The organism is Acidilobus saccharovorans 345-15, from assembly GCF_000144915.1.
In the GTDB taxonomy this organism is placed as follows: Archaea; Thermoproteota; Thermoprotei_A; order Sulfolobales; family Acidilobaceae; genus Acidilobus; species Acidilobus saccharovorans.
Genome location: NC_014374.1, coordinates 170925 through 283624, shown reverse-complemented (window position 1 = coordinate 283624; position 112700 = coordinate 170925). Strand labels below are relative to the sequence as shown.

Below are 112700 nucleotides of genomic sequence, written 5' to 3'. Positions count from 1 at the left end.
CATTTCTGTCAGCATAGAATGGCACTAGTACATAGTATCCCTTCAGCCTGAAGTACCTCGCGATCATGTCTATCTGCGCGTAGTGGGCTGCGCCTCCTACATGCCACTTGCCGCTGGCATAGGGCGGCGGCGTATCTATCACTAGCACCTCCTTCTCGCGCCACTCGGCGGCGCCCGTTGAGGAGGCCGCTTCCTTGCGCCATAAGTCGAGTAGCTCAAGCTCCTTGTTGACGTCCCATCGGGTTTCGCTTATCTTTGGCTCTAGCTTCAATTGGGCTGCACCTTTCAGACATCCAAGGCTCACAGGTTTTTATTTACCTTATTACCTCACGGCGACTATAGGCCGCTTGAGAGGGCATGAGCTGGGCTAGGATAGTAGCCGTTTTGGCCGTGGCGACCGCTGTAGAGGCCCTATCCATGGTAGCGAGGCAGCGGCCTATTGCTGCGACTAGCCTTGGGAGCTTCATCTACTATGTTCTGCTACTTTCTGTGCTGCCTCTCGTGACTGCGGTGGGAGCAGCTGTGTCTGTGGTCCTCACGGGCAGCCCTTACCCTGGCATAGCCATCTCCGCTATACCTCTGAGCTTATCCTCGTCATTTCAGGCCCTTCTGGTCGGCCTCGCGTCGCTGGTAGTCAGCCTAGTTGCTACGCTAGCCACGTACTTCTTGTTAGAGCTAAGGGATCGTCAGCCAGGCTCCGGTCCAATAGCGAGAGCTAGGTCCCCCTCTGCGGTTCCCTTAGCTTCAGCATCCCTCGGGCTAGCTATCCAGTCGTTTTCAGCCTCCATTACAGGTTCTCTAATTTACAGCGAGGCTGTCTATTTGGCGGCGTCGGTCACTGCCGCAGTCATATCATCCCTAGCCTCGAGGGGGCTGCTCAAGGAACTTGCATATGGTCTCCTGTCATCACTAGGCCCGCTCGGCTTGGCTGTCGTGCTCTCAACAGTTTTAATTCAAGAAAGGGGCTTAGACAGGATGAGTCAGGGAGTTCAGGCACCTAAGAAACCTTAAAAAAGCAATTCATCTCACACTGAAAACGATGATAAAAGTTGAGCCAAGAGAAGGACCACATGGACTACGCCCAAGACCTTGATATAGCTGCGAGGCCTGACTTAACAATATCCGTGCTAGGAACCGACGTGGGGTCCCTGTTGGGCCATGGAATACCTCTCTTCACCATAGGCGGCGGATACCTCAGGTCTGCGCTCTCACAAATATTAGTGAACTTCCACGCGAGGAGAGGCTATTACATAGCCGAGACGCCCATAGTGAGCAGCGGCGCCCTCTTTGAGCTCTCAGGTCACATGGGCTACTACAAGCAGAACATGTTCGTCTTCCAGGTAGAGGGCAAGGAGTATGCGGTAAAGCCAATGAATTGCCCCTTCCACATACTCATATTTCTGAGCGAAGTCACAAGGCACCGCAACAAGGTGAGCCTGCCATTCAAGGTATTTGAGGTTGGCAGGGTTCACAGGCTGGAGCCCAGCGGAAGCGTCTATGGGCTCCTCAGGTCAAGGAGCTTCACGCAGGACGACGCTCACATAATAACTCTTGGCAAGGACGCGGTAAACGTCATCACCTCGGTATTTGATGAGATGATAACTATTTACTCAAAGCTGTTTAATGTGGAGATGAACCCCTCCACTGTGACGCTCAGGCTGAGCCTTTCTGATAAGAGCAAGATAGGGACTGACTTCATGGGCACAAAGGATGAGTGGGAGAAGGCTGAGGACTTCCTGAGGGGCGCGCTAGAGGCCATAGCAAGCAAGTATGGACTAAGGTACACGGCCGCTGAGGGCGAAGCCGCATTCTATGGCCCGAAAATAGACGTGCTGGTGAAGTTAGGGAGCGGCCAGGAGGGCAAGGAGTGGCAGCTAGGCACCATACAGTTCGACTTTAACCTGCCCAGGAGGTTTAAGATATTTGATGCCGCCAAGGAACTCTATGGAAGTGAGGACGTTTACATAATACACCGCGCCCTAATAGGCTCCATAGAGAGGTTCCTCGGCGCGTACCTTGACAACTACAAGGGCAGGCTACCCTTCGTCTTAGCGCCCCTGCAGTTCGCAGTGCTGGCGATAAAGGCGGGCGACGAGTTTGACAAGAGAGTCGAGGACTTTGCCTTATCGCTCCACCGCGCCCTGGTGGCGAAGGGCTTTAGGTCAGGCTACGGGGAGACCACCAGGACCTCGCTCTCGGGCGACGTAAGGCTCCTGGAGTCAGGCCCCAAGCCTGCGGCCATAGTTTACGTGGGGAGAAGGGAGATAGAGAAGGGCTCTGTAACAGTGTCAATTTACGAAGGAGGCTCTAGAAGGCAGACATCAGTAAACGCTAGTGACCCCCTGGGAGCCGCTGATGCCATAGAGTCCCTGGCCTCTCGCCTGGAGGAGCCCGTAAAAGAGATAGCTGGCATGGTACCAAGGATCCCCGGCGACCTGAGCTACCAGCTGTGAGGTGCAGAGATTGAGGAAGGTCATACCAGTCATTCATAACACCTCAAGCGTTCAGAGGCTAGTTGACATGGCCAGGATAGTGCTCAGTATGAACATAGATCTCCTGGTGGCGACCAAAGTTTATGGGGCCGCGGCGCAGTCAGGCATTGCTGAGGCCTTTAGGCTTCTGCTCAAGGCCGGCAAGGGCTTGGTCGTGTTACCTGAGCTTAAGGACGCCGTGGAGACTTACGACGGCACGCAGGTGTTTTTAGTAGATAAGGAGCACGCCGCGGAGCTCGTCGACCCACTCTCGGGGGACTTCACTGCAGGCTCAAACAGCCCACTGATGCTTGTGTTTAACGGCTCTGACGCTCCTTTCAGCCCACAGGAGCTCTCCCTTGGCAAGCCGATCTACATAAAGGGCCTGTCCTACAGGGCTGGGAGCACTGCAGAGGCCTCGCTGCTGCTTTATGGGATCCTAAGGTAAAGCCTCGTTATATGAATTGCAGGCCTTTATGGAGTTTGTGTATTAAGTTTATCTTTTATGTTACTTAATCGCAGTTTAACTAATTTCCCTCTACTCTAGGAAACACTTTAACTTTTAGGTTTCAGCTACCTACAATCTGCAGGTGAAAATTAATATGAATGATGGGAAGGGCGATGGGAAGGACGGCTCGCAAGTAAGCGAGGTCTCGATAACTGACGCCCTTTCTAGGATATATGAAGATGGTGATGTTATTGTTTATACAGCGCCTAATGAGGAGGAGCTCAAAGAGATCCTAGTTAATCTTCTTCGTCGTAATGGTAGGATGTCCGTGAAGGATTTCCATAGGTATCTCTCAGGCCTAGCCAGTGAGGACAAGATAAGATACGCGCTGAACGAGCTGCTACGGAACGATATTGTAACCATGGACAAACAGGGCTACTTCTACCTTACTGAGCTTCTGGAGGCCGAGGGCGAGTACTGGAGCGATGAGAGCGGAGAGAGCTCGGAGATCGGCGAGGCGTCTGATAACCTAGACGACTCTATGTGATCGCTAAGTTCAGGGATAGCCAAGACTTGGGTCCCCAATATATTTTATGCCGTAGATGAGCGAGCCTCACGTAATTTATGTGCAGGCACGCACAGAACGTCAAATAGATGTTATGCCCCACACTATATCTTGAAAGCTGTTCGGCAGAACCTTCTTCTTTGCAGTATAGTCGTCATAGACTCTCTCTAGGAAGTTGGTGAACATGGGGCATCCATCAAATCTACCCTCACGGTCACACTTGCCCTGCTGGTTGTTCATGGTAACCATGAGGAAGCATATCTGCGTCTTCTTATCGTAGTATGGACATAGTTTGTGCTGGCTCTTGGCGCTCTTGATCATCTTTATGACCCACCGCCTCTTGCCGTCCTCCTTGTCGGGCTCTCTTTCATCAGGTGTAAGCGACACAAAGCCTCACCACGAGACTCACAGTAGCAGGCAGGAAAGTAAAAACCTTCATATACAGTCCAGAAAATACTTAGTGGCTCCTATACAAACTGCTTTGATGACAACCCTCTGACTTCAGAGGAGCATCAAAGTTGCGGCAAAGAAAGCTATAGACACTATAAACATTATTATCCACAGCTCTAGGCTTAACCTAAAGATTTTGTATCCATCTAACGGCGGTATGGGCAACAGGTTGAAGAAGGCCAGATAGGAGTTTATGTTCGAGAAACCTATAAGCCACGTGGAAGTAAACGACGCGGCAAACACACTAGACACCAGGGCTCTCACCAGCGCTCCGGCTATGAGAGCCGCTAAGGCCATGACTATATTGCTCATGGGGCCCGCGGCCACTGAGTACAGGATGCCCCTTCTGTCCTCTTCGAAGCCGCGGCTATAGACGCGAGTGTAGCCCGGCGCTATGAGCTTTATGGGGAGAATAGCTGTGACTAACGTGACTATGACCCCTAGCCAATTAATGACGTAACTTGACCTCATGCCATAACGGCGCGCCACGTTTCTGTGCATGAGTTCGTGGACGACCATACCAATGACTACTCCTCCCACTACGTAGCTATAAACGGACGTGTATGTGCTTAATCTGAAGGCTTGAACGCCCGCCATGGCTACAAGTACTGCTAGGATTCCAATTATCCATGAGTAAGGCTCGTCCACCTCAGCGTAGTACCATGGCCTTCTCCATGGACGCACTTCAATGCCCTCTTAAACATGAAGCGGAGCTTATTTTAGTTCTTTCGCCCAACCATCAGAGGGCGAGCTTTGACGGAGCGGGTGTTGCTTTACGGGAGGTTCCAGCCCTTCCACAGGGGTCATGTGAGCCTCGTTAAGTGGGCATTATCGCAGGGCTTCGACGAAGTAGTAATACTAGTTGGCATGGCCTCAGAGAACTACACTGTAAGGAATCCCTTTACTGCTGGCGAAAGGATCGAGATGGCAAGGCTCTCAGCTAAGGACGAGAACATAAGCCTCGACAGGATAGTTACTGCTACCATAGAGACCCTGGAGGTGAGCATCGGGTGCGCTTATTATGTGCTGTCCTACGTGCCTAAGGTTAAGGCAATAATGACTAGAAACCCAGTCATAGGCAAGGCGTTCTCGGACGCTGGCATAGAGGTCATAAGCCCACCTACCTTCAATCGCGAGGAGTGGAGGGGCGAGAGAATACGTGCGATGATAGCTCGCGGCGACCCTAAGTGGAAGGAATACGTCACGCCCTCCGTAGCAAAGTTCATAGAGGAGATAGGGGGTGTTGACAGAATACGAAAGATATCCTCCGAGGACTGAGGGCTGACGCTGAAAGCGGCCTAGCCCTGCTGTGAAGAGAGGTCCACTTTGTATCTCAGTATCCCGGCCAGGCCATCAAATGTCTTAAGAAACCACTCGGACTCGGGCAGAGACTCAGGTATTATGTAAACCTTCGCTCCCATAGACTCTGCTCTCTCCTTCCACTTGTCAACATCCTGCCTATCCTCATGTACGAGAAGAACAGCCACTGCGCCCATATCAAGGGCCCTCTCTAAGTCATCGGGACCATATATGGCTAAACCTGTTCCCTTAGCCAAGTGAAGCTTAAAGTTTTCGAAGGCATTCATTGTCTCCCTATAAAGGGACAGTTGAACTACATCATCGGCCTTCTCTAAGGCTTCCCTTATGCCCTCCTCACCCTGGTAAGAAACGTCGATTAGATGTGGGTCTACTATCTTCTGAAGCCTATAGTCAAGGTACCCAGACTTAATGAAGTCGGACTTGGCGTACCCAGGCCCGGCAACTATGATGGCCTTAAGCTTGCCAGCCTCATATATTGGCAGGAGGTACTCGTTAGCCCTCTCGCCCACCTTCTTCATGAAGTCGTCGACCATCTGCTCTATAATTCTGTCATATCTCCTCTGGCTCTGTCCTCCCATCATATGTTTTCCAGGTATAAAATCCTCGAGCTCCTCCAGTACCTGTATCCTTGACCCCTTGATTAGGCCTATGGTAGCGTGGTCCCTCTCCACTATTATGACTCCGACGGAGTCCTCATTCTCTATCATATCCTCTAGAATCTCTGTTATGAACCTCTTGTCGGTCCTGTAGTAAAAGACAGGGACTTTCTCAGGCGGGCTGAAGACGTAGCACTTGAAGTCCCCGTTGTCTAGGTTCTCGCCACAGAATGCCACAAGGCCATTAGGAGGAACCTTAGGTATCATGGAGAGCCTGTCTATGGCGGCCGCGATAGCCCTCTTCACAGCGTTTCGAGTTCGCTTAAGCTTAATGTTATCAGCCAGGGAGAGCTCCTCCCTAAGCATCTGGGTCACGTCGCTTATGGGCCTCCCAGGAGGGACGTAGAGGCTCAACAGCACAGTGGCCGGGGCGCTCCACTGCTTAAGCTCATTTATAACTTCCTTGAGCGTTCGCTTGTCTACCAACAGCTTCTTCTCTAAGTCCTCGCTCATGGTCCCTTTCCGGTTTAGAGTTAAGGCAGAGCCTATAAGGCCTTTCCTATTATTTACTTTATTTCTTTTTATATTATTCAAACGTGGGTGGGTAAAGTATATAGTGCTTGCACCTGCAAAGCGCTTCGGGTAGCGTAATGTCTAGAAGGGACAGTGGCCCAAGGACCCATGGCGAAGAGTCCTTCATGGATATCATAGAGAGGTTTTCGTTCCCTATATCATTGGCTGTTCTGTTGGCTATGATAGCGGTTAGCACCTACATAAGGCTCTTGCCAGGTCTAATCTACGGCTTTAAGTACGTCAACGGTAACGACCCTTGGATATTTTATTGGCTAGCTAATTACTTCTACGTCCACGACCTGGGCGGCCTTTCCCAGCTGTCTCACGTTGGCACGTTCTGGTATCCCTGGGGGAGGAACTTCCTGAAGACGGAGTACCTTGGCATTCCGTGGCTCTCGGCGTTCATGACTAAGCTCCTGGGCAAGGGCCAAGCCTTTATAATAGAGGCCGAGGGCCTTCTGCCGGTCATATTTGCCGTGATAGGAATAGCGGCCACGTACATGGCAGTCTACAGGGCCACCAGGTCAAAGCTGGGAGCAATAACTGCGGCGTCTGTCTACGCCTTCTACCCCGCTATAGTGCTTGACAAGTCCTTTGCAACGTATCCGGGCAAACAGGTCTCAGGCCTTGGAATTATAGCGCTCTCGCTGTACTTCCTCGCCGTAGCTTACACTTCCACTTCGAGGAATAGGTCCCTCGTGGCTGCGCTGGTAGGAGGCATAGTAGGAGGCTCCCTCGCGTGGCTATGGGGAGGCTATGAATACGTTGCACTAATACTGGCGGTTATAGTGCTGCTGGACCCCTTCATCGTAAGCCCCACCATGGACAGGTTCTATAAGCATCTGGCCGCGGCAGTAGGCTACCTGGCAGTGCTTTCAACGTCCCCTGCAGTAGGGCCCACTTACGTCTACCACAGCCTAGGCCTCGCCCTTTTGGCAGTTCTCGCAGTTTACTTCTTAGAGGCTAACGTTGAAAAGCTGCACCTTGAAAGGCTGCACCTCACGAGCACGTTTACGAGGAAGATGCATCTGTGGGTCATAATCCTAGGCGTGGGGCTTCTTGCGGCAGCTGCAATGTCGGGCATAATATCATTGCCCTCAAGGGTGCTGCTAGCGCTCGGAATAAGGCCACTAACGGGCGTTGTGCCGCTTACCGTGCAGGAGTATATGCCCATACCGTTCTCAGAGGCAATGGCCGAATATGGGCCCGTCTTCTTCGTGACGCTTATAGGATTAATAGTGCTCATTTATGACGTTGTTGCAAGGCGTGAGAGGCTAAGCAGCACCGATACCTTAAGGGTTGCGTTCTTGGCGCTTGGCGTGCTCTTTATGGTGGCCAGCATAAATGAGGCCTACTTCATACCTTCAGCCGCATTTTTCCTGGCGCTCTCAGCAGGAACCTCCATAGGGGCTCTAACGTCCATGCACGTAAGCTACTTCGACAAGAAGACAAGGCGCACCTACTATAAGAGGGAGCCAGCTGCACTTGCAGTAGGGGTCATACTGGCCATAATTATCCTTGGGTTCGCGGCTTATTACATTCCTGAGGATTACGCTGCGCTGAAACTGGACGCGCCGGCAGTGACCACCGGCTGGCTGACGGCGCTTTCAGTGCCCACCTCCAATGGTACTAGCAGAGTCATAGTACCCCTTAACAATGCCTGGATTGCAGCCCTTAACTACATCAAGTATAACACGTCAAAGAAGTCCATAGTAGTGTCGTGGTGGGACTATGGCTACTGGATAGCAGCGTTAGGCAACAGGACAACAGTAGTTGACGGCTCTACAATTAACGGAACTCAGATAGGGCTGGTGGCTAACGTGTTCACTGCTCCAGTGAACCAGAGCCCTGTCTACCTTGAAATGATGAGGCTGGCGCCAAACGATACATACCTAATAACTTATGATATATTCATTGGTATCTATGATAATAGCACCCACAGCGTGATAATGTTCCCATACCCTAACGTATACCCCGTTAATCCTCAGGCAGGAGTTTATGCCATAACTTACGGGCTCGGTGATATTGCTAAATCTTACCAAATGTTAAGGATAGCCCTTAGAGTTAACCCGTATGCTGACAGCCCCTTCTTCTCTAACTACACCTCAGTAACTACTGAGAGTAATTACGAATTCTACCAGTTCCCAGCGTTTGTTGGAGGTCCGAGCTCCAACGTTAGTTTAACCCTCCACACCACCATATACGATCTCATGATGTATGGCATCAGCGTGTTAAACAAGTACGGCTACTTTGGAACAGGCGCGAAGTTCCTCACTAATGTAACTTCGTTCGTGCCTGCCGGGGTGCAATACGTCGATCCGCTCACGGGCTCCATAGTGCCAGAACCCATAACTCCCCCTAGCCCGCTGCCGTACTACCAGCCGGCCAAGGTGTTCATTTCAGTGCCATATGCATGGAGCCCGGCAGGCTCCAACGTGACGTACTTCTACAGCGTCGTTGTATTCCTTTATAGGTGGACGGGCGTCATTTAAGCCCGAACGCCACTTGGGCCCTTCGGCCTTTGACCCCAAATCAATTTAACTTTTGATCACAACATACTCTTAGGTGCTGCTAATTTGCCAAGGCTATTTGGAAAGAAATCGCAGCCCACGGACTCAAGACGACAAGTACTGGATGACTTAGTAAAGGCTCAGATGTATCTAATCAATGCGAGGAAGAGCGTTCGGAACAGCATGGTAAGGCTAAGGGCTTACTCAAAGGAAAATGAGCTTAAACAAATGGAGGATACCTTGAACGCGCTCGACTGGCTGCTTGAGTGGGCCCTGTTGAAGGTACAGACTCTAATTACAGTGGGCTTAGTCAACTGGAGGGAGGTGGCCACAGTTATGAACGTAGTGAAGAAGGTTATGCAGGAGTACAGCTACCTCGACCCAAGAATTGAGGAGGAAATATCGGGCGCCGAGGAGAGCCTCTCCAGGGCATGGATGAACATAGAGCCATCGCTGCCAGAAGAGTTTAGTGAGAAGGACCTAACGTCGATAGAGGAAGAGGCTAAAAAGGTTATTAAAGAGGCAGAGATGGTCGCCAAGAGCAGAGGAAGCGCCAACACCCTAGCATCGCAGCAATAACGCCTTTTCCAAGGCTCGCTAAATGGCCATACGGGCGAGAGCCCGCTGCCAGAGGGTTACGGTATACGTAACAGGACTATAAGGTAAACATTTAGAGTCGTGAATGGAAGTCCTGGTCTCAATTGGCTTAGAGGCCTATTGTACAGGCTTTAGCCGCTTCACCATTACGTAAGCGTCCTCACCATCCCTATAGTAGCCTTTGATTATCCTGACTTTTTCAAAGCCGAACTTCTCGTAGAGGTTTATGGCGGGGGTATTCGAGACCCTGACCTCAAGGTATATAGCGTCTACGTCATACTTTGATTTGAGCACATTTATAGCTTCTTGCATAAGGGCCGACCCAACGCCTTTCCGTCTATACTCAGCTAGAACAGCTATGGAAATCACGTGACCTACCTTAGCGGACTCCGAAAACCTCCTCCTAATGGCGTCCAACAGGCCCTCGCTTTTTCCTGGCCTTTCTGTCAGCTCGTTTTCAAGGCCCATAAGAACCTTGTCGTGGGTCTCTTCGACCCTGTTCATAATGTAGCCTATAATTTTGCCCTGGTGCTCGGCTACTAGGAAGGCGTCTCCCCACTCGTTAAGCACGTAAACATAGAAGCTGTACCAGTAGTTTTCGGGAAGGCTTGCTAGGTTAACCTCCATTACCTGATCTATGTCCTCCTCCCTCGCCCTTCTTATAATAAAAGGAAAGCCTTCACTGCCCTCCTGCTCCTCCGCTTTCACTTCAGGGCGCCTGGGAGCCTGTGACTTTGTAAGGTTAATAAACGGCTCTTAACTTTAAATTACAGTTGTTCAGAGAGGACCGTTGGGCTAGGCATTGAGCTTCAGGCACCCCTCACTTGACATAACAGGGTCAACGTCAAAGGAACTCGCAGGACACTGCATAGCCTTAGGCGTGACAGCCAGCGCTTCGATATATAGGTCGCTTGACACGGCAAGGGCCCTCATGAGAAGGGGAGCTGAAGTTCATGTCATAATGACTAGGGCCGCGGCTGACCTGGTTAGTCCGAAGCTCTTTCACTGGGCCACAGGAAATAGACCTGTAGTTGCGATAAGCGGCGATATAGAGCATGTAGAGATGGCTCACAGCTGCTCAGCTATGCTTTTGGCCCCTGCGACGTATTCATCTATAACTAAGCTCGCGTTAGGCATAGCTGACAACCCAGTGGTGCTCACTGCAATAACAATGATGGGTTACGGAAGGCCCGTCGCTGTAGTCCCTGCAATGCATGAAGGCATGGAAAGGAGCCCCCAATATCAAGACGCCGTGAGCAGGCTAAAGGGCATGGGGGTGCTGGTAATACCGCCGCTTGAAGCCGAGTCCGTAGCTAAGTACCCGGACCCCTACCTGGTGGCCCGCGCGTTCACTTCGTTTGCCCTCAGGGGCTTCGATATGAAGGGCCTTAGGGTGCTGGTCACGGCTGGGGCCACCAGAAGCTGGATAGACTCGGTGAGGTTCGTATCTAACCCCAGCTCCGGGAGGATGGGCGTTGAGATAGCCATAGACGCTTTCGCAAGGGGGGCGGAGGTTGACGTAATATATGGTCATGTAGATGTCAAAATACCTCACTTCGTGAATTCCTATCATGTTGAGACGACGGAGGAGATGGCGGAGAGAATGCGCGAGCTCACCGCCTCAAGAAGTTATGATATAATAGTTGGCGCTGCGGCGCCTCTGGACTTCACGGTTGAGGCCCCCTACAAGGGCAAGCTCAAGAGCGACTCGAGTTATACCATAACCCTTAGGCCCGCGCCAAAGACCCTAAAGTCCATAACATTGAAGCCTAAGGTATTGATATCGTTCGCAGCAGATGTAGCAACTACGGAGAAGGAGCTCATAAGCTCAGCCATGGAAAAGGCCTCTAAGTACGGTGCTACGCTAGTGGCTGCAAATCCAGTTAATGTAGGCACTTATGGCTTTGCGAGCGAGTACGATAAGGTTGTTGTGGTTGACACGGGCACAGGTAGGATCTATGACTTGGGCCTGGATAGGAAAGAGTCGCTCGCCAGGAAGATACTTGATATCGCGTTGTCACAGATAAAGTCACGCAACGGCTAAGCGTGGCGTAATCCTAGCCATCGCTATCAGAGGTGAGCTAAACCGCGAAATCGATCTGATACTCAAGGAACTTTAAAAGTGTAGCGCACTAGATGTAACAGAGGGCGCCTTTGAATTCCAAGAGGATTTTGTTAGATGATGTAATTAATATAGACTACGAAAAGGCCATAGACGCGATAACCTCCTTTATAAAGGACTTCCTGGAGAGCTCCTCCGTTAAGGGCTTTGTAATAGGCGTTAGTGGCGGTGTTGACTCGGCGGCGACTTACTTTGCGGCAGTTAAAGCCGTAGGTCCAGAGAAGGTCATGGCGTTAATTATGCACGACTCCACCGTAACTCCAAAGGAGGATGTTGATGACGCAAAACATCTAATTGAAATTGCTAGGACGCAGTATAACATCATAGATATAGCCCCTATAGTGGAGACCTATAGGTCAACCATACCAGTTTATGACCCTGCAGATACGGTTCCGCTTGGCAACCTAAGGGCCAGGATCAGGATGTCGCTGCTCTACTACTATGCTAATAAGTTTAATTATGCAGTCTTAGGCACTGGAGACAGAAGCGAGGCCTTCTTAGGGTACTTCACTAAGTATGGTGATGGCGGTGTCGACCTCCTGCCTATAGCGCCGCTTCTGAAGAGCCAGGTCAGAAGGCTTGCACTGAAGCTGGGGGTGCCCGAGAAGGTCGCGTTCAAACCGAGCAGCCCACGGCTCTGGCCTGGACAGACGGCTGAGGGCGAGCTCGGAGTTAGCTATGATCAGGTTGACCTAGTCATACACGCCATCGAGGACCTCAAGATGACGCCGTCAGAGGCCGCCGAAGCGACCGGGGTAAGCATGGACATTATTAATAGGGTGCTTCAGCTGAACAAGTCAACTCAACACAAGAGGTCGCTGCCCCCTTCACCTTCGCTGGAGAGCGTGGTCAGATACATGCCACGATAATGTAAGAAAAGATATTTTTGTAAAAGGTGTTTCAAAGTTGGCCCCCGTCTGCGTCTCAGTGCCCCATCACATTACCGCTGCCTTTGTCCCAGTGTGGGGTAGCACTCCAAGGGACTCGGGCTCCGTGGGCGTAGGCATAGCTGTGGAGCCCCGTCTTGAGCTGTGTTACGACCTGAAGCTATCAGGGGAACCTGCAGGAACTGCCGCAAAACTTCTTGAAAGCAACGGCGTCGACTTATCGAAGGTTAAGTCCTCCAACCCGCTCCCCTGGAGCTTTGGTTACGCGACCAGCGGCGCCTCTGCGGTGGCTGCAGCCCACCTGGCGTCTTACCTCAAGGGCAAGAGCCTGGGCTCCCTCCTAGTCCAGGCGCATGAAATTGAAGTTCAGGACAGGACGGGACTTGGGGACGTGCTGGCCATTAGCTGTGGCCTGGGGCTAGTGCTTAGGAGAAGGGCGGGTCCCCCTGGCATAGGCCAAGTGGACTGCCTGTATCTGCCTAGGAGCATTTCCCTGCTTTCCATAGAGGCTGGGGGGATGAGCACAGAGTCGCTGCTCTCATCACTAGGTGATGACTTTTACGTGGAGTCGTCCAACGTGCTCAGGAAACTTGACGAGGAGCTGAGCCTTGAAGCGTTCATAGAGAGCGTGAGGGCGCTAAATGACAAACTGGGGCTTCCCAGCTCTATATTAGGCGCGCAGAACTTCGAGTACGTGACTAAGGTTCCAGGGCTCTTAGGCTATTACACAAAAAAGAGGCTGGTGATCCTCATAATAGAGAGGGATCTCGTAGGCGACGCCGTGGATTATCTTAGGAAGGGACTCCCTTACGACATAAGGGAGTTAAGCCCTTCGGAGGCAGGTCCTTACCTGAGGTGAGCACATGGAGGACATACCGAGAAGCCATCCAAGGTACTGGTCGCTAGTGACAAGGCAGAAGCTAGTGGATGCCATGAAGGAGGGCGTAGTGGTCCCTCAGGGACTGATATCCCACGGCAGAGGGGAGGCCTTTGACTACATACTTGGCGAGAAGAGCCTGGACTTCGCCCTTGAAGCTGAGAGAACAGCTGTAGCCGCAATGCTACTTGCCAAGAGACCTATTATATCCGTAAATGGCAACTACGCCGCCTTAGCAGCCGACGATATAGTGAAGCTCTCAGAGCAGCTAAATGCCCCAATAGAGGTGAACGTCTTCCATAGGACCGAGGAAAGGGTAAAGGTCATAGAGGACTTCATGAAGAGGCACGGAGCCACGAGAGTTTATGGAAGCGAGTGCCAGAAGACTCACATACCAGGCCTTGAGAGTGCAAGGGGCATAGTATGCGTTGATGGAATATATTCGGCAGACGTTGTTCTGGTAGCAATAGAAGATGGCGATAGAACGGAAGCGCTCAGAAGGATGGGCAAGGTAGTTATAGCCATAGACCTCAACCCCTTCAGTAGGACTGCCCAGGCGGCTTCAATAACTATAGTAGACGAGGCCATAAGAGCCACGAAGAATATGATAAGCATGGCTGAAGAGCTCAAGGGCTTGGGCAAAGATAAGTTAAGGGACATAGTTAGCAGCTACAGCAACAGGAGGACCCTTAGTATGGCATTCAGGGCAATGCTTGAGAGGCTCGAGTACGCGTCATCAAAGGGAATCATAATTGACCTGGGGTTCCGCGACGAAGTTAACGTTTGAACGGGTTCCCGCATACCTGGGAGTAACTATCTCCTCTGCCAGCCTGATTATTTCTTCTGCAAGGCCTATCTCGGATGAGAGCTCGTCAGGATATTGTGACTTGGCCTTCTCTAAGAACTCCACCAGGAGAGGAAGCGTAGTGAAGGCCTCCCTAGCCACCGCGCTCTTGTCGCCTCTCCTGGAGGCCGCCCTAAGCTCCATGAGAAGCCTCTGCGGGTTAAGGCTGTAGAACTGTATTTTAAGGAGCTTAAGCTTATAGTCCTCGCTCTCAGCTACGGGCTTCCCCTCATATTTAGCTATAGCCTCCTCGACGTCTCTCCTCCTTAATATAACCCACCAGTGCTGGTTGCTGCTCCTATAGGAGGTTCTTATTATGCCATAGTTCTTCTCCAGCGCATAAAGCAGTGGAACAGGGTTATAGTCAAGACCATAGGCCGTCAGTTTGTCCTTAAGGTCCTTTAGGCTGAAGTCACCTAACTTAGCCCCGCCTCTCAGCGACGCCTCCAGCATTGATTTGAGGACGTAGTAGCCCCTATCGCCGTACTTTGCCAGAAACTCCTCCATGCTAGAGGCGTCGCCCTCCATGCCAATCGCCACTGTTACTGAAGCGATTTAACTACCGCATCCACAACCCTAACCTAAGAGCCGGTGGTTTTCAGTGGAAGCCGCCTTAGGCCGGCCTGCAGGGCTTCCTCTGGACAATAATGAGAACGTGGTTGAGGCCCTGGAAGTGACTAAGAGGTTCGGTAAGACGCCCGCCCTGAGGGGAGTTAACTTACAGGTCAAGAGGGGAGAGGTCCACGTAATAGCAGGTCATAATGGCGCAGGCAAGAGCACGTTATTTAAGATAATAATAGGCCTTATAAGGAGGGACTCAGGCTCTCTCAAGGTTCTCGGGGTAGACCCCTCGGCGCCTTCATGGCGTAAGCTGGTCAGGTACATAGGTTATGTGCCTGAGGACGCGTCGCCATATGAGAGGCTCACGGGCTACGAGTACCTGAGGTTCTTTGCCAGGCTCTATGCGAGGGACCCCAGCGAGGTTGAGGAAATGGTGAAGGTGGGCGTTAACATAGCTGGCCTAAGTGATAGAGACCTGAGGAGAAAGGCCGGCGAGTACAGCAATGGAATGAAGAGAAGGCTCCTGATAGCCAGGGCGCTTATGCACAGGCCTTTGTTAGTATTGCTAGACGAGCCAACCAACGGCCTAGACGTTTTCTCAGCCCATGAAGTTAGGACCATGATAAAATCCCTCTCACGAACAGGAGTGACTTTTGTCATAGCCACTCACAACATGGCTGAGGCCGAGTACTTAGCTGACAGAGTAACGTTCATGGCTTATGGTAAGTCCCTGTTTGCCGGCAGTCCAAAGGAGGCCCGGGAGTCCTTCGGGGCCGAAAACTTAGAGGAGGCGTTCGTTAAGGCGGTGAAGTCCTATGAGGATAGAGGAGATTAAGGCCGTACTCTGGAAGGAGCTCCTTGACATGGTGCGCGATCGCAGGGCCCTGGCTCTGATGATAATCGTCCCCCTCGTAGGGCTCCCATTAATGGCATTACTTGCAGGAGGCCTCAGCTCAGCGCAGTTAACGACAGTTTACATACAGGTCAACGATACGAAGTCGTTTGGAATAGCAGAGTGGCTTGGCGAGAGCATAGTTAATGCCTCTGAGCAACAGGGCTTAAAGGTCAATCTAACAGTGTCTAGCGGGCCTCCCCCTCGGGTCTACGACATAGAGATTACTATACCTCGGGGCTTCTACAATAACCTGACTGCTGTAGACGGCGTCGCGACGCTCATCGTGAGGGTTATGGTAGGCAGCTACGCGGCCCAGGAGGTGAGTAACATCATTTCCTCAGTGGTGTCGCAGCTTAGCTCCCAGGTGGTTGACAGCAGAGTTGATAGCCTTGCAAGAATGGCCGGTATCAACATCTCCGCCGAGAGGCTTCTCAATCCAATAGTAATAACCACTGGCTACATATTGCCCTCAGGCAAGGCTGCGAGCGCTCAGCAGGTTCAGCTGTCGCTTACCGTGAGGCTACTCCAGTTTTCCCTGTTCTTTGTCGTTAACCCAGCGGTGGTCTTAATGACTGACGCCTTTCTTGGAGAGAAGGAGCGCAAGACTCTTGAAGTGCTCCTGGCGTCTCCGCTGTCCGGCACCTCGCTGCTTGTTGGCAAGCTGCTCTCCTCCGCCGTGATGGGCCTCGCAATTGCGGTCGCCGACAGCGCGGGCTTCATTATTTACTTCCTGATGTTGGCGTCCTCGGCAGGGCTCAGGCTAACGCCGGCACTGCTCGGGCTTAACATGGTGGACTCAGCAGTCCTAGTGCTGATGACGTCATCATTTATAATGCCTATAGTGTTAAGGAGCCCTTCAGCCAGGGCCGCTCAGGCCTCCGCGTATGCTTTGCTTATGGTCGCGCTAGGGATCTACTTTAGCGCGTTGTTCGTCAACGTAGGCTCACTGCCCACAGCTATAAGGTACACGCTCATGGCGATACCGTTCACCGAGGCTTCCCTCGCGCTCTCAAATTACGTTGTGGGCCAATACTTAATGGCCGCCCTAGACATAATAATAATGGTGGCCTTCACAGCGCTATTCGTTGCCCTATCGCTCAAGGCTTTCAATCCAGAGAGGTTGGTTACCTCAAGGTAATAGGCCAAGCCAGGTAAGGAGCTCCAACAAAATTACCCTTTAGGCTAAATGGCCTTACGCGGCCTGGGCTTTATGAAATCCTTCGGGGCCGCGTCAAAGGGCTCAAGGTACTTTCTAAGAACCTTGGGTATTATAACTGTTCCATCAGGTTCCTGGAAGTTCTCTAATATGGCCGTAATAGTTCTCGTTGATGCTATTCCTGTGCTGTTCAGCGTGTGCACGTACTCGCCCCTCTCCATGCCCTTTCTCCTTATTAACCTTATGTTAAGCCTATAAGCCTGCCAGTCCGTGCAGTTGCTCGCGCTGACCATTTCGCGGTACTTGCCCTGGGCGGGCATCCAGGCCTCTAGGTCATATTTTTTGACGGCGCAGGCGCCCAGGTCGCCAGAGGCTATGTTTACAACCCTGTATGGTATTCCCAGGCCCTGGAACAGCCCCTCGGCATTTGATATAAGCTCTTCATGTATCTTCTGGCTCTCCTCAGGCTTTGAGAACACGAACTGCTCAACCTTGTGGAACTGGTGAACCCTGAATATTCCTTTGAGGTCCTTGTTGGCGGCCCCGGCCTCGCGCCTGAAGGCGGGGCTTATGCCGACAAACTTCTTTGGGAGCTCGTCATCATATAGCTCCTCATTATAATACATTGCTGCCAGTGAGTGCTCTGCAGTGGCTATCAGGTAGAGGTCGTCATTCTCTATTTTATAAATGGCGTCCTGGAAGGTCGCCAGGTCTATGACGCTATTTATGACCTTATATCTCAGCATGTAGGGTGGCAACACGAGGGTGTAACCTTTAGAGGTAAGCTTATCTATGGCGTAAAGCAGCAGGGCGAAGTCTAGCCAGACCAAGTCATCAAAGAGGTAATAAAACCTGGAGCCGGCGACCTCGGAGGCCTTTTCAGTATCGCCGAGCTTTAGGACGTTCTCGAGCATATCGGCGTGCCCTACGGGCTTCCAGTCGATCAACTCGTAGGGTACATTAAAGCCATAGGCTTCCGTCTGGGCTTTGAAGGCGTCTAGGTACTCGTGGTACACCCTGGGGGTGCCCCAGAATCTTACTGGCCTTGTGGCCTCCTCCCCGCCCACAGGAACGTCATCGAGGACTACGTTTGGCAGCCTCCACAGAGCCTCCTCTCTCTTCGCTTCGAGCTCACTCAGCCTCCTCTCCGCGTCCTCGAGCTCTCTGCTGAGCTCCTTGGCCTGGGCCAGGAGCTTCTCCCTTTCCTCACCCTTAGCCTTAGGAATGGCGGCGCTAATAACATTATGCTGGTGCCTTAGCTCATTTATCTCTGCTTGGACCTTTCTCCACTGCTCGTCCAGCTGGACAGCCTCGTCTATTATCTTAACATCGATCTGCCTCTTTCTGGCAACCTCCCTAAGCGCTTCTGGGTTTGTCCTGAGAAGATTCAATATGCTCCATGGCATTTACTACCACCCTCGTGATCTAGCTTCTGGCCCTAATGGTGAGTCAAAGGCTTAAAAGCCGTATATGACGATTATCTATCGATAATTGTAATGCTGGCACCCGCTAAGTTAAGTTCCGCCGTGGTGGACGGCGTCACGAAACGTGAGTAATATAAGTCTCAAAAGTAGGTGGACCGGCCGGGACTTGAACCCGGGACCTCTCGGGTGCAAGCCGAGCGCTCTTCCAGCTGAGCTACCGGCCCACCCTCTCTGGCAGCGTCACCTTTGGCAATTTTAAGGCTTTAAGGCCTATCAAAGGGCGTAGGCCATGAACTTATATCCTTTTGTAGAGTCTATAGCCGGGGATGCAGCTTTGAGCGAGGACCTAGAGAAGCTAAAGGACTATGAGTGGCTGCTTGGCAGAGTTTATGAAAAGATACCTCCAAAGAGCGGTTCAGGGACCTTTGAACTGCCAGAACCTCAAGTAATAAGGGTTGGGACGCAGACCATTATAAAGAACTTCAGGGATATCTCACAGAAATTAAAGAGGGAGCCTGACATGGTCTCACGTTATCTAATGAAGGAGCTGGCGTCTGCGGGCAGCTACGAGGAGGGTTCTGGACAGCTCGTGCTGAGCGTTAAGGTCTCTAGCAAGGTGCTCAAGCAACTTCTCGACATGTTCGTTAAGAGCTATGTCAAGTGTCCCACCTGTGGAAGTATAGATACTCACATAGAGAAGAGAGGCAAGGTATGGATCCTGGTTTGCGAGGCCTGCGGAGCGGAGCAGACGCTAAAGCCATTCTAAGCGAGACGCAAGGGCAATAGAGCCTTCAGGCTTGATGTTTTAGAAGGACATATTAGCTGAATGTAACTAAGGTTAACTTAGGTTTTCAAGTTATAGATAATTAATACACAAGTTGAAAGTAAACTTTAAAGCACGCTCACAGTCAGATGTAATGGTGCCTATGCTTTGAGCTCCGTGCCCACAAAGTTCGACGTGGTAGTGATAGGTGCAGGGCCGGCAGGCTCCGCGGCAGCTTATACTTTAGCCAAGGAAGGCTTCAAGACACTTCTAATAGATCGAGGCAGGGGAGGGGGCGAGAAGGAGCTCTTCGGTGGAAGGGTTTACGCGCAGCCCCTTAGAGAGGTCTGGCCAGAGCTTGACAAGGAGGCACCTATACAGAGGTGGGTCACGCGTGAGAGGATAAGCATGGTTAACGGCGATGAGGTTTTCACAGTCGAGTATAAAAGCCCTGCCGGCAAAAGCTTCACAGCCTTCCTGCCTCAGCTCACGTCGTGGATGGCGCGCAAGGCTGAGCAGGCGGGGGCCCTTTATGTTAATGAGATAACGGTGGATGAAATAGCGTTCAGAGACGGTAAAGCGGTAGGGGTGAGGAGCGGCTCTGACACCATAGAGGCTGATGTAGTTATAGACGCAGAAGGCGTTAACAGGCTCCTGCTTGAGAGGGCCGGCCTCGTAGAGAAGCTTAAACCGGATCACGTGGCCCTTGGAGTTAAGGAAATACTTAGAACTGGCGCCACGCAGCTCGAGGCCTCATTTGGCATTGACTCGAGCGAGGGCGTTTCCTGGGTCGTGGTGGGCGACATAACCAAGGGTGTCCCAGGGGGAGGTTTCATATACACCAACAAGGAAACCGTTAGTATAGGCGTGGTTCTCCACCTAAAGCACGCCATAGAGGCCATAGAGGCTGGCTCTCTGAACCAGCACGTTTACGAACTTGTTGAGGGCTTTAGGCTTCACCCATTTTTCAGGAGGCTTTGGCGTGACGCCACAATTTCAGAGTACGGAGGCCACCTAACAATTGAGGGAGGGCTTAAGTTCGCTCCTGAGAGGTTTGCCTATCCAGGCCTTCTAGTAGTTGGTGACGCGGCCGGGCTGCTCTTAAGTACTGGCGTAAATTACCGCGGTGTCGACTTTGCGGCCTACAGCGGCAAGCTTGCCGCCGAAGCAGTTAAATATGCCAGGGACCACGGAGGCTTCACCTATGACAACATAAGTGTCTACGAGACTTACCTCAAGAATAGCTTTGTGTACAAAGACCTCAAGAAGCACCTGGCGGCGGAGATGCTGATGAACGACCCAGCGCTCTTTGCAAAGCTGCCTAGGATAGCCTTGGGCCTCTTCAGGGAGCTTTACGAGCAGGACTACTCTACTCCAACGCCTTACGAGGCTCTGATATCGGTGCTTAACAACGAAAATATCGGCCTATTTAACCTCTTGCCATTAACTCTCTCGGTGGTGAGGTCCTTATGAGCGCTCAACAGGCCAAACAGGAGCCTCAGCCCATGAAGCTGGAAGACATACTTCAGAGCGACGTCTGGAACGTCGACGAGGAGCCTCACATAGTGGTAGACTATACCAAGTGCGAGAAGTGCCCTGCCAAGCCATGCATTTACCTCTGTCCCGCAGGCTGCTACACTCTGGCCGGCGACAGGATAGTCTTCAGCTACGAGGGCTGCGTGGAGTGCGGTACCTGCAGGGTGATTTGTCCCATGGATGCAATAACTTGGAACTATCCCAAGAGTGGTCATGGCATTATTTTTAGGTTCACTTGAGGGGTGAGCGCATGAGGATAGTGGTAGGCATAAAGTGGGTTCCTGGGACTCAGTCGGTGAGGATAGACCCCAAGACCGGTACCCTGATAAGGGAGGGAGTTCCGAGCATAGTTAATCCGCACGACTTGCCTGCGGCAGAGCTGGCCCTCAGGCTGAGGGACAAGTATGGCGGCGAAGTAATAGCCATCTCTATGGCCCCTCCTCCAGCGGCAAAGGGCCTTGAGTACCTAGTGGGCATGGGCGTCGACAGGGCCATACTAATAACTGACAGGGCCTATGCTGGGGCCGACACCCTGGCTACAAGCTATGTTTTGGCTAACGCAATAAAGAAAATTGATAAGGAGATAGGCAAAGTCGACTTAGTAGTCTTCGGCCAGGAGACCACGGACTCCAGCACTGCCCATATAGCCGCACAGACCGCCAGCTGGCTTGAGTGGCCTTACATATATTATGTCCGAAACGCATGGCTAACGGAGGATGGAAAGTTAAGGGTGGAGAGAATACTTGAAGAGGCCATAGAGGAGTGGGAGGTAGATCTTCCAGCCATAATAAACGTCGCTATGAAATCTCTGAAGCCAAGGCCCGTCACGCTGATTAATAAGATAAGGTTCAAGGCAAACCCCAGCATCATGATGACTTGGACTAACAATGATCTGAAGCTAGACCCAAGGTGCACCGGACTTAAGGGCTCACCAACCTTTGTTGCGAAGACCGTCGACGTCCCAGAGGTTCCGAGAAAGAAGCAGGTCTACGTGCCCAAGAATGGCGAGGACGCCGCTAAGTGGATACTCAAGTCGCTGCTCTCTGATGAGAAGGCCTCCAAGGCGCTGATAAAGGCCCTTAAGGAGGGAGGTGACGCGGCATGAGTCAGTGGACCGCTCCTCCTTCAGCGGGCTCGCAGGACTGCGACAAACTTTGCCCTGAGTGGGAGTGCAGGGACAACAGCGAGTACAGGGGCGTCTGGGTTATAGGTGAAGTAGATGAGAACGGCATTATAGAGCCGAGCCTGCAGATGCTAACGCCAGCTAAGAAGGTGGCGAGCAAGCTCAACGTTAAGATAACTGGCGTACTCCTTGGCAGCAATGTAAAGAGGTTCGCAAATCAGTTCATAGAGTATGGGGCTGACGAGGTCATAGTCGTCGACGATCCTCGTCTCTCTTCCTACGCGCCCAACGTCTATGGGGAGGTCGCTGTGAGCTTAATCAAGAAGTACAAGCCTGAGATGGTCTTCGTGGCCGGCACTATGAAGGGAAGGGAGCTGGCGCCTTACATAGCCAACCACCTGCGGGCAGGAATAACTGCTGATTGCACAGACTTTGACGTTGATGAGAAGACCAGGGATGTCTTTCAGATAAGGCCGCCCTTTGGCGCCGTGCTGCTGGCATATATAAGGACGCCCAACAGAAGGCCTCAGCTGGCGACGGCAAGACCCAACGTGTTCCCCCTGCCTCAGCGCGATCCAAGCAGGGAGGGAGAGATAATAGAGGAAAAGGTGGATTATGTACCTCAGCCTAAGGCAAGGCTCGTCTCACGCAAGGTAGTGCCAAGGACTGAGGTGCCCATAGAGAAGGCGGAGCTGGTGATAGGCGGTGGCAAGGGCCTTGGAACCGCCGAGGGCTTCAAGATGTTGCAGGAGCTGGCCAACGCCATGGGCGCTGTCGTGGGAGGCAGCAGGAAGGCCGTAGACTTAGGCTGGATACCTCATGAAAGGCAGATAGGGCAGACAGGCAAATCGTTAAAGTCAGTCATATACATGGCCGTTGGCATAAGCGGCGCGGCGCAGCACATGTTCGGCGTGAGGGAGGCCGAGGTCGTGGTAGCCATAAACAAGGACCCAACGGCACCTATATTCTCGCAGTGTGACTATGGCGTAGTTGCAGACTATCGTGAGGTCATACCGCATCTGATAAAGATGCTTAAGGATCTGAAGGAGCAAGTGAAGAGGGGCGAGACCCCCAGAGTAGAGTGACCTGACTTGAGCCAGGGGGAAGACGAGCGACTAAGGCTTTTTGAGAGGAGCCTCAGCAGGTTTGCTGGAGTTCTTGGGCTTCGTGTCAACGTTGAGCTCTCCAGGAAAGTAGAGGAGGTCCAGCTGAAGATAATGGATGATGTGACGAAGGTCATTGACAAGATATGGTCCCAGGGCCTAACCCTGCAGGACCTTTTGGCGAGGCTGAGCAATGACGGCGTCCTAAGGGAGGAGGCGGTCTATGCATCTAAGGCCATCGGTGAAAGCCTGAACCCTGACTCTGTAGATGACGTGTTGGCAAGGGCCATCTCTGGCGACGTCTCCCAGGAGGGGGCAAAAAGCGCCTTAATAGCATTCCAGGCTATAGCGAGGGCCTACGCCAGCAGGTACTTCAAGGAGAACGGCTCCATAGAGCACCTGTCGCCCTACTGTCCCCTCTGTGGAGCAGAGAGCCGCACCATGGTTAAGAGGGGAGACAAGTATGTGATGGTGTGCCACCTCTGCGGCTATGAATGGGTCATTGGCAGGGGCTCGCCCGTTTGTCCCTTCTGTGGAAATGATAATAAGTTTAAGCTTGGGACCTTCATGGACAAGGAGTGGAAGTATGGCCTTATGTTCTGCCAGGAGTGCGGCTCATACTGGAGAGTTATTTGGGATGAAGAGATGGCTTCGGCGCCTAGCATAGTCCTGCCGCTTCTAGCTATGGCTGCTGAGAGGTTCAGAACTGCCCTGCCCAAGGATATTGTCAATGGCTCTCAGGAGCCTGGTGCTGAGGTTTCGTTGGACAAGGAAGAGGATGAAACCGAAGGTAAGGAGTGAGTAAAGCCAGAGCGGATTAAGGGCCATCACGCTCTGCTGCCCGGAAAGGTCGCCTTCAGCTAGGCCCTCTCTCACCATTAGCCTCTTCAAGTAGGCCCCAAGTATAGGCATACCTATTATAATCATATAGGCGGTCATCATCGCGGCTATTCCAATGACCTTAAACAACATGTTGTATCTCCTCCCTAACATTACGTCAAGGGCCCTTGAGACTATGAGTAGGAAGGCCATTTCCATAGCAGACCCTACCATAGCCGATGTGAGCCCCACCAGGGAGAGATCAATCGAAAACGTAGTAAGCCGCTTCAGGGCATAAGAAGCTATGGCAAGGACTATGCCTAGTGACATAAGAACTGGGCCCAGCTGGGCTTCGGAGAGGTGGCTTAGATAAGCCCTTGTGTTAACGAGCCTGGGGTCTGGCCGCCCTCCCTCCTTCTGCCCCTGTGCGCCCATAACGGTCACCTAAGGTTCTGACACAGCATCTATATTAAGTACGTTCGAAAGATATTTGGCCATGAACTTAGAGTCGAAGCCCCGCGAGGCGTCAACTATGACTTTCCTTGGCCTTGACTCCCTTATGTAGTCCACCACCTCCCAGAAGGTAGCATGGTCACTAAAGGAAACCCTGTAAACCTTATCGTTAACCTTAACAGCAGGGCCCCGCCTTTCGGTACCGGTAAGTATCACGTGAACAGCCGGCACCCTTATCATTGACGAGGACTTGGATAGGTGGATAAATGCTATGGACCCTGGGAGAAGCTCGTCCCTGCTGTAGAGCCTCACATCACCCAGTTCCACGTTATAAAATTTTGAGGCTATCTTAGCAAGCTTCAGGGTGGTCTCGTCGGCCAGGAAGGCGCCTGAAACGCCCCTTATCCTCAGCTCTACCATTATTTCTTGAAGTTTTCCATTATAACCATATATTATTATGGGGTTGTTAGGCGACTCCACCTCTATAATATTGACTAGAGCCCCCAGGGCGTCCCACTCGGTTCCTTTTCTGGATAGGTGAGGACTACCGTAGGTGGCATCTACTACTAGGACGTCAAGGTCTTGCAGGGGAGGGGTGCCAGGCATCTTGAAGTCACCGGTATAGCCAGCGGTGCCCTGAGGGGTTTCCACCATTACCTGGGCGCTTCCAGCTATGTGCCTTGACGGTATAAGCTTTAACTTCTCATTGTCAAATTCCACCTCTTTATAATAGTCAAGCAGCAGCGCCTTGCTCTGAGGTATCGAGTATCCTAAGACCTTAAGGAACTCGTGGGTGACAGGGGTCGCTGCGATGAACAGGCTCTCAGAGATGCTCCGGCTAAGGTACTTGGTATGGTCTTCATGGGCATGTGTGACGACCCTTATAGGCCTTTTATGGTAGGAGTCGGCCACTACGTTGTTCCCTAGCAGTATTGCCCCGTTCGGCATCACAGCAGCTAACAAGCTGTATCCCCTGCTGCCTCGTTAGCCCAACTTAAAAATAGCCGCTATAGAGTGGCAGGCCCTGGTCCCGCCGCGGGGAATTGAACCCCGGACCACCCGGTGTCGGCCGGAGGGGCTAGGCCTCCAGCCGCCCCGTCCCACTACAGCCGGGCGCTCTGACCGCTGAGCTACGGCGGGCCTGCCTGGTATCCTGTTCGTGCCCTGTTGTTTTAAGCCTTACTGAAATCACAGTGTAGCAGAGAGGTTTCCATAAGGCTTCCTGCTCTGCGACTGCCTCCCTTTCCACGAGATAGGAAAGGCAATCGCTCAATATTAAATGGTTCCATTCCAGCTCCAAGTAACAAGAGCCATTATATCGGCTAGTTGTGGTCGTCAGGGCAGAGGGACTTGGATAGGCCCCTAATGTTACTAACCGCGTTTTGAAAAGCTTCGTAGACACTATCATGGATCTTATACTCTGCGGCCTCCTCAGCTAACGTAGAGCTTATGACGACTAACAGGAGATCGGCCTCCCTTAGCTCTTGACACAGGCCATCCCTATCCAGCCCATTAGAGGCCACATAATCCGCAATCACGCTAAAGTAGTCACACATGAGCTCTGCAATGACCGCCGAGGAGGCGCACAGCAGCCTGATGTAGAGAGGCATCTCGACAAACGATCTATAGCCTCTTGACTTGACGCACTCGCCCTCTAGCGTTTTTGCGTCAACACAGCCTGAGCGTACCTCCGAGAGTCCAAACTTAACAGCCCTCCACAGGAGCTCGTAATACTCCTCATGTAAGGACGAGCTCACGGTTCACTCCTTGATAGTATAAACATCTCTTCGCTTAAAAGAGCAAGTTTATTTTCTCTCTTTTATAGCTTTATTTTGAGAAGGGAGCAGAGATGTGTGCAGAGGAGAATAACGAGAAGTCGGTTAAGTACTCTGACATGGTCTATGAGATGCTAAAGAATGATATCCTTGGAAGGCGATTCGAGCCCAAGGACAAGCTCAGCGAGACTACGTTAGCTAAGCTCTACAACGTGAGCAGGACACCCGTGAGGGAGGCGCTTCACAAACTTGAGAAGGAAGGGCTTGTAGTGAAACTTAGCGATGGCTATCATGTCTCTTTTCTGACGAAGGAGCAAATACTAAAGATATTCGAAGTAAGGGCAGTCCTTGAAGCTTTGGCGGCAGAGAAGGCGGCTGAAAACAGGGACCCAGCTATGCTCAGTAAGCTAAGGGAGGCGGCCGAGAATTTCAAGAAAGCCGATAGGAGCAACCCGCTGGCCCTGGCCCAGGCCAACAGCTACTTCCACGACATAATAGCCGACATGAGCGGCAACGAGTACCTAAGGGATATACTTAAGGATCTAAGGAACAAGTTGGCTATAGTCAGGGTGGATCTATTCGCATCAAGCAATAGAGTTGAACAGGAAATAGAAGAGCACTGGAGGATCTATGAAGCCATAGAGAAGGGGGACCCTAAAGAGGCGCACGATGCAGCGCTTAAGCATCAGATGAACTTAATTGAATTCATAAAGTCAAAGAGAATGGTTGGGGGCATACTAGTTTGATTTTAAATGAGTCGCTGGCATTAACTTACATCGATTAAAATGGCTCATGTGATCGGCCGCGCGTGGCTGCAGGTAAATGGCGTTAGCTAGCGAAGTTGACGTGTGCTAAGACTTTGCTATTGGCCTCCCCTATGTCCGAAGGGCATAGCTTGTCGTTGCCCAGTCATGTGGCTAAAGGCGCTCCCTGTGGCGGAGCATGTATTTAGTCTACTTTAAAAGGTTGATCTGAGATTGAGAGAAAAGGTGGTGAAGCGACATGTCACTGAGACTTGGAGCCTTACCTCAGTTTAAGGTGCCTCCCAAGGGAGAGCATTATGACGTGCTCATAGTAGGCGCAGGGCCTGCGGGGCTCTCTGCAGCCGTCTATGCGTCAAGGTTCCTGCTCAAGACTGTGGTGGTCTCTGAGGACGTCGGAGGTCAACTCAACTTAACTAACGTAGTTGATGATTATCCTGCCACGCTCTCGATTAGCGCGACAGAGCTCATATCACGCTTCAGGGAGCATGCAGAGAAGCTCTTCGGGGTCCCTATCTACACTAACATAACTGTCCAGAAGTTCTCCAGAGAGGGCGATGAATACCACGTAACTGGGACTAGGGGGCTGGACGTTTACTCTAAGACGATAATACTTGCCGTCGGTTCCAGGAGAAGGAAGCTAAACGTGCCTGGAGAAAATGAGTTTGCCGGCAGGGGCGTAAGCTACTGCAGCATCTGCGACGCGCCGCTCTATAAGGGCAAGGAAGCTGTTGCCGTGGTAGGAGGTGGAGACGCGGCCTTTGAAGGGGCCATACTGCTTTCAGGCTACGTGAAGAAGGTATACCTGATACACAGGAGGAGCGAGTTCAGGGCGAAGCCCTTCTACGTTCAGGAAGCCATGTCAAGGCCTAACATAGAGTTTGTCCTCAACTCAGTGGTTACCGAGATTAAGGGCGACAAGCTGGTTAGGAGCGTTGTAGTAAAGAACAACGTCGACAACAGCATTAGAGAGCTTAACGTGGATGGAGTGTTCATAGAGATAGGCTTCGAGCCCCCCAAGGACTGGTACCAGTCCTTAGGCCTTGAGGTTGATGAGCTTGGCTACGTGAAGACAGACTTGTGGATGAAGACCAACCTTCCTGGGGTCTTTGCTGCAGGTGACGCGATAAGCCTGTGGCGCGGCTTCAGGCAGATAGTCAATGCCGCCGCATCAGGGGCTATAGCCGCCTACAGCGCCTACACATACCTGACAGAGCACGGGCTTGTAAGGAGGCCTGCGCTGGCTAGCAAGGAGGCGGCAAAGTAAGTTGGAGGAGAGGCAGGTAGAGGAGAAAGAGATTTACAACATGTTGAACCAAAAACTTGTAAAGCAGGGCTACCACATAATAGGTAACCATAGTTCTGTAAAGAAGTGCTACTGGAATCACGCCGCCCTCGTCGAAGGAAGGTTCTGCTATAAGGGCAAGTTCTACGGCATAGAGAGCCACAGGTGCATACAGCTCAGCGTCACCAACCATTGGTGCTGGAACGCCTGCCTTCACTGCTGGAGGCTCAGACCCCAGGATGTTGGAATAGAGTGGAACGAGACGCGCATGCCGTTCGCTGACGACCCTAAGGAGATAGTAGAAAAGGCCATACAGGAGTACCGGAGAATCATAAGTGGCTACAAGGGGAGGCCAGGCGTTTCGCCCCAGATGTACAAGGAGGCCACAATGCCAAAACACGTGGCGATCAGTTTGACCGGCGAGGCGACGCTTTATCCCAGGCTGGGCGAGCTGATAAGGGAGTTCCACAGAAGGGGCATATCAACGTTCTTGGTCACAAGGGGGGTAAGACCTGATGTCCTGGCTAATCTAGAGGAGGAGCCTAATCAGATCTATATTAGCTTAGAGTCGTGGGACAAGGAGTCCTACAATTACTTCAACAGGCCCCTGGTTCCAAGGGCGTGGGAGTTGACCCTAGAAACCTTGGAGATGCTTCCAAGCTTCTCTTCAACAACGGTTTACAGGATAACTATAGTTAAGGGGTACAACGATAACGAGACGGCGCTCAAAGGCTTCGCCAGGCTCGTCGACATAGGTAGGCCTGACTACATAGAGGTAAAAGCATACATGTATGTAGGAGCCAGCAGGGGGAGGCTACGCCTTGACAATATGCCGAGGCACTGGGAGGTTAAAGAGGTGGCCAAGAAGCTCAGCGAGCTCACAGGGTATCCGATAGTTAGTGAAAGTATGCCGAGCAGGGTTGTGCTGCTCTCCAAGCTTGAAAAGCCCGTAAGGTATGGCAATGCTCCCGTTGACTGGAACTCGCCGGACATATCAGCGCCAGGAGAATACGAGGATACTGCATGACTTTACATGCTTCCAAAGCTTTCGGGGTCAAGAAGCTATGATAAGGATTTATTTACCCACGCCAGAAGGTTTTAAAGAAAGAGCGCATCTAAGCCCTATGATGAGGCCTCGCATCGCTACCGAGCTGATGTAGCAATGGAGAGGGGTGCAAGCCCTGAGGGTTCACCTTTTGAGAAAAGTAACAGGGAGATAGCCAGGATTATGATTAAGCTGCTCACCAACTACTGGTTGTACTTTACTAAGAACGAGGAGGTAAACAGCGACGGTATGAGGCTCTTGGCATCAGCCTTAAGATATGCTAAGGGGGCAGCCCCTCAGGTTAGACATGCCCTCAGGGAGTCCATAAGGAGGCCGACGCTTCACAGCGTGTTAAGGGTGTGCGAATCCCTGGGCCTAGACATGAACTATATATGCAGACTTGTGTCAATAGCCGAGCTAGGGGAAATTTACGGTTACGGCTATTATAATGTCACTGCACCTTGCTGGCAGTAGCAGCGTCGATGGCCGCTGAGAACTCCTTCGCGCATTGCGCGCATTTGTCGCGAGCGCCTTCAGCAGCGCCCGCATAGCCCACCACATAGCACCCTATAACCTCACTGCGGTTTTCAGTGATGAGCACAACAAGCGTGCAGCCCTCAGGGCGTTTGACGTAACAGAGTTTTATGCCATTATAGTTAAGTGCCTTCACGCAGTCAACTCTTACACCAGGCTTAAGTCCTACATCGGTGTCAATTATGAAGGTTTTCAACCCTTCGGACTCAAGCTTAATCACATAGTTGCCATCCAACAGGTTTTTCTCAATCATAAGGAGACCCATCTGGTCATTCGTTTATCACGGGCGTGGCAAGTACTAGCTCCGAACCGCAGAAGGGGCAGCGGTACTTCAGCGATCTGGCATCTGCGGCGCAGAAGTATGCGTCAAGGGTTTTTGCGCACTTTGGGCACATATAGACGGCCTCGAACCTCCTGCTTCCCGGCCTCTGGCCGCTCAAATCCAGCAGCCTCCCGCACACCCTACATCTTACCGTTGTCCAGCCCAGCGTTCCCATTGCATTAACTCCCCTTACCTTACCTACTGTCATAGTCTCAGGCTCCACCTCCGCGAGCGTAGGTCTACACAGACTTAAAACCTATCGTTTTAGCAGGCAGAGCAGAGGAAGGGTGTAGAGCTTGCTAGGAAAGCTGGCGATCTTAACAATAGCCTTATTCGCAGCAACGATAATAGTAGGCTCCATAGGCATAGCGTTTTACTATTCCTATAGGTCCACGTTACTCACAATAACAGCGCAGAGGCCCCTCGGCCTTGTCCTCTCCAAGGTCTCATCACTTGAGTATAAGATGTATGTTTCCCCTTCAGGGGATACGTACTATGTCACGCTCAAGAATTATCCTAACAGGACAGTTTATATCGTTCTCACTAATTCGTCGGGCTATGAGCTTGGCTTTGTGGAGTTTGGGTATAACAGCACTAACATAACATGGATTTACATGAACATGGGGGGCGTTAAGCGGAACGTGAGCGGCTCTAATATGTCCTCTTACATTACGCCCTTGCTCACGAGCGCAACTATATCATATAACCCATTCACGGGCACTATATCGCTTGAGGCGTTCCCCGGCCTTGGGCCTCTCTACGGGCTCTCGTACTTCAGTTCATATTATAATATAAATTGGAAGGACCTCCTTGATGGCCAGCCAGGAAGCACCGACGCCACTGTAGGATACCTGTTCACACCAATAGTGTTTAACGGTAAGAGCTACAGGGGCGTCGAGATAACCATTACGCCGCAGACCTCATTCTTAGGCACTAGCGGCGCTTATAGCGTCAGTGCGGGCGTAATCAACCTAGATGGTGTGCCAGTTGCAGCACAAATTACTGTTGGGACAGGGGCTGCGAATTACATTTCCATGACCCTTTTAAACTTAACGGCCTATTCTTAGTGTGAAACTGTTTTCTTATAAAAGCTAGAGATGTCAACGTTTTCTAGCGAAGAGAAGCCAAGGGCGGGCCTGGGGCTTTTGAACCCCGATCACCGGCTTAGAGGGCTTAATCAAATCATAAAAAGGGTTTCCGAGTTTCATGTCTTTGTGATCTGGCAGGCGCAGAGCCATTCTCCATTCTTACTGGTTACGCAATAGTATTTCTCAGACAGAGTTTTGAGAAGGGACTCTGAATGCATTCTCCTTTATTTGTTTCAGCTCATCTCCTTTAGCAAGTATTGCATAACCTCTTATTGCTCTCTTATTCTCAGGCTTTCCCAATATGGGCTCAAGCTTCATACCAACAGTCTTACCTAATAGTTTACCTATTTAAAATTTAGATAAAAATTTATACCAAAAGCTTTATAAATGATTTTACCTATATTTATGATAGGTGATAGGCAATGGGGGAAATCACTGTGCTTACCAAAGCTACATCGAAAAGCAAATCCTTAAGAACCACCGTTCCTGCGGGCATTGTCAGGCAATTCAACCTTTCAGAGGGGGATAAGCTCAACTGGGAAATTAGAGCTGAAGGTAAAGAACTTGTAATTGTGGTCAGGCCCCTGAGAAAGGTGAGTTATGGGCTTGCAGGCGGACAACCACTTCAGTAGAAAGGAAAAGGTGTACGGGCAGTTCTTCACTCCGCCAGAGGTAGCTAACTTTATCGTTGACTTCGCCTCAACGTTTGTCCAGGAGAAGAACAGGGCCGTGGACCCCGCGTGCGGCGATGGGGTGTTCCTCTCAGCCCTGCTCAGGAGCGGGTTCAGGGAGGTCTGGGGCATGGACATCGATGGGTCAGTCCTTAATCGCATGCCAGAACACGTGAGGAAGAGCGCTAAAGTCCTCATCGGCGACGCCCTTGTCATGAACCCCCTTTTCCCTCAGGATGATGCCCTGCCCGCCAATTCCTTTGACCTAGTCGTGGGCAACCCCCCCTTCAGCGCTAAGTTCGGCAGGGTCCGCGACAGCAGGCTGGAGCTGTATGAACTGGGCAGGGGCAGGAGGTCGCAGGCCATCGAGGTCCTCTTCCTTGAAAGGTTCATCACGCTCGCCAGGCCAGGCGGCGTCATTGGGATAATACTGCCTGACGGCATATTCATCAACAAGAACTACGAGTATGTGAGGAGGTTCATATTGAAGTACAAGGTCCTGGGGGTCGTCTCGCTGCCCAGGGGGATATTCAGGTCGAGCCTGAGCACGACCTCCAAGACCTCCGTCCTCTTCCTCAGGAAGGCCAGGGGCGACAATGATGAGGTGTTCATGTATGAGGCCAGGGACCTCGACGAGCTTCAGGAGGTAATCAGGGTGTACAGGGAGAGGAAGGGCCTGTGGGCCAGGGTGAGGCCTGACAGCCTCCACCCGAAGAGCTACAGCGCCGCGGAAGTGAAGTTCAGCGGCTCCCTGCCAGTAAAGGAGCTGGGGGAGCTCGTCCTCGACATCCACGCGGGCGCCACCGAGTACGGCCCCCGCAGGAGGTTCGCAGACAGGGGGCTGAGGTTCATATCCGCAAAGGTTGTGACCCCCCTCGGCATAGACTTCAGGAGGGATGAGAAGTTCATCGAGCCAGGCAGCGACATGGATAAGAGGCGTGGTCACGTTGAGGTAGATGATATAGTGTTCGTCAGAGTCGGCGTGGGGTCCGCTGGCAGGTGCGCGGTCATCGTGGACGAGTCTGACCTGGGCGTGGCTGACGACTGGATATACATTATAAAGGTTGACAAGAGGAGGATACTGCCGCACTACCTGGCCATGTTCCTTCAGACCGAGCTGGGCCAGAGGCAGCTGGAGAGCCTGAAAAGGGGGGTCGGGACGGTGACCATACCCATCTCTGAGCTGAGGAAAGTGAAAGTCCCCGTCCCGTCCATGGACTTCCAGGAGTGGGTCAGGTCGGAATACCTCAGGATGGTTAAGTTCCTGCGGGAAGGGAATAAGAGGGAGGCGGAGAAGGTGTTCAACGTAATTAAGGGGAAAATAGAGGAGCTCGTTAAACATTAACATTTAAATACCTTAATATATTAAGAATATCCTTTCTATGAGTGTCCGACGCTAATAGAAAAGATTTTAACAGCCCTAATATGTGGTCACTGTTAAGAAACACCTTTACTTTCTCATTCTGATAGGCCTTTCTGCCAATTAGTTTTTGTCCGTCTTCTAAAGGAAGTGCTTTCTCACATGGGATATAGAGAAACACCATCGCTTGATAACCTACAGCTCTTTGCTTTGGCTTTAGTATTATATCAATATAATAGTTATCTGTTAGGCCATCTAACCTTAAAATAGGAGTTAATTCATTTATTAGTTTAAATTCATTGTAATATCTATTATCTTCGATTCTCTGTATTGTAAATTTTTTGTCAAACGTATCGACATTTCTGTATTCTTCAACAACTCGCTTAATTTCCATTTTAAGATTCGTATCATTATTTAGCGCCTTGTCAAGGCACTCACCAAACTCAATAAGTCTCCCATTAGGGTCTCGGTATGATATTTGCCACTCTATATAGTCTTTATCAGTTATCACTGTACTGCGAGGCGCGATCGGTTCATAACCGTTTCGTTTAAGTCGGATCTTTGAAGTAGGTGAAGTGATAGGCAGAATACAGGATACCCTTTTTTGGTTCTTGTCAAATTCGCATTTGATAGATGCATTGCTTTTAGACATTTTATTACTTCCCAATTCAACAACACCTTTCATTATTTTTATACCTTTCTATAACTATACTTGCAACGCCCTAAATGGAGCACCCCAAGATTCAACAGAAACCCAAACCTCTTGACTGTATAAATCTGGCTGCTTCCCTAGGCATTGGTAAAATCAAGTTGTTTCTCTTTGCATACTTGCTACCTGGCCTTTGTTTAAGCGTCTAGGAGAGATATTTTCTATTAATTTTAAGGTATTGTTGCTTAAATAGACCCAATCGCATGGTTTGCTCCCTCCCTTAATCCCAAGGAATAGTCTATAGATTCATTTTTACGACTCCTAATGTCTTTAATTTATTCCATCCTACGACTATTTATCAAACTCTTCTTTACTCAATAATTTAGGGGTTCCCTTACAACTTCATCAGGCACCCTCCTTTGCCTATATATGCAGGCTTGATTTGGTGCTTTTAATTTAGAGCAAGCCTCGTTAAAGCCCATCTTGTTTTAAAGAAATTTATAATATTAAACCTAATATCGCTATTTGTTGCATTAATATTAATCTTGCTGAACCACTCTTCCCTGTCGATATCCTTTCCTATTTCTTCCATGAGTTCCCAGTCCTCTCATAAATTGGGAACCATAACCAGTTTATATGGATCTGAAAAGTATAGCTTAATGAAATTTATGATTTATAGCGGACCCGGGGGGATTTGAACCCCCGACCATCGGCTTAGAGGGCCGACGCTCCGTCCTGGCTGAGCTACGGGTCCCAAAAGACTAAGGGCGCTTATTGCTTAAAAACATTGTCAGGGCGCATGCCGGAAGGCTTGTCTAAGGCTAGGAAACCGCTTTTTAACCCCACAGGGTTTCTTATACACCGCGTAAGGCTAAGGCTGCAAAGAGGTGTCAAGGCGTGCCCTTACAGCAAGAGGCCCTGATAGAGTATATAAACAGGGCGCTTTCGCTCTCCAAGAAGACGAAGTTCGAGCAGGCGGTAGAACTCATAGTTACCCTCAAGGACTTTGATGTCAAGAGCCCAGAGGGCAGACTGAGGGAAGTTGTGTTCTTACCTCATAAGCCTGCCAAGGAGCCAAACGTCTGCGTGGTGGCTGCGGGTGACCTTCTGCTTGAGGCTAAGAAGCTTGGCGTAACCACCATTTCAAGGGACGATCTGAACGCCATGCGTGGTGACAAGAAGAGGGTCAAGGCCATAGGCCGCTCGTGCGACTGGGTTCTTGTTCAGGCCGATCTCATGGGTCTTGTTGGCAGCGTCCTGGGCCCAGCCCTAGGACCGAGGGGCAAGGTGCCAACTCCTATACCGCCCAGGGCCAACTTGACAGAGTTCGTCAACAACTATAAGAGGGCCGCCTGGGTCAGGATCAGGGGCCAGCCACAGATAATGAGCAGGGTAGGAACTACGTCAATGAAGCCTGAAGAGCTCGTTGACAACGTAAATGCCGTCCTCTCTGTGGTGGAGTCAAGGATAGGGGCAGCCAAGATAGGAGGCATTTATATAAAGACTACTATGGGTACACCCGTGGAAGTGCCGCTGAGGTGATGTTAACATGGCAATAATGATCCAGAAGAAAGGCAGACCCGAGCCGCCAGAATATAAGAAACAGAGGGTGGCAGAGCTTGAGAAAATATTCGCGGAGAACAAGTATGTTCTCTTCGCCGACTTAGAGGGGCTGCCTGCCAAGCAGCTTCAGATGATAAGGAAGGAGCTCCGTGGCAAGGCAATAATGACCGTAGCCAAGAAAAACCTTGTCTACTTGGCGCTCGAGCGCCGTGGCCTCAAGAAGGAGAAGATAGAGCCTTACCTTAAGCACGGGGTTCTTGTGATAGCAACCAATGAGAACCCGTTCCTGCTAACCTTGACAATAGATAAGCTGAAGATGCCCGCGCCAGCCAAGCCAGGGCAGGTGGCAACTAAGGACATAGTAGTACCCGAAGGCGACACAGGCATCAGGCCTGGCCCCATGGTAAGCGTGTTTGGAAAGCTTAAGATACCCTACGAGGTCAGGAAGGGAACCATATACATAAAGAGCGATACGGTCGTGGCCAAAAAGGGCGATGTTATATCCCCTGACCTTGCAAGCCTTCTGCAGCAGCTAGGCATACAGCCCATGGAGATAGGACTTGACATAGTTGCGGCATGGGATGGCGAAACAGTCATACCTGGTGATGTGCTGCACATAGACCTTGAGGCGACGAAGAACGACATAATAAGGTCGGAGCAGGAGAGCACCTACCTTGCTAAGACCATAGGGTTCTTCGAGGTGCCCGAGGTTGTGCAGATGCTGGCAGTTGAGACAGAGCTAGAGGCCCTCTCAGTAATAAGGGCCGGCGAGCTAGCGTTAGACGCCGACACTGCTAAGGCCGCTATTGAGCAGGCGGTCGCTGAAGAGACCTCTATCATAGCAGCTCTTGGCGATAAAGCTAAAGAGCTAGGCCTTGAGGTGGTGCAGGCAGCGCCTGCGGCGGCCCCTGCGCAGGCGCCTGCGCAGCAGGGAGGGGAGCAGAAGAAGGAGGAAGAGAAGAAGAGCGAGGCCAGCGAGGCTGACATCAGCGCAGGCCTCTCAGGGCTCTTCGGCTCGTAGCGCTTTTGTTTAGAGAATTGCTGTCTCTTGCGCCGCTACTAGCCGGCAAGGCCCACCAGCGACATAGGCTCCCTTTTCCTCTGCTGCAGGGGACCTTAAGCCGTATCAGACGTCTTTTTAAAGATCCCCTAAGTTATAGGGCAGCAAGGCCTTAACATATAATGTCTTTAGTCAAGTTGATGATATGACGACATCGTCGAAAATCTTTTGAAAAGCTTCAGCCTTGTCTATGCTCTTTCGCCATGCCAAGTACCCAGGTCTTGGTCAACACGTTAACTCAGCAACATTCTTTATAACTCCCCTGCTATAACAGCTACTGGAAAGGGGTTGATGGAGTATGGCACAGGAAGGCAAGGCCTACGTGCATGCGGCCCTTGCACTTTACTACGCGGGGGCCCAGATAAACGAGGACAATCTCAAAAAGGTAGTTGAGGCCCTAGGCCTTCAGGTGGACGATGCGAAAGTTAAGATGCTCGTTGCCAGCCTCTCACAGCTAAACCTTGAGGATGTCCTTAAGAATGCCACTGCAGTGAGCGTGGCCGCCCCAGCGGCAGCGCCTGCGGCGGCCCCTGCGCAGGCGCCTGCGCAGCAGGGAGGGGAGCAGAAGAAGGAGGAAGAGAAGAAGAGCGAGGCCAGCGAGGCTGACATCAGCGCAGGCCTCTCAGGGCTCTTCGGCATGTGAACATCTGCACGAAACTCCACCGATATTGGAAGAAACCTATTTTACTAACGTCAAAGTTCTACCCTAGTAAGGAAGGACGGAAGGTGTAAGGCTTGCCAATTCAGGTGAACCCTAGCGAGTATAGGCTCCCCTTCTTCAAGGAGCAGGGGTATCAGAGGAAGCAGTGCAGGGTTGGAGGGGACTTCTTCTGGACGCTCAATGCTAGCTTTGACACTTGCCAGGACGTGCCCGACACTGATTACTGGTTTGACAGGATACCCTCAGTGCCAGGACTAACTGTGGCGGAGGCCAGGAGGAAGTTCATAGATTTCTTTGCAAGGCACGGCCACACGCCGATTCAGCCAAGGCCTGTGGTGGCCAGGTGGCGTGAGGACCTTTACCTGACAATAGCAAGCATCGTGGACTTTCAGCCGCACGTGACCAGCGGCCTGGTGCCGCCCCCTGCAAACCCCCTCGTGATAAGCCAGCCTTGTATAAGGCTTGAGGATATAGATAACGTAGGCCTCACCATAGGGAGGCACCTGACCACGTTTGAGATGGCCGCGCACCACGCATTCAACTACCCTGACAAGCAGGTCTATTGGAAAGACGAGACCGTGAGGTACGCCTACGAGTTCTTCACCAAGGAGCTTGGAATACCCGGGGACCTCATAGTGTTTAAGGAGTCCTGGTGGGAGGGAGGAGGCAACGCTGGGCCATCGTTTGAGGTCACCGTCGGCGGACTCGAATTAGCAACCCTGGTATTCATGCAGTACAAGATAGATGAAAATGGCAACTACGTGGAGCTCCCGCTGAAAATCGTCGACACAGGCTACGGAGTTGAGCGTATGGCCTGGTTCACGCAGAAGACTCCAACAGCCTTCCACGCCATCTATGGCCAGCTACTGGATAAGGCGAGGAGCGAGCTAGGCCTTCCGAGGCCCCCTGAGGAGTACCTCTGGGCAGCCTTCAGGGCTGCGGCTAAGTTCAACCCCGACGTGGAGGGGAGCCTTGACGCCTTTTACCAGCAGGTCTCAAAGACAACAGGCGCTCCCCTGAGCGAGGTCAGGCAGGTTTTGGAGCGCGAGGCAAGGCTTTACAGCGTGCTGGATCACAGCAAGACCATAGCAATGATGTTGGGCGATGGAGTTGTTCCAAGCAACTCGGGGGAGGGCTACCTTGCCAGGCTGGTGATAAGGAGGGCCCTGAGACAGCTCAGGCTTCTCAACGAGAACTATGACCTTGCCAAGATTGTTGATATGCAGATAGACCTCTGGGGCTCCGACTTCCCGCAGCTCAAGGAGAACAGGAGCTACATCATTGAGGCGGTCGGCCTTGAGGAGGATAGGTACAAGGACCTGCTTAGGAGGGGCGAGAAGCTAGTCCTGCGCGAGTTGTCACAGGGGGCAAGCCTGGAGACCCTCATTAAGCTTTACGACAGCTATGGTATACCTCCAGAGGTCGCTGCAGAGGCTGCGGCTAAGAAGGGTATAACCGTGCTGGTGCCGCGCAACTTCTACTCGCTGGTGGCGGCCAGGCACAGGGCCCCTGCCAAGGTACGTTCCATAGAGGAGAAGAGCTCCCTGCCGGAGGACGTGGTCTCTTGGGCCCGCCAGTTTAAACCAACGGAGCTGCTGTTCCACAAGGACCCCTATGCAAGGAGCTTTACCGCTAAGATATTGGGTGTCAAGGGCGAGTACGTGGTATTGGACTCAACGATATTCTACGCCACCGGCGGCGGCCAGCTTAACGACGTAGGAGTTATGGAGATCTGCGGTGAAAGGTATAACGTGGTGGACGTTCAGAAGGCAGGTGACGTGATAGTTCACAAGCTCGACAGGGCCGTTGATAATGCTTCATGTGGCGAGGCCAGGGGAGAGATAGACTGGGTCCGCAGGTTTAGACTTATGAGGCATCACACGGCAACCCACATAATACTCGGGGCCGCAAGAAGGGTCTTAGGTAACCATGTATGGCAGGCAGGAGCGGAGAAGACGCCTGAGAAGGCAAGGCTTGACATAACTCACCATAAACCCCTTACAAGGGAGGAGGTCAGAAGGATAGAAGAGCTGGCAAACAGAGTCATTGATGAGAGGAGGCCAGTGCTGCAGGCCTACATGGACCGCAATGAGGCCGAGTCCAAGTATGGCTTTGTGCTCTACGAGGGCGGAGTTCCAATGGAGCGTAAGATAAGAGTTGTGGAAGTCCAGGGCTGGGACGTTGAAGCATGTTTCGGGACGCATGTGACAAACACTGGCGACATAGGAGGCATAAAGATAATCAATGTAGAGAAGATACAGGATGGCGTAGTTAGGCTTGAGTTCGTGGCAGGTACGAGGGTTCCTGAAGAGATGGCGGCCCTCGAAGATAGGATGACACAGCTGTCCTCAGAGCTAGGATCGCAAGGTGGAGAGGAGCTGAATAAAGTCAAGGAGCTTAAAGATGAGTTGATGAAGCTGAAGGAGTCGGTAAAGGCTTACCGTAGCCTATGGCTTAGCACTGCCAAGGGTCTCATAGTCTCAAGCAAGGTTAATGGTCTTATTGTAGCGACCTTGGAGTACCCAGAGCCTGACGTGAAGTCAGCGCGCGACGCGTTAAAGGAGCTAACTGACGAGTTCATAAACTCAGTCATAACTGTAGCCGTTAAAGAGGATAAGGGCTACAGATACGAACTTGGCATAGGCAGGGAGGCCTCCAGGATACTGAGCGCGGAGGCAATACTTGCGGCAATTTCATCAGAGCTCAAGGTTACCGGCGGAGGCAGGGGCACCTACGGAAGTTTCTTCACTAGCGAGGTCCCAGAGAAGGTTGATGCCATAATAAAGCGCTCCGTTTCCAGGATAGTATCTCAGAATGCTCAGAGCTGATGACATTTGTCGCAGTTACCGGCAACAACAGTGGCCACTTAAAACAGCATGTCATTTATAGATGTCAAGAGACCTTATTCAGCTCTTCCTGGAGTTTCTTGTAGAACCTGTTCCACCACTCAGCCATTTTCTCGGTGTGGTACATGGAGTCCTCCCAGCCATGTACGCCTGTCTCAGCAGCGAGAGAAGCTATGGCGTCCATGACTTTTCTGGACTCCCAAGGCTCTGGCGTAGCCTCGGATTTGGCCTGATACTCGGCTATTCTCTTATAGGTCAAGAGGCCATGTTTATAGACGTCCAGGTCAACCCCAAGCATCTCCTTATAGAGGCCCGCAAGGGCCTCTTCGGCCCAGCCCCTGTGGAACCTGCAGAACCCGGCGTTTGCTATTAGCAGTTCCATCACCGCGCGCCGTAGCGCTGCGGAGGCGTAGTCCTCAGGCTCTCTAAATGCCGGCGAGTAGTCGGTCCAGTATTTGCCAAGCACGAAGAGCGGCGCGAGGACCCCTGGCGACCAGTAAAAGTTCGGTGTGAAGTAACCGCTCTTGCCAAAGGCTGCATACACCAGGAGATCCTCAAACTTAACACCGCTCTTGGCCACGCGGTCGCTGTAGAGGTTGTCGAGCTCCTTGGCCGCGGCCCTGAGCCCCATGGAGCCCACTATCTTAAGGACTTTAGTGGTATCATCGCTTACTAGGTTTATGAGGAGCTTCCTGGCCAGCTCAGCGTTCACCTTGCTGGCCTCCAGACCCTGGAGCTTTGGATCCATCACCGGCCTCTTGTCAAGCCCCACATCTTCTGGGTTCAGCAATCCCTTGTCTATGAGGTCGAATATCCATCCCACGAAGTGGCCTGCCTCTATGGCATCGAGTCCCAGGTTATCAACCAGGTCCACTAGCTCTGCGCTCTTCTTTATGTCAAAGATCCCACTTATGGGACCAACTCCATGGGCAGGCTCATAGTCTATCTTGACCTTATTAAATATTTTCTTGCAGACGACAGGGCACGGCTCGCCGCAGTTCTTGGAGGCAGGCGTGAGCTTTCCTCCGTCAAAGACCTCGTCCTGGAATGGACGCCAGAAGTAGTCCATAATTTTCCCGTGTAGTTCAAGCCTGAGGCCACGACTTAAGTACACGTGGTTATAATTGAGCACTGGAACAAGTTCTTTGTAGTGTGGGTAGTTCTCGCCAAACGTGCCTCCCGTCTTAGAGGCTGGGTCAAACCTATACTTGGTAGTCTTGTCAAGGAGCGCCTGCGAGAAGGGCTTCTTGTAGACCTCCTGTGTGATCTTGTTGAGTATCTGAACATTTGAAAGGTTTGGATTAGGCCTCTTGTAAGTCCCACCAAAAGTTATGGCCACAACGTTGTGCGCCTGTGCCATAACAGAGCCCCCGCCGCCCCTAGAGGCCGAGTCCGAGACTTCTGTCAAGTTGCCTTTGTCATCTAGGACGTAGCTGAAGATACCTGCGAAGAGGGTCTTATAGGCTCCAGGCCCCACCACAGCCACTCTGGCGTGATTCTTAACTATGAGGTCCCTGTCCATGTCAACAACGTACTTAGTTAGCGCTTTAGTGCCGCTGAGCCCTGAGTAGTTCGAGTATATCCTGTTAAGCTCGTCAAAGCTTATATCCGAGAAGTCCACGGAGACTTCGCCGTTAGAGCCACCTATAACCCTTATGAGCAGGGGCCTCTCGCTTCTGCCGGTAATCACAATTGCGTCAAGTCCAGTCCTGAAGAATGAGTAGCCGGCCCCTCCCATCTCGCTCACGTGGAGGCCCCTGCTCTCTGGGCTCTTGAAGATGGCCACTATTCTGTGGCTGCCAACAACGGCGCCGCCTGCAAAGGGTCCTATTCCAAGCACAAGGGGATTGGCAGGGTCCAGAGGGTCTACGTTATAACTCTTCATGTCTAAGTGTATCTGAAGCCCAAGGTCAACTATCCCAAAGAGCTCTGGGTCGTTTATGGATTCGATCTTATAAGAACGTTTTGTGGCATCGACATAAAGCACTTTGAACCCCATTTAAGTTAAGCACCTCCATTTATCTCCGTTAGGAATAGTTTTGTAAGGGAAGTTAAATAAGTATAGGACCGGCCTTAGATCAAATTAGGTTTCGTTTAATGGCTTTATATTAAAATTTCATGAAACTATGAGTAGCTGAAACTTTTATAACCCAAGGCAAGTCAGTTATGAGAGGTGCTACGGGTGCCGCAGGAGAAGATAATAAACATTCAGATAGAAGGGGGAAACGCTAAGCCCGGCCCGCCCCTAGGCCCAACTTTATCCTCCCTAGGCCTAAATGTCAAGCAGGTAATAGATGAGATCAATAATAAGACAAAGGACTTTAAGGGCATGACAGTGCCTGTAAAGATAACAGTTGACATGACGACAAAATCTTATCGCATAGAGGTCGGGATCCCTACCGTTACAGCGTTACTGCTCAAGGAGGCAGGCGTCGACGCTCCCAGTGGCGATCCGGCCCACAAGAAGATAGGCAACGTAAGTTTTGAGTCCATAGTCAAGGTCTCGTTAATGGTAAAGCCTAAGATAACCGCTAAGACCCTAAAGTCGGCCGTTAAGAGCGTGCTTGGCACCGCCAAGAGCATAGGGCTAACGGTGGACAACAAAGACCCAAAGGAAGTCATAAAGGACGTGGACGCGGGCGCTTATGATGAAATAATAAGCAAGTACGAGCCTGAGTGGGCCTCCCGCTAAGATATGGCGCGTTTCAAAGTCCGTGACTCCGCAGTAACCAGTTCTTGATCAGTAGTAAGGGGTTCTTGATTAAAGGCAGCAGGAACGGGGCGCATGTTGGTGACCTCAATTAAGACTTTGACCCTGGTGTTAGTAGGAGCTGACCTTCTGGTAACCTCCTCGATCACATACGCTGTTCACCTGATGACAGGGATTTCATGGTACATATCTATTATTGTCTATACAGTCCTCTGGCTCTCCGCCATGCTGTTTATAGCATGGCTCCTCCGTAACGAGCTTAGGGTCTCCCTCGCCGAAATGTCTATCCTCCAGGCAGCGGCTTGCAGAGAATGCAGCTATATGTTTCTGAGAGACGTATTGACATGTAACCTTGACGGCTCAGGCGCTATCAGCGCCGCGGTCTGCATATCATTCCAGGACAATAGACTTTACTTTTACAGGTACTATGATGCAACTCCTACTAAAGACCCCAGGGACTTTCCCTGCGTGAGGTTTGAGGCGGGCCTCTTCGACTCCGCGGGTCCGGTCAGCGTATTCAAGGGTAAGGGCATGTTTTTGTTGCCTTCAGGTAACGTGCAGAGAGGGGACATCGAGGTGTACTACACAAACTATAATGATTTAAACAAAATCGGGGAGAGCCTCAAGATTATTCTTAAAACGGTGGAAGTTAGTGGGCTATAGCTTTGGAACCTACGTAAGGTTATAAAGTCATATGAAGTATCAGCCCCATTATTTCAAATAACCCAAAGACTATGGCAAGATTGGCGGTCATCATGTCGATCTGTAGCCAGGACTTAGTGCTTTTCACTTTTCTAGCTATTGAGAAGAGCAAAGGCAAGGACAGTAGTGACAGAAGAGTTTCAGGTGGCAATATGCCTAGAACCACTAGAGCAGCCTGAACAACATAGGCAACGGACATGAAAACGTAGTAGATGGCCTTAGAGAGCTCTGGGCCCAGCACGGTAGCCAAGGTCTTTGCTCTCTTGCTATCCCTGCCTAAGTCCCTTATATTATTTGCCATAAGTACGTCATCTATGATGAAAGCCATCGGTATGCCGACCGCGAGCCCCTTCAGAGACAGCGAGCCGCTAGCCAGGTAGTACCCTGTGAGCGTCAGGAGCAACATGGAGACAATCACGGCCAGATCGCCAAGGGCCCTATACTTCAGTTCCAGGGGCGGCGCGCTGTAGAAGTACCCGAAGAAAATGCCAAGAAGTCCTAGGAGTATTGCTAATGGCCTCCCTAGAACAGCCACTGCAACCCCGAGCGCCGCTGAGGAAAGGAAGAAAACGAGAGATATGGACTGAGCCCTCCTGGGCCCCACCTCCTTGTCGAAGACGAAGTTGTATCTGAGCGTAGCTAAGTCTGGGCTGTCTATGCCTTTGTAAAAGTCATAGACGTCGTTAAGTATATTGGTAGCAGAATGCATGAGGAGCTCGCCTACGATAGCTAACATGAGTATCAACATCACTGGCAGAGAAAACTCAGCTTTATTGAACGAGAGAAACCCTATCATTAATACCACTATAAACATAGGCAAGCTCCACGGTCTAGTACCCATGAAGACTTTCTTGGGGCTGGTCAAGTTGACACCACTTTATAGTGGTTTGAAAGAAACTTAAAAACATTGGGGAGCGACCGCATTACTTCGATGGCAGCTAGAGCCCCCGTAGCGGCAAATTTAAGGACCTTTGATACGCAGCCTTAGCTTAGGCGAGCAGGATGACGCTGACGGTAACTAACACCCTAGGAAGAAGGGAGGAAGTCTTCAGGCCATGGTCCCCTCCACTTGTAACCATGTACGTCTGTGGTCCAACAGTGTACGACTACGTTCACATAGGTCACGCTAAGACGTTTGTGGCATTCGATGGGATAAAGAGATACCTATCGTTGATAGGCTATTCCGTATACCACGTTCAGAACATAACAGACATAGATGACAAGATAATAAAGAGGGCCTCGGATCGCGGCGTGAGCTGGAAAGAGGTAGCGGACAGTTACGCGCAGGATTACCTGGAAAGCCTCTCAAGGCTCAACATAAGAGTTGACTTACACCCCAGGGTGACATCTCACATAAACGAAATCATAGATTTTATAGGGAAGCTCATAGAGAAAGGCTATGCTTATGTAGCGCCGAGCGGCAGCGTTTACTTCGATGTCGATGCATACCCTGACTATGGAAGGCTTAGCGGCAACTTCAACAAGGCCCTGTGGGATCAAGGCGAGGGAGTGGTGTCAGAGAAGCGCCATCCTTACGACTTTGCTCTGTGGAAAGCTGCCAAGCCTGGGGAACCTTGGTGGGAAAGCCCTTGGGGCCGCGGGAGGCCCGGGTGGCACATAGAGTGCAGCGTGATGAGCAGCAGGTACCTTGGGAGTAGGATTGACATTCATGGAGGGGGCTCCGATCTCATATTTCCACATCATGAGAACGAGAGGGCCCAGAGCGAGAGCCTCTTTGGCGGTCCCTGGGTTAAGTACTGGCTTCACACCGGCATGCTAACTATAAGGGGCGAGAAGATGAGCAAGAGCCTTGGAAACATTGTAAGCTTAAGGGACGCGATAAATGAGTGGGGCCCCAATGTAATAAGGATGTGGGTTCTCACATCTCATTATAGAGGAAGCCTCGAGTACTCCGAACAAAGCCTTGGGCAGGCCAAGAAGCTGGTCGAGAGGCTGCGCGATATTGCGAGCGACGTGGTCAAGAGGCTCTCTAAGGAGGAGTATGTCAACTATATGAAAGCTGCAGATGTCGACGAACTTTTCAAGCTAAGGTCCCTGTACCTAAACTGGCACGCGGCAATGCAGAGAGACTTTAACATGGGAGAGGCCGCGGGCAGCGTATGGGCCTTAACCTCAGAATATTACAAGTACATAGCTTCATCAGAGTCAAGGGCACTCATAGCTTTCACATACAAAATGCTTGTAGACTTTAACAGGGTTTACGCAGTTTTAGATGATATTTTTGAGAGAGCGCCAATGGCCCCCGTGGCTTCCCTTGAGGACCAGCTAATAGACCTCTTAGTTGAGGTTAGGTCACAGCTTCGTAAGAATAAGATGTACGACCTAGCAGATTACATAAGGTCCAAGCTAGCCTCATACGGCATAACTCTAGTCGATAAAGGCGAGGAGACCACATGGAAAAGAGCGGGCTGACGAATGATGGAAAAGCTAAGCCACGCCTATCTTAGACTTATACTCGGAGTAAAGGGCATTGATGGCTGAGACCCAGGTGTCGAGGCCTTCTGGTGACGTTGGATAGGCGTCATAGAGCTGCTGAACCCTCTTCATATAGGTGGCCACCGTGGCCAGCTTGGGCAGCAGCGAGGGCCTGCCGAGCATGCGAAGCGCTATAGAGACCTTGTCAAGGAGCCCTAAGTTAGCCTTCAGCTCGCCTGAGACGCTAGTCTCATAAACTTGGTCCGCGTTCATTATGCCATGCTTAAGGCCGTACTCTATGTCGTCATTGCTGAGCCTCTGTAGGAATATCCTGAAGATGTCAAGGGAAGCCTGCCTTTTCCCAATGGACTTTATGTAATTTATGTTAAGGTCCCACAGGGCCTTGGCTGAGAAGTCGTTCTCGGTGAACGCCTTAATTATTGACTTAGAGGCGTAGTAGGCCGCGACCATAGCATAGCCCATTCCACCTCCGTGCACTGGGTTCACAGTATACCCGTTGTCCCCTATTCCAATGAAGTTATCCCATACCAGCGTGTTAGCAGGGCGCCTAGTTGGAACCTTAGAGCCGGCCGCGTTGATAACCCTTCTGTAGTTCTTGACTTCGTCTAATTTTTCGAGCCTCTGCTTGAATATAGTGTTAGGGGTTGGGTAACCCATGCCGCCCTGAACCCCGAGGCCTATGTTGGCGGACTCCTTGCCCTCAGGGAAGTACCACCAGTAGCCCCCTGGGGATATCTCCTGGTTAACGTAGATCTTAAGGTAGCTGGGCTCCTCTACAGTGTAGTTCAGTTCCCTGATCTCACGGTAGGCTATGTTAGCATCCTTAGGGTCCAGGGGTTCATTAACGGGCCAGGAGGTGGGCAGCTGCCTCCTAAGGAGGCCGCTGTTGCCAGTAGCGTCCACTATGATCTTTCCCCTGAATAGAAGGTCCTCACCGTTCTCGCCTTTGGCATAAACACCAACAAGCTTTCCCTCCTCTAGCTTAGGCGACGTAACGCGGGTCCTCATGTAAATATCGACGCCGCCCTTAGCGCTCTCATTGATGAGGGTAAGCCCGTACTTGTTCCTGTCTATTATAAACCCTTCGCCGTTAACCCTTAGCTTGACGCCCCCGTAGGGACTTATTATATCAATGCCGTCTATCTTTTGCTTAAGCGACTCGCCCGTGGGATATGGAAGGCCTGTCTCGTCAAAGTGGTGCTTGCCTATAGCGTCACCACAGGGCTTGCCCCACGCGCCTTCAGGGCCGTTCATTTCAATGCCTGCCACTTCGAGCCCGGATTTCCTTAGAAGGTAAGCAAGTGAGGAGCCTGCAGGGCCAAGGCCTACAATTACTACGTCATACGTTAGCTCCTTTGTCAAGACGAACCTCCTTGAGCTACTGCTTTGTGCAGGGTTTAAAAACAACTATACTTAAGCTGAGGGCGCTCGCCAATATCGAGTCAGACTCGCTTGGACTACAGTGAAGAGGGGAAGACCACCCGTGCGTTACTCTATCTTTATATTGACGCTTCCCTTCGATCCCTGAAGCTTCTTAAACTTAATTTCAAGCACTCCATTCTTGAACGTAGCCTTGGCTGAGCTCGGATCCACAACAGCTGGCAGCTCTACTTCCTTTGAATACTTTCTCTTGTCGCCTTCAGCCCTAATGCTGACCGTTCTCTCAGTGGCTGAAACCTTTATTTGATCCTTGTCGACGCCAGGCAGATCAGCCACTACCCATACCTCATCGTCACGTTCCATAACGTCTACCATCGGTTCAGTCTCGTCGCTTATTATTACCTTCCCCCTGCCCTCCTTCTTTATGTTGCCAAACTGCTCTATATGAGGTACGCCGTCTGGGCCAACGTAGACCCTCACACCATAATAATATGGTCCCTCCTTGGCGGGGGCGTTCTTAAGCAAGTCCTCGAAGTCTCTCTCCATGTCCTCAAATTCCTCTTCAAATCTCTTCATGAGGTCATCTATCTCATCAAATAGGTCATCAAAAGATCTCCTTTTCTTCTTGCGGTCGTCGCTCAACTCCTAACCCCCAAGGCTTTTAGTATCCTCGGAGATTTTATATAGTATAGCTGAACGTAGTCTTAGTTCATTGTGGCGTTTATTGCTGAGGGCCAGCATTTAGAATTTAGATTTGCATTTGCTCAGAGGCTTATTTGGCAGCACAAGTTATGTGTTAATGAAGGAGATCGGCGATGCCCTTCGAGGGATGGCTGGTAAGGTCTTCTGATGGCGCCGTCTGGATCATCAAAGGTTACGAGCACCCCGATGATGGCCATATAGCGGTTCCTTATCACAGCAACTTCCCTTGGCATGTTAACAACAAGAACGCAGATGGCGTCTCCTACAGGTACTTGGACTGCATCGGCAGAGAAGCCTACGTAGTCCCCAGACTCTATGGGACCTTAATAGATCCATCCGATGCTATAAGGAGAGTTACCTTGCCGCGGAGCCTGAGCGAACTACTTGACGTGCTGAGCCCCGAGTGGGCTGGTATAACTGGCAGCCGGGCCCTGGGAACAGCGAAACCCTCCAGCGACTATGACCTCCTGCTCTACTCTAATAAGCCCTCAGAGCTTTACAACTCGCTAAAGGACCTCGCCCAAGAAGGCCTAATAGCTGAATGCGAGCATGAAACCAGGTACTCTAAAGTTAAGGACACCTGGTCCTTAGATGACTTCAATGCGTTGCACGCTTTCAAACTTCTGGACTCCTGTTACAAGGGCGTCGCCTATACCTTGAGGTTGCTTAGGCAGGTCGAGGAAAGGGGGTGCACCAGCTTTTACAGAAGCCTGGGCTGGTTTGAAGGCGCTGTTTATATTAATGACATAGGTGAGGGCTTCCTGGTCCCGGCAAGGTACAGGGTTAGGCTAGGCTTCATGGAACTAACCGCTTACATGTTAACATGGAGAACGAGGTACCAGGAGCTGCCCCCTGGCAGGTACCTGGCCAGAGGCCTATTACAGGCCTCGGGGTCAGATCTGTATTTGATACCAGATGTTTGGGGCTACGTTAAGCCGCTGCAGGTATGGACATGGAAGCGCGATAATAACTAGGGGCCTTCTGTTTGGCGTAGAGATAGGGCTGCAGTCGCCGCCAGGGTTCATACCAATAATACCCAAATATGTGCCCTGCGACCACGGCAAATGGGGAAGGCCAGGGGCTAAGCTATGCCGTGTCATAGAAAGCTACGGCCCAGGCGGAGTTGCTAAGGCTTTTGAAGGCGCTGGACTTAAGCTCCTGTATGATCCCGCTTACTCCTCCTACATGCCATACATTCCCATGAGCGGCGTGCTCGTTTACATAAGCCCTAAGGAGGCCCTGAGGAGGGCGCTGAGCGGCGGGTCCCCGCTTGTTGTTGAGCTGGCAAGGGCAGCGCACGCCCTTTCAAGGGCTGTGGGCTCTGCTGACAGCTTGGGGCTCACAGGTTCCTTTGCTATGGAAATAGAGCAAAGCTTCTCTGACATAGATTTTGTGGTCTATGGCGCTTATGAGGCAGCTGCGGCCTTCGAATTCTTCACAAAGTCGCTGAGGGAAGGAGAATGTAAAGAGGACTTCGGTGGGGTGCGCCTGAGAGGCTTCGCCTGCCTTGAGTGGAGAAGGGGCCTTCTGGACGGTGTCAATGTTCCAATTAGCTGGGTGGGCGTGCCTGAGGGCCCCGCCTCTGCATGTAGACCGCTCAGCGAGTATAATCATATAGAGCCGCCTGCGAGGAGCTACGCTAACGTCCTCACAATACAGCCATACCAGGAGAGCGCCCTCCTTTACCCTCCATGCGTTTCTACAGAGGAGGGCGTAACAATAGTTTCATTTGAGTACAACCTAGGGGGTTACCTCTACATGGGAGGCGAGGTCTTTGTAGATGGCCTAGCTACGTCAGATGGCAAAGTGGTTTACGTAGGGACCAGGGAGAGGCCTGGAGGCTTAACTCTAATTAGGCAGTTCAAGCCTTGATGATGCGAAGATGACTTATAGCTGTGGGACTATCCCCTCTGTAGAGCTGAAGTGAAGCACCATGGGCAAATACATAGTGGCCTCAGCATGGCCATACTCTAACTTCATACCTCACCTGGGCACCGTGCTTCACCTGCTGAGCGCAGACGTGTACGCCAGGTACCTGAAGCTGATGGGTCACGATGTTGTGTTTGTGACGGGCAGCGACGAGCACGGCACTCCCATAGAGCTCGAAGCCAGGAAGAGGGGCATAAAACCTAAGGAGCTCACGGACCAGGTCCATGCCTATGACGTTGAGCTCTTTAAGAAGTTCGAGTTCGACTTCAGCCTATACTCGAGGACTGAGAGCCCGATACACAAGGAGTTCGTCAGGGAGTTCTTCCTTAACTTACAGAGGAGAGGTTACGTCTTCCCCCAGGATGAGGAGATGCCCTATTGTCCTAATGATAAGATGTTCTTGCCCGACAGGTTCATAGAGGGCACATGCCCTTACTGTGGTTACGAACACGCTAGAGGCGATCAGTGCGATAACTGTGGCAGGCTGCTCACTCCAAGGGACCTCATAAACCCCAGGTGCGCTATATGTGGCGCAACGCCAATCTGGTTGAAGACCACGAACTACTACATAGACTTGGGCAAGGTTCAGGAGAAGCTGCTCTCCTGGCTTCAGAGCAGTGAGCTCCAGGATAGCGTCAAGAACTATAGCATAGAGTGGGTCAAGCAGGGTTTGAAGCCAAGGGCGCTGACCAGGGATATAGAGTGGGGCATACAAGCACCCTTTGAAGGCGCTGAGAATAAAACTATCTACGTCTGGTTTGACGCTCTACTTGGCTACGTTAGCGCCACCAAGGAATACCTAATGTCCAAGGGCGGGGACGAGAACTCCTGGAAGCAGTGGTGGTTCGACCCCTCAACCAGGTCTGTTTACTTTATAGGCAAGGACAACATACCGTTCCACTCCATAATACTTCCCTCGCTCTTCATGGCCTCAGGGGACCCATACGTGTTGCCGTGGCGCATAAGCGCCACCGACTACTTGCTCTATGAGGGAAGGCACTTCAGCAAGAGCAGGAGGGTTGGCGTCTGGATAGACGAGGCCCTAGAGATCGCCCCGGCAGACTACTGGAGGTGGGCGCTGATAAGAATGAGGCCGGAGAGCGGCGACGTAAGCTTTCAGTGGAAGGAGTTCTACAGGATAGTGAACAGCGAGCTAAATGACGACATAGGAAACCTGGCCTACAGGGTGCTAAGCTTCGTGAAGAGCAGATTTGACGGCGTTATGCCTCCTGCTACCGCCCCTGATACCCGCGACAAGGAGACGCTGGAGGAGGCCACATCGTTAGCTAGCAAAGTTATAGAGCACATGGACAACGTTGAGCTGAAGAGGGCCAGCGAGTTCGTGCTTGAGGTGGCGCGCCTAGGCAACAGGTACCTCAACGAGTCAGCTCCCTGGGATCTTATAAAGAGGGACAGGGAGAGAGCGGGCACCGTAATTAATGTGGCGGCTAGCATAGTAAAGACCGTGGCGCACCTAATAACGCCCTTTATGCCTAGCATAGCAGAAGACCTCTGGCATCAGCTAGGCTTCACCGGAAGCGTGATGGATGCTAAGTGGCCCGAGAACCTCGGCAAGCCCATAAGTGGAGGCTCTAGGATAGGAGAGATTCACCCGCTCTTCAGGAAGCTGCCCGAGGACTTCTTGAACAACATCGAAAGAATTATAGAGGAGTCGCGGGCCAAGGCTAACTCCAAGAGGCCTCCCCTTCTGAAGGACTATGGCATAGCTGGCTAGCGCAAAGGCCGTTAAAAACGCTGAGCGCACTATATTACAGGACCACGGGATGAGGACGTGGGCAGCCAGCGACGTCAAGGATGAGATGCCTAGACTCACACTGACCGTGGGGCGCATTAAGGTCCTTTTGAGTAAATTGGGTAAAAGAGATACCAGTTAGGTTGAGTCTAATGAGTTTAGGTACGCCGTTCATTACTCCAAAAATTTTAATAACGTTACCTTTAGAGTATGTGAACCGGAGGTGGGATAGTTAAATGTCCACAAGGCTCACGGGCCTGGTGAAGGTAGACTCCAAGGGGAGGATAACGATACCACAGACCATAAGGGAGTCGCTAGGTATAGAGGCCGGCATGCTAGTAGCTATGCTGGCCGACACTGATAAAAAGGAGATAATAGTGAGCCCGATACTGGCTGAGAATGCCAAAGTTATAGAGATTGACGTCTCAGTACTTGATAAGGTTGGCGCTCTAGCTAAGGTGGCTGACAAGCTAAGCGAGCTGAAGGTTGACATAGTTGCCAGCAGGTGTGCCTCGATAACAAGGGGAGAGGAGGGGGAGTGTGTCTTCATAGCCGACATGAGCCAGTCGAACGCCGACGTGGAGACCATACGTAAGGCTCTTGAAAATTTAGACATCGTGACACAGGTTATGATAAGGCAGTTCGAAGCGCCGAGCTTTTGATGAAGAAGACATTAGCCGCAGCAGAGGTCTCATGCCGCACTTTCTCTAACCAATCTAATACCTAAAACTATTTAAAAGCCCCTACAGTCCTGGAATGGCGGAGCCGAGGGGCAGTAATGATGTCAATAGAGCTGAGGCCCGAGTGGAGGAGGTTCAAGTACAGGGGCAGAAGCTTAGAGGAGCTTCTAAACATGTCACTTGACGAGTTCATTTCTCTGCTTCCAGCGAGGCAGAGGAGGAGCCTGCAGAGGGGGTTGACGCCTGCCCAGAAGAAGCTGCTAGCTAAGATAAGGGCTCTTAGGCGCTCAGGCAAGACCGATGTCATGATAAAGACTCACGTGAGGAACCTAGTTGTGCTGCCAGAGATGGTAGGTTTAACAATAGCCGTCTATAATGGTAAAGAGTACGTGCCTGTAAGAGTAGTCCCAGAGATGATAGGGCATAGGCTGGGCGAGTTCAGCCACACAACAAAGATAGTGCACCACGGCGAGCCAGGCCTCAAGGCTTCAAAGAGCAGCCTGCACATAGCAGCTAAGGGGTGATCCAGTATGCCGGAGTGGTCCTATTCGTTTAAGCCTGCCAACGAGGGCCTATCGGCTAAGGCTATGATGTGGGACGTACCAGTTCATCCTAAGGTCATGGTAGAGGTCGCGAGGGCTATAAAGGGCATGAAGCTGAGCGATGCCGAAGAGTACCTCAGAAGGGTTATAGAGCTTAAGGAGCCGGTACCGTACAGGTCAGCTTCGAAAAAGATACCTCATAAGAGGGGATTAGCTGACAGATGGGGTATACCAATGGGTAAGTACCCAGTTAAGGCAGCCAGGTACATGTTGAAGCTTCTTGAGAACGTCTCTAACAACGCTGAGAACAAGAACCTAGATGTGGATAACCTTTACGTGGTTCACGTGGGTGTTTATAAGGGGATAACGCTCAAGAGGGTTTACCCCAGGGCCTTTGGGAGGGCCGACATTATAAGGAAGGTGCATTCTCACGTCGAGGTGATAGTTGAGGAGAGGGGTGGCAGCTGAAATGTCCAAGATTAAGAGCTACTTCCTGAGGCAAGGCCTGACAAGGGTGAAGGTTGACGAGTACCTGGCTCAGAACTTCTACACTGCAGGCTATGCTGGAGTCCAGATAGTCCAGAGCGGGCTAGGTACTAGGGTTCACATATTTGCTGAGAGGCCGGCGCTAGTCATAGGAAGGAGAGGCGCTACAATAAGGAAGCTGCAGGCTGTCCTGGAAAAGGTGTTTGGACTTGAGGGTGTTCAGGTAACCGTCAGCCAGCCTGACAACATGGAGCTTAATGCTAGGGTACAGGCGTTTAGGATAGCGAGGGCGCTCGAGATGGGCTACCACTTCAGGAGGGTAGCTATGGCTACTATGAGAAGGATTATGGAGGCTGGCGCTGTTGGCGTAGAGATAGTCATAAGCGGGAAGCTCAGCAGGGAGAGGGCTAGGTTCGAGAAGCTTCAGGCGGGTAAGGTTATAAAGACTGGGAACGTTGTCGACGTTTATACAGATCGCGCCATAGCTTACGCCAAGCTGCCTTTAGGCATAATTGGAGTTGAAGTTCGCATAATCAGGCCTGAGGCGGCAAGGCCAGATATATTATTAAGGCCCGACTCTGAGGCAGCAGCGATAGCCGCGCAGTTAAGTGAAGAGGCCCCTGAGGGCCAGGGCGAGCAGAGAGTCAAGGAGATTATAGAGGGAGGTGAGGAGGGTGGCGAAGTACAGGCTAAGTCCTGATGATCTGCGTAAGCGGAGCCTGGAGGAGCTTACAAAGCTTCTGCAGGAGCAGAGGAGCGAGCTGACATCGCTGCGTCAGAAGGCGCTATCCGGCTCCATAGACTCGCCCGCTAAGATAAGGGAGATAAGGAAAAACATAGCCCGGATACTTACTGTAATGAATGAGCTGTCCAGGAAGAGCCAGCAAACTAAAACGGTAGCAGGAACGGCAAATTCCCAGCAGGGGCAAGGATGAAGTTCACCTCATCAAATATAAGGTTTAGGCCTCTCATAGGTTTGAAGTTAAAGGTGATTAGTTCTACAGATCCCTCTCTGCTTGGAGTCTCCGGTACCGTTGTGGGCGACTCTAAGAATGCTCTAAGGCTTAGGGTGGAAAGAGGCGATAGAAAAAAGGAAATAACTATCATAAAGCTTCACTCAACGTTCTCTATAACAACTCCTGACGGCGACTTTATTGTTAGGGGGTTAGACATTATAGGTAGGCCGGAGGAGAGGCTGAAGAAGGCCATAAGGGGGTAGCCTAGCATTCAAAGGTCAAGATTAGCACAGCGCTGACATCTGCTCAGGCGCTAATGCATGCCTATAGCGTGAGACGTGACGGGGAAACCCTTTTAAGTCCTTAGATAGACCCGCACAGAGGAAAGGGGATATTAGAACATGCCTGCTCAAAAGGCGCTAAAAGCGTTAAGCGTGCCTGGAGTTAAGCCGCCATCTGTATCCTGCACTGACCCTAACTGTCCCTGGCACGGATCACTCAGAGTTCGCGGCGTGCTTCTGGAGGGAACCGTGGAGAAGTTGAAGACTAAGACCACGGTCGTAGTAAGGCACGATTACCTTTACTATGACAGTAAGTTCAAGAGGTATGAGTGGAGAAGGACAAAGAAGCACGCCCATGTACCGCCGTGCGTTGACGTGAAGCCCGGTGATAAGGTCCTAATAGGCGAGACCAGACCCCTTTCCAAGACAGTTAAATTCGTTGTGCTAGGAAAGCTCGAGAGGTGACAGAAGTGGTAAGGAGGCAGAAGTTCACTGCGATACTTTCACGCTTTGGATATAGCGCTGGCCTTCAGGTGGGCACTTATGCTGTAGTAGCCGATAACAGTGGTGCTAAGGAAGCCATGATAGTTGATGTGCCTGGAGTTAAGACTAGGGTAAGGAGACTTGCAGCGGCAGGGCCTGGCGACATGGTGATAGTTACTATAAAGAAGGGCACCCCTCAGGTTAGAAAACAGATAAGCTACGCGGTTGTCATAAGGCAAAAGAGGCCTTACAGGAGGCCGGATGGGACTTGGATCTCCTTCTCAGATAATGCTATTGTTTTAATAAACCAGGATGGAACGCCGAAGGGCAGCGAGGTCAGAGGTCCCGTGGCCAGGGAAGCGGCTGAGAGGTGGCCATCTATAGCAAAGCTCGCAACAACGATAATTTAGGGGGTGAGGTAGGTGGCCAGCCAGCAGCCCAGGGAGCAGCGTAAGGCGTTTTACAACGCGACTTTACACCTTAGGCATAAGCTCGTCTCGGCGCACTTGAGCAAGGAACTAAGGGATAAACTTGGCATAAGGTCACTGCCGCTTAGGGTGGGAGATAAGGTCATAGTAATAAAGGGTGACCACAAGGGCAAGAGTGGCAAGGTAGCTGAGGTTGACCTAAAGGGACTGTGGGTCAAGGTAGAGGGCATAACCAGGAAGAAGGCTGATGGAACCGAAATACTTGTCAAGCTAAGGCCATGGAATCTAGTCATAACAGACCTTAACTTGAAGGATGATTGGCGCAAAAAGATTATAGAGAGGAAGGGCGGCAACGTACAGGCAGCCGCGCAACAAGAGGCTCAGCAGGCTGGAGGTGCTAAATAATGGCTAGGATGGGAGGGTCTAGGCACTTAAAGGCGCTCAGCGCGCCCAGCGTCCAGAGGATTCCGAGAAAGGTAAGACCCTGGACCGTAAAGCCGTCACCAGGCCCGCACCCTGCAGACAGAAGCCTCCCTCTGCTCATAGTTATAAGGGATCTGTTGAAGTATGCAGAGACAGCGCGCGAGGCCACCAAGATAATTTCGTCAGGGCAAGTCAAGGTCGACGGGAAAGTTGTGAGGGATTACAAGTTCCCCATAGGTGTTATGGATATTGTAGAGCTGCCCTCGCTCAATCTTTACTACCGCGTAGTCCCTGACCCAACAGGTACGTTAAGGCTAGTACCGATAAGCAAAGAGGAGGCGTCACTAAAGCTTCTCAGAATCGAAGGCGTCACAACGCTCAAGGGAGGACACTTCCAGGTTCACCTGAGTGACGGAAGGAACGTCCTAGTGAGGGTTGAGGATTCAAGAAAGCCTGGTCAACTTCCTTACAAGCCGCTGGACTCTCTTGTGTTAAACGTTCCTGAAGGTACAGTTAAGGATCACATAGAATTCAAGGAAGGCAGCCTCGCGCTGGTCGTGTGGGGCAGAAACATGGGCAAGCTTGGCAAAATAGTAAGCGTCACGAGGGGGTGGGGCTGGGACAGGAGCGTGGCATCCCTGCAGGACTCGGCCGGTAACTCCTTCGAGACCTCGCTGTCCAACATTTACGTGGTGGGTAGAGATAAGCCAGTGGTAACCGTGACGCAGGGGTGATGTTATGAGTCAGCAGACCGCTCTCACAGATGACGTTGTAAATAAAGTGCTTTCGGAGTGGCAGAAGAACCCCATGAGAAAGCCCAGGATAGCAAAGGTTACAGTAAACATAGCGTTAGGAAGCAGCGGCGAGAAGCTAGTTAAGGTACAGGGTCTGCTTGAGCAGCTCACAGGACAAAAGCCTACTTTAAGGAAGGCAAAGAAAACAATAAGGGCCTTTGGAATCCACAGGGGAGAGAATATAGCCGTGGCTGTGACCCTTCGTGGTCAAAAGGCCATGGATTTCCTTAAGAGGGCTTTAGAAGCCACAGGCCATAGGATTAAGGCCTCCAGCGTAGATAAGTTCGGAAACGTCTGCTTTGGAATACCTGAGTACATATTGCTACCTGGGGCAAAGTACGACCCTGAGATAGGCATAGTAGGCATGGACGTCTGCCTCACAATAGAAAGGCCAGGCTTCAGGGTTGAGAGGAGAAGGAGGGCCCGCTCATCTATACCTTTAAAGCACAGAGTTAGACCAGAGGAGACTATGGTGCTACTGAACAAGGAGCTCGGGGTTACCTTCGTGTGAGGTGATGGTAATGGGAAAGATAAAGCCGCCTAAGGCTAAGGTGATGGGGAGGGGCGCCCAGAAGTGCCAGAGATGCGGAACTCGCGATGCGGTTATACAGAAGTACGGTCTCTACCTCTGCCGCCAGTGCTTCAGGGAGATAGCTGTAGAGCTTGGGTTTAACAAGTACTCGTGAGGTGATATGGAATGGTGCACGATACTCTTTCGGCTCACCTCTCCGCGATTTATAATGCGGAGCTCAGGGGTCAGAGGGAGGTAATTCTAATGCCAGCATCTAAGCTGACGGTATCCGTGTTGAAAGTGCTGCAGAAGGAAGGGTACATAGGCGACTTTGAGTACATAGACGATGGAAGGTGGGGCAAGTTCAGGGTAACTCTGTTGGGCCATATAAACAAAATTGGCACTATAAGGCCCAGAATGCCTGTCACCTACAGGGAGCTCCTTAGATTGCCTGAGCACTTAAGGAGATACCTGGCCAGCAGGGACCTGGGCTACCTGATAATTTCAACTAGCCAGGGCGTGATGACTCATAAGGATGCCATGCAGAAGCACCTGGGAGGCATACTTATAGCGTATGTCTATTAACGGGTTCGGTATTCTTGTTTTATTCTTTAAAAAGGTCCTACTCTGCACAATAACAGTGGGAGCTTGGATATGGCGTCTCTCAGAGCCGTTTACCCTGAAGGCAATCGTCTTAAACGTATAGTATCAGCAATGGCTAAAGTTAGCGACGAGGCAACGTTTGACTTTGCCCAGAATGAAGTTGTATTCTGGCTCTTCAGCCCAGATAAGACCGTTTTGGCTGTGGCAAAGTTAGAGCCTTCAGCTTTCGAGGAGTACTCTTTAGACAGCGAGGTCAAACTGTCAGTTAATGTAAGTGAGATGAATAGGGTAGTGAGAAGGGCTACCAGAAATGATGCAGTTGCCATGCAGTATGAGACAGGAGCTCCTGGGCTCACAGTCGAACTGCAAGACAGGAAGACCTCCTTTTCCAGGTCCTTCCTAATAACGGCCTCTGAGTCCACGGAGGAGTCCCTAAGGGAAATAAACATGAGCCCCACGGCAAGGGTAGTTATGAGCGCTGATGACCTTGAGACACTGGTGACTGACGCTAAGAGCGTGGGCGATGTAGTAGAGTTGCACGCGTCCGATGGCAAACTAGAGGTGACAGCGTCCGCCGAGGGCAAGAGTTACAGGTGGCTAATGTCGCAGGGAGCGCCGCTTCAGGAGCTCAGCGCAGAGGCTGAGACTAAGGCTTCCTACAGCGCTAAGTCCCTCTACTCATCTCTTAGGCCAATCATGTCAATCGCTGAGAGCGTGCAGCTGGAGTTCTCAACTGACTACCCGCTCAAGGTTACGATTAACCTCTCCGGGCCCGAGCAGATGATAATATACATAGCGCCCGTTCAGGGATGAAACGCTTCATGTAATTGCTGTAAATTGTAAAAGAAAAGGAGAGTAACTTAAAGCATAAACTCAGGAGGGCTACTCTATCCAGTCATGGGTCTGTATTTTCTCTGGCAAGTACTGGAAGGCGAGGAACTTAAGCCCCTTGCTTGCCATAGCCTCTATCTCTAGCTTGGCCTTCTTATCAAGGAACATATCTATTTCCCTCTTCCATAAGGGCGTGCGGAACCACGAGTAATTCATTAGTTCCTTGGCCCTCCTTATGTCAAGGTCTTTGGCCTTAATTATATAGTTTCTCCTCTCCTCCTCAGTCAGATATGGCTTCTTTCTTCCATAGCCAAAAATGTCGCTCATAGAGACGCCGAGGAACTTCGCCTTGGGTGTGGCTAACCTTTCGCTTTCATAACTTAACTGAATGCTCCCAACCTTGAAGACGCTATATATGTACCATCCATATGGGTCGCTGTCTGTAAGCACATAAACGGGCAGGCCTAGTTCTTCGTTGAGCCTTCTCACGAACCTCCTGGTGGCTCTGTCTGGCTGGCCGGCGCCAGTAACTAGTATTGACTTATACTTCTGCCAAAAGCCGACCCTGTGAAGCTGCTGGAAAACTGCGTCCTTCTCAACGACTAGGACAAACTCGGCGTCGACATCAAGGAACTCTATAAGGTCCGGCGTGGACTCTATGGCGTATGCGCCATGTCCAAGCTTAGAAAGGTCTATAATATCGTTTCCGCTCCTTATCCTCATGTTGCCAACTACTTTGCCCTTCTCCTTGCTCAGAATCATGAGGTCCTCTCTTAGTAAGCCAAGCATAACCTCTAAGTCCCTAAGCGCTGCATCGCTCTCCGCTTGCTCATCCCAGGTATTTTCTTCTCTATGCCTCCCATCAAGGTCGTGAAATACTATGGTGTGCTTGCCCCTGTAGTAAAGATCTCTTATGGTGGGGTACTCATTCTCTATGAGCGCTCTGTAGATGTTGGCCGCCATCACAAGCGTCTGCATAAACCTCCTGGACTCGTTCATATCAAGGAACTTCCTTTCAAGTTTTGAGACGCCGAGCTTTAGTATGCCCTTCTCAACGTCAAAAACTGTATTAGCAAGCGTCCTCTTAGGTATCACCAGCTTAGGGTCGGCGCCCTTCTCCAATGAGCTTAGCAAATTCAAAAAGGTCTTGTAGATTATTTCGGCGCCTTTCTTTCGGGCCTCAATGTCTATTCTATCCTGAGTTGGGGCTGACACTTTAGCTCACCTCCTGTATGGAGACCCCTTTTATAACTCTCTCAACTATGAGCCTTGGATCCTCCTGTCTCCCGTCAATCTTGGGCATCTCTATGGACGCTGCCACCTTAGATATAAGCAGCTCCATAACTTTGGGTTCCAGCTCCCTGTACCTGTTCGGATCCTCTGGTGGCGAGCTCAGTATTGCTAGGCTCCTGGCTACCTCGGGTATATATTTGGCTATGCTCACTATCTTCTCCTTTGCGAGCTCCTCACGCGCTTTGCGCGATATGTAAATCCTGAGGCTCCTGGCCACTTCATGAATGCCGTTTCTGATCTCGCTCTCAAGCTCAGGTATCTCGCTTATGCTCTCCTTTCCTACGCCCTTATATGGAACCTTGGTACTTGCCACATGCACAAGTACTGCCAGCTGATAAGGCTCCTGAACGCCATACCTGCCCCAGTCAATGTTAGTTAAGACCTTATATGACACGTCCTCCTTCTCTTCATAAAGTAAAGGTATCTTGTTGGCAAATCTGAGCAGTATAGGCTCCTCCTGGGGCTGTATTGCGCCTCCATATGCGATGCCGACCTCGACTATGAATGGGTGGCCCTGGTAGGCCCTGGCGGGCCTCGTCACAGCCTTGACCCATTCCGGCTTAAACATCCTGGTGAGCCCGAGCTCTATAAGCTCTTCACCTATGGGGCTCAGGTAATCGCTTCTAGGCCCCTTAAAGCCCCTGTAGTTTCTCAGAGCTGTTACCAACGCCTCGAGGTCCTTTAGCTTCTCTTTTTTAAGGAGAGTCTTGGGGTTGATATCAGGTTTCAGGCCTACGTGCCTCAGGAACTCGGTGGCCGTTTTGTCGCCGATGCCTTGGAACTCCTCCTTTAGGAAGTCCAGCAAGGTCTCAGCCTGTGTAGACATAAGCATACTCCTGACCTGCTCTAGGTCAACTCCATGAGGATGAGGCTTGGCCTCTCTCGGCGGTTTGGGCATTTTCTTGGTGGCTCTCGGGAAGAAGTATATTTCACCCTCGGGGGTCACAAGCCAGAGCTCTGCGTAGGGCGCTATTATGGCAGTGCGCCTTACATATTCGATTATCTTTGGCTTAGCCCTAGTCCAGTCGCCCTCGACTATAGCTGACGCTATAGTGCCGTGCCATGAACTTCTCTTGTCTAGCTGCCCGTCCTCAACAACCATGGGCTCGTTCTTCTTGATATCAATCTTTATATTCTGATAATATACGAAGTTGCTGTCCTCTTGCGAGCTAACGACCGTTATAGGTCTGCCTGTGGTGGTCTGGGAGTAAAGCACTACAGCTTTGACTCCTAGGCCATACATACCTCTGGTCTGCCTTATCACATACTTACTGCTGAAGAGCACCTTACCGAAAGCTTGAGCCATCACAGTCTTTGGCACGCCTATGCCGTTATCTTCGACGCTGACCTCGTACCTGGCGGGCCTTTCCTCGTTCTCAGGCTCCACCTCCTTTATGTATATTTTTACTTCTGGCAGTATTCCATGAGAGTCAGTGGCGTCAAGCGCATTTTCGACTAGCTCCCTGACGGTCTGGTAAAGGGCTCTGGTAGGGTTTGAGAAGCCGGCTAGCTCCTTGTTTTTAGAGAAAAACTCTGCCACGCTTATCTCCGAGAACTTCTCCTTGGCGTTATCTATGGCGTTTTCCTCAGCCAAGCCTCATCCCCTTTTACTTTGTTTACCTAATTTTTAGAGGCGCTTAGCTCAGAAATTAGTGCTACCCCGTAGCTTTAAACATTTTCACATAACAGCAAGTGTTAGCGTAGATGCTAAACTAATAAGGTGCTCAGAAACTAATAAAATGCAGCATTATTCTTGGCCTGAAGTCTCTGGCGGCTTAGCGTTGGCCAAGAGGTAAGCCGCCAGGAGGGGCAGCGCTATAGTGGCATCCGCATAGACTATGACTTTGTCGGCTTCAGGCTTTACTTTGCCCCACGTTATGGCCTCTCTGGGCATGGCACCGCTTAGGCTTCCGTCCCACTCAACGGCCGTAGTTATGTAAACTACATAATCAAGACCCTCCCTAAACTGGCTCCACCAGATGGTGTGGTGTTTACTTATGCCTCCGCCTATTATAAGCGCTGAGGCCTTGCCATGGGTTCCGAAGAACAGGTCCGAGAGCCTCTGCATGTCTCTGAAGTAGTTTATCTTTATCTTAACCCCCCTCTGGCTCTCGAAGAAGAGGTCTGTCCCAAAAGCGCCGTCAGGCCATCCTGGGACGAAGACGTCAGCGCCGGTATCATGTGCTGCCTTAAGGAAACTGCTCTCATCGTTTATCATATCGCCTGCCAGCTTTAGGAGCTCATACATGCCCCACTCCTCCTTAAGCGCTGAAGCCCTGGCGGCTAGGGATCTGACAAACTGCTCCACCTTAGGTCCATAGTCGTCAACCTTTATGTAAATGTTGCCCAGCCTGTGAATTCCATGTCTTGCTAGGTCGACGTCGTCCCCTTCAAAGTACCCTTTTGAGTAAGCCCCACCCATGGCCCTCGCTATATCATGGTCCAGGGCGCCGCACGTGGTCATAATTACATTGAAAAGCCTGGCCCTTATGAGCTGCGTTATTATACCTCTAAGGCCTGTTGACACCAAGTTGCCTGTAAATGAGATGACTCTTAGGTTCGACTCGCTAAGTCCCTTAGCAAGTATTTGCGCCGCCCTCCACACGTGACCGGCCATGAAGCCGTATTCCTCCCCGTACAAATCAATTAGGTCCTTCAGTGGCATGTTAGGATCAACTCTTATGTCCTTAACAGGCTCTAGCTTCACGTTCTCACCAGGCCCTGCTGGAGAAGGGCAGGGAATATAGGGATAGCTGACCTCCTCCCGCCTGAAGGGACGTTTATTGTCCTGCAATTCTGTCAAGGCACAAGGCTTGGAGTTTATTAGCATTTGCATCTGAAACGCCATTGATCGTTGCCTTGCCTAGTTCCCTATAGGAGGCTGGGAGGTGATGTTGGTGAGCAGGCAGAGGAGGTCCCTTTCAAATATAATCGGGGCCGTCATACTAATAGCGGCCACTATAGTCGGAGGTCTTATGGTTTATTCGTATTTCCAAAGGTCCATGAACGCGTTTATGAGCATGGGCAGCGGAGTCACCGTTGAAGCTTCAGCAACCCCTACGGGCAGCGGTGCGCTGCTCTACGTCAAGATTATAAATAACGAGCCGCTGCAAATAACTATCAAGAACTTGGTTCTGGTGCTTTCTAACGGAAACCAGGAGGACGTTTATATAGAGGGCAGCCCCAGCAGCGGATATAGTATATCAACAAGTGCGTCGGCCTCTCAGGGCGCCACTATAAACCCTGGTAGCGAAATTATTGCTGTAGGGAATGTAAATCTGACCTCAACCGTCGAGAGCGTCTACCTATTGTATGAGATGAACAACCAGGTCTACTACACAAGCCCTGTGAGTGTCACTGCAGGCTGAGTTGCCATGATGGGGCTTCTCTCTAGGCTTAGGGGGGCCCTTCATAGGCCCTCCTACTATTCTCATGAGGAAGAGCTTCAGGCCGTGGCTGACCATGACGGGGAGGGAAAGAGCCCGCCCTCGTGGAGCGTCGTTTCCCACTACAGAATAGGGCCCGTGGAGTACTTCCTCTACAGGGGAGGTGATGGAGTACCCAGACTTATGGTAAGGGAACCCGAGCCCATAGATCATGACAGGCTTGTTTATGTGGCCACAGGCCTTACTAAGCCCAGGGACGATCGCGAGAGTTACCTGGCCGAAAAGTACAGGAGCGGCTATGGTAAGATATACCCGCTGATGCTGGATCCCCACATAGAGGAGATATCATATACGGGTTCGACTAAGAATGTAATAGTCATACATAAGGAGGTGCCCTCGCGCTGGGTCCTCACGGACATAAAGTTGACGGACGAAGAGGCTAACGGAATAGTAGTCGAACTCGCAAGAAAGGCCGGCAAGAGCGTGAGTATAGTCTCTCCTTATGCCGAAGGGTTAACAGTGGAGGGCCACAGGATATCGGTCTCGTTTATGAACGAGATGAGCAGGTTCGGAAGCAGCTTCGTTATAAGGAAGTACCCTCAGAAGCCCTTTACAATAGCCGACCTATTGGCTAACAAGACCATAGATCCCGTTGCTGCCGCTTACCTCTGGCTCATAGCAGAAGCTCAGGGCTTCATAATAGTCAGCGGCGCCATGGGGGCCGGAAAAACTACCGTGCTTCAATCAATTATCAGCACGCTGCCGCCTTACTCCAAGGTAGTCACGATAGAGGACACGCCAGAGTTGGTGGTCACAGGCCCCCTGTGGGACTCCCTAGTTACAAGGCCGAGAACCCCTGGTGAGGAGGTTGAGGAGATAACACTTGAGGACCTTCTGAAGTTCGCCCTCAGGAGGCGCGCGGACTACGTGGTAGTGGGGGAGGTCAGGGGCAGGGAAGGCAAACTGTTGGCTCAGGCTGCGGCCAGCGGGTATGGAGCCATGACTACGCTTCACAGCGACTCGCCTCAGGGGGTGATAATGAGGCTTAGCATGGAGCCTATAGCGCTGCCGCCCCTCTTCCTAAGCTCCATAAAGTCCATAGTGCAAGTCAAACGCCTTCAGGCCACTGGGGGCCGCGCAGTTAGGAGGGTCACCGAAATAGCCGAGGTTGAGAATGGTAACAGCGTCATTATTTATAGATATGGAGAGACGGGCATCAGCGACCTGATTGAAAGAAGCCGGGAGCTTGAGTGGGCAGCGGAGAGGCTGGGCATAGGTGATATAAGGGAGGAAATGGAGGCTAGGACTAAGTTTCTCGAATCTGTTGCGGGCAGATCCCCAGAGGAGCTGCGCGCCGAGCTAGCTAAGTTCTACATATCACGTTACGGTGATATGATATGATGGGCAGGAGGCCCAATGATCCCAGGATCTACGGCCCTCTGGTTACAACGCTTAACACTATTGACGCAGTATCGCCTATACTTGCAGTGGTGTTTTTCATAGCTGCTGGGGCGTCATATGTCGCTCTTCATGCGCACTACTTGCTGATACTAGTCCTAGCCTCCCTGGGAGTCATAGTCTTCTTCCTTCCAGAGCTTAGCAGGAGGCTGCTGGCCTCCCTTCTCGGCTCGGGAATTAATGACGAGATGCCGTCGTTGCTAGCGGTCATGATACCATACGTTGCCTCCTCGCGTGACCTCTCCGCGGTGCTTGTAACCGCCTCCGAAAGCCTAGGCCTTAAGTTCAGCAGGGTAGAGACAAGGAGATTGAGTTATCTCCTGGCAGCGGGTTATGATGAGAGGAGGGCGCTTAGGATACTTGCCGACACGACGCCAAGTTCAAGGTTAAGGGAAGTCATTAGGGAACTGCTGACGGTTGAAGAGATGGGACTCTCACGGCTTAGGGCCGCGGTGAACCTATACGCAAGAACCATGGATGCCGTCAAGTCTACTTGGCAGAGCTACGCAAAGTTGGGCGAGACCATAACTGAAGCCATGACTACACTTATAGTTTCAGCCGCCGTGTTGCTTCCATTATCGCTGTTTGGAAGTTCTAACCTTCTAATACCTCTGGCAGTACTTATGATGGTCCTGTCGCCAAGCCTTGCAATACTGCTGGCCCTCCTCAGGCCTAAGCTCGGAGAGCCTGAAGGTGGCTGGTGGGTTGCCGGCCTGACTATAGGCTCGGCTGTTGCAGCTTCGCTGATAATGTTCCTGGGGAGATACCTTGCAGCGTTGATTATCCTTACCCTGGCTACCATAGTATCTGAGGCATCGTGGGCAAGGCTTTCCAAAAGGTTTGCGGAGTCCCTCAGGCTCCTGAGGGAAGCGTCGGAGAGAGCAAGGCTAGGGCTGCCCTTCGCCGACGTGCTCTCAAGGGCCTCCATGCTTGGTAAGTCCATAATCAACGCAATAGTGAGCTCTGATAAGGTCGCTGGCCGTGTTGGAATAGGCCCGGCGCTGCAAAGCTTCGTTGACATATTCTACGAGTCCCTGAGAAGTTTGAAGTCGCTGCAGGTAGAAGCCTACATATTGATGGGGATCTCTGCCGTAGCGCCAGCTATCTCCCTCGTGGGAGTCTATGCGCTGGTAAACTACATAGCTTCATCTTCCCTAAGTTCTATGCTAACCAACACCCTCTCGGTTCAATATGCAGCTAGGCTACTTATGGCCATGTCCCCCCTCTCCACGCTCCCAGCGGCGTCGCTTCACCGCGGCAGAAGAATGTCGCCAGCCGCCTCGTTGGTCTCAGCCACACTATCGCTTCTGGTAGTGCGTTTCATAACTCTCTAAGAAAGCTGCCTCACCACGCGTGCCTCATAATAGGTCACGCCGCCGCTCTCATCCACTATGGCTAATATCGGTTCATGGGCATCTGCCGCTGCCCTCTGGCTCCACCTAACTATGTCCATGAGTTTGACGTAGTTCCCTTCGCTTAATATCAGGACTTCAGCTATCCTGTTATCTGTCATGTTGTAGAGCAGGGTCCTAGGCCTAGGTCCCACGGTAACCTTTTTCCCCCTTCTCCTGAGGTCAAAGTACACGATGAAGGTCTCAAGATCTAAGTGGAGGTCCTCTATCATCTTTATGGCCTTCTGCCAGTCCTTATCATTAACTATAACCTGGTACACAGCGTTATAAGGGTCATCAGGAGGGTTCGTGGGACTTCACCCTGACCCCTATCTCTATCAGGGCCGCTATAGCAGCGCCTGTTAATGCGTATACTAAGAAGCCGCTGCCTATCAGGATGCTATAGACGTAGCTGCCGTTTAAGGTGCTGGGCAATGGCGTGGAGGCTATGGATAGCCCCATGTAATAGAGACCTGCTGCGAGCATTATCAGCACTGATATCACCTGTGCCTCCCTGTATAGCCTGAAGTTTCTGCGGGATACTTTGAAGAAGACGCTAGCTATAATTACATATATAACCATGCCTATGATAAGCGTGGTAACTTCGTAGGACACAACATATCCAACCTTATCTGTCAAGGGTGCCGCGCTTCTACTTAAAATATAGGCGCCGTAAGCGCTTATTACTACGCTAATGGCCAGAGTTCCGAGGCCAGCTAACTGGAAGACGCTTCCCTCGCGGACCCTGGCTGCAGTCGTCTTTAGGTATTCCCATAGCTGCGACTCCAGGTTAAAGCCCTTAACTACCATGAAGAAGCCAAGCAGCGCCGCCATAATCTTAAGTGAGAGCAACAGGTAGCCAAAGATGGTTAGAAGCCCAAATACTAAGAGCAGCAGGCCAGGAAGTCCTAGGAAGTACTTTGAGTACCTGGGGTCGTTAAGGGCCTTTCTAATGTACCTGGCTAAAAGTATGTAACTTCCTTCAACGCCAAGGCTTTGTTCCACTATGACCTGTTTCACGCCAGCTATCGGGCCCACATCCCGGAGTATTTGCGCCATAAAGAGCTCGTCCAGGCCATCACCGACCACGTAAAGCTCGTAGTTGCCAGGGGATTTGGAGATAGCCTGCTGGACTCTGGCCTTAATTAAGCTTTGGGCCAAGAGGGCGTTCTTTGGATGGCCGCCCACAACAATGATTTCAGGATTCCTACCGTCGGCCTCCATCTCTTTATAAAGGTTAAGTCCAACAAACATCGCGTTGGAGTCTGGGTCTTCGGGCCTTAGTATGGCGAACTGCGTGGCGGCGTCCACAACGTCCTTATAGCCCATAACCAGTGACCTGCCTAAAGTAGCGCCTATGTCGTCATCTTCATCTATAACTACTATCAGCGGCCTTCTGGCGTCACTCTTGAGATCCATCGCTTATCTCTTCTCATTTCTGAACCAAAGGGGGAAGCTATTAGGCTTTCGCGCTTGGTGTAAGGCTCCCCTGTGCTTAGAGCTTGTCCTTCATAATGGCTAACAGTTGCCTTTAACAACTATTAGCCGCCCGACCTCATCGCTTACCTCCTGCGGTGTCTACAGGGCTGGCACCCTCGAGGACGCGGACCCCATTAGGCGACTCTTCGCCCCGCTACTGCTCGCGCTTCAACGAGTGATCTTCAACAGGATATTAGCACATTTTATAAACTGTGGTCTGTGCGCTGCTTCAGCCTTAAGAGGAATTAAAAGAGTCGGATAAATAAATAGTTACTTAGAGGTGCTGTAGACCGCTAGCTTGACTTACAAGCTTCCAGTATGGCGTCGGGTGGCGCGTCAGTCCTAAATCCTATGGGGCTCAGATGAGTTCTAGAGAACCTATACCCCTGTGATGTTAATCTGGCCCTTATTACACTTAGGGCGGGCATGTTATGTTTAGCTTCGGAGCACAGCTCGTCCAGCCTCTGGTGGGGGAACTCCTGAAGGCTTAGCTCTTCCTCTATCAGACTTAATACCTTAAACGCATCTGCGTAACATCCCTGGTATTCATACTTGCGTGCCTTCGCATCGTTGAGCATCCTGTCCACTATCTCCTTGTCCCAGAGGGGGCCTGTCCATATGGGTCCGTAGCACGAGTCTGAGGGAAGACCATTTTGCATTAAAGCTACGCCATTTTGGACGCGAATGCAGCCCATGTTATTTTCCAACGACCTATATGCTTTCTGGGAGCCCTTATCGAATGTCACAAATACCCTAGCGTAGTGGCCGACGCTTACTGAGAAGAGAGGCCTCACTGCTTTGTCATGCGATGCCGCCTCCCTAGCTATGAAGCCTAGAAGAACCCTCAGTGCAACCTCGCGGTAACCCCTGGTAGGCCCTGGGGGGTTGTCAAGCCAGTACTTCCTTTTAGCGGCCAATCTCTTAGAGCCTCCCAGGACTGCGAGGTCTGTCGCGGTGGCTGCAAGGACTCCACCTCTAGATGCCACGGAAATTGCAGCGCTGATAAAAGGTGCAGGGCTTCCGAAGGGGTCTAGGTCAACTATATCATAGGCCCCTCCGAGCTCGTGACTTATGGTGTAGAGGAGGGCATTGGCGTCCCTGTTAGATGCTACAGCTCTATCTCCGAGCGAGTTAAGATTAATATTAGCCTTTATGAGCTTTAGGGCCTCCTCGTCAATGTCATTCAGCACAGCCCTCTCGAGGCCTCCTACTTCGAGCAGATACCTTAAACCCCTGACGCCGGTGCCTGCGAGCACGTCTATGGCGCTCCTAAGCGGGGACCTTTCAGCAGCATAAGCGTTCAGGAACTGAACCGAGAGGTCCCTGTTCAGTTCCATGCTAGGGTTGTAGAATACTTGAAGCCATGCAGGCTCTAGGCTTCCTCTGAGCGGATCTACTGCAGGCCTCGTATCAGGTATGTACAGCAGCGCCTTTCCTTCCCTTATCACTGCAAGCTTCATTAGCCAACCACCTTGCAAGCTCAGGGGCCCTCCTTATGTATTCATTCCTGTTATTTTCATCTAGGCGTATTAGTATACCCTGAGTTAAGGCGGAGAAGAGCTCTGGGAACCGGTCCCTGAGCCTGTAGTGGAAAGTTACTATGAGAGGCTTAGGGGGCTGCATAATAAGCTTAGTAAGGGCCTGTGATAAAGATCTTAAGCTAAGCTCCATAGGGCCTACTTCGTCTATTATAATTATGTCGCTAGATTTAATGCTGTCCTCTAATATTGAGAGCACCTTGCCCTCCGCCGCAGGGTCTACGTAATATCTTCCGACTCTCAGCCCCTGGGGCGCGGGCGTCACGCTTGCTAGGAGTACAGACCTCGAGCCGTCCACGCTCTTTACCAGAAACCCCCTCCTGATCCCTCCTTCCCGTAGCTCTGGTGTCGTGAACCCGCCCAGGGAACAGCCCATGCTAACTAGCTCACTTGCTATTGTCTGAGCCAGTGTTGTCTTTCCTATTCCTGGCCTTCCAGTTATGGCTATCAGTTTTTTCTGCAACCTTCCCACCTATGAAATCTATGAACTCCTCTAGAGTGAAGACCTTTTCGGGCTCATTAAGCTCTTTGGCCAGCTCTCTAAGGCTTGGCTCCACAACCACGAAGCCTTCACCTTTGATTGACTTCGCCATTCTTAACATGTTTGTCACTTTATCATTAAAGTCCTTAGGTTTTTCGCCGCCGTGCGATATAGTTACTAGGGCCCTAAGGTTACTGCCGGAGAGGCATATATCAAGCGGCGCTCTCCTCGCGTGGCAAACGTCAAGCATAAGTCCCCTGAGCCTTCTAACCATCTCTACCTCCATCTGATCGTCGAAGTCCGTTCCATGAGACGGCTTGGAGCCAGACAGTATTTCCTCTGAAGGATCAAATATGTCTATGCTAGCAACTATGTCCTCTCCAAGCTCATTTATCAGCCTCTCAGCCACGTCAAGAGTTGGCTTTATGCTGCCCCTCTCATAGTCATAGATGGCCTTTCTAGAAACCTTGGCCAACCTAGCCATGGTGCCAAGGCTATAACCCTTCAGCTCCCTCTTTTGCCTCAACTTTTCACCATTAACTTTTACTTTAAAGTTGTCCCTATCCTCATATATTACTGGCAGGTCGCCCTCAAGAGAGTTAATCAAGGTCTCGACACTGATTACCTTAGAACCCTCGTAATCATACACTACGCCGTCGACTAACTTAATATCTCCCTTGCGTTCAGCCACTATGAAAGAGTTCACCTTCAGCGTTGATGAAAGTCCTTTGAGTTCCTCCCTCTCGCTTTTGCCTATTAGGCTGGTGCTATATGCGAGTTTAACAAGAATCACCCTGCTTTCTTTATTCTTAAGTGCAAGGTCCACAGTCCTTTTTAACTGGTTTCTGGGGTAGTTGAGCGCTATAACGTCCCCTACTTCCGCTAGCAGATATAATGACCTGTTTACGAACTCCCTGGAGGCCTCGTACATAGCCTGCCGCACTCTTGGTGACGGCTATATATTAGTTTAATAATTCGCGAGTTTTAAAGGTGTTATTCAACCAAGCTTGCACTAAGATAATTGACGCCGCCTGATAGCCTAAGCTTTTAAGTTGACCTCAGCGGTTACAGCTGGCGTTCAAGAAGTAAGTTGTGCAGGGAGGGCAGCTAGTAAGTGGTACGTGTGGATACGTGTTAAGCGTGCAGTTGCTCAGGCTTTTTCATGGTAAGGTAATGACATCCATACATCTGGGCAACTTCGTTGACGGAGCTACAAATAGCACAAGTTATGTTCTGGAATCTTTCGGAGCTCTTAGCGTCAGAAGAGTATGCTAAAATTATCATTGCTGCTTCCCTTATCTTCTCAGCCTTGGCCTTGTCGTTAAGTATTTTGGCCATGTATTTTTCGCCGCGCCTTCCCTCTATGTAGTTTGAGACTGCGGCGGGCGTGAGGCCAAGGAGTCTAGCGGCCTCGTATTTAGATAATTTAAACTCGTTGACCAGCACATATGCTATGGACGCCCTAATTGACGGCATGACCTCCTTGGCCGCCACTTCGCAGGGCTGGCGTATGGGCAGCGGCTGTTGCAGGTGCTGCTTCACCTTCATGATCCCGCTAGGTATGCGGCTTAACTAAGGCTAAAAATGTGAGCTATGTACGTCATCTAATTCGCTCTAGGCCCGTTTAGTACTAGTTAAGGGAAGCTAATGTCTTGGACAGGCCTTGGTTACAGCGCACTAAACTAAACTAGTGCTTAAAAAGCTCCTAGTAAGATACCTAAGTAGTTTGGTGTGCGTCAATGGCCGGAAGGTACTTTGATGTGGAGCTCGACGAGGAGCTAATAAAGGAGCTGAAGGACACGCTAGCATACATGGTATCGCCAGTAACCGTGGACCTGTTCATAGATGATGCCTCACGCTGCGAGACCTGCGAGGACGCGTACAAGCTTGTTAAGACCATAGCCGACGCCTCGCCCGTTCGCGACGGCAAGAAGATGCTCCAGCTGAGGGTCTTCAGCAAGTCCAAGCCTGAGGACCTTGAAGAGTTCAAAAGGCAGAACGTTGAGAGGGTCCCTACCGTAACACTGCTGGGCGGCGTAATAAGGTACACAGGAACCCCTGCAGGCGAGGAGATAAGGGGCTTCATAGAGACAATAATGAGGATTAGCGAGGGCGAGAGCGGTCTCGACCCCGAAACGAAGAAGCAGCTGGCCTCTCTCAAGGGCTCAGTGCACATAGAGACCGTCGTAACCCCGTCGTGCCCCTACTGCCCCTACGCCGCGTTACTCGCTAACATGTTTGCCTATGAGTCCTGGAAGCAGAACAACCCCAAGGTAATTTCAGATACAGTAGAGGCCTACGAGAACATGGACATAGCAGAAAAGTATGGAGTTATGAGCGTCCCAGCCATAGCTCTGAACGGCGTCATGTCATTCATAGGCGTGCCCTATGAGGAGGACTTCATAAACTACGTGGTGGCTGCGGCTGAGAACAGGCTAGACCAGCTGGTGCCCAAGACAGAGGGAGAAGCCTCAGGGATGTGAGGGAACTCCAAGGGTTAGCGTGACGAAGCAGTAGCACCCCCTGGGGGCTGGAACCCTAAGGAGGCCCGCGGGGCTCTTTTCTAAGGGGTAACATCCTATAGAGGAGCAAACGCTTCCCTCCACAACTTCTCTATTTAGTCTGGCCTCAAGTTCTGAGTCGTAGCGAGTGGGGTTAATTACAACAAAGCCCATTTTCTTTGAATCAGGGGCAAGGTCGTAGATCACGGCTGATGAGGAGCCCGAACTCACAAAGCCTGGGGAGGCGCTCCACTGTAGGTAGCCCACAGTTAGCTGCAGTAGTTGCCTTATGGCCTGCGGCTCATCCCCCTCGCCTATGTATGTAACTCCTTGAAGCTCTAGGTTAACGTAACCCTCCCTAAACTCAACCCTAATCGGGGAGCTTGAAGAGATGGACAAGGGTCTCGGCTGCCTTAACACTACGCTGTTGGCTTCTATGGCATCCCCGGGCCTGTAAACATCCTCAAAGTAAGCAAAGGGGTAGAGAACCGAAGCCTTAATGTCGTAACGCGAAGTGTCAACCCTTAAGGCAAGCTTAGATGAATGAGCCAGAGGGAGCACCAGGACATTATCAGTGAGGCGGGCTAAGAGGAAGTCACTAGCCTTGAGAACTCTAATAACATCAATGCCAAGGACCTCTGCCTTAGAAGGGAGCACTAAGCTAAAGGGCTGTAACGACACTTTAGGCTCTGTCGCAGGGCCCTCCTTAGATCTAAGGGACTCTAAGTCTAAGACCTCAAGCACCTTAAGCCTTGACCATCTGGCGCCATTAATAGCTGCTAAGGCCACTGGGCTTAAATCGCTGCCATAGAGTGGTACAACGTCTTTAACGTCCCAGGAGAAGGGGTTCATATAAATATTGTCGCGCTCTAACTTGTGCAGTACCAGGGGGCGCATATAGAAGCTCAGTGGTTTAGGAGAGGCTGGTAGCTCTGACTCCAGGCTGCCCCTGTTTACAATAACCTCGTAAAGGCCGCAGCAGGACCACCTTAGGTTTAATCCCCTAGGGCCCTCGACAGACTTTATGCCCGCGTTGTTTAAGATCGCCGGGAGGGAAGGTATTCTAAGGTCATCATAATTAATGAATTTCTTATCCCTAAACTGCGTTGAAAGCTCGAGCCACCCTAAGGGATCGAAGCCCTCATGCAAACACTACAGCCCGTGAAGTCCACTTGAAGGCTGATAGCATTAAAATTATTTCTGTTTAAGGGGGCCCTGCAGAATGCCTTTTTCTAACTTATGGTGCGGGGGGTGGGCTTCGAACCCACGCAGGCCTACGCCAACGGGTTCTGAGCCCGTCCCCTTTGACCAGGCTCGGGCACCCCCGCACCATCTTCCTAGCTATTGTCGGGTTTCTTAAAGGTTTGCGCGGCGCTCCGCACGTAAAAGGCTTGCAAGGCAATCGCTTCGTAAAGCATTTTAAGCGTTCTGGCAGCGACGCGCTGGGAAGAGGGACTCTAATTGGGAGTGCTTGACGCCTTATCCAATATCTCGGAGTACCTGCCAACGGTATCAAAGCCCTCGCAGAAGTTAAGCTTGACCAGGAGACTTGCCTGGACAGGTATAGTGTTGGTTCTATACCTTATAATGAGCAACATACCCCTTTACGGCGTGCCAGTGAGCCCTACGGCAGCCACAACTATAACTCTTGAGAACATAATCTTCGCAAGCAGCGTTGGAACTCTGATGCAGCTGGGCATAGGACCCATAGTTACGGCTGGCCTCATACTTGAGGTGCTGGCCGGCGCTAAACTAATAGACATAGACCTCACGAACCCTGATGATCAGGTCAAGTTCACAGGAGCCATGAAGACGCTGGCAGTGTTGTTCGCCGTTGCTGAGGCGCTGGTAGTCACCCTCAGCGGGATGTTCTGGCCCGCTGGGACTCCCGTGTCCCCAGTGGTTAAGGCACTAGTGGTAGTTCAGCTAGTGGCCGCCAGCTACATAGTGATATTGATGGATGAGGCCCTTCAAAAGGGCTGGGGGCTGGGGAGCGCCATAAGCCTCTTCATATTAGCTATGGTAGCTCAGACAGTGGTCTGGGACATATTTGGATTTGTCCCGAGGCTGGCGCTGGACTTTGGAGTAGTCCCGGCCCTCATCTATGACAGGGATCCATTCATAGTGCTTACAAGGGCTAACGGCTTCCCTGACGTAACAGGCCTGCTGGCCACGTTTGCAATAGTTATATTGCTCGTCTACCTTCAGGCCATGATGGTTGAGATACCTGTAACATCATCGCAGCTCAGAGGCATAAGGACTAAGGTGCCGCTTCAGTTCATCTACGTGACCAACATACCGGTGCTCCTCTTGGCGATTTTAGTGGCTGACCTCCAGCTCTTTGAGGCACCCCTGGCGAGGTTCTTCGGCATTAGCTCGCTGGTCTATAAGGTCTACAGCGGCATAGTCTTCTACCTGTCGCCGCCCAATGGGCTTGTGGAGACGGTGCTAGACCCCCTGAGGTCCGTGGTCTTCGCTATATCGTGGATGTTGCTCTCGGTAGCCTTTGGTTATGTATGGGTCGAAGTGGCGGGCCTTAACCCTAGCTCGCAGGCTGAGTCCCTGATAAAGGGAGGTCTCGAGATACCCGGTATGAGAAGGAACCCCAGGGTATTGGAGAGCGTGCTTGCAAGGTATATATATCCCTTAACGTCGCTCAGTAGCCTGATAGTAGGTGCCATAGCTGTGGTCGCGGCGTTCTTCGGAGCCTACGGCGGCGGCGTCGGCCTTCTGCTCGCGGTGGGCATAGTCTACCAGTACTACTCGATAATAACGTATGAGAGAGCCCTCGAGGCCTATCCACTGATAAGGAAGTTGGTGGGCGAGTGATGCCTGCGAGCGGGGTCAAGCGAAACCCCTTCAAGGTTATTGTAGTCACAGGAGTCCCCGGAGTAGGTAAGACTACAGTTCTCTCCCTGCTTCAGGAAAAAGCCAAGGAGAGGGGGCTCAGACTCAGGGTGCTGAACTTTGGCGATTTCATGCTAGACAACGCTGTTAGGAAGGGCTTAATAAAGAACAGGGACCAGATAAGGTACCTCAGCTTCAGAGAGCAGTTGGAACTTCAAGATATCGCGGCCTCCTCAATTATTGAGGAGGCCGGCAGCGACCTCAAAGAGGGGGATTACCTGATAGTAGACACCCATGCTATAATTAAGACCCCTTTGGGCTATTTACCGGGCCTTCCAAGCAACGTAATTAACAGCCTCAGGCCTGATATGATAGTCGTTATAGAGGCGGACCCAAAGGAAATAGTTGCAAGGCAGCAGCGTGACGCTACGAGGTACAGGTCGGACTTTGGCGGGGAGGAGGGCGTTCGTCAGCTAATGGATATAGCCAGGTCAGCAGCCATGGCCAGCGCCGTTCAGGCCGGATCCCTGCTGACGATAATTATTAACCGCGAGGGCAGGGCCTCCGAGGCCGCGGAGCAGCTGCTTAATGCTATATCCAAGCTTTAGCGGCCCCACTAGTGCAACATCACGTCTTGCACAACCTGCGTTATTAGTCTAGCTCGCTGTAATCATCATATGCGGTCTCCAGGTATTTTACCAGAAAGTCAAAGGCCTCCTCTAGCCTTAAAGACTTCAGATAGACCTCATATGCCTGCGAGAAGGCGCGCGCTAGCTCCCTCTGGCCCTCCCTGTTTTTTGACATCTCGTCTAAGACGGCCTCTAGCTCCGGCCTTCTTCTCTTTAGCATCTCAATTAGCTTCCTAGCTATGGCGTCAGGCGATGCCGGGGGCAATTTGCTTCTCCTGCTGGGTCCTGTGGAACCTGAGGCGCGGACTAATAAAGCTAAAGGAGGCCGATAAGTCAAGAACTTTATATTAAAAGGCCTTGCACAGCTAGCCTGAGGGATTAATGTCAGCAGAGAGAGCCAAGCTAAAACTTAATGGTGATACTATCATCGCGGAATGCTCAGGAAAATCTAAGGAAATAAGGCTTCCCAAGGAAGTGGCCGCCTTGATAGCAACCTCTCCTTGGATGCTAAGACTGGTAGAAAGCCTTTGCAGCGACTCTAAGTTCAGGAAGAGGCTCACCAGCAGCGGCGCCTTGGAAAGCCTGCTCCTTCTCATCTACGCCATGTCAGAAGGCCTCCCCCCTTACAGGGCAGCTAAACGGCTAGGGGTCTCGCATGAAAGGCTTTACAGGCTGAGGAGGGGCCTCGAGAAGGACGGGCTATACGCTCAGGTTAAAGCCTTCATAGAAATAAACGCGAACGCCAGGAAAAGAGAGTCGGCATAGTCAATATGGCTTTAAGGAGGCTAATAGCTTAAGTTCACGCAACTATGGAAATATATGGAGAAGGAGGAGAGAGTAGATGCCCCTGCTAAACAGGAGGCAGCTGCCTGACGTAGGGGAGGTCGTTGTAGGTACTGTGAAGGAGCTTCACGACTATGGGGCCTACTTAGAGCTTGACGAGTTTAACGGCCTTAGGGCGTTCCTTCCATGGGTTGAGGTCTCTAGTCGCTCGTTTAAATCAATAGACGACGTGATTAAAGTTAACGAGCGGGTCGCAGTCAAGGTAATAAGGGTTAACAGGGCCAAGGGCCAAGTAGACGTTAGCCTGAAGAAGGTCACAGACGATGAGCGCAGAAAGAAGATGACGTGGTGGAAGAGAACTCAAAAGGCCGTAAACATAATACTGATGATAGCGAAGGAGCTGAAGAAGGCCGAGAAGCAAGCATACGCAGAAGTCATATGGAGGCTTGAGGACAAGTATGGTGATGTCATGACAGCGTTAGAGATGGCCGCTACCGAGGGTGAGCAGCCTCTGGCCGCGGCTGGCGTGCCCGAGGAGTGGCTAAAGCCGTTGGCCGAGGCAGCCAAGAAGTACGTTGAAGTTAAGAAGGTTAAAGTGAGCCTACTGGCTACAGTTAAGAGTTTGAGCCCCGACGGCATAGAAAAGATAAAGGCAGTGCTCAAGTCCGCAGAGGAGGCCGTTGCTTCTAAGGGGGATAGCTCCGTATCAGTAAAGATATATGCCATCGGAGCCCCAAGGTATAGAATAGACCTCATGGGAGTCGACTACAAGGAGCTTGAGCAGCTAGCTCAAGGCCTGGAGGAGGTAATGTCTAGAGCAGCGAAGGAGCTAGGCGTCGAGTTCTCGTTGGAGAGACTCCGCGAGTAAGGGGCTTGAAAATGAGGTGGCTTCTAAGGAGATGCTCGGTATGCGGCAGGTACACGCTAAGTACTGACAGGTGCCCCTACTGCGGGGGCGCCTTAAGGGTGCCCCACCCGCCGAGGTTCTCCCCTGACGATAAGTATGTGAAATACAGGTACATGCTAAGAACTATGAGCAATTCAGGGGAATAGTAGTATTTTTAATAAATATTAGCAAGGCGCGCTGTAGTAAGGAGCCGCTTATGCCAATACGCTTTCTACTTTGCCCAGGATCTTTGCCTTGCCTCCCGTGGGTCTGACTAGAAGGGTTCCGCACGTGAGGCAGCGTACGGGGAACGTGGCGTGGCTGAATACCACCTGCTTATGGCCGCAGTTAGGGCAGACTACTAACAAGAACCTGCTCCTGGGCTCGGGAACTAGTATCTTTCTCCTCGGGACTCCCGCGATCATAGACATAAAGGGCTCACCTCATGACCTCGGTGAGCTCTATCTTCTTGAGCCTTATACCGAGTATGTGCCTCTTATAGCCGCATTTTGTACAGGTAATGAGCAGCACGACCTTCTTAGTGGTCTTTGCGAACCTCTTCTGCTCGGGCTTCCTCTTGCTGCCGTAGCCCTCGTTCTTCCTTAGATACCTTCTCTGGCCCTCCGAAAGGGTCCTTCTCTTGCCGGCCTTGTAAATGGCCACTGTGTGCTCTGTGTGCGTCTTGCAGCGTGGGCAATAGGTTCTTATGGTCTTTGGGAACTTCACGCGCAGCACCTAGGCCTACAGCTGCTTAAAGCGGCTTTTAACCGTTTCGTGACGTTCAAAGGCCAAGTGAGAGGACTTCAGGGGTAAATAATGGCGCCGGGGGAGGGATTCGAACCCTCGACCGCCCGGTTAACAGCCGGGCGCTCTACCAGCTGAGCTACCCCGGCCCAGAGGAGAGCAGTTAAGGCGACTTGTTTTAAACTCTTAGCCTCTAAAGCTCATGAAGTGTACTAATGCTAGTAAGCCTGCAGCCCTAGTAGGCGTGAGCTAGGCGAGGCGCGTCCTAGCAAGAAACTGCTCTGGCTTACGTTTTTGACAAAGGTTAGGGACCGTTCCCCTTTTAAGTGTTTTACTACATTAATTATGTGGTGCAGCGCGATGAAGCTAAAATTCAGAAACGCCAGAACGTGGGTCTACATAGTAGGTTCTATCAAGAACATAATAGATGAGGGCGTTTTCCTCGCAACATCAGAGGGGCTCTCGCTGAGGGCCCTGGACTCAAGCAGGGTAGTTATGGTAGACCTCTTCTACCCCAAAGAGGCTTTTGACGAGTATTCGGTGTCTGGCGATGAGATGTTCGGAGTTTCATTCGACGCGTTTAATAAGGTCCTGGCCAGGGGCCAGAGGGATGAGAGCCTCGAGCTTGAGGCTTCCGGCGACTCGCTTATCGTTGCCTTTGAGGGCCACGGAAGGAGGGAGTTCAAGATACCTCAGATATCATTAAGCGTTGAGAAGCTGCCAGAGCCTCGTATCTCGTTCTCAGTTATGGCAAAACTAATGAACACGGCCTTCGTTGACGTTATAAATGCTGTCGAGGAGGTGGCGGACGCAATAACTATAGCCGCCACCTCTGATGATAAGCTCCACTTCATAGGGGCAGGCGATGTTGAGAAGGTTGAGATCGAACTTAGCAAAGAGGACCAGAACCTGGTAGACATAAGGGTTGACTCGCCGGATAAGGCCACCTACAGCGTTGAATACTTTGATGATATGATTAAGGCCGCCAGGGGCGCTGACCAGGTGACTATTCAGTACGCTCAAGACGCTCCAGCCAGAGTTCAATTTGACTACGAGGGCGGTGGAAGACTTGTCTTCTACGTATCGCCAAGGATCGAGTGAGGGCGACCAACAAGAGGTTATCATAAGAAAGTGGTCAGAGGCTGACTCTCTGAAGAGCCTCTTTGCAATATACTATAGAATGGACCCGCCCTTCATACTTCCTCACGATATGGCAAAGAGGGAGTTTGCCCTACAGCCATTTGACATTGAAAGCTACATCAGGCACCTAGCATTTAAGGACGAGACATCGCTAAGGAAGTACATAAGATCAAGGACTCCAAGGCACCTCTATCATTCAGTAGGGATATATGAGTTGCCGAGCGCGCCTAACATGGAAGAAAAAGGCTGGCAGGGCTCGGAGCTTCTATTCGATATTGACTTAGATCACCCAGGGGCCTGTGAAGGACAGATAGTAGATGACGAGTGCCTTGTGAAGGGTTTTGACAGCGCCCGCCTGGTGAGCAGGATAGTAAGGGATTTACTAGGAGGCAAGCCCCTTATCTACTTTACTGGCCATAGGGGCTTTCACATTAGGGGCATCTGCGAGCAGTGCATGCAGCTTGGTAGGGACGAGAGGAGGGAGATAGCTAAGCTAGTGAGGGCTGAAGGATTAGATGCGAGCCTCCTGTTCCCTAACAAGAGGGGCGTGAGGCCCGCGCCGGCCACGCCAGAGGACCCCGGCTGGAGAGGCCTCGCAGCGAGCCTCGGGGTCGACCTGAGGGCCTCAGGGCCGCACGTAGGTGTTGACATAGATTCAATGGTTACTGAGGACCCCTCGAGGCTTACTAGGATCCCGGGCTCGCTAAATGCTAAGGGAGGGTTAATAGTTACGCCACTCTGCGACTCCTTTGCCCCAGGGCCTCAAATTTCGCCCTTCCGTGGAACCCTTGACGCGAAGGCAACTAAAGATCTCGACCCGACAAGGATACTTGGGTTTGAAGTTTCGCTGACTGAGGGGGAGGAGCTTAGTTTACCGGCCTCTGTGGCCCTTTACCTCTATCTGTCTGGCTATGTGAGTATTATAGGCGGTGAGGTACTTGTCAGAAGAAACCCTGGCTGGTGGCCCGTACAAGGCTGCGACTGGTCGCCATGAATCTCTGTCCGCTGATTCCATAAAGAGGACTCGAAGACTTTGGTCCCTTTACTGCTCTTCAGGAGCATCGTACTGTGAGAAGTTTAAGGAAATAACAGTGGAGTCCTCAAGGCTGATTGCAAAGGCGAGGCTGGAGGATCTAGGCACTGACTACAACGGCGCGGACTCAGGCGTAATAAGGTTCTTCAACAGGTTCTCAGAACTTTACGGAAGTTACTTAGGTGGGGCAATGGTAGCTAAAGGAGAGAAGGTCCTGGTGCTTATGAGGACTGACATAGTTACTCCGGACGGTTTAACTCTCAGAAACGGTGATACGGTGTTCATCGACGTTGGCACTGCCCTGGGGCTAATATCGTTGGGCTTCGCGGAGCCCGCGCTTACGTGGTCCCTGAACCTTGACTCATGGCTTAAGTCCCTAAGGAAGTCAACTAAGTAAAGTTTTTAAATAGCCCTAACGATTTATAAGCTGGAGCTTAAAAAGGGTGGTAGGTTTTGTCTAAAGAGGACGACATTGCACCCCCAGAGCCAGAGGAGGCTTCTGAGGTCAATGTCACAGGGGTGCCGGGCGAGAGGAAGCCTGTCGTCAATATAGAGAACATAGTGGCGACCGTGATATTAGAGAACACGCTCGATCTAAACTTAATAGAGGCCAGAATACCAGATGTGGATTATAACCCAGACCAGTTCCCAGGGCTCGTTTATAGGCTGCAGAGCCCAAAGATCACGGCGCTGGTCTTCAAGTCAGGGAAAATGGTGGTGACGGGAGCCAAGAGCGTCAAGCAGCTGGTGTGGGCGGTCAAGGCTATACTTAAGAAATTCATAACCAAGGGGATAGTAATCCAGGGCAGGCCTCAGATTCAAATCCAAAACATAGTGGCCTCGGCTAACCTAAACGTAGTGGTAGATCTTGAGAAGGCAGCCTTCGTTCTACCCCACAGCATGTATGAGCCTGAGCAGTTCCCAGGGCTGATATTTAGGATGGACAAGCCAAGGGTTGTCCTGCTGATATTTAGCAGCGGTAAAATGGTGATAACAGGCGCCAAGCGGGAGAACGAGGTCTATGAGGCGGTGAACAACATCTACAAGATACTTGATGAGAACAAGTGCATCAAATAATTCCCGCGAAGAGCTCCTTAAGCGTCGGCAGCTCCACTACGCCTATCTCCCTGTCAACTATTATTGGAACTGCCTCCTGCAGCTCTGCCAGCTCCTTTACTATAGGCGAAAGGTAGGTCTCAGGGCTTGGAGTTATGGCAGTTCCAGTCTGATAGAGGCTTATGGCTGGGAGCACCAGCAGTTCGCCCCCACCCTTGAGGGGCGACTTGAGCAATGCCTGTAGCTTAACCTTGGCGCCAGCCAGGCTTATTTCAAGGCTTGGATGTTCGTGGCCTATTATCACAGTGGAACTGCTTTTAACCGCGTCGACAAGTTTATGGCCATGAGTCACAATGATGCCGTCGCCCAGATCCATATAGTCATCAACAACCTCGACCCCAAAGTCCTTGAGTAGCGGGGCTACAAAGGTATCGTGGTTGCCCCTTACGAGCACTATTTCTTTAATGTCGGCCTCCAGCGCGTGCCTAATAAGCTCTGTGACCTCCAGCCTCTCGCCTTTTGTTAGTTTTTCAAATACATGCTTAAGGTCGCCGTCTATTAAGAGCCTCTTAGCACCCGCTCTGACGCCCTCATCTATAATGCTCTCGGCTTTCTTCAGCTGGAGCCTCGGAAGGAAGACGCCCTGAGTAGCCATGGAGTCCTCATAGCCAAGGTGCACGTCACTTATAATAAGTGCCATGCTGCTTTGGTGCAACAGCGCCGGGGATCTTCCAAGCAGTTTTAGCTTTGAGCCAAGGGCATCCTTTGACGTGAGGCCGCACCTCTGTTGCTCTTTATTAGCTGTGACTGTTAGGGCTTTTAACGTGAGTCTTTAGCAACTGCATCATTGGCCGCTGCGATAAACTCCAAGGTGAACCGCTTGAGCGAGACCATTCTGAGCGTGGTGGTGCCGACATACAACGAGAGGGAAAACGTAGTTCCGCTGGCTAAGAGACTGAACGAGGCTTTGGCGAAAATAAATCAATACGAGATCATATTTGTTGACGACAATAGCCCTGATGGCACTGCCGAGGCAATTATGGAGATTAGTAAGGTGGATCCAAGGGTTAAGCTGATCCTTAGGAAGAACAGGAGGGGGTTAGCCACCGCTATAATCGACGGCATAAGGGCCTCGAAAGGAAGATATGTAGTAGTTATGGACGCCGACTTGCAGCACCCGCCGGAGGTTATACCATTGATGCTGAAGGCGGCTGAGGAGAAGGGCGCGGACATAGTTGTGGCGAGCAGATACACAAAGGGCGGGGGAACCGAGGGCTGGAGCCCTATAAGGAGGCTAATAAGCTGGGGGGCCACGGTTATAGCTAGGCTTCTTGTGCCTGAGTCCAGGAGGACCACTGATCCCATGTCTGGCTTCTTTATGATAAGAAGGGGTGCCATCTCGATAGAGGAGGCAAACCCCACGGGTTACAAGGCGCTACTTGAGATACTTTACAGGAACCCGCAGGCCAGAGTTGTCGACGTGCCCTACGTATTCTCGCGCAGGCTCAGCGGCAAGAGCAAGCTCGGCGCGAAGACCATTTTAGATTACTTATGGCACGTGATAAAGATTTCAAGACCCATCAAGTTCGCTGTCGTAGGCGCCATAGGAACGGGGGTTAACGAAGGAGTTGCAGCGGCGCTGCTCCTCGTTACTAACTACACGTTTTCCTACGTTGGAGGCATAGAGGTAAGTATACTGAGCAACTTCATGCTTAATGATCTCTGGACCTTCAGGGACAGGAGGCCAGGCCGCTGGTACTCGAGGCTCGTGAGGTACCACTTAATGGTAGCTCCAGCAGGGCTTACGATATTTTTTGTTGCGGAGCTCGTGACTAGGCTAACGCACGTGAACCCCCTGTTGGGGCTCTTTGTTGGTATTCTTGCAGGTTTCGTAGTGAACTACACCCTTTCTTCAAGGAAGGTGTGGAAACGCTATTGAAGGACTCGCCGCTGTAAATGCGGTTTAGCCACTCTAGGCCATTCCTGCTGCATTACGTCATGATATAACCCACAGGTTGCACGTCAGAGCGGCTAAGTTTTGGAAATCGAGCTTTCTGAGTTGGGCTTTGAAGGGGCAGGCCAGCGTGAAGGCCTTTAAATTTAATTCCTGATGGCCGGCTTTAATATAATGGAAGTTTTGCTAGGGGCTTTAGGGCAACAATTTAGGCTCACGCTTTTAAGTTGCAGTTTCAGCCCCTTACAGGATTCAAGTTGGTTAATCAAGCAGGCGGAGCTAGCAAGTCGCTAAAGGCCGTGTCGCTGGTTCAGGCTGTATTATTGACCATTCAGTTTATAATTGGCATGTGGATTAACCTTTTCGCGCCCATGAATGTTACTCCGCCTCACAGCTACTTCATGATGGGGTACATGATGTACTACTTCTCACTTATACCATTGCTTGCGCCTCACATGGCAGTAGGGGTTATCATAGGTCTTCTATTCATAGTAATTCTTGTGCTGTCGCTGCTGTCCAGGAATGTAGTGAAGGCCACGCTATCGGTTATAGGCGGGATCATGACGTTGATGGCAGGCATTGCAGGCATGGCCTTTGTCGCTGGAGGGCTATCAAATAATGCGCTCTCCATGATAATGAGCGTCGGTTTCGCAGGCGACATAGCTGTGGTCATTTTACTTCTCTACCTCTAAATAATGATCAAGTAGTAGTGGAGCCGCCGGCGGGACTTGAACCCGCGACCACCGGCTTACAAGGCCGGCGCTGGCGGCCCGCGCAGGGTCTACCGGCTGAGCTACGGCGGCACTCGTGGGCCTTGTCTGTGCATCCTCTATTTAAAAGCCTGCGCTCAAGATCTCTTAAGCTCTCGGGGGTCGCCCTTATCAGGAGAACGAGTGCATGCTTTACGCCTACCTATCTGGCAGACACCCAAGGCTTCCAGAGGAGGAGCTGAAAGCCCTGGTAGAGCTAAGCGGTTCAGCGTACAAGCCGCTGTTAAGGCTTGACCAGGTAGTGCTCTTTAACGCCGACGTTGTAAACGTATCGGCCTATGCCAAGAGGGCAGCTTACGTGAAGGAGGTCGGGGAGGTGCTAGCCTATGGGGAGAGGTGCGAGGTCGAAGAGCTGTTGGCTAAGGCCCTGAGGTCGCTGGAGCTCAGGGGGCTCAAGTCTTTTAAGCTCGAGCTGACCTCGATTAAGGTGGAGCCCTGCTGCAGTCCTACAGAACTTCTGAGGGGTCTTACCAAACTCTCCATAAGGCCAAGCCTAAGCTCGGAGAACACCGTAAGGATACTAATAAGCGAGGGCGTTGCTATAGTTGGCCTTGCCGTCGGTAGAAGGGACCTTGGCAACGTTAAGCTCAGGTCGCCCCCAAACAGGCCGTTCTGGAGGTCAGGGGAGCTCGACATAAGGCTCTCCAGGGCTATGGTGAACCTCTCAAGACTACCTTATGGGGGCACGTTTCTGGACGCTTTCTGTGGAACCGGAACCCTTGCGCTAGAGGCCGTGCTTGCCGGAGGCAGCAAGGCGCTGTGCGTTGACATAGACGGTTCAATGGCTTACGGCTCTAAGACCAACTTCTCATGGGCTGGGCTAGACTCTTTGTCGCTTATTGCCAACGCGAGGCGCCTTCCCCTAAAGGAGGGCAGCGTCGATTCTATAGCCAGCGATCCCCCCTATGGCAGGTCGACCAGGGTTGTTGGGGAGAGCTATGGAGACCTAGTCGAGGGGTTCCTCCAGGAGTCGGCCCGAGTGCTGAAGCCTGGCGGCTACGTTGCCTACGCAGGGCCCGTCGATCTGGCCCCCTATAAGTATGCCGTTGAGCAAGGCTTTGACCTAATAGCCAGAATAGATCAATACGTGCACTCTGGGCTCACCAGGCAAATAGTTGTGGCTAAAAAGGCCACGTAGCTCCCAGCGCGCGGGCAAGGCGCTGTGGCGAGACAGGTAGAGGTCATAACCCTTGGCACGGGCGCGGCATTGCCGAGCCTTGAAAGGTTCACCGCCGCCTATGTGGTGAGGGACTGGGCGGGCAACGTCATACTCATGGACTCTGGGGAGGGGGCCCAGCAGAGGCTCAGGCAGGCGGGGATATCCCCCACTAAGGTGGACTTCATTGTGTTAACTCATGGGCATGGGGATCACATAAACGGCCTTCCGGGCTTGCTAGGCACGATGCAGTTAAGTGGGAGGAAGAGCAGGCTCACAATAATAGCGCCCAAGTACTTAGCGGAGCCGATAAGGGAACTTATAAATGCTAACAAGTTTGAGGACCAGTTCCCCGTTAATGTAATAGACGTTACTGGGGACGAGGGCTCGCTTACCCTCTCGTCGTGGGGCAGGGACAGGCTGGTGTTGAGCTGGTTCAGGGCATGCCACTCCATAGAGGCCTACGGGTACTCGCTTACATGGGAGTTAGGCCCAAGGATAGCTGAGCCGGTCGAGCCCTCACAGGCGCGCAAGCTGCTCGAGGAGGGAGGTTCAGGGCTTACCTCCCCTAGGTCATTCAAGCTGTCATATACAGGGGACACCTCGCCCTGCGACAGCGTAGTCAAGGGCGCCTCAGGGGCCAACGTACTCATACACGAGTCCACCTTTGACTCGTCTATGAAGGATGAGGCATCAAAATATGGTCACAGCACAAGCGTCGGAGCTGCGGAAGACGCCGTAAAGGCCAACGTTGGGAAGCTGATACTGTCCCACATAAGCACCAGGTATGAGGGCTATGAAGCCCTGCAGCTGGAACAGGAGGCAAGGTCCGTGTTCCCAAACTCCGTGCTCGCCTGGGACCTGGCAAGGTTTGTGGCTAACGTCTAAGGGTCCGGCATGCTCCTCTCCCAGAGCGGCCTTCCCCTTGAGGTCTGGGGGGCCAGCCAGTCTATGACGTCCCTTATACTTGGGTGCCTTATTGTTATCTTTATGGGGCCCAGCGGCGACTCCTCGCCCCAAGTTAGGAGGCTCACCTTCCCCTCGTAGGCTGCCTGCTTGTGGAAAAGCAGCGTGACAGCGTCTCCTTTGAGCTCCTTTAACATGTAGCTCCTTGTCGCCTCAAGGATCTCCTGGGTTCTAAGGAGCCTGTGAAGCTTCTGAAGCGAGGCCAGGGAGCTCGCGTACGCCCTAATTATTTCATAGTCACCGGCCTGGACCTTCTCAACCCTCTCAGGGTCAAAGATGTTGGTGAGGGCCTTCATGACTTTCTCCTCGCTCTCCGTTGGCCTAAGCTCAACCTCTGCAACGATCTCTCCAGAGCCCATCCCTTATCACCTTAGCAAGCCTGCTGGCCTGCCCCACAAGCTCTTGGACGTCTGACTCATTTATTATCATGTAGTCGGCCATCGCTATCACGTCACCTATGCCATACTCCAGGTTCTTGGAGTCCCTGAACTTAAGCTCATCCAGCGTTGAGGCGCCCTCCCTGGCCCTCCTCAGCTCCCTCTCAAACCTTATGGCTGGGGCAGCGTGGACGGCCACAACGCAGAGGTCGCCGGCCGCCCTGAGGTAAGTTATTTCTTCGGGGCTTCTGACGCCGTCTACGACAACGTACTCGTACTGCCCCTGGAGCTCCTTTAACGTCTCTGCAACCTTTAGGCCCACGGCGCCCCTGCCGTAAATCTTCCTGAGCTCAGTGGCGACGCTCTCTATGTTAGTCACGGTGAGGGGCAGGCCCCTTTTCTTAACCTCCTCCCTTACTACGTCGCCCATAACTATAAGTTTGGCGTTAAGCTCCTCTGAGAGCACCCTGGCAAAGCAGCTCTTCCCGCTTCCCGGCATGCCAGTTACCGCTACTATTAGCACCTTTAGCCCTCAGGTGCTGTGCTGCTCATAGCTTATAACCTATCTTCCTCAGGAACTCCCTTCTCTCCTTCACGTCCTCTTCACTCTCAACACCGAGTGGCTTAAACCCATCACTGACTCCTAGCAGGGCCCTGCTTTCGCCTAGGTCAGCAACTACGACCTTGACGGGGTTTGCGGTGGCCACGTCTATGGAAACCACCTCCTGCACCTGCTTTATGGCGTTGAGTACATTTATGGGGTAAGCGTTCCTTATGTATATTACGAAGACGTGGCCTGCCCCTATCTTAAGGCAGGCCTCAGTGGCGGTCTTGACTAGCTCCTCGTCGTTGCCCTCCCTTCTAACTAGCCTTTTGCCGGAGGCCTCACAGAAGGCGAGGCCAAACTTTATGCCAGGCGAGGAGGTGACCAGGGCCTCATAGAGGTCCTCAGTGGTCTTGATGAAGTGGCTTCTGCCTATGATTACATTGGCTCCCTCAGGTATGGGGATGTCTATAACCTCAAGCTCCACACCGTTCACCGTTACTTTAATGCCTTGGGTCCCTAATAATAGTTTACTGCGGCCCTCATGGCAAAACTAACTGTAAGCCTCGCCCTTCAGGGCGGGAGGGTCATGTGCTTGGCTAGCCCTCAGAGGCTAGGCTGCGCAGCCTGCCAACGAAGTTGAGCCTTTCGAGCTCGGGCAGCAGGTAAGGTGGGACGCAGGAGGCCCACGTGCTGGAGCCCTGAAGTATCAGCTCCCTGATCCTGGTCCCGCTGCACTCGCTCCTGTTGAACATGGGCTGCTCTACGGCGGCCAGCCCCGCATCCCTGAAGAGCTGCAAGACCAGCGGGTTGCCTGAGACCACGCCGTCAAACTCCCCGAGCAGCATCCTAAGGTACTGGACCCAGACCTTGTTCATCTCTATATCCGTAACTGGTATTATCGAAACCCTCTTGCAGTAGTCGTCGCCAAGCTCGTGAGCTAGCACGGTCCTAAGGAGCTGAAGCCTCTCGCCTGCAGTCAGCGGGTTCTTTAGTGAGAAGCTGTCCTGGGCGCTGCCGATTATAACGATCAGCTCGTCGGCAAGTTCAAGGGCGTACTTTATAGCGCTTATGTGCCCTAAGTGCGGGGGCTGAAACCTGCCTGGAAACACCAGCCTCTTAAACTGCTTCAAGCTTAATTCCCCACCAGAATCAAGTACTCTGGGTTTTTAGCCTAGGGGGCTAGGATTGCCTAAGCAGAGCGAGCGGTGGGACAGAAGTGATGAAGTAATATTCAGCGACAGGTCAACACCCGAGGCCAGGAGGCTGGCCCAGAAGTACGGGTACCTGCCATACATAGTAGAGAGGTACCTGGAGCTGTTAGGGGACGAGGCTGAGGACCTCCTGGAGGCCAATGAAGTTCCCATGCCTGAGACCCTCAGGTGTAACGACTTTAAGATAAGCTGCGGGGAGCTCGAGTCAAGGCTAGGGGAGGCCGGCTTTGAGCTTGAGAGGGTGCCGTTCCTTCCACACGGCTACCACGTGATAAGCTCCCCCATAAGCCCTGGGGCGACTCATGAGTACTTGAAGGGTTATTATTACCTTCAGGACCCGGGCTCCATGCTTATAGTTTACGTTATGAACCCAAGGCCCTCAGCCACAATACTTGACATGGCCGCTGCCCCTGGGGGTAAGTCGACGCAGATATTGCAGCTCACCAGGGACTCCTCCCTGCTAATAGCGGTGGAACCCAAGAGGGAGAGGATTAAGGCGCTCAGGTCGAACTTACAGAGGATGGGCTTTAGCAACTACATACTGATAAGGTCAGATGCCAGGTTCCTAAGCCTGGACACTAAGCCAGCGCAGGTGCTCCTTGACGCCCCGTCAAGCGGTGAAGGCATTATAAGGAAGGACAAGAACAGAAAGACGAAGACCTCCATCTCAGACCTAAGGAGAATACATGAGCTTCAGGTGGAACTCCTCAACAGGGCGTTGTCCATAGTGAGCCCCGGCGGAACCGTGACATATGCCGCCTGCTCGACGGCCGTCGAGGAGGGCGAATACACCGTGCATAAGGTCCTTGCTGATAAGGATTACGTGACCACTGAGAGGCCCTTTGGGTTTCCCCTAAGTAAGCCCTTCGAGGAGTACAGAGGCGTAATATTTGATGACAGGGTGAAGGGCTGCGGCAGGCTGTTCCCCCACAAGCAAGGCACGGAGGGGTTCTTCATATGCAAGCTAAGGCGCCTAGACTGATGGGGCTCACTGACGACATGCTTAAAAAGCTAAAGGAGTTCGCCGAAGCCTTAGGTCTCCCCATGTCTGCCATAGCGACAAGGCCCTATTACCTTGAGGTTCCTGATGGCAATTATTATGATATATTTGACGTCACGAGCCGCGTTGAAGAGGCTGTGAGCAGGCTGCCCTCCCTGTACTCTGTAGGCTTATACCTAGGCTACATTGACAAGGAAGGCTTTCACCCTGGACTCCCCCTGGCTCAAAGGCTTGCCAGTAAATGCTTTGTCTCCACGGACTGCACGGTGCTAGACGAATATGGAGCCAAGGTGTTCCTTTATGGTAAGGAGGTTACGGAGGAGCACATAGTTAAGTTTAAGGAGGGGGTCTCTGTGGTCCTCGACACATCCCTGGAGCCACTGGGGTGGGGGTTTGGATCCTACATTAGGCTTAAATCCAGGCGTGTAACCAGGGTTGAGCCAGTGAAGGACCTGGGCTGGTATCTAAGGAGGGGAGGGTAATTGGCATTTAAGGACGGGGACTTCGTGCTAATAAACTATGTGATAAGTGTTAAGGATGGCGACAGGGAGATAGTGGAGGACACTAACAAGGAAGATGTTGCCAAGAGCGCGGGCATCTACGACTCTAACAGGCGATACGAGCCTTACCTGGTAGTCGTAGGCAGGAGCCAGGTGATAAAGGCTATAGATGAACAGCTCAGGGACATGGATGTAGGCCAAAGGAAGGAGTTCATCGCGACGCCAGACAAGGCCTATGGCCCCTACCGCAACGACCTAATTATAAGGCTTCCCATAAAGCAGCTCAACAGGTACGGCATTCCGCCAGTGGTTGGGCGCCGCGTGGAGGTTGGAGGCAGAATAGGAGTTATAAGAAGCGTCACAGAAAGGTTCGCTTACATAGACTTTAACCATCCGCTTGCAGGCAGGGACCTGAAGGTGGAACTTGAAGTTGTTGGAAAGCTAGAGACCCTCGATGACAAGGTGAAGTACCTGGTCACAAGGTATATGCCTCTCGACAGGAACTCAATAAGTGTCTCGCAGCAGGGGGAGGGCTCCATAGAGCTTCAGCTGCCCCAGGAGGTGCTTGGGCTGTCAGATCTCGAATCAAGGCTTCAGCTGCTGCTCGGGGACCTCTCGTCATTGCTTGGCATAAAGGGTGTCAAACTTGTTGTAAACGTCACTTTGAGCCAGCAGGGCGCGTCGGCCTCAGGGCAGCAGGCTTCGCAGCAACAGCAGGAGGCCCAGGCTACCCCACAATCTTAATTGAGGCGCCGTAATTTCTTGGGGGCGATATGATTACCTCTCCGCTCAGGCCAACGTTGCTCATGATTTCCTTCATAAGCATGACGTCGCCCTGGGCCTCGTACTCATTTTCAACAATTGTGTACATAGCTGGCCCCCAGCTTGACTGAGCCAGTATGACCCTGCTCCTCCAGGCCTCGGCCGCTAGGTCATTAAGCTTCCCCCTGTACTCGCCGCCTTGCACGGACGCGAAGAGTATCCCCGTGCCCCTTTGGACGAACCTAAGGCCCTCAAGGGCGTCGTCTAAATCACCTCTTGCTATGCCGGCAGCCAGCCTGAGGGCTCCGCTCGTCATAAATGCTATGTTAGACTCGCTGTTGCCCCACTGCCTCTTCTCCATAATGCTCTCCTCCTCTTCGTCGGTCAGCCCCCTCTCAATCTTTGGTATAATTATTACAAACCTCCACTCGCTCGGCATCTTCAACGTGACGAGGGGCGTGGGCCTTCCTGGCAGCCCAGCGTCCATTACAAACCCGCCATACTTAAAGGCAAGCGTGCCAGCGCCGCTGTGCCTCGACCTTCCCAGCTTTAAGGCGGCCTCCTCGACGGCCTCGGGTTGTTCTCCTTTGAGCGCCTTGAAGGCCATGTAGAGGGACAGAAGTACCTGGGTTCCCGTTCCGAAGCCCCTGTGGATAGGAGGGCTCTCGTGGACCTCAACGTTGAAGCCCTGCACGCCCGCTACCTTGGCAGCTTTTTTGACGTATTCGAGCAGCTCCTGAGGCCCTCTGTACTGCTCTCTGTCGGAGAGCTCCACAGCGGCCCTGAACTTAGGGTTATCGACGTAGAAACCTATGGAACCCCACCTGACGTTCCAGTCGCCTGCAGCATAATAGAAGCCTCCGTGAAGCCTAGAGCCCGTCTCTACCTCTGCACGCAAGCCTCAGCCCCATGTTCAGGGGGGACTGGAGGTTAAGAGCACCGGAGCTTTAACCGTCTGTTAATGCTAGGCAACCCCAATAATTATCTGAGACCATTCTATTATGTTGACAAAAGAAAGGGCCTGAGGGAGCTGACTCCTCTTTAAGCCAGTGGTTATAAGCTTTTATGCGGTGATGTGCGTGAAGCTGGTAACTGTAAAGATGCCTGAGCTCTATGTAAAGGCTATAGATGAGCTGGTCAAGGAGGAGAAGTTTACAAACAGGAGCGAGGTAATAAGGGTGGCCGTAAGGGAACTTCTTAAAAGGGAGCTGTGGGGGGAGAGCCTGTTAAACGAAGGCGAGCTGTCAACGTCGGCGGAGGTAGCAGAAGTCTAATGCTGTAGACAAATGCGGCGCGACGTTTCTTCAAAGTTAGGACGGCCATCCGTGACCGTTCATTTAAAGGCTTTTATTGTTAACCCGCCGGATGAAGCCATTATTGTTATTAATAAGTTGCCAACGCTCGCAGCCATCGTAATTAGTGCTACGATGAGGGAGCTGCCCGCGCCTGTGACCATCAGTATAGCAGAGGCTACTATTAGGAGCGCGTCGGCCGCGGGTCTTGCGTATAGGGCTCCGGCGGAAATAGATAAGCCAAGAATTATGGGCGCCACTTCAAACTCCAGCGGCGTTACAGCTACTAAGATCAACAGGAAGGAGAAGGTGGCCAGTGAGAGGCTCGCTAGGATCCTGGTCGCTAAAGATGCGAGCCTAAACTGAAGAAGCCTCCCATAGCTCTGGGCCTTAGCTTTGATGGCACTTAAAGCCGAGGACACATTAGGTACGTTACCAGAGTCAACCGCGGCGGCAAGCTCGTTAACTAGGGGCTTTACTTCTCTGGCATCTAGGTACTCACATACGCTGTTAAGCATATCGGCAACGCTGTATATCGACGCTGCTAGGAGCCTTATGTCCATGTTCTCGGACTTGGAGGCCTTTGCTCCAATTATCCTAATATAGTTAACTTCATCGCATATGCTCATTACACCGACACCTTCCCGACAGAGCTGCTGTGCCTCTGCAGGTATGCGGCAGCGTTTAAGATTAGAAGCTTTGCGTGATTGGCATTGACGTAATGATACGTGACAGAGCTCTCGTAATCTGCGCCATAATAGCCCGCCATAGAGACCTTTAGCTCGTATATCTCATCAGTGCCCGCTACATATGGCAAGATTAAGTTCCACCTGTCCACTACGTCCTTAGGCTTCACTATGGTCTCCCTGGGCTCCCACGTGTACCCCTTCTTAGCAGTCACCTTAAGCTCAGCGTTAAGGTCCAGAGGCGTGAAGCTCTCTGCAAAGTCCTCCGATGACGCTATATCATTGAATGAGGAGGCCAGGGTCCACCTCCACTCGTCGCTGTTGACATCGAGGAACGCGATTACCCTCAGATCATTGTACTCAGGACGTCTCATGTCCTTCAACTTGTTGAGCACGGTCTTCTCAGAGAGCTTAAGTTCCTCAGCAATTTCTATTGAGGTGAAGGCCCAGTCTTTAAGCAGCTCGGCAATTCTCTTCGCCAGGTCCTGAACCCAGAGCCTCACGGGCGGCAGCGAGAGGAGCTCCTGCGACAAGGGCGAGGGTCCATCCTTTATAACATGCACTTTTATGTAGCGCTTCCTGAGACCCTCTACGAACTTTATAGCGCCTTCGACGTCCAGTTCCTTATTTATTATAAACTTTTTGACCTCATCTATTAGCGTGCTGTCCCTTTCTTTGTTTACTTCGCCTAGCTTGCCCAGGTCGTACTTTGCCTCAGCGAGCCTCTCGTGAAATATTGGAAGGTAGTCAAGGGCCTCATAGATGGCCTCCCTGACCTCCTCGGGCCCTAGCTCCATTAATGCCGACAGCGCGTCACGGTCACCCATGTTAACGCTTACGCCGAAGAACGAGGGCCTGTAGTAAGCGTCAAGGCCCTTGCTCTTCGCAGCTAAAAATACGAGTAAAACTCCCAGGGTTTCGGCTAGCTTTGAGCCGAAGGGGCCTAGGAGCACCTGCTCATTCTCAACCCTCTCATAGGCTATGTCGTGGGGGCCTATCGTTATTCCCCTCGACTTATACCACGAGCCTATAGCTTCTAGCACGCGGCCCGATTCGTAGCCGCGCCAGCCGTCGTCCAGGATAACCCTGTAGAACTCCTCTGAAACCTCCTTTGATCTAGTCAGACCTTCGCCCTTCCAGAGGGGTATCTCGCCGGAGCCCTTGGCAGGGATCACGTCAACGCGCTCGTTAACCTCGTCTATTCTTGAGACTTCCCAGGCGCTCCCTGCAAGCCTTATCACGTCGCCAACCCTTAAGTTACGGTAAACAAAGTAAGCGTCGATGTAGCCGATAACGGAATCGGGCGATCTCACCGCAAACATGTCCCTCTTGGGAATAGTAGAGAAGAAGTCGCTGAAGTCCCTCGGGGACCAGGGCCTGTCCGAGCCGTTGCGGAGCCTCCAGATCCTGTAGAAGGTGCCCCCAACCCTTATCGAGCCCTTATCATCAACGTCGATTACGCCGTTCACCTTCATATACTTAATCAGGGAGAGGAACTCCTCATGGCTTAACTTAAAGATGGGGGAACCCTTTAGGGTCTTGTAAAGCTCCTCCACAGTGAGGCCGGGGTCCTTTGACAGCGCGCTTCCAACCACTTCTTTTGCAATAACGTCAGCTGGCGCTACGTCCAATATTTCGTCCTCAACATAGCCGCTTGTTGCAAGTCTAGTCTCGGCTAACGCCTCTGCCAGGTCCACTGGGTCAGTCGTTATTATCAGGCCCATGGAAGTGCCGCCCAGCCTGTGGAAGCTCCTTCCTGTTCTCTGTATGAGCGCGGCCACCGAGCCTGGGGCGCGAACCTGGATGACCTTCCTTATGGACCCTACGTCTATCCCTAGCTCTAACGTCTTGGTGCAAACCACCAGGCAGCCCTCGCCGCGCCTCAGCTTCTCCTCAACCATCTCCCTGACCTCGGCCGAGACGCTGGAGTGATGCACATAGACGTTCTCTAGCTTGCCTTTCTGAAGCTCGTGACTGAGCTTCTCGGCCACGTACCTGCTGTTAGTAAATATCAGCGTCGGTCCTGAGGACTCCGAGGACGCTATCTCCGCTACCTTGGGCCACGGGTCCTTGGCCCCATCTATGTATCTCACCTCAAATAGGAATCCACGGTTCCCGCCACCGCTCACCAGCTCTGACTCCCTCCTGCTGCTGCCCCTGAGCAATGCTAGTGCCTTCCCAGGGTTACCAATGGTTGCTGAGAGCCCTATCCTCTGGAAGTCCCCTGCCAGCCTCGCAAGCCTTTCAAGCAGCAGGAGGAGCTGCGCTCCCCTCTTCGATGAGAGCAGCTCATGGACCTCGTCCACAATAACTGCCTTGACGTTACGGTAGTACTCCCTGAACTTGGGGGCCCAGTCTAAGTCTATCTCGAGGCTCTCAGGCGTCGTTAAGAGCACGTGAGGCGGGTTCCTAAGCCTAAGGTACCTCTCAGAGCTGGGCACGTCGCCGTGTTTCTTGGCCACCCTCAGCCCGAGGGGCTCAGCCCAGTAGCTTATCCTCCTGTGGAGGTCGTTTATGAGCGCCCTCATCGGCGTTACATAAAGTATGCTCACGGGCATCACGTTCCCTTCGTTGGTAAGCCTGGTGAGGAGGGGGAGTAGGGCGGCCTCGGTCTTGCCCTCGCCGGTGGGAGCCATAATGAGCACGTTCTTGCCAGCCAGTATAGCCCTCGCTGCCCTCTCCTGCAGCTCCGTGAGGCCTTTCCAGCCCCTCCTCTTCATCAGGCCTATTAGCTCTGGTCTCAGCAGCGCCTCAGTCATTGCCGTCCTACCATCTCTGGCTACAGCGCCAAACCTTCTACAGCAGGCCGGTCTGTGCTTAAATATAGTGTGGCGCCCCCTTACATAGGTCTTCAAAGTATGGCCGCAGGCGAGCTTCACAGGTGCATGGTGTGCGGCAGGCCCTTCCATGAAGGTCAGGGCATAATTATAAGGAGAGGCGAGCTGCTGCTGGAGTTTCACAGCGCCAAGTGCGCAGCCAAGTTCTTGAGGCTACTTATGGAGAGGCCCGAGGCCTCTTGCGTGGAGGGCCCTATCAAACAAATCTCTAAAGAGCTCAGGGACTCACTCGAGAAGAGAAGGCAGGGAAGCTCTAAGGTGATAGCTTGAAAGTAAAGGTAAGGCTCTACTCAGTGCTCCGTGAGGCGGCTGGCAAGGGTGAGCTGGAGCTTGAGCTCGGCGACGGCATTACGGTCTCCGGGCTCCTTGAAAAGCTCTCATCAATGGGCCTAGGAAAGGTCCTTGAGGAACTTAAGGGCGAGGTGCAAGTCATAGTTAACGGAAAGTCCCTTGCCCCCTCGCAGCTCATACCTCAGGACGCCAAGGTTATTCACGTGCTCCCGCCCTCCTCCGGCGGCAGCGAGAGGGTGCTGGTTAAGGTAGCCAGGGACGATGAGCCGGTCGACCTAGCCTCTCTGACCAGCTTCCTCTACGGCGACAACCCTAGGGTCGGGGCCGTGGCCTTCTTCATAGGCATCGTCCGGGGCATAAACAACGGAGAGCAGGTTAAGGAGCTGGACTACGAGCACTCCGAGGAGCTCATGGAGCCTAAGCTGAGGGAGCTAGCCTCTGAAGCCATAACTAAGTTCTCCCTGGCAGGCGCCTGCGTAATACATTTCGTGGGTCCAAGAAAGCCGGGCCAGCTCACCATGGTAGTCGGCGTCTCAGGGGAGTCCAGGAAGAACGTCTTCCCGGCGCTGGAGTGGCTTGTTGACCATGTTAAGCATGAGGCCCCCGTCTGGAAGACTGAGGTTAGGGAAAGCGGAGTTTATTACATGGTTGGCGACAGGGAGATAAAAGAGACCGAGCTTAAACGCGGGTCTTAGGCTAGAACAGTTTTAAAGTGAACCACCTCCTCAAAACCTCCAGGGTGGCCTTAAGGTGCCTGCCATAGAGGTCGGGAGGATATGCTATAAGCTGAGGGGCCGTGAGGCCGGCAGGAAGTGCGTAATAGTTGACATAGTGGATGAGAACAACGTGCTAGTCACAGGGCCCAAGACGCTTACTGGCGTAAGAAGGAGGAGGGTAAACATATCGCACATAATGCCCCTAGACAAGGTAGTTCAGATAAACAAGGGGGCCAGCGACGAGGAGGTGCTCAAGGCAATAGAGGCTGCTGGCCTCGCGGACTTTATGAGGGAGAGGGTAAAGCTTCAGCAGGCCTTAGCCTGAGGCCGGTGCTTAGGGTTGAGCTCTGAGCTCACAAGGCGTGGAAGGGAGTTTTTGAACTTCGTCAACGACTTCTGCGGCCACAGGGCCCAGTGGCTTGAGAAGATGCCAGAGGACACCTCGGGCGACTACGGTGTTATACCAACCGAGAGGCCCGCAGAGGAGTACATAAGTTATGGGGTGGTTAACATAGACAAGCCTCCCGGGCCTACAAGCCATGAAGTCACGGCCTGGGTTAAGAGGCTCCTGGGGGTTAAGCGGGCGGGGCATGGAGGGACCCTTGGGCTCAGGCCGCGTGGCCTGGGCGGGGAAATCCCAAAGTAACAGGCGTCCTGCCCGTAGCCCTTGACCATATGACCAAGATAATGGGCTCTGTGGTGCACTCGAGGAAGGCGTACGTCTGCGTCATGCAACTTCATGGCGATGTAAGCGAGAAGAAGCTCAGGGAGGTGGCGGAGGAGTTCACGGGCACGATATATCAGAGGCCGCCCGTTAGGAGCAACGTCAAGAGGGCCCTGCGCACCAGGAGAATATTCTCGCTTGAGGTGCTTGAGGTCAGGGGCAGGCTGGCCCTGCTTAGGGTAGAGTCGGACCCAGGGACCTATATGAGGAAGCTGTGCTGGGACATGGGGCTTGTCCTGGGAGTCGGCGCGCACATGAGGGAGCTGAGGAGAATTAAGACGGGCCCCTTCGACGAGGACCACAATTTAGTCACTCTGCAGGAGCTCTCGGAGGCCGTGTATCGCTTCAGGGAGGAGGGTAAGGATGACTACCTCAGGAGGGCGGTGCTCCCAGGGGAGGTCATTACGTGCGAGCTACCTAAGGTTGTGCTCAGGGACAGCGCGGTTGAGAGCGTCGTAAACGGTGCCCCCCTCGCCGTGCCGGGGATATCGCTGCTCACGCCTGATGTAAAGGCAGGCGGCAGGGTTGCCATGCTAACGCTTAAGGGAGAGCTGGTAGGCTTAGGTGAGGCTGTCATGGATGCCAAAGAAGTCATGGAGCGCGATAAGGGCATAGCCGTCAAGCCCACCCGCATAGTGATGCCGCGCGGCATCTACCCGCGCATGTGGAAGAGCAAAGGGGCTAGCTAACAGATTTAAGCACAAGCATTCATCTACACCTTGGCGCCGGGGTGCCCGAGCGGCCCAAGGGGACGGGCTGGAGACCCGTTGCTCCGCAAGGGGCGCGTGGGTTCAAATCCCACCCCCGGCGTCGCCCTAATTCATAATTGCATGAAGTCTTAGTTACCCGGCACGTGCCTCCGCAAAAATACTCCGTGGCCCTCTAAGGGCAGCACAGGCGGAAACATGTCCACTTATGTATACGGTGAGAACTATAAGAACATGGCCTACAGGATCACGATAAACAGGCCTGAGAAGCTGAATGCCATAAACGGCGAGATGTGGGACTCTCTTGCAAGGGAGCTTGAGAAGGGCTGCGCCACTGACCTACGCTCTATATTGCTCACTGGAAGCGAGGTGGCGTTCAGCGCAGGGGATGACATAGACGCCATGTCAAGGCTTAGCACGCAGAGGGAGTCAGAGGAGTTCTTCAACAGGATACTTGACGTGGTTACAACTATGATAAAGTGCAATAAGCCTATAGTCTGCGCCGTCAAGGGCCTGGCCGCTGGCGGCGGGGCGGAGCTCCTCCTGGCGTGCGACGTCGTGGTAGCTGCTGAGAACGCGTGGATTAGCTTCCCCGAGGTCGCCCTTGGCCTTCTGCCCCCCTTCCTGTTAAGCCTTGGCGTCACAGCGCTGGGCCACAGGAAGGCCAGGTACTTAGCGATGACCGGCCAGAGGCTGTCGGCCACGGAGGCCTCCCTGCTGGGCATAGTTGACGAGGTTGTGCCTCAGGCCGACGTTGACCAAACAGTAGATGATATACTGAGCACGCTTATGTCGTTCCCGCCGCAGGCCCTGCAGGCGATAAAGAGGCTGGCCCTGAGCGACGTCGACCTATCGCGCATGAAGGAGGCCACAGGCCAGCTGGCCTCCCTAGCCATGACTGACGAGGCCAAGGAGAGGATGCGGCTCTTCAAGGAGCACAAGCTCAAGCCGGCGGCCGTCAGGAAGCTTGAGCGACGGGCCTAGATGCGCAGCATCGACAGCGGTATCATATAGGCGGCGTAGATGGCCACGTTTACTAGCGTGACCAACGCCCCTACGATCATGAACTTCCAGTAGCTTACAGAGACGCCGTGACGGGCCTCTGTGGACTCTAATATTATAACGTTTGACGCAGCCCCAAGTATGGTCAGGTTGCCAGCTATGGTTGATGCCATGGCAAGCGTTAGCCAGGCCATGTAATTGGCGCCGCTGAACCCAATGCTCTGCATGTAAATTATGAAGAGCTCCACGAAGGGCACGTTACTCAGAAGCTGGCTGAACAGAAGCGATGACGCCGTGATTCTGATGAAGTCGTTAAGCGGGCTCCCAACGCCCGGCAGCAGGTACCTGAAGAGGGATGTGAGTATGCCGGAGTTCCAGACGCCAGCCATAGCTATGAACATCACTATGAAGAACAGTATCGTGCCCCAGTTGACCCTCCTGATGGTTTCCCTTGGATCGCTTGACAGTATGAAGGTTGCAGCGGCGACCGTGAACGGTATGATTCCTATCTCAGTTATTGCGGGCCTTCTCATTAGCTCAAGCATGTCATTGACAGTCAGCGCCACTATTATGACTACCAGGGACAGGGCGGCGAGCATGGCGTCCCTCCTGTTCCTTATGGCCTCCTCAGGTATCCTGTAGGGCAGCTTCACGGGCCCGCCCTTAACACCATAGATCTTAGCCAGGATGTAGCCCGTGACGGCAAGGTTTACCATCGTAGGGACGGCGAGGTAGATGACGAACGTGCTCAGTGGTGCCTGGACGCCGGAGCTCACGGCTATTAGCATGTTCTGCGGGTTGCCCAGGGGCGTCATGGTGGAGCCTATGGTGACGGCGAACGCTAACATGAGTATTGCGAGCTCTGGGTCAACGCCTATGACCTTGGCCAGCGGCACTATTATGAGCGAACCCATGGCGGCAACTGCGTCGTTGACAACTATGGCAGCCATGACGCCTAGCGCGATGGTTAGGACTATTATTAGCCTGACCCTGTCCCTCACCTTGTAGACTATATAGTAGGTGACGTATTCAAGGAGCCCTGACTCCTCCGCGAGGGCGCCGATGTTGAACATGCCTATGAGGAAAAGTATGACGTTCCAGTTAACGTAGTCCTCCACGTCATTAGGTTTCACGAGGCCGCTGACTATTGCTATGAACGCGGCAAACGACATGAAGGTCCAGATGGGCAGGTTGTGGAAGTACCTAGACCTGAACATGAGGCCGCCAAGTATAAGGGCTATGATCGCGCCTCCCGCAAGCTCCTTCACGTGACCATATAGTATCAAGCCCCTCACCTCAGGGGGATCACTCCAAGTAGATCAGCCACTACGCACTCGGCAGCTGTCCCCAGGAGGCCGCTCAGGCTCGGCTCGGTCCCACTGCCGCTCACCAGCTCCATTACGTGGAGCCTCTCGTCAAGCGCTATGATACACTCCGCCAGGCCTCCGCCCATGTCAACGCACTCGGCCCCCCTGACGACCCCGCTGACCTCCTTTCCCATGAACTTCTGCCTGACCTCCTTGCCACGCAGCGACGCCGCCGCCAGCTGCAGGGACTCAAAGGCGCCTCCCTCGACATAGAGGACGCACCTGTAAACCCTGACCCTCCTTGAGAGGTCCTCGGGTCCGGAGGCCTCCACCGAGCTGTTGACCTCAAGCGAGGCCCCCTCGGCCTCTATGATGGAGCCGTCAGGGGGCACCAGGCGCACCCTAGGCCCTCCGAGGTGAAACTCAACAGGAATGCCCAGCCCCAGGGCCCTGACCTCCTTCTCGTCCCTCACGAGCCCGACTATCCCGACCCTTGACGACCTCGTGTCGTTGATCAGCCTGGCCACGAGCGGGTGAGAGAGTGCCTCCCTGGGCCTCAGCTGGAGGTCCCTTCTGAGCCTCCTGTAGAGCCCCTTGACCACGAGCCTCCTGGGCTGCACGCTCACGCTGCCGTCAGGAAAGCTCACCATAACGACAACGTCCGGCCTGTCAAAGGAGACCTTGGGGCCCAGCTGCTGGGCCCTCTTGCCCAGCTCCCTCTTTATTTCAGACTTTATGGACTCGCCGAAGGCCAGGCCGAACTCTGCCTTTATGCGCTCCTCCCTGGCTATGACCCCTGGGTCAACCTTTGCGCCAACCAGGAACGTGCTGCCGCCCCACTCCTTCACTGCGTCTGCCACCCTCTGAGGCATCTCATCAAGGAACTTGTCCAGTGCGTCATTACATATGTAGCAGCTCCTGTGCTCTGGAGGGGAGCCGAAGAGCTCTACATAGACCTGGGCAGCGGCCCCTCCGGCGTTGGCCAGCACGTCCCTAGCGTTCTCCGGGAGCCTTCCGCTCAGTGACATGGCGTGAAGGCTCATCACGACCGAAAGCTTGAGGGCCCTGCCCCTCTCGGCGTTGCTCAGCCCCCTTCCTAGGCCCGCGAACAGCCTTCCCAGGCACCTGTCGCAGAGCGGGTACTTGGCAAGCACCTTCATGGCCTGCTGAGCAGGGTCTTCGTTCAAGTCGGTAGGCCCTCCTCTAGCGTCCCCTATGGAATATTAAGGGTAGGGCCTCAGAAAGTCGTTAGTCCTCACGGCTCGGACTGCCCATCGCGCATCATAGGCCCACACCTGTCTGGGACTGTGACGTTTATAACAACGCTGTAAACCTGCGCGGCACTCTTCCAACAGGGAGCGGGCTTGAGCCTGCAGCTGCTGGCCTCGTCTGACATACACTCGCCGGAGTACCTTAACGACTTCATCAGGTCACTGGCATCGGTGACTGGAAGGCCGTGCCTCTTCCTCCTGGCGGGCGACATAGTTGACAGGGGAAACGTCGCTATGGCGGAGCCCGTGATGAAGGTCATAGAGGAGAGGTTTGGGTCCAAAATTGTGGCTACATTTGGCAACGACGAGTTCCAGGACAGGTGGGACGAGCTGAGGAGGCGGTACCCGCAGGTCGACTGGCTGGCGGACGAGCTCAAGGTTTACGACTGCGGGGGGCTTAGGGTGGCAGTGGTGGGAACCCCGGGAGCGCTGGACAGGCCCACGAGGTGGCAGGAGGCCCACATCAAGGGCATAGAGGAGATCTACATGAAGAGGGTTGAGGTCGTCAGGGAGCTCCTTGCAAGGGCCAAGTCCGAGGCTGACAGGGTGGTCCTGCTTTCGCACTACGCCCTGGCCAGGGCAAACCTCAAGGGCGAGGACCCGAGGTTTTACTCGAACCTCTACAGCTCCAGGATGGAGAGGCTGATAGCAGAGCTCAGGCCCACGGTGGCGGTCCACGGCCACGCCCACAAGGGGTCCAGGTTCACCACCGTCGGCGGCGTGCCAGTCTATAACGTCGCGTTTCCCCTCAACAGATCGCCCGTGTGGGTTAAGGAGGTCAGGGCGGGGCTGGAGGCCTTCTTCAGCTAATTAGCCTCGCACATAACCTTATCCAAGGGGCAATGATGGAACCTGCGACGAGGCGACCGGCGGGCGGGGATGAGCGAGAAAAGCCGAGTGAGCCCCACTGCAGGGTAAGGGTGTATGGGGGCTACTCAGCCATATACTCCGTCCTGAGCGAGGTCAAGGAGAAGCTCTACGTCTACAACGAGCTCGCCTCCAGGAGGGGCTACTACCTTAAGCCCGTCCACAAGGTGTACAAGAGGGTCAACGGAGTAACCAGGGTGTACGAGTACTACGGCAGGTACTGGTGGAGGAAAGGGGAGAGGAAGCTCATATACGCGGGCTCTGTGAAGCCCAAGGGGCTCCCGGAGCCCCCGGAGAACCCCCTTGAAGGGCTCTCAATAATAAGGGAGGGCGACGACATTATAGTTGACTGCTCCCTCTACGACAAGTACTCGTGGCTCTTCAGGGGGCTCAGGTCCGAGAGGGTGGCGTAGGTGGCAAGGAAGTCCATGAGCTCGCTTGACGTTATGGCCTGGGTGGCGCAGCAGGCGAGCCAGCTCAGGGGCCAGAGGCTGGACAACATATACCAGGACGGGGACCTTCTGGCCATAAGGATGAGGCTGAGGTACGGGGACTTCCTTGTAGCCCAGCCTGGGGTCAGGCTCCACGCGAGCGCCAGGTACCAGCCAGGGAGGGAGCTGGGCCCGCTCGCAAAGGCAATGAGGGACGCCGTGAGGGACCTGAGGGTGTCAGAGGTCAAGCAGGTGGGCTTCGACAGGCTTGTCGAGATCACACTTGAGGACGGCCACAGGCTCGTCTTTGAGCTTCTGCCCAGGGGGGTCATAGCGCTGGTCTCGCCTGACGGCAGGCTGGTGGCGGCCTCGTCATACTTTGACGCCAAGGACAGGAGGGTGAGGAGGGGGCTCCAGTACTCCTACCCTCCCCTGAGGCTCGAGAGCCCCTTCGCCCTCGACGGCGCTGGGCTGGCGAGCAGGCTCAGGGGGTCCCAGGCCAAGGACATAGTGAGGGCCCTTGTCATGAACCTCGGGGTGCCCGGCGAGGCCGCGGAGGAGGCAGCCTTCAGGGCGGGGCTCAAGGGTAATGAGCAGCCGCAGGCCGTAAGCGAGGCGGACCTGGCTAAGGTCGCGGACGCGCTCAGATCCATAGCTGAGGAGTCGCTGAGGGGGCAGGGCTACGTTTACGTGGGCCAGGACGGCTCGCCTGTGCAGGCCACGCCGTTCAGAGCGACCTCAGCGGCAGGCCTCAGGGAGCTTAGCTTCAGCACGTTTGACGAGGCCTTAGACCTCTACTTCAGCTCATTTACGCCAAGGAGGCAGAGCCCCCTCGATGCGGAGAGGCAGAGGCTCCTCAAGAGCCTCGAGGCCGCTAAGGCTGAGGCCGAGGAGTACCTGAGGCAGGCCAGCGCCCTCGAAGCGCAGGCCAACGCCGTGGCCTCCTCCTATTACCAGGCCCTCGAGGCCCTGCAGTGCGTCAAGGAGGGCAGGGAGGGGTGTGGGGCCAAGGAGGTCAACAGGAGGCAGGGCTACATGATAGTCAACCTGTCAGGCGTTGACGTGAAGCTTTACCTCTACGAGACCGTGGACGACGCCATAAAGAGGCTCTACAGGCAGGCGGGGGAGCTCAGGGCTAAGGCGGAGAGGGCCTCCAGGACGCAGCTTGACATAGAGGCCAAGCTTAAGCAGCTTGAGGAGCAGCTCGAGCTCCAGGAGCTCAGGGAGAAGGTAAGCCATAGGCGCAGGGCCTGGTACGAGAGGTACCACTGGCTTGTGACGTCTTCAGGGGTGCTTGCAGTTGGCGGCAGGGACGCCGACCAGAACGAGAGCCTCGTGAGGAAGATGCTCGGCCCAAATGACGTCTTCCTACACGCCGACATACACGGGGCGCCTGCAGTCATACTCATGGCTGCCGCCGCTGGGGGCTTCACTGAGACTGACGTGAGCGAGGCAGCGGTGCTGACGGCCGCCTACAGCAGGGCGTGGAAGGAGGGGATGGCGAGCGTCAGCGTCTACTGGGCCTACGGCTCCCAGGTGTCAAAGAGCCCTCCCTCGGGCGAGTACTTAACTAAGGGATCCTTCATGGTCTACGGCAAGAAGAACTACCTGAGACCGCTGAGGCTTGAGCTGTACCTGGGCATTGCCCTTGACGAGGAGGGGCTTCCAGTGGTGGTAGTGGGCCCGGAGAGCGTCGTGTTACCCCAGTCCATAGCCTACCTCAGGGTGACGCCCGGGGACATGAAGGTTGAGGAGGCGGCGGAGGAGATCATAAGTTCCCTCTCAAGGGCGGCGCCCGAGGCCAAGGTAATAAGGGCCCTGGACCCCTCGGAGGTAGCTACCAGGCTCCCGGGCAGGGCCTCTATATCACAGGCCAGGAGGGGCCAGGCAGGGGGGCTGAGGAGGCCCAGGGGCGTGGCCGATTAACACTTAATAAGGGAGATCACAGGCCTGAGCGGGGAGACAAGGGCATGTCAGTGGCCGCTGTGAGAAAGATAGACATGCTTGACATGGTCCAGCCCCCCGTGTGCACCAGCTGCGGGAGGATCATACACCCGAAGGAGAAGGCCGTGGCCTTCTACTGCCCCAACTGCGGCAAGGTGCTGATATGGCGCTGCGCCAAGTGCAGGAAGCAGGGGACGCCGTACAGGTGCCCCAACTGCGGCTTCGTGGGTCCGTGAGGTGAGGGGCTGTGGCAAGAGTGGCTGTGCTGGTCACCGTGACCCCCTCCTCAGTTGACGTTAACCTTGGCGACCTGCTCAACAGGATCAAGGGCTCGCTGCCGCAGGGCTACGAGGTCCTGAACTCGGGGGAGGAGCCCATAGCCTTCGGCCTCAAGGCGCTCAAGCTGGTGATAGCCATGCCCGAGGACGTGGAGGGCGGCACCGAGACCCTTGAGGACGTGCTGAGGTCCGTGCCTGACGTCGAGGACGTTCAGGTGGAGGCCGTCACAAGGATGAGCGAGTGACGCACGTGAGCGCCCTCGCAGTAATAGCCGCCAGCTTCTCTGTGGCCCTGCTGTTCAACCTAATCCCCCTTGGGGCCCCTCCCTATGTCACCGTCGTCCTGCTTGAGATAAAGTATGGGGGCCTGGGCTTCTGGCCCCCGGTGCTTGCAGCATCCCTCGGGGCGGCGATAGCCAAGGTCGTCATGTATTACCTCGGGGTGGGCCTTAAGGGGGTCCTGAGGAGGAACAGGAACGTGAGGTTCCTGGCAAGGTACTCCAACAGCAGGTGGGCCTACCTGTTGGCGTTCTTCGCGGCGGTGGTGCCGGTGCTCCCACTTGACGACTTTGTCTACATGGTGGGGGGCGCCTCGGGCATGAGGGCCAAGCTCATGGGCCTCATAGCCGCGGCCGCCAAGCTTCTGAAGACCGTGGCCGAGACCTCCCTGCTCTACTTCATAACCGGCGAGGTGTCCATGATATTCAGGCTGCCGGAGTACGTGATCATAATATTCATGGCGGCCGCGGGCCTCGTGGCGGGCCTCATAGTCTTCAGCCTTGACTGGGAGCTCCTGGCCAGGAGGCTCGGCCTTCTCAGGGAGCCCTGAAGTTAATAGCCCCGGAGGCCACAATAACAGCGCCCCGCAGCTGCTCGCCCGGCGGCGCTGGGCCAACAGGGAGTCGTCGCTCCCGGCGTGAGGCCCGGCCTCTGGCTGCGGGGACACCGTCCTGACGTTCTATTATGGCGATTTGCATGCCATGGATTCCCGTTCAGCGGCGTCCACGGGGGCCTTGGGGCGGCTAATAACTTTGTTCTGAGGTATCAGCTACTAGCAAACGTTATAAACCCTAGCACAGTAAGAAGAATCTACGGCTCTGACAGGAGCCGTGGACGCTTAGCGAATGGGGGCCTAAGCAAACCCTGGGGAGTGGTACCTCAGGGACGCTTAGGTCTGACAGGGGTCCGTGAGCCACGTAACGGCAGGGTGTGCCCAACCGCCTCAGCCGCCGCCTTGCGGCTGAACTCCGGTTGATCCTGCCGGACCCGACTGCTATCGGGGTGAGGCTAAGCCATGGGAGTCGCGCGCCCAGCCGCCGCTGGGCGCGGCGCACGGCTGAGTAACACGTAGCTAACCTACCCTCGGGACGGGGATAACCCCGGGAAACTGGGGCTAATCCCCGATAGGCGAGGGGGCCTGGAATGGTCCCTCGCCGAAAGGGACCCTGGGGGGTTATCGCCTGGGGTCCGCCCGAGGATGGGGCTGCGGCCCATCATGGTAGTTGGCGGGGTAATGGCCCGCCAAGCCGACGACGGGTAGGGGCCGTGGGAGCGGGAGCCCCCAGATGGGCCCTGAGACAAGGGCCCAGGCCCTACGGGGCGCACCAGGCGCGAAACCTCCGCAATGCGGGAAACCGTGACGGGGTCACCCCGAGTGCTCCCGTAAGGGAGCTTTTCCCCGCTGCAAGGAGGCGGGGGAATAAGCGGGGGGCAAGTCTGGTGTCAGCCGCCGCGGTAATACCAGCCCCGCGAGTGGTCGGGACGTCTACTGGGCCTAAAGCGCCCGTAGCCGGCCCCGTAAGTCCCTCCTGAAAGCCCTGGGCTCAACCCAGGGAGTGGGGGGGATACTGCGGGGCTAGGGGGCGGGAAAGGCCGGGGGTACCCCAGGGGTAGGGGCGAAATCCGATAATCCCTGGGGGACCACCAGTGGCGAAAGCGCCCGGCTGGAACGCGCCCGACGGTGAGGGGCGAAAGCCGGGGGAGCGAACCGGATTAGATACCCGGGTAGTCCCGGCTGTAAACGATGCGGGCTAGGTGTCGGGCGGGCGTTAGAGCCCGCCCGGTGCCGCAGGGAAGCCGTTAAGCCCGCCGCCTGGGGAGTACGGCCGCAAGGCTGAAACTTTAAGGAATTGGCGGGGGGGCACACAAGGGGTGGAGCCTGCGGCTCAATTGGAGTCAACGCCGGGAACCTCACCGGGGGCGACAGCAGGATGACGGCCAGGCTAACGACCTTGCCCGACGCGCTGAGGGGAGGTGCATGGCCGTCGCCAGCTCGTGCTGTGAAGTGTCCTGTTAAGTCAGGCAACGAGCGAGACCCCCGCCCCTAGTTGCGACCCGGCGGGAGACCGCTGGGGCACACTAGGGGGACTGCCGCCGCTAAGGCGGAGGAAGGAGGGGGCCACGGCAGGTCAGCATGCCCCTAAACCCCCGGGCTGCACGCGGGCTACAATGGCGGGGACAGCGGGATCCGACCCCGAAAGGGGGAGGCAATCCCTCAAACCCCGCCGTAGTCGGGATTGGGGGCTGTAACTCGCCCCCATGAACCTGGAATCCCTAGTAACCGCGCGTCAACATCGCGCGGTGAATACGTCCCTGCCCCTTGTACACACTGCCCGTCGCTCCACCTGAGAGAAGGAGGGGTGAGGCTTCCTCCTTCGGGAGGGAGTCGAACCCCTCCTTCTCGAGGGGGGAGAAGTCGTAACAAGGTAGCCGTAGGGGAACCTGCGGCTGGATCACCTCTCGAATGGCGGTTGGACACCCTGCCGCGTGAAAGCTCACGGACCCCTCTGCCGATGCAGCTCACAAGCTTTGCTTGTGAGCGAAGGGCGCTAGGGCTCAGCGCCAGCTGAGCTCAATGAGCGCCGCCCACCCGATGGGGCCAGCGCCCAGATCTGGGCCTGGCCCCACCAGGGGCACCTGACTTATCCCTGGCCCTTGCGGCGCCTTACGCCGTCCGGTGGATGGCTCGGCTCGGGCGCCGAGGAAGGGCGCGGCAAGCGGCGATATGCCCGGGGTAGGCGCATGCAGCCGCTGAACCCGGGATCCCCGAATGGGACCTCCTGCACGGGGTTAACAGCCCCGTGCGTCCCGTAAGGGACGGGAACGCCCCGAACGGAAACATCTTAGTAGGGGCAGGAAGAGAAATCAATCGAGATCCCCTGAGTAGGGGCGACCGAAAGGGGGAGAGCCCAAACCAATTCCCTGCGGGATAACCGCGGGGAGATGAGGGGTCGCTGCCTTCGCGGCTGGGGGCAACCCCAGCGGGCCGAGCCGCGGTAGCCGAAGAGGCCTGGAAAGGCCCGCCGTAGAGGGTGATAGCCCCGTAGGCGAAACCGCGGTGGCCCGCGCCGCGAAGGAGAGTACTGCGGCCTAGTTTCGCCGTAGGAAGGTGGGGGTCACCGACCTCCAAGGCTAAACACGTCCCGAGACCGATAGCGAACTAAGTACCGTGAGGGAAAGCTGAAAAGGACCCCGGGTAGGGGTGTGAAAAGAGCCTGAAACCGGGCGGCTATAAAGGGCGTGGCCCGAAAGGGGTGAGGCCCCCGAAGGAAACTCGGGTGACCGAGGAGTACGAGGGGTGCTGACCGGGGTCACGCCTCCCGTCTTGAAACACGGGCCGGGGAGTTCACGGCCGTGGCGAGCCTAAGGGGGTCAGCCCCGAAGGCGTAGGGAAACCGACAGGCCCGCAGCCGGGGAAACCCGGCGAGGGGCGGGGTCCTAACAGGGCCCGGAGTCACGGCCGTGAGGCCCGAAACCGGGCGATCTAGACGGGGGCAGGCCGAAGCGGGGGGCTAACCCCCGTGGAGGGCCGAAGGGGTTCTGACGTGCAACTCGTTCCCATGACCCCCGTCTAGGGGTGAAAGGCCAATCTAGCCCGGTGATAGCTGGTTCCCGCCGAAGTGGGCCGGAGCCCAGCCTCGCCGGAGGCGGGCCGTGGGGTAGAGTTACTGATTGGGTTGACCAGGAGGGGAAACCCTCCGGCACCCAGTCAAACTCCGAACCTGCGGCCGCCGAAGAGGGCGGGAGTGGGGCTCCCCGGCGTAAGGCTGGGGGCCGAGGGGGAAACAACCCAGACCGAGGTTAAGGCCCCAAAGTGCCGGCTAAGTGCCAATCGAAGGGCGTCCCCCGCCTAAGACAGCGGGGAGGTGGGCCCAACAGCAGCCATCCTCCAAGGAGTGCGTAACAGCTCACCCGCCGAGGCGGGGGGCCCCGAAGATTGGTCGGGGCTAAGCCGGCCGCCGAGACCTCGGGCCGCCTCCGTGATGGAGGTGTGCGGTAGGCGGGCGTCGGGGTGGCGCAGAAGCGGGGCCGTGAGGTCCCGTGGAGCCGCTCCGAGTGCTGATCCCGGCGGTAGTAGCAGCGAAGCGGGGTGAGAATCCCCGCCGCCGGAAGGGCCAGGGTTCCCCGGCTACGTTCGTCAGCCGGGGGTTAGCCGGTCCTAACCGGGCCCTTAACTGGTGTCCGGGAAGGGGAAACGGGTTAACATTCCCGTGCCGTGGGGGTACGTTTCGGGGCAACCCAAGGCCTGGCCTCCGACGCCTCAGGGTAGGCGGACTGGGGGCCTCCGTTCGGGGGCGACCCAGCTAACTGCCCGAAGGCCGTGGAGTGCCGTAATGGCGAGAAGCGGCTGAAGGGGGGAATGGCCCGCCTTTGGCGGGTTCCGCCGAGCCCCGGGGCCCATGAAAAGGAGGCCAGGAAGGATCCCCCACGCCCGTACCGAGAACCGACACAGGTGCCCCTGGGTGAGGAGCCCAAGGCGTCGGGGGGTCAACCCAGGCCAGGGAACTCGGCAAACTAGCCCCGTAACTTCGGGAGAAGGGGTGCCTGCGGTCCTCGGCTAAAACCGGGGTCCGCAGGTCGCAGTGACAAGGGGGACCTGACTGTTTAACAAAAACATAGCTCCCCGCTAGCCCGAAAGGGTGTGTACGGGGGGTGAATCCTGGCCACTGGTGGTACGTGAAACCCGGGTACAACCGGGCGAAGCGCCACTGAAGGCCGGGGGTAACCCTGACCCTCTTAAGGTAGCCAAATGCCTTGTCGGGTAAGTTCCGACGCGCATGAACGGATCAACGAGGTCCCCGCTGTCCCGGCCTGGGGCCCCGCGAACCCACTGGGTGGGTGCACAGCCCCACATCCCCCCGCAGGGCGAGAAGACCCCGTGGAGCTTCACCGCAGCCTGCCGTTGACCCTCGGGTGGAGGCGCGTAGCGTAGGTGGGAGCCAGTGAGGGGCCTCTTTCGGGAGGCCCTGAGGCGGCAATGAAACACCACCCACCTCTGCCTGAGGGTCTAACCTGGCGCAAGCCAGGGACAGCGGTAGGTGGGCGGTTCGGCTGGGGCGGCACGCCCGCGAAAGGGTAACACGGGCGCCCAAAGGTCGGCTCAGGCGGGTCAGAAACCCGCCGTAGAGTGCAAGGGCAAAAGCCGGCCTGACCGGGCCCTTAACTGCATGGGGCCCGGACGGGAAACCGCGGCCTAGCGCACGCTCGTGCCCCCTTCGGTGGGGGCCGGGCACGACGGAAAAGTTACCCCGGGGATAACAGAGTCGTCGCGGGCGAGAGCTCCTATCGACCCCGCGGTTTGCTACATCGATGTCGGCTTTTCCCATCCTGGGGGTGCAGCAGCCCCCAAGGGTGGGGCTGCCCGCCCATTAAAGGGGAACGTGAGCTGGGTTCAGACCGTCGTGAGACAGGTTGGGCTCTACCCGCGGGGGGTGCCGGCCGCCTGAGGGGAAGGTGCCCTCAGTACGAGAGGAACGGGGCGCCGCGGCCTCTAGTTTACCGGCTGTCCTGGTGGGCAAGCCGGGCAGCCACGCCGTAAGGGGTTACCGCTGAAAGCATCTAAGCGGGAACCCCACCCCGAAAATAGGCGGCCACTCGCTCCGTCGGCTCTGCCGGCGGGGCGACGAGGGCTCCCGTAGAAGACGGGGTTGATGGGACGGGGGTGTAAGCCGCGAGGGCGCAAGCCCGAGCGGTTCAGCCCGCCGTTCCCAATCGCCCGAGGCCCAGGGGCTAGGGATAAGTTAGAACCTTGGTGGGGCCAGGCCTGGAGGGTTCAGCCGGCCCCATCGGGTGGGCGGCGCTCGTGACTATGCTCCTTTTCCTTTCCATTCTCTCATAATTTAGCCTCAGGACTGCACGCGCAAGGGCTCATCATACTAGTCCCGGCGGCTAAGCCCAGCGTAAGCCCTGAGGGCCCGGAAGTCGACCCTGGGCGGTGCCTCATGCTTGGCCGTCGTGGAGGGTGGCAAAGCGGTCCACGGGGACAGCGTCCCGGCCGCCAAGGCGGCTGACGACCCTGAGTCGCCCGTCAAGGCAGTAGGGTCCGCGAGGGCTAACTTCTGCGGCACCCCTGACCTCAGGGAGGCTGAAAGTATCGCTTGGCTGGGGAGGGGCCCTGCGACTCAGCCTTCAGGGCGGCTCGAGGAGTCCTGAAGGACATAACCAGGGCCTCGGCGCCGCTGGGCAAGGCCGGCGCGGCAGTGCTCAACGGCAGGTGCTCGACGCTTAAGTCCCCTCGGGGACGCCACAGGCGGGGCTGTGCCTGACATCGAGGTGCCCGAGTCCACCAGGCTGCCGGGGCCGTCAATAACCAAGGAGGCGTCGCAGGGCCGCGCTGCTAGTGGCGAGGACCTCGTGGAGGGAGGTCGCCGGGGCGCTGAGGTGGCCTCGGCCACGGCCTACTGCACGGTTCACTCGGCTGCCCAGGCCGTGAAGGGGAGGGCTGGGGCCTGCCGGGCGCGCCAAGGCCCTGTCATCCGGGCCCTGAGCCCAGGACCCTCTCTATAGCCCCGATTCCCCTCTCGGCTATGAGCTTCCTGAGGGGCGCGGGGAGGTTGTAGCACTCGTCCCCCCTCTCGGCAAGCCCCATGTTAACCAGCTCCTCCAGCACCGCCGCCGGGTCCCTGATCCCCCTCCTCCTGAGGTCTATGGCTGCCCTGAGGTCGCCCACGGACACGTTGTCAACCAGGTAGATGAAGGCCTCCCTCAGCTCCCCCTTGAGCGACCTGGCGACCTCAAGGAGCTGGGAGGCCCTTATTTCCCAGTCCTCGCTCATCCCTCTTCCTCTAAGCTTATCTTTGGTCGGACTTAACAGCGTTACGGGACGCCGCTTGAAGGTAGAGGTTAACAGGGACAGGGCAGGGGAGCTGGGCAGACTGATAGCCAAGGCCGTCAGCAGGCTCAGGCCCGACACCTTCGAGGACCCAAGGTACTACCCGCCCAGGGGGACCCCCAGGAGGGACGTGATGGCATACTTCCTAGTCATGGTAGCCATGGACCACAGGCTAAGCAGGGGCAGGAGGCAGTACGAGGCCGAGGTCAACGGGGAGAGGTTCCACGGCGCTGACCTGCTCTACAGGCTCGGCTCAAGGCTCTTCGCCGATGACCCAGGGTTCTTCACCGCGGAGAGGCTGGCCAAGGTCACCGAGGAGGACGTGCTGAGGTGGCTCACCGTTGACAGGGCCAGGCCGCCGGACGCCCGCGTCAGGGCGGAGCTGCTCAGGGACCTTGGACTGAAGCTCAAGGCGATCTTCGACGGCGACCCCTACAGGCTCATACTTGACTCAGGGGGCTACCTTAGGAGGGGGGTAGCCCAGGGCTTCATAGACCTGCTCAAGGTCTTCAAGGCCTACCAGGACCCGGTTGAAAAGAAGGCGTTCCTCCTGGCAAAGTTCATAGAGAGGAGGGAGGTGGTGATATTCCAGGACCCGCAGAACAAGGAGGTGCCCGTTGACAACCACCTGACCAGGATAGCCCTCAGGACGGGCATAGTTGACGTCGACCCAAACACGCTCGAGCTAATAGCTGCCGGCCACCCCTTCAGGCCCCAGGAGGACGTCATGCTCAGGCTCGCCGTCAGGGAGGCCTACAGGCTGGTGGCCCAGGCCGCCGGCGTGGACCCGTTCATAATGGACGACTTCCTCTGGTCCTTCGGCAGGTCCTGCTGCACCTTCGAGGGGCCCTCCTGCGCCTCCGGCTGCTCGGCTAAGTGCAGCTCCTTTGGCGGCTGCGATAGTGGCGAGTGCATATTGGCCCCGGCGTGCAGGGCGAGGGCGGAGAGGCTCTACCTGGTGCCGGAGCACAGCTTCATGGACAC

125 protein-coding genes, 7 tRNA genes, 2 rRNA genes and 1 pseudogene (2 of these 135 cut by a window edge) are annotated in these 112700 nt (G+C 53.5%); 89 read left to right on the top strand and 46 right to left on the bottom strand.

The annotated features are described in order from the left end of the window. On the bottom strand, positions 1-271 hold the 5' portion of the coding sequence (locus ASAC_RS01480; protein WP_013266206.1) for a valine--tRNA ligase. The gene continues 2195 nt to the left of window position 1, outside the view; only the first 271 of its 2466 coding nucleotides appear in the window; its start codon is at positions 269-271; its stop codon lies off the left edge, out of view. Between the two features lie 86 nt (positions 272-357). Between ASAC_RS01480 and ASAC_RS01475 the strand changes: the two genes are divergently transcribed. The 4 genes from ASAC_RS01475 to ASAC_RS07920 all read left to right on the top strand — a co-directional run bounded on the left by ASAC_RS01475 (position 358) and on the right by ASAC_RS07920 (position 3466). After that, on the top strand, positions 358-1011 hold the full coding sequence (locus ASAC_RS01475; protein WP_013266205.1) for a hypothetical protein: 654 nt from the start codon (positions 358-360) through the stop codon (positions 1009-1011). A 38-nt stretch (positions 1012-1049) separates the two neighbouring features. Next, the gene (locus ASAC_RS01470; RefSeq protein WP_013266204.1) at positions 1050-2453 is read left to right on the top strand and encodes an aminoacyl--tRNA ligase-related protein; all 1404 of its coding nucleotides are present in this window, start codon (positions 1050-1052) and stop codon (positions 2451-2453) included. Between the two features lie 10 nt (positions 2454-2463). After that, positions 2464-2919, top strand: a complete 456-nt coding sequence (locus tag ASAC_RS01465; RefSeq protein WP_013266203.1) for a RecB-family nuclease — start codon at positions 2464-2466, stop codon at positions 2917-2919. Positions 2920-3073: 154 nt separating this feature from the next. Further along, on the top strand, positions 3074-3466 hold the full coding sequence (locus tag ASAC_RS07920; protein WP_202965456.1) for a hypothetical protein: 393 nt from the start codon (positions 3074-3076) through the stop codon (positions 3464-3466). Positions 3467-3565: 99 nt separating this feature from the next. Here the strand turns inward: ASAC_RS07920 and ASAC_RS01455 are convergent, their stop codons facing one another. Next, complete coding sequence (locus ASAC_RS01455; protein WP_013266201.1) at positions 3566-3871, bottom strand: hypothetical protein; 306 nt, start codon at positions 3869-3871, stop codon at positions 3566-3568. Between the two features lie 114 nt (positions 3872-3985). Beyond that, positions 3986-4618 (bottom strand): zinc metalloprotease, encoded by a 633-nt coding sequence (locus tag ASAC_RS01450; protein ID WP_013266200.1) that lies wholly within the window; start codon positions 4616-4618, stop codon positions 3986-3988. A gap of 81 nt (positions 4619-4699) precedes the next feature. On the opposite strand from ASAC_RS01450, the gene ASAC_RS01445 reads away from it, so the two are divergent. After that, a complete protein-coding gene (locus tag ASAC_RS01445) occupies positions 4700-5212 on the top strand; it encodes a nicotinamide-nucleotide adenylyltransferase (RefSeq protein WP_013266199.1) in 513 nt (170 codons plus the stop codon). Between the two features lie 20 nt (positions 5213-5232). Here ASAC_RS01445 and prf1 read toward each other — a convergent pair whose 3' ends face one another. Next, a complete protein-coding gene (gene prf1, locus ASAC_RS01440; protein ID WP_173072223.1) occupies positions 5233-6363 on the bottom strand; it encodes a peptide chain release factor aRF-1 in 1131 nt (376 codons plus the stop codon). Positions 6364-6500: 137 nt separating this feature from the next. Between prf1 and ASAC_RS01435 the strand changes: the two genes are divergently transcribed. Together ASAC_RS01435 and ASAC_RS01430 are read left to right on the top strand one after the other, a co-directional pair. Further along, positions 6501-8915, top strand: a complete 2415-nt coding sequence (locus ASAC_RS01435) for an STT3 domain-containing protein (protein ID WP_013266197.1) — start codon at positions 6501-6503, stop codon at positions 8913-8915. 258 nt (positions 8916-9173) lie between these two features. Further along, the gene (locus ASAC_RS01430; protein WP_148217089.1) at positions 9174-9512 is read left to right on the top strand and encodes a hypothetical protein; all 339 of its coding nucleotides are present in this window, start codon (positions 9174-9176) and stop codon (positions 9510-9512) included. A 135-nt stretch (positions 9513-9647) separates the two neighbouring features. Here the strand turns inward: ASAC_RS01430 and rimI are convergent, their stop codons facing one another. Next, positions 9648-10238 (bottom strand): ribosomal protein S18-alanine N-acetyltransferase, encoded by a 591-nt coding sequence (gene rimI, locus ASAC_RS01425; RefSeq protein ID WP_013266195.1) that lies wholly within the window; start codon positions 10236-10238, stop codon positions 9648-9650. Between the two features lie 94 nt (positions 10239-10332). Here rimI and coaBC point away from each other — a divergent pair, with 94 nt between their 5' ends. From coaBC to ASAC_RS01405, 4 genes are all read left to right on the top strand, one after another. Beyond that, the gene (gene coaBC, locus ASAC_RS01420) at positions 10333-11574 is read left to right on the top strand and encodes a bifunctional phosphopantothenoylcysteine decarboxylase/phosphopantothenate--cysteine ligase CoaBC (RefSeq protein WP_013266194.1); all 1242 of its coding nucleotides are present in this window, start codon (positions 10333-10335) and stop codon (positions 11572-11574) included. Positions 11575-11684: 110 nt separating this feature from the next. Then, complete coding sequence (locus ASAC_RS01415; RefSeq protein WP_013266193.1) at positions 11685-12521, top strand: NAD+ synthase; 837 nt, start codon at positions 11685-11687, stop codon at positions 12519-12521. Between the two features lie 37 nt (positions 12522-12558). Continuing rightward, positions 12559-13398, top strand: coding sequence for a pantoate kinase (locus tag ASAC_RS01410; protein ID WP_048812717.1), 840 nt, complete (start codon positions 12559-12561; stop codon positions 13396-13398). Between the two features lie 4 nt (positions 13399-13402). Next, positions 13403-14203: a 4-phosphopantoate--beta-alanine ligase gene (locus ASAC_RS01405; RefSeq protein ID WP_013266191.1), complete on the top strand. Its 801-nt coding sequence runs from the start codon at positions 13403-13405 to the stop codon at positions 14201-14203. Here the strand turns inward: ASAC_RS01405 and ASAC_RS01400 are convergent. Then, positions 14153-14788: a hypothetical protein gene (locus ASAC_RS01400; protein ID WP_148217088.1), complete on the bottom strand. Its 636-nt coding sequence runs from the start codon at positions 14786-14788 to the stop codon at positions 14153-14155. The genes ASAC_RS01405 and ASAC_RS01400 overlap by 51 nt on opposite strands. Before the next feature lie 73 nt (positions 14789-14861). Here ASAC_RS01400 and ASAC_RS01395 point away from each other — a divergent pair, with 73 nt between their 5' ends. Then, positions 14862-15656: an ABC transporter ATP-binding protein gene (locus tag ASAC_RS01395; RefSeq protein WP_013266190.1), complete on the top strand. Its 795-nt coding sequence runs from the start codon at positions 14862-14864 to the stop codon at positions 15654-15656. Further along, positions 15637-16854, top strand: a complete 1218-nt coding sequence (locus ASAC_RS01390; RefSeq protein WP_013266189.1) for an ABC transporter permease — start codon at positions 15637-15639, stop codon at positions 16852-16854. The genes ASAC_RS01395 and ASAC_RS01390 overlap by 20 nt, the downstream gene beginning before the upstream one ends. A gap of 44 nt (positions 16855-16898) precedes the next feature. Here the strand turns inward: ASAC_RS01390 and serS are convergent, their stop codons facing one another. Next, positions 16899-18278 (bottom strand): serine--tRNA ligase, encoded by a 1380-nt coding sequence (gene serS / locus ASAC_RS01385; protein ID WP_013266188.1) that lies wholly within the window; start codon positions 18276-18278, stop codon positions 16899-16901. Positions 18279-18447: 169 nt separating this feature from the next. Further along, positions 18448-18520 (bottom strand) — tRNA-Ala (locus ASAC_RS01380). 110 nt (positions 18521-18630) lie between these two features. Here ASAC_RS01380 and ASAC_RS01375 point away from each other — a divergent pair. The 7 genes from ASAC_RS01375 (at position 18631) to ASAC_RS07835 (ending at position 23938) form a co-directional block, all read left to right on the top strand. Then, complete coding sequence (locus tag ASAC_RS01375) at positions 18631-19062, top strand: translation initiation factor IF-2 subunit beta (protein ID WP_238523619.1); 432 nt, start codon at positions 18631-18633, stop codon at positions 19060-19062. A gap of 174 nt (positions 19063-19236) precedes the next feature. After that, positions 19237-20532 (top strand): FAD-dependent oxidoreductase, encoded by a 1296-nt coding sequence (locus tag ASAC_RS01370; RefSeq protein WP_238523634.1) that lies wholly within the window; start codon positions 19237-19239, stop codon positions 20530-20532. Between the two features lie 32 nt (positions 20533-20564). Next, a complete protein-coding gene (locus ASAC_RS01365) occupies positions 20565-20834 on the top strand; it encodes a ferredoxin family protein (protein WP_048812942.1) in 270 nt (89 codons plus the stop codon). 11 nt (positions 20835-20845) lie between these two features. Continuing rightward, on the top strand, positions 20846-21700 hold the full coding sequence (locus ASAC_RS01360) for an electron transfer flavoprotein subunit beta/FixA family protein (protein ID WP_013266184.1): 855 nt from the start codon (positions 20846-20848) through the stop codon (positions 21698-21700). Next, positions 21697-22803, top strand: coding sequence for an electron transfer flavoprotein subunit alpha/FixB family protein (locus ASAC_RS01355; RefSeq protein ID WP_013266183.1), 1107 nt, complete (start codon positions 21697-21699; stop codon positions 22801-22803). The genes ASAC_RS01360 and ASAC_RS01355 overlap by 4 nt, the downstream gene beginning before the upstream one ends. A 6-nt stretch (positions 22804-22809) precedes the next feature. After that, positions 22810-23622, top strand: coding sequence for a formate dehydrogenase accessory protein FdhE domain-containing protein (locus ASAC_RS01350; protein ID WP_013266182.1), 813 nt, complete (start codon positions 22810-22812; stop codon positions 23620-23622). A 154-nt stretch (positions 23623-23776) separates the two neighbouring features. Then, positions 23777-23938, top strand: coding sequence for a hypothetical protein (locus ASAC_RS07835; protein ID WP_013266181.1), 162 nt, complete (start codon positions 23777-23779; stop codon positions 23936-23938). A 146-nt stretch (positions 23939-24084) separates the two neighbouring features. On the opposite strand, the gene ASAC_RS01345 is transcribed toward ASAC_RS07835, so the two are convergent. The 3 genes from ASAC_RS01345 to ASAC_RS01335 all read right to left on the bottom strand — a co-directional run bounded on the left by ASAC_RS01345 (position 24085) and on the right by ASAC_RS01335 (position 25850). Next, positions 24085-25056 (bottom strand): MBL fold metallo-hydrolase, encoded by a 972-nt coding sequence (locus tag ASAC_RS01345; RefSeq protein ID WP_238523618.1) that lies wholly within the window; start codon positions 25054-25056, stop codon positions 24085-24087. 62 nt (positions 25057-25118) lie between these two features. Next, positions 25119-25233: transfer RNA gene (locus ASAC_RS01340), tRNA-Tyr, on the bottom strand. 182 nt (positions 25234-25415) lie between these two features. Further along, on the bottom strand, positions 25416-25850 hold the full coding sequence (locus ASAC_RS01335) for a hypothetical protein (RefSeq protein ID WP_013266179.1): 435 nt from the start codon (positions 25848-25850) through the stop codon (positions 25416-25418). A 92-nt stretch (positions 25851-25942) separates the two neighbouring features. Here ASAC_RS01335 and ASAC_RS01330 point away from each other — a divergent pair, with 92 nt between their 5' ends. The 4 genes from ASAC_RS01330 to ASAC_RS01315 all read left to right on the top strand — a co-directional run bounded on the left by ASAC_RS01330 (position 25943) and on the right by ASAC_RS01315 (position 29433). Next, the gene (locus tag ASAC_RS01330) at positions 25943-26614 is read left to right on the top strand and encodes a GntR family transcriptional regulator (RefSeq protein WP_013266178.1); all 672 of its coding nucleotides are present in this window, start codon (positions 25943-25945) and stop codon (positions 26612-26614) included. 256 nt (positions 26615-26870) lie between these two features. Next, complete coding sequence (locus ASAC_RS01325) at positions 26871-27896, top strand: NAD(P)/FAD-dependent oxidoreductase (RefSeq protein WP_013266177.1); 1026 nt, start codon at positions 26871-26873, stop codon at positions 27894-27896. Between the two features lies 1 nt (position 27897). Further along, positions 27898-28941 carry a 4-demethylwyosine synthase TYW1 gene (gene twy1, locus ASAC_RS01320; RefSeq protein WP_013266176.1) on the top strand — a complete coding sequence of 348 codons (1044 nt, stop codon included), beginning with the start codon at positions 27898-27900 and terminating at the stop codon, positions 28939-28941. A gap of 135 nt (positions 28942-29076) precedes the next feature. Beyond that, on the top strand, positions 29077-29433 hold the full coding sequence (locus ASAC_RS01315) for a hypothetical protein (RefSeq protein WP_013266175.1): 357 nt from the start codon (positions 29077-29079) through the stop codon (positions 29431-29433). On the opposite strand, the gene ASAC_RS01310 is transcribed toward ASAC_RS01315, so the two are convergent. Together ASAC_RS01310 and ASAC_RS01305 are read right to left on the bottom strand one after the other, a co-directional pair. Further along, on the bottom strand, positions 29411-29746 hold the full coding sequence (locus ASAC_RS01310) for a hypothetical protein (RefSeq protein WP_013266174.1): 336 nt from the start codon (positions 29744-29746) through the stop codon (positions 29411-29413). The two genes, ASAC_RS01315 and ASAC_RS01310, sit on opposite strands and share 23 nt — an antisense overlap. Before the next feature lie 16 nt (positions 29747-29762). Continuing rightward, complete coding sequence (locus ASAC_RS01305; protein ID WP_048812940.1) at positions 29763-30023, bottom strand: hypothetical protein; 261 nt, start codon at positions 30021-30023, stop codon at positions 29763-29765. 88 nt (positions 30024-30111) lie between these two features. Here ASAC_RS01305 and ASAC_RS01300 point away from each other — a divergent pair, with 88 nt between their 5' ends. The 3 genes from ASAC_RS01300 to ASAC_RS01295 all read left to right on the top strand — a co-directional run bounded on the left by ASAC_RS01300 (position 30112) and on the right by ASAC_RS01295 (position 32919). Beyond that, on the top strand, positions 30112-30882 hold the full coding sequence (locus ASAC_RS01300; protein WP_013266172.1) for a hypothetical protein: 771 nt from the start codon (positions 30112-30114) through the stop codon (positions 30880-30882). Between the two features lie 443 nt (positions 30883-31325). After that, positions 31326-31535, top strand: coding sequence for an AbrB/MazE/SpoVT family DNA-binding domain-containing protein (locus ASAC_RS07680; RefSeq protein ID WP_083773991.1), 210 nt, complete (start codon positions 31326-31328; stop codon positions 31533-31535). Continuing rightward, positions 31510-32919 (top strand): SAM-dependent methyltransferase, encoded by a 1410-nt coding sequence (locus ASAC_RS01295; protein WP_048812714.1) that lies wholly within the window; start codon positions 31510-31512, stop codon positions 32917-32919. Before ASAC_RS07680 ends, ASAC_RS01295 begins: the two co-directional genes overlap by 26 nt. On the opposite strand, the gene ASAC_RS01290 is transcribed toward ASAC_RS01295, so the two are convergent. Then, positions 32909-33619 carry a R.Pab1 family restriction endonuclease gene (locus tag ASAC_RS01290; protein WP_148217087.1) on the bottom strand — a complete coding sequence of 237 codons (711 nt, stop codon included), beginning with the start codon at positions 33617-33619 and terminating at the stop codon, positions 32909-32911. The genes ASAC_RS01295 and ASAC_RS01290 overlap by 11 nt on opposite strands. Positions 33620-34262: 643 nt before the next feature. After that, positions 34263-34337 (bottom strand) — tRNA-Arg (locus ASAC_RS01285). 143 nt (positions 34338-34480) lie between these two features. Here ASAC_RS01285 and ASAC_RS01280 point away from each other — a divergent pair. The 4 genes from ASAC_RS01280 (at position 34481) to alaS (ending at position 39695) form a co-directional block, all read left to right on the top strand. After that, positions 34481-35125: a 50S ribosomal protein L1 gene (locus tag ASAC_RS01280; RefSeq protein WP_013266168.1), complete on the top strand. Its 645-nt coding sequence runs from the start codon at positions 34481-34483 to the stop codon at positions 35123-35125. Positions 35126-35132: 7 nt separating this feature from the next. After that, positions 35133-36167: a 50S ribosomal protein L10 gene (locus ASAC_RS01275; RefSeq protein ID WP_013266167.1), complete on the top strand. Its 1035-nt coding sequence runs from the start codon at positions 35133-35135 to the stop codon at positions 36165-36167. A 337-nt stretch (positions 36168-36504) separates the two neighbouring features. Then, on the top strand, positions 36505-36849 hold the full coding sequence (gene rpl12p, locus ASAC_RS01270; RefSeq protein WP_013266166.1) for a 50S ribosomal protein P1: 345 nt from the start codon (positions 36505-36507) through the stop codon (positions 36847-36849). Between the two features lie 98 nt (positions 36850-36947). Further along, entirely contained in the window at positions 36948-39695 is a 2748-nt protein-coding gene (gene alaS, locus ASAC_RS01265; protein WP_048812939.1) for an alanine--tRNA ligase, read from the top strand. Between the two features lie 64 nt (positions 39696-39759). Here alaS and ASAC_RS01260 read toward each other — a convergent pair whose 3' ends face one another. After that, positions 39760-41712: an aldehyde ferredoxin oxidoreductase N-terminal domain-containing protein gene (locus ASAC_RS01260; RefSeq protein WP_013266164.1), complete on the bottom strand. Its 1953-nt coding sequence runs from the start codon at positions 41710-41712 to the stop codon at positions 39760-39762. Between the two features lie 183 nt (positions 41713-41895). Here ASAC_RS01260 and ASAC_RS01255 point away from each other — a divergent pair, with 183 nt between their 5' ends. Further along, complete coding sequence (locus ASAC_RS01255) at positions 41896-42405, top strand: 50S ribosomal protein L11 (protein WP_013266163.1); 510 nt, start codon at positions 41896-41898, stop codon at positions 42403-42405. Between the two features lie 99 nt (positions 42406-42504). After that, positions 42505-43086 (top strand): hypothetical protein, encoded by a 582-nt coding sequence (locus ASAC_RS01250; protein ID WP_148217086.1) that lies wholly within the window; start codon positions 42505-42507, stop codon positions 43084-43086. Positions 43087-43105: 19 nt separating this feature from the next. Here the strand turns inward: ASAC_RS01250 and ASAC_RS01245 are convergent, their stop codons facing one another. Beyond that, on the bottom strand, positions 43106-43990 hold the full coding sequence (locus tag ASAC_RS01245) for a prenyltransferase (protein WP_048812712.1): 885 nt from the start codon (positions 43988-43990) through the stop codon (positions 43106-43108). Between the two features lie 137 nt (positions 43991-44127). Here ASAC_RS01245 and cysS point away from each other — a divergent pair, with 137 nt between their 5' ends. Further along, the gene (gene cysS, locus ASAC_RS01240) at positions 44128-45558 is read left to right on the top strand and encodes a cysteine--tRNA ligase (protein WP_013266160.1); all 1431 of its coding nucleotides are present in this window, start codon (positions 44128-44130) and stop codon (positions 45556-45558) included. A gap of 15 nt (positions 45559-45573) precedes the next feature. On the opposite strand, the gene ASAC_RS01235 is transcribed toward cysS, so the two are convergent. After that, positions 45574-46944: a digeranylgeranylglycerophospholipid reductase gene (locus tag ASAC_RS01235; protein ID WP_048812711.1), complete on the bottom strand. Its 1371-nt coding sequence runs from the start codon at positions 46942-46944 to the stop codon at positions 45574-45576. Positions 46945-47070: 126 nt separating this feature from the next. Beyond that, positions 47071-47604, bottom strand: a complete 534-nt coding sequence (gene hsp20 / locus ASAC_RS01230) for an archaeal heat shock protein Hsp20 (RefSeq protein WP_013266158.1) — start codon at positions 47602-47604, stop codon at positions 47071-47073. Between the two features lie 173 nt (positions 47605-47777). On the opposite strand from hsp20, the gene ASAC_RS01225 reads away from it, so the two are divergent. The 17 genes from ASAC_RS01225 to ASAC_RS01145 all read left to right on the top strand — a co-directional run bounded on the left by ASAC_RS01225 (position 47778) and on the right by ASAC_RS01145 (position 58346). Continuing rightward, complete coding sequence (locus ASAC_RS01225) at positions 47778-48638, top strand: nucleotidyltransferase domain-containing protein (protein WP_048812710.1); 861 nt, start codon at positions 47778-47780, stop codon at positions 48636-48638. Then, on the top strand, positions 48580-49536 hold the full coding sequence (locus ASAC_RS01220; RefSeq protein ID WP_048812709.1) for a hypothetical protein: 957 nt from the start codon (positions 48580-48582) through the stop codon (positions 49534-49536). The genes ASAC_RS01225 and ASAC_RS01220 overlap by 59 nt, the downstream gene beginning before the upstream one ends. A gap of 61 nt (positions 49537-49597) precedes the next feature. Continuing rightward, entirely contained in the window at positions 49598-51328 is a 1731-nt protein-coding gene (metG, locus tag ASAC_RS01215) for a methionine--tRNA ligase (protein ID WP_013266155.1), read from the top strand. Between the two features lie 254 nt (positions 51329-51582). Continuing rightward, entirely contained in the window at positions 51583-52008 is a 426-nt protein-coding gene (locus tag ASAC_RS01210; protein WP_013266154.1) for an AbrB/MazE/SpoVT family DNA-binding domain-containing protein, read from the top strand. 119 nt (positions 52009-52127) lie between these two features. Further along, entirely contained in the window at positions 52128-52550 is a 423-nt protein-coding gene (locus ASAC_RS01205; RefSeq protein WP_048812937.1) for a 30S ribosomal protein S19, read from the top strand. Positions 52551-52556: 6 nt separating this feature from the next. Next, the gene (gene rplV, locus ASAC_RS01200; protein ID WP_013266152.1) at positions 52557-53036 is read left to right on the top strand and encodes a 50S ribosomal protein L22; all 480 of its coding nucleotides are present in this window, start codon (positions 52557-52559) and stop codon (positions 53034-53036) included. A 1-nt stretch (position 53037) separates the two neighbouring features. Continuing rightward, positions 53038-53754: a 30S ribosomal protein S3 gene (locus ASAC_RS01195; RefSeq protein ID WP_013266151.1), complete on the top strand. Its 717-nt coding sequence runs from the start codon at positions 53038-53040 to the stop codon at positions 53752-53754. Continuing rightward, positions 53729-53989: a 50S ribosomal protein L29 gene (gene rpmC, locus ASAC_RS01190; RefSeq protein WP_013266150.1), complete on the top strand. Its 261-nt coding sequence runs from the start codon at positions 53729-53731 to the stop codon at positions 53987-53989. The genes ASAC_RS01195 and rpmC overlap by 26 nt, the downstream gene beginning before the upstream one ends. Beyond that, a complete protein-coding gene (locus ASAC_RS01185; RefSeq protein WP_013266149.1) occupies positions 53986-54273 on the top strand; it encodes a ribonuclease P protein component 1 in 288 nt (95 codons plus the stop codon). The genes rpmC and ASAC_RS01185 overlap by 4 nt, the downstream gene beginning before the upstream one ends. Before the next feature lie 138 nt (positions 54274-54411). Next, entirely contained in the window at positions 54412-54756 is a 345-nt protein-coding gene (locus ASAC_RS01180) for a 30S ribosomal protein S17 (protein ID WP_013266148.1), read from the top strand. A 5-nt stretch (positions 54757-54761) separates the two neighbouring features. Beyond that, positions 54762-55184: a 50S ribosomal protein L14 gene (locus ASAC_RS01175; protein WP_013266147.1), complete on the top strand. Its 423-nt coding sequence runs from the start codon at positions 54762-54764 to the stop codon at positions 55182-55184. A gap of 12 nt (positions 55185-55196) precedes the next feature. After that, positions 55197-55607 carry a 50S ribosomal protein L24 gene (rplX, locus tag ASAC_RS01170; RefSeq protein ID WP_013266146.1) on the top strand — a complete coding sequence of 137 codons (411 nt, stop codon included), beginning with the start codon at positions 55197-55199 and terminating at the stop codon, positions 55605-55607. Then, positions 55607-56359, top strand: coding sequence for a 30S ribosomal protein S4e (locus ASAC_RS01165; RefSeq protein WP_013266145.1), 753 nt, complete (start codon positions 55607-55609; stop codon positions 56357-56359). Before rplX ends, ASAC_RS01165 begins: the two co-directional genes overlap by 1 nt. A 4-nt stretch (positions 56360-56363) precedes the next feature. After that, positions 56364-56930 (top strand): 50S ribosomal protein L5, encoded by a 567-nt coding sequence (locus ASAC_RS01160; protein WP_013266144.1) that lies wholly within the window; start codon positions 56364-56366, stop codon positions 56928-56930. Between the two features lie 10 nt (positions 56931-56940). After that, complete coding sequence (locus tag ASAC_RS01155) at positions 56941-57105, top strand: 30S ribosomal protein S14 (protein ID WP_048812935.1); 165 nt, start codon at positions 56941-56943, stop codon at positions 57103-57105. A gap of 11 nt (positions 57106-57116) precedes the next feature. After that, complete coding sequence (locus ASAC_RS01150; protein WP_013266142.1) at positions 57117-57515, top strand: 30S ribosomal protein S8; 399 nt, start codon at positions 57117-57119, stop codon at positions 57513-57515. Positions 57516-57584: 69 nt separating this feature from the next. Further along, positions 57585-58346 carry a DNA polymerase sliding clamp gene (locus tag ASAC_RS01145; RefSeq protein ID WP_013266141.1) on the top strand — a complete coding sequence of 254 codons (762 nt, stop codon included), beginning with the start codon at positions 57585-57587 and terminating at the stop codon, positions 58344-58346. A 69-nt stretch (positions 58347-58415) separates the two neighbouring features. Here ASAC_RS01145 and ASAC_RS01140 read toward each other — a convergent pair whose 3' ends face one another. The 3 genes from ASAC_RS01140 to ASAC_RS01130 all read right to left on the bottom strand — a co-directional run bounded on the left by ASAC_RS01140 (position 58416) and on the right by ASAC_RS01130 (position 62364). Continuing rightward, positions 58416-59579: a DNA topoisomerase IV subunit A gene (locus ASAC_RS01140; RefSeq protein WP_013266140.1), complete on the bottom strand. Its 1164-nt coding sequence runs from the start codon at positions 59577-59579 to the stop codon at positions 58416-58418. A 1-nt stretch (position 59580) separates the two neighbouring features. Further along, a complete protein-coding gene (locus ASAC_RS01135; protein ID WP_013266139.1) occupies positions 59581-61251 on the bottom strand; it encodes a DNA topoisomerase VI subunit B in 1671 nt (556 codons plus the stop codon). A 153-nt stretch (positions 61252-61404) separates the two neighbouring features. Beyond that, a complete protein-coding gene (locus ASAC_RS01130; protein ID WP_013266138.1) occupies positions 61405-62364 on the bottom strand; it encodes a deoxyhypusine synthase in 960 nt (319 codons plus the stop codon). A gap of 190 nt (positions 62365-62554) precedes the next feature. Here ASAC_RS01130 and ASAC_RS01125 point away from each other — a divergent pair, with 190 nt between their 5' ends. The 3 genes from ASAC_RS01125 to ASAC_RS01115 all read left to right on the top strand — a co-directional run bounded on the left by ASAC_RS01125 (position 62555) and on the right by ASAC_RS01115 (position 65835). Next, positions 62555-63025: an archaellin/type IV pilin N-terminal domain-containing protein gene (locus ASAC_RS01125; RefSeq protein ID WP_158303776.1), complete on the top strand. Its 471-nt coding sequence runs from the start codon at positions 62555-62557 to the stop codon at positions 63023-63025. Between the two features lie 84 nt (positions 63026-63109). Next, entirely contained in the window at positions 63110-64444 is a 1335-nt protein-coding gene (locus ASAC_RS01120; protein WP_158303775.1) for a type II/IV secretion system ATPase subunit, read from the top strand. Then, positions 64441-65835, top strand: a complete 1395-nt coding sequence (locus tag ASAC_RS01115; RefSeq protein ID WP_013266135.1) for a hypothetical protein — start codon at positions 64441-64443, stop codon at positions 65833-65835. Before ASAC_RS01120 ends, ASAC_RS01115 begins: the two co-directional genes overlap by 4 nt. On the opposite strand, the gene ASAC_RS01110 is transcribed toward ASAC_RS01115, so the two are convergent. The 6 genes from ASAC_RS01110 to ASAC_RS01085 all read right to left on the bottom strand — a co-directional run bounded on the left by ASAC_RS01110 (position 65832) and on the right by ASAC_RS01085 (position 70938). Then, complete coding sequence (locus tag ASAC_RS01110) at positions 65832-66173, bottom strand: hypothetical protein (protein ID WP_013266134.1); 342 nt, start codon at positions 66171-66173, stop codon at positions 65832-65834. The two genes, ASAC_RS01115 and ASAC_RS01110, sit on opposite strands and share 4 nt — an antisense overlap. Before the next feature lie 16 nt (positions 66174-66189). Continuing rightward, a complete protein-coding gene (locus tag ASAC_RS01105) occupies positions 66190-67311 on the bottom strand; it encodes a DUF373 family protein (RefSeq protein ID WP_013266133.1) in 1122 nt (373 codons plus the stop codon). Between the two features lie 353 nt (positions 67312-67664). Further along, complete coding sequence (locus tag ASAC_RS01100) at positions 67665-68831, bottom strand: tRNA (guanine(26)-N(2))-dimethyltransferase (protein WP_013266132.1); 1167 nt, start codon at positions 68829-68831, stop codon at positions 67665-67667. Continuing rightward, complete coding sequence (locus ASAC_RS01095) at positions 68782-69381, bottom strand: nucleoside-triphosphatase (protein WP_013266131.1); 600 nt, start codon at positions 69379-69381, stop codon at positions 68782-68784. The genes ASAC_RS01100 and ASAC_RS01095 overlap by 50 nt, the downstream gene beginning before the upstream one ends. Beyond that, positions 69296-70321 (bottom strand): transcriptional regulator, encoded by a 1026-nt coding sequence (locus ASAC_RS01090; protein WP_013266130.1) that lies wholly within the window; start codon positions 70319-70321, stop codon positions 69296-69298. Before ASAC_RS01090 ends, ASAC_RS01095 begins: the two co-directional genes overlap by 86 nt. Before the next feature lie 203 nt (positions 70322-70524). After that, positions 70525-70938 (bottom strand): transcriptional regulator, encoded by a 414-nt coding sequence (locus tag ASAC_RS01085; protein WP_013266129.1) that lies wholly within the window; start codon positions 70936-70938, stop codon positions 70525-70527. A 191-nt stretch (positions 70939-71129) separates the two neighbouring features. On the opposite strand from ASAC_RS01085, the gene pdo reads away from it, so the two are divergent. After that, the gene (pdo, locus tag ASAC_RS01080; RefSeq protein WP_013266128.1) at positions 71130-71873 is read left to right on the top strand and encodes a protein disulfide oxidoreductase; all 744 of its coding nucleotides are present in this window, start codon (positions 71130-71132) and stop codon (positions 71871-71873) included. On the opposite strand, the gene ASAC_RS07745 is transcribed toward pdo, so the two are convergent. Further along, positions 71862-72572, bottom strand: a complete 711-nt coding sequence (locus ASAC_RS07745; protein ID WP_148217085.1) for a hypothetical protein — start codon at positions 72570-72572, stop codon at positions 71862-71864. The two genes, pdo and ASAC_RS07745, sit on opposite strands and share 12 nt — an antisense overlap. A gap of 559 nt (positions 72573-73131) precedes the next feature. Continuing rightward, positions 73132-73219: transfer RNA gene (locus tag ASAC_RS01070), tRNA-Leu, on the bottom strand. A 133-nt stretch (positions 73220-73352) separates the two neighbouring features. On the opposite strand from ASAC_RS01070, the gene secY reads away from it, so the two are divergent. Further along, positions 73353-74720 carry a preprotein translocase subunit SecY gene (secY, locus tag ASAC_RS01065; RefSeq protein WP_048812705.1) on the top strand — a complete coding sequence of 456 codons (1368 nt, stop codon included), beginning with the start codon at positions 73353-73355 and terminating at the stop codon, positions 74718-74720. Then, positions 74720-75346 carry an adenylate kinase gene (locus ASAC_RS01060; RefSeq protein WP_048812933.1) on the top strand — a complete coding sequence of 209 codons (627 nt, stop codon included), beginning with the start codon at positions 74720-74722 and terminating at the stop codon, positions 75344-75346. The genes secY and ASAC_RS01060 overlap by 1 nt, the downstream gene beginning before the upstream one ends. Before the next feature lie 43 nt (positions 75347-75389). Here the strand turns inward: ASAC_RS01060 and ASAC_RS01055 are convergent, their stop codons facing one another. Beyond that, entirely contained in the window at positions 75390-75632 is a 243-nt protein-coding gene (locus tag ASAC_RS01055; RefSeq protein ID WP_013266124.1) for a hypothetical protein, read from the bottom strand. Between the two features lie 218 nt (positions 75633-75850). On the opposite strand from ASAC_RS01055, the gene ASAC_RS01050 reads away from it, so the two are divergent. From ASAC_RS01050 to ASAC_RS07675, 3 genes are all read left to right on the top strand, one after another. After that, on the top strand, positions 75851-76132 hold the full coding sequence (locus tag ASAC_RS01050) for a helix-turn-helix domain-containing protein (RefSeq protein WP_048812704.1): 282 nt from the start codon (positions 75851-75853) through the stop codon (positions 76130-76132). A gap of 76 nt (positions 76133-76208) precedes the next feature. Next, the gene (locus ASAC_RS01045; RefSeq protein WP_013266122.1) at positions 76209-77018 is read left to right on the top strand and encodes a translation initiation factor IF-2 subunit alpha; all 810 of its coding nucleotides are present in this window, start codon (positions 76209-76211) and stop codon (positions 77016-77018) included. An 11-nt stretch (positions 77019-77029) separates the two neighbouring features. Next, positions 77030-77203: an RNA-protein complex protein Nop10 gene (locus ASAC_RS07675; RefSeq protein WP_013266121.1), complete on the top strand. Its 174-nt coding sequence runs from the start codon at positions 77030-77032 to the stop codon at positions 77201-77203. Between the two features lie 48 nt (positions 77204-77251). On the opposite strand, the gene ASAC_RS07670 is transcribed toward ASAC_RS07675, so the two are convergent. From ASAC_RS07670 to ASAC_RS01035, 3 genes are all read right to left on the bottom strand, one after another. Further along, a complete protein-coding gene (locus ASAC_RS07670; RefSeq protein ID WP_148217235.1) occupies positions 77252-77461 on the bottom strand; it encodes a 30S ribosomal protein S27e in 210 nt (69 codons plus the stop codon). A gap of 13 nt (positions 77462-77474) precedes the next feature. After that, on the bottom strand, positions 77475-77762 hold the full coding sequence (locus ASAC_RS01040) for a 50S ribosomal protein L44e (RefSeq protein WP_013266120.1): 288 nt from the start codon (positions 77760-77762) through the stop codon (positions 77475-77477). Between the two features lie 91 nt (positions 77763-77853). Next, positions 77854-77929 (bottom strand) — tRNA-Asn (locus ASAC_RS01035). A gap of 211 nt (positions 77930-78140) precedes the next feature. Here ASAC_RS01035 and pcn point away from each other — a divergent pair. The 4 genes from pcn to ASAC_RS01015 all read left to right on the top strand — a co-directional run bounded on the left by pcn (position 78141) and on the right by ASAC_RS01015 (position 81030). Continuing rightward, positions 78141-78881, top strand: a complete 741-nt coding sequence (gene pcn / locus ASAC_RS01030) for a proliferating cell nuclear antigen (pcna) (RefSeq protein ID WP_013266119.1) — start codon at positions 78141-78143, stop codon at positions 78879-78881. Beyond that, positions 78841-79914 (top strand): DNA primase small subunit PriS, encoded by a 1074-nt coding sequence (gene priS, locus ASAC_RS01025; protein WP_013266118.1) that lies wholly within the window; start codon positions 78841-78843, stop codon positions 79912-79914. Before pcn ends, priS begins: the two co-directional genes overlap by 41 nt. Positions 79915-80011: 97 nt before the next feature. Next, on the top strand, positions 80012-80350 hold the full coding sequence (locus ASAC_RS01020; protein WP_013266117.1) for a hypothetical protein: 339 nt from the start codon (positions 80012-80014) through the stop codon (positions 80348-80350). Between the two features lie 56 nt (positions 80351-80406). Next, positions 80407-81030 (top strand): TATA-box-binding protein, encoded by a 624-nt coding sequence (locus tag ASAC_RS01015; protein ID WP_013266116.1) that lies wholly within the window; start codon positions 80407-80409, stop codon positions 81028-81030. Here the strand turns inward: ASAC_RS01015 and ASAC_RS01010 are convergent. Continuing rightward, entirely contained in the window at positions 81023-81724 is a 702-nt protein-coding gene (locus tag ASAC_RS01010) for a metallophosphoesterase (RefSeq protein ID WP_238523615.1), read from the bottom strand. The two genes, ASAC_RS01015 and ASAC_RS01010, sit on opposite strands and share 8 nt — an antisense overlap. A gap of 156 nt (positions 81725-81880) precedes the next feature. On the opposite strand from ASAC_RS01010, the gene ASAC_RS01005 reads away from it, so the two are divergent. Together ASAC_RS01005 and ASAC_RS01000 are read left to right on the top strand one after the other, a co-directional pair. Beyond that, a complete protein-coding gene (locus tag ASAC_RS01005; RefSeq protein ID WP_420805104.1) occupies positions 81881-82948 on the top strand; it encodes a glycosyltransferase in 1068 nt (355 codons plus the stop codon). A 338-nt stretch (positions 82949-83286) separates the two neighbouring features. After that, positions 83287-83655, top strand: coding sequence for a hypothetical protein (locus tag ASAC_RS01000; RefSeq protein WP_148217082.1), 369 nt, complete (start codon positions 83287-83289; stop codon positions 83653-83655). Positions 83656-83673: 18 nt separating this feature from the next. On the opposite strand, the gene ASAC_RS00995 is transcribed toward ASAC_RS01000, so the two are convergent. Then, positions 83674-83766: transfer RNA gene (locus ASAC_RS00995), tRNA-Thr, on the bottom strand. A 94-nt stretch (positions 83767-83860) separates the two neighbouring features. Here ASAC_RS00995 and ASAC_RS00990 point away from each other — a divergent pair. Then, the gene (locus tag ASAC_RS00990) at positions 83861-84871 is read left to right on the top strand and encodes a TRM11 family SAM-dependent methyltransferase (protein WP_013266112.1); all 1011 of its coding nucleotides are present in this window, start codon (positions 83861-83863) and stop codon (positions 84869-84871) included. 24 nt (positions 84872-84895) lie between these two features. Next, complete coding sequence (locus ASAC_RS00985) at positions 84896-85777, top strand: ribonuclease Z (protein ID WP_013266111.1); 882 nt, start codon at positions 84896-84898, stop codon at positions 85775-85777. On the opposite strand, the gene ASAC_RS00980 is transcribed toward ASAC_RS00985, so the two are convergent. From ASAC_RS00980 to ASAC_RS00965, 4 genes are all read right to left on the bottom strand, one after another. Further along, entirely contained in the window at positions 85774-86214 is a 441-nt protein-coding gene (locus tag ASAC_RS00980) for an RNA-binding domain-containing protein (RefSeq protein ID WP_013266110.1), read from the bottom strand. The genes ASAC_RS00985 and ASAC_RS00980 overlap by 4 nt on opposite strands. After that, positions 86183-86755, bottom strand: coding sequence for an AAA family ATPase (locus tag ASAC_RS00975; protein WP_013266109.1), 573 nt, complete (start codon positions 86753-86755; stop codon positions 86183-86185). The genes ASAC_RS00980 and ASAC_RS00975 overlap by 32 nt, the downstream gene beginning before the upstream one ends. Positions 86756-86780: 25 nt before the next feature. Then, positions 86781-87272, bottom strand: coding sequence for an adenosine-specific kinase (locus ASAC_RS00970; protein ID WP_013266108.1), 492 nt, complete (start codon positions 87270-87272; stop codon positions 86781-86783). Positions 87273-87375: 103 nt separating this feature from the next. After that, positions 87376-87909, bottom strand: a complete 534-nt coding sequence (locus ASAC_RS00965; RefSeq protein ID WP_013266107.1) for a nicotinamide-nucleotide adenylyltransferase — start codon at positions 87907-87909, stop codon at positions 87376-87378. A 55-nt stretch (positions 87910-87964) separates the two neighbouring features. Here ASAC_RS00965 and ASAC_RS00960 point away from each other — a divergent pair, with 55 nt between their 5' ends. From ASAC_RS00960 to ASAC_RS00950, 3 genes are read left to right on the top strand one after another with little or no spacing between them, the layout of a single operon-like run. Further along, positions 87965-88972: an RsmB/NOP family class I SAM-dependent RNA methyltransferase gene (locus ASAC_RS00960; protein ID WP_013266106.1), complete on the top strand. Its 1008-nt coding sequence runs from the start codon at positions 87965-87967 to the stop codon at positions 88970-88972. After that, positions 88972-89472: a PUA domain-containing protein gene (locus tag ASAC_RS00955; protein WP_013266105.1), complete on the top strand. Its 501-nt coding sequence runs from the start codon at positions 88972-88974 to the stop codon at positions 89470-89472. Before ASAC_RS00960 ends, ASAC_RS00955 begins: the two co-directional genes overlap by 1 nt. Beyond that, positions 89473-90234 carry an FKBP-type peptidyl-prolyl cis-trans isomerase gene (locus ASAC_RS00950; RefSeq protein WP_013266104.1) on the top strand — a complete coding sequence of 254 codons (762 nt, stop codon included), beginning with the start codon at positions 89473-89475 and terminating at the stop codon, positions 90232-90234. It abuts the gene before it with no gap. Here the strand turns inward: ASAC_RS00950 and ASAC_RS00945 are convergent. Further along, complete coding sequence (locus tag ASAC_RS00945; protein ID WP_013266103.1) at positions 90218-91150, bottom strand: GHMP family kinase ATP-binding protein; 933 nt, start codon at positions 91148-91150, stop codon at positions 90218-90220. The two genes, ASAC_RS00950 and ASAC_RS00945, sit on opposite strands and share 17 nt — an antisense overlap. Before the next feature lie 175 nt (positions 91151-91325). Here ASAC_RS00945 and ASAC_RS00940 point away from each other — a divergent pair, with 175 nt between their 5' ends. After that, entirely contained in the window at positions 91326-91526 is a 201-nt protein-coding gene (locus ASAC_RS00940; RefSeq protein ID WP_048812931.1) for a ribbon-helix-helix domain-containing protein, read from the top strand. Between the two features lie 59 nt (positions 91527-91585). On the opposite strand, the gene ASAC_RS00935 is transcribed toward ASAC_RS00940, so the two are convergent. Both ASAC_RS00935 and ASAC_RS00930 read right to left on the bottom strand, forming a co-directional pair. After that, positions 91586-92107 carry a hypothetical protein gene (locus ASAC_RS00935; protein WP_148217080.1) on the bottom strand — a complete coding sequence of 174 codons (522 nt, stop codon included), beginning with the start codon at positions 92105-92107 and terminating at the stop codon, positions 91586-91588. Positions 92108-92172: 65 nt separating this feature from the next. Further along, positions 92173-94989 (bottom strand): DEAD/DEAH box helicase, encoded by a 2817-nt coding sequence (locus ASAC_RS00930; RefSeq protein ID WP_013266100.1) that lies wholly within the window; start codon positions 94987-94989, stop codon positions 92173-92175. Between the two features lie 99 nt (positions 94990-95088). Between ASAC_RS00930 and ASAC_RS00925 the strand changes: the two genes are divergently transcribed. The 6 genes and pseudogenes from ASAC_RS00925 to ASAC_RS00895 all read left to right on the top strand — a co-directional run bounded on the left by ASAC_RS00925 (position 95089) and on the right by ASAC_RS00895 (position 98489). Further along, complete coding sequence (locus tag ASAC_RS00925) at positions 95089-95337, top strand: hypothetical protein (protein ID WP_013266099.1); 249 nt, start codon at positions 95089-95091, stop codon at positions 95335-95337. Continuing rightward, positions 95334-96053, top strand: a complete 720-nt coding sequence (locus ASAC_RS00920; RefSeq protein ID WP_013266098.1) for a molybdenum cofactor biosynthesis protein — start codon at positions 95334-95336, stop codon at positions 96051-96053. The genes ASAC_RS00925 and ASAC_RS00920 overlap by 4 nt, the downstream gene beginning before the upstream one ends. A gap of 55 nt (positions 96054-96108) precedes the next feature. Beyond that, positions 96109-96399 (top strand): 50S ribosomal protein L14e, encoded by a 291-nt coding sequence (locus tag ASAC_RS00915; RefSeq protein ID WP_013266097.1) that lies wholly within the window; start codon positions 96109-96111, stop codon positions 96397-96399. A 102-nt stretch (positions 96400-96501) separates the two neighbouring features. Beyond that, positions 96502-97487: pseudogene (locus ASAC_RS00905) on the top strand (RNA-guided pseudouridylation complex pseudouridine synthase subunit Cbf5). Between the two features lie 35 nt (positions 97488-97522). Beyond that, positions 97523-97608: transfer RNA gene (locus ASAC_RS00900), tRNA-Ser, on the top strand. Between the two features lie 95 nt (positions 97609-97703). Continuing rightward, positions 97704-98489, top strand: a complete 786-nt coding sequence (locus ASAC_RS00895) for an enoyl-CoA hydratase/isomerase family protein (protein ID WP_013266096.1) — start codon at positions 97704-97706, stop codon at positions 98487-98489. Here the strand turns inward: ASAC_RS00895 and ASAC_RS00890 are convergent. Further along, positions 98486-99802 (bottom strand): ArsB/NhaD family transporter, encoded by a 1317-nt coding sequence (locus ASAC_RS00890; protein WP_013266095.1) that lies wholly within the window; start codon positions 99800-99802, stop codon positions 98486-98488. The two genes, ASAC_RS00895 and ASAC_RS00890, sit on opposite strands and share 4 nt — an antisense overlap. Next, complete coding sequence (locus ASAC_RS00885; protein ID WP_013266094.1) at positions 99799-101001, bottom strand: tRNA pseudouridine(55) synthase; 1203 nt, start codon at positions 100999-101001, stop codon at positions 99799-99801. The genes ASAC_RS00890 and ASAC_RS00885 overlap by 4 nt, the downstream gene beginning before the upstream one ends. Before the next feature lie 177 nt (positions 101002-101178). Here ASAC_RS00885 and ASAC_RS00880 point away from each other — a divergent pair, with 177 nt between their 5' ends. From ASAC_RS00880 to ASAC_RS07740, 10 genes are all read left to right on the top strand, one after another. Further along, positions 101179-101895, top strand: a complete 717-nt coding sequence (locus ASAC_RS00880; protein ID WP_013266093.1) for a metallophosphoesterase family protein — start codon at positions 101179-101181, stop codon at positions 101893-101895. 110 nt (positions 101896-102005) lie between these two features. Beyond that, the gene (gene ubp / locus ASAC_RS00875; protein ID WP_013266092.1) at positions 102006-102365 is read left to right on the top strand and encodes a UBP family nucleoid-associated protein; all 360 of its coding nucleotides are present in this window, start codon (positions 102006-102008) and stop codon (positions 102363-102365) included. Further along, the gene (rqcH, locus tag ASAC_RS00870) at positions 102366-104309 is read left to right on the top strand and encodes a ribosome rescue protein RqcH (protein WP_013266091.1); all 1944 of its coding nucleotides are present in this window, start codon (positions 102366-102368) and stop codon (positions 104307-104309) included. 44 nt (positions 104310-104353) lie between these two features. Continuing rightward, complete coding sequence (locus ASAC_RS00865; protein WP_013266090.1) at positions 104354-104563, top strand: zinc finger domain-containing protein; 210 nt, start codon at positions 104354-104356, stop codon at positions 104561-104563. Positions 104564-104574: 11 nt separating this feature from the next. Next, positions 104575-104850: an elongation factor 1-beta gene (locus ASAC_RS00860; RefSeq protein WP_048812699.1), complete on the top strand. Its 276-nt coding sequence runs from the start codon at positions 104575-104577 to the stop codon at positions 104848-104850. 5 nt (positions 104851-104855) lie between these two features. After that, positions 104856-105434 (top strand): hypothetical protein, encoded by a 579-nt coding sequence (locus tag ASAC_RS00855; protein WP_148217078.1) that lies wholly within the window; start codon positions 104856-104858, stop codon positions 105432-105434. Between the two features lie 415 nt (positions 105435-105849). After that, positions 105850-107346, top strand: a 16S ribosomal RNA gene (locus tag ASAC_RS00850). A gap of 191 nt (positions 107347-107537) precedes the next feature. Continuing rightward, positions 107538-110614 (top strand): 23S ribosomal RNA (locus ASAC_RS00845). The 16S and 23S rRNA genes sit together here, the layout of an rRNA operon. 216 nt (positions 110615-110830) lie before the next feature. After that, the gene (locus ASAC_RS00840) at positions 110831-111037 is read left to right on the top strand and encodes a hypothetical protein (protein ID WP_048812698.1); all 207 of its coding nucleotides are present in this window, start codon (positions 110831-110833) and stop codon (positions 111035-111037) included. A gap of 105 nt (positions 111038-111142) precedes the next feature. Further along, positions 111143-111391, top strand: coding sequence for a hypothetical protein (locus ASAC_RS07740; protein WP_148217077.1), 249 nt, complete (start codon positions 111143-111145; stop codon positions 111389-111391). On the opposite strand, the gene ASAC_RS00835 is transcribed toward ASAC_RS07740, so the two are convergent. Further along, entirely contained in the window at positions 111357-111659 is a 303-nt protein-coding gene (locus ASAC_RS00835; protein WP_013266086.1) for a PolB1-binding protein PBP2 family protein, read from the bottom strand. The genes ASAC_RS07740 and ASAC_RS00835 overlap by 35 nt on opposite strands. 55 nt (positions 111660-111714) lie before the next feature. Between ASAC_RS00835 and ASAC_RS00830 the strand changes: the two genes are divergently transcribed. Further along, positions 111715-112700 carry the 5' portion of a hypothetical protein gene (locus ASAC_RS00830; RefSeq protein WP_013266085.1) on the top strand. 13 nt of this gene lie beyond the right edge of the window, so the window shows 986 of its 999 coding nt (coding positions 1-986); its start codon is at positions 111715-111717; its stop codon lies beyond the right edge, outside the window.

Coding starts and splice junctions, on each gene's coding strand:
- ASAC_RS01365 (WP_048812942.1), top strand. CDS start 20,565: ATGAAGCTGGAAGACATACTTCAGAGCGACGTCTGGAACGTCGACGAG.
- pcn (WP_013266119.1), top strand. CDS start 78,141: ATGAAGCTAAAATTCAGAAACGCCAGAACGTGGGTCTACATAGTAGGT.
- ASAC_RS01105 (WP_013266133.1), bottom strand. CDS start 67,311: ATGGATCTCAAGAGTGACGCCAGAAGGCCGCTGATAGTAGTTATAGAT.
- ASAC_RS00865 (WP_013266090.1), top strand. CDS start 104,354: ATGTCAGTGGCCGCTGTGAGAAAGATAGACATGCTTGACATGGTCCAG.
- ASAC_RS01310 (WP_013266174.1), bottom strand. CDS start 29,746: ATGATTGAGAAAAACCTGTTGGATGGCAACTATGTGATTAAGCTTGAG.
- ASAC_RS01330 (WP_013266178.1), top strand. CDS start 25,943: ATGTGTGCAGAGGAGAATAACGAGAAGTCGGTTAAGTACTCTGACATG.
- ASAC_RS01305 (WP_048812940.1), bottom strand. CDS start 30,023: ATGACAGTAGGTAAGGTAAGGGGAGTTAATGCAATGGGAACGCTGGGC.
- ASAC_RS01115 (WP_013266135.1), top strand. CDS start 64,441: ATGATGGGCAGGAGGCCCAATGATCCCAGGATCTACGGCCCTCTGGTT.
- ASAC_RS01275 (WP_013266167.1), top strand. CDS start 35,133: ATGGCAATAATGATCCAGAAGAAAGGCAGACCCGAGCCGCCAGAATAT.
- ASAC_RS00990 (WP_013266112.1), top strand. CDS start 83,861: ATGCTTTACGCCTACCTATCTGGCAGACACCCAAGGCTTCCAGAGGAG.
- rplV (WP_013266152.1), top strand. CDS start 52,557: ATGCCGGAGTGGTCCTATTCGTTTAAGCCTGCCAACGAGGGCCTATCG.
- ASAC_RS07680 (WP_083773991.1), top strand. CDS start 31,326: ATGGGGGAAATCACTGTGCTTACCAAAGCTACATCGAAAAGCAAATCC.
- ASAC_RS01160 (WP_013266144.1), top strand. CDS start 56,364: ATGAGTCAGCAGACCGCTCTCACAGATGACGTTGTAAATAAAGTGCTT.
- ASAC_RS01100 (WP_013266132.1), bottom strand. CDS start 68,831: ATGAAGCTTGCAGTGATAAGGGAAGGAAAGGCGCTGCTGTACATACCT.
- ASAC_RS01355 (WP_013266183.1), top strand. CDS start 21,697: ATGAGTCAGTGGACCGCTCCTCCTTCAGCGGGCTCGCAGGACTGCGAC.
- ASAC_RS01205 (WP_048812937.1), top strand. CDS start 52,128: ATGTCAATAGAGCTGAGGCCCGAGTGGAGGAGGTTCAAGTACAGGGGC.
- ASAC_RS01435 (WP_013266197.1), top strand. CDS start 6,501: ATGTCTAGAAGGGACAGTGGCCCAAGGACCCATGGCGAAGAGTCCTTC.
- ASAC_RS07670 (WP_148217235.1), bottom strand. CDS start 77,461: ATGATCGCGGGAGTCCCGAGGAGAAAGATACTAGTTCCCGAGCCCAGG.
- ASAC_RS07920 (WP_202965456.1), top strand. CDS start 3,074: ATGAATGATGGGAAGGGCGATGGGAAGGACGGCTCGCAAGTAAGCGAG.
- ASAC_RS01220 (WP_048812709.1), top strand. CDS start 48,580: ATGTTTGGGGCTACGTTAAGCCGCTGCAGGTATGGACATGGAAGCGCG.
- ASAC_RS01360 (WP_013266184.1), top strand. CDS start 20,846: ATGAGGATAGTGGTAGGCATAAAGTGGGTTCCTGGGACTCAGTCGGTG.
- ASAC_RS01260 (WP_013266164.1), bottom strand. CDS start 41,712: ATGGGGTTCAAAGTGCTTTATGTCGATGCCACAAAACGTTCTTATAAG.
- ASAC_RS07835 (WP_013266181.1), top strand. CDS start 23,777: ATGACCTTAAACAACATGTTGTATCTCCTCCCTAACATTACGTCAAGG.
- ASAC_RS01045 (WP_013266122.1), top strand. CDS start 76,209: ATGCCCCTGCTAAACAGGAGGCAGCTGCCTGACGTAGGGGAGGTCGTT.
- ASAC_RS01145 (WP_013266141.1), top strand. CDS start 57,585: ATGGCGTCTCTCAGAGCCGTTTACCCTGAAGGCAATCGTCTTAAACGT.
- ASAC_RS01085 (WP_013266129.1), bottom strand. CDS start 70,938: ATGAAGGTGAAGCAGCACCTGCAACAGCCGCTGCCCATACGCCAGCCC.
- metG (WP_013266155.1), top strand. CDS start 49,598: ATGGGCAAATACATAGTGGCCTCAGCATGGCCATACTCTAACTTCATA.
- ASAC_RS00895 (WP_013266096.1), top strand. CDS start 97,704: ATGTCCACTTATGTATACGGTGAGAACTATAAGAACATGGCCTACAGG.
- ASAC_RS01165 (WP_013266145.1), top strand. CDS start 55,607: ATGGCTAGGATGGGAGGGTCTAGGCACTTAAAGGCGCTCAGCGCGCCC.
- ASAC_RS01290 (WP_148217087.1), bottom strand. CDS start 33,619: ATGAAAGGTGTTGTTGAATTGGGAAGTAATAAAATGTCTAAAAGCAAT.
- ASAC_RS01210 (WP_013266154.1), top strand. CDS start 51,583: ATGTCCACAAGGCTCACGGGCCTGGTGAAGGTAGACTCCAAGGGGAGG.
- prf1 (WP_173072223.1), bottom strand. CDS start 6,363: ATGAGCGAGGACTTAGAGAAGAAGCTGTTGGTAGACAAGCGAACGCTC.
- ASAC_RS01325 (WP_013266177.1), top strand. CDS start 26,871: ATGTCACTGAGACTTGGAGCCTTACCTCAGTTTAAGGTGCCTCCCAAG.
- ASAC_RS00940 (WP_048812931.1), top strand. CDS start 91,326: ATGTGCGTGAAGCTGGTAACTGTAAAGATGCCTGAGCTCTATGTAAAG.
- ASAC_RS01090 (WP_013266130.1), bottom strand. CDS start 70,321: ATGTACGAGGCCTCCAGGGAGTTCGTAAACAGGTCATTATATCTGCTA.
- ASAC_RS01315 (WP_013266175.1), top strand. CDS start 29,077: ATGGAGAGGGGTGCAAGCCCTGAGGGTTCACCTTTTGAGAAAAGTAAC.
- ASAC_RS00980 (WP_013266110.1), bottom strand. CDS start 86,214: ATGGGCTCTGGAGAGATCGTTGCAGAGGTTGAGCTTAGGCCAACGGAG.
- ASAC_RS01150 (WP_013266142.1), top strand. CDS start 57,117: ATGGTGCACGATACTCTTTCGGCTCACCTCTCCGCGATTTATAATGCG.
- ASAC_RS00930 (WP_013266100.1), bottom strand. CDS start 94,989: ATGACTGAGGCGCTGCTGAGACCAGAGCTAATAGGCCTGATGAAGAGG.
- serS (WP_013266188.1), bottom strand. CDS start 18,278: ATGCCATGGAGCATATTGAATCTTCTCAGGACAAACCCAGAAGCGCTT.
- ASAC_RS01060 (WP_048812933.1), top strand. CDS start 74,720: ATGCCTGCGAGCGGGGTCAAGCGAAACCCCTTCAAGGTTATTGTAGTC.
- ASAC_RS00935 (WP_148217080.1), bottom strand. CDS start 92,107: ATGGACATAAGGCTCCTAGCAGCGTCGATATACAGCGTTGCCGATATG.
- ASAC_RS07675 (WP_013266121.1), top strand. CDS start 77,030: ATGAGGTGGCTTCTAAGGAGATGCTCGGTATGCGGCAGGTACACGCTA.
- ASAC_RS01225 (WP_048812710.1), top strand. CDS start 47,778: ATGCCCTTCGAGGGATGGCTGGTAAGGTCTTCTGATGGCGCCGTCTGG.
- cysS (WP_013266160.1), top strand. CDS start 44,128: ATGACGCTGACGGTAACTAACACCCTAGGAAGAAGGGAGGAAGTCTTC.
- rpl12p (WP_013266166.1), top strand. CDS start 36,505: ATGGCACAGGAAGGCAAGGCCTACGTGCATGCGGCCCTTGCACTTTAC.
- ASAC_RS01475 (WP_013266205.1), top strand. CDS start 358: ATGAGCTGGGCTAGGATAGTAGCCGTTTTGGCCGTGGCGACCGCTGTA.
- ASAC_RS01180 (WP_013266148.1), top strand. CDS start 54,412: ATGCCTGCTCAAAAGGCGCTAAAAGCGTTAAGCGTGCCTGGAGTTAAG.
- ASAC_RS00955 (WP_013266105.1), top strand. CDS start 88,972: ATGGGGCTCACTGACGACATGCTTAAAAAGCTAAAGGAGTTCGCCGAA.
- ASAC_RS01390 (WP_013266189.1), top strand. CDS start 15,637: ATGAGGATAGAGGAGATTAAGGCCGTACTCTGGAAGGAGCTCCTTGAC.
- ASAC_RS01405 (WP_013266191.1), top strand. CDS start 13,403: ATGGAGGACATACCGAGAAGCCATCCAAGGTACTGGTCGCTAGTGACA.
- pdo (WP_013266128.1), top strand. CDS start 71,130: ATGGCCGGAAGGTACTTTGATGTGGAGCTCGACGAGGAGCTAATAAAG.
- ASAC_RS01400 (WP_148217088.1), bottom strand. CDS start 14,788: ATGGAGGGCGACGCCTCTAGCATGGAGGAGTTTCTGGCAAAGTACGGC.
- ASAC_RS00925 (WP_013266099.1), top strand. CDS start 95,089: ATGGCCGCAGGCGAGCTTCACAGGTGCATGGTGTGCGGCAGGCCCTTC.
- ASAC_RS01155 (WP_048812935.1), top strand. CDS start 56,941: ATGGGAAAGATAAAGCCGCCTAAGGCTAAGGTGATGGGGAGGGGCGCC.
- ASAC_RS00835 (WP_013266086.1), bottom strand. CDS start 111,659: ATGAGCGAGGACTGGGAAATAAGGGCCTCCCAGCTCCTTGAGGTCGCC.
- ASAC_RS01195 (WP_013266151.1), top strand. CDS start 53,038: ATGTCCAAGATTAAGAGCTACTTCCTGAGGCAAGGCCTGACAAGGGTG.
- ASAC_RS01185 (WP_013266149.1), top strand. CDS start 53,986: ATGAAGTTCACCTCATCAAATATAAGGTTTAGGCCTCTCATAGGTTTG.